110 protein-coding genes, 1 tRNA gene and 1 pseudogene (2 of these 112 only partly in view) are annotated in these 113664 nt (G+C 65.2%); 55 read left to right on the top strand and 57 right to left on the bottom strand.

Features of this window, described 5'->3' with window-relative positions; all coding sequences use genetic code 11:
* Window positions 1–929: the 5' portion of an alpha/beta hydrolase gene (locus BACI348_RS11155; protein ID WP_159825797.1), read on the bottom strand. 55 nt of this gene lie to the left of the window's left edge; 929 of the gene's 984 nt are visible here — the first part of the coding sequence; its start codon is at window positions 927–929; the stop codon falls past the left edge of the window.
* A 111-nt stretch (window positions 930–1040) separates the two neighbouring features.
* Here BACI348_RS11155 and BACI348_RS11150 point away from each other — a divergent pair, with 111 nt between their 5' ends.
* Window positions 1041–2111 (top strand): quinone-dependent dihydroorotate dehydrogenase, encoded by a 1071-nt coding sequence (locus tag BACI348_RS11150; protein WP_159825795.1) that lies wholly within the window; start codon window positions 1041–1043, stop codon window positions 2109–2111.
* 97 nt (window positions 2112–2208) lie between these two features.
* On the opposite strand, the gene BACI348_RS11145 is transcribed toward BACI348_RS11150, so the two are convergent.
* Entirely contained in the window at window positions 2209–2811 is a 603-nt protein-coding gene (locus BACI348_RS11145; RefSeq protein ID WP_159825793.1) for a DUF3043 domain-containing protein, read from the bottom strand.
* A gap of 90 nt (window positions 2812–2901) precedes the next feature.
* Here BACI348_RS11145 and BACI348_RS11140 point away from each other — a divergent pair, with 90 nt between their 5' ends.
* From BACI348_RS11140 to BACI348_RS11120, 5 genes are all read left to right on the top strand, one after another.
* The gene (locus BACI348_RS11140) at window positions 2902–4344 is read left to right on the top strand and encodes a dipeptidase (protein WP_159825791.1); all 1443 of its coding nucleotides are present in this window, start codon (window positions 2902–2904) and stop codon (window positions 4342–4344) included.
* Window positions 4345–4518: 174 nt separating this feature from the next.
* Window positions 4519–4908, top strand: a complete 390-nt coding sequence (locus BACI348_RS11135) for a HesB/IscA family protein (protein ID WP_159825789.1) — start codon at window positions 4519–4521, stop codon at window positions 4906–4908.
* Window positions 4909–5095: 187 nt separating this feature from the next.
* Window positions 5096–5968 carry an aa3-type cytochrome oxidase subunit II gene (gene ctaC / locus BACI348_RS11130; RefSeq protein WP_159825787.1) on the top strand — a complete coding sequence of 291 codons (873 nt, stop codon included), beginning with the start codon at window positions 5096–5098 and terminating at the stop codon, window positions 5966–5968.
* A 10-nt stretch (window positions 5969–5978) separates the two neighbouring features.
* Window positions 5979–7706: an aa3-type cytochrome oxidase subunit I gene (gene ctaD / locus BACI348_RS11125; RefSeq protein ID WP_159825785.1), complete on the top strand. Its 1728-nt coding sequence runs from the start codon at window positions 5979–5981 to the stop codon at window positions 7704–7706.
* Complete coding sequence (locus BACI348_RS11120) at window positions 7703–8104, top strand: cytochrome c oxidase subunit 4 (protein ID WP_159825783.1); 402 nt, start codon at window positions 7703–7705, stop codon at window positions 8102–8104. The genes ctaD and BACI348_RS11120 overlap by 4 nt, the downstream gene beginning before the upstream one ends.
* A gap of 152 nt (window positions 8105–8256) precedes the next feature.
* Here the strand turns inward: BACI348_RS11120 and BACI348_RS11115 are convergent, their stop codons facing one another.
* Window positions 8257–8550, bottom strand: a complete 294-nt coding sequence (locus BACI348_RS11115; RefSeq protein ID WP_159825781.1) for an HPr family phosphocarrier protein — start codon at window positions 8548–8550, stop codon at window positions 8257–8259.
* 166 nt (window positions 8551–8716) lie between these two features.
* On the opposite strand from BACI348_RS11115, the gene BACI348_RS11110 reads away from it, so the two are divergent.
* A complete protein-coding gene (locus BACI348_RS11110; RefSeq protein WP_159825779.1) occupies window positions 8717–9487 on the top strand; it encodes a GntR family transcriptional regulator in 771 nt (256 codons plus the stop codon).
* Between the two features lie 143 nt (window positions 9488–9630).
* Here the strand turns inward: BACI348_RS11110 and qcrB are convergent, their stop codons facing one another.
* The 4 genes from qcrB to ctaE all read right to left on the bottom strand — a co-directional run bounded on the left by qcrB (window position 9631) and on the right by ctaE (window position 13962).
* Window positions 9631–11301 carry a cytochrome bc1 complex cytochrome b subunit gene (qcrB, locus tag BACI348_RS11105; protein WP_159825777.1) on the bottom strand — a complete coding sequence of 557 codons (1671 nt, stop codon included), beginning with the start codon at window positions 11299–11301 and terminating at the stop codon, window positions 9631–9633.
* Window positions 11279–12349 carry a cytochrome bc1 complex Rieske iron-sulfur subunit gene (gene qcrA, locus BACI348_RS11100; RefSeq protein ID WP_159825775.1) on the bottom strand — a complete coding sequence of 357 codons (1071 nt, stop codon included), beginning with the start codon at window positions 12347–12349 and terminating at the stop codon, window positions 11279–11281. The genes qcrB and qcrA overlap by 23 nt, the downstream gene beginning before the upstream one ends.
* Window positions 12350–12448: 99 nt before the next feature.
* Complete coding sequence (qcrC, locus tag BACI348_RS11095) at window positions 12449–13237, bottom strand: cytochrome bc1 complex diheme cytochrome c subunit (protein WP_159825773.1); 789 nt, start codon at window positions 13235–13237, stop codon at window positions 12449–12451.
* An 86-nt stretch (window positions 13238–13323) separates the two neighbouring features.
* Window positions 13324–13962, bottom strand: a complete 639-nt coding sequence (gene ctaE / locus BACI348_RS11090) for an aa3-type cytochrome oxidase subunit III (protein WP_201298412.1) — start codon at window positions 13960–13962, stop codon at window positions 13324–13326.
* Window positions 13963–14110: 148 nt separating this feature from the next.
* On the opposite strand from ctaE, the gene trpD reads away from it, so the two are divergent.
* Window positions 14111–15166 (top strand): anthranilate phosphoribosyltransferase, encoded by a 1056-nt coding sequence (trpD, locus tag BACI348_RS11085; protein WP_159825771.1) that lies wholly within the window; start codon window positions 14111–14113, stop codon window positions 15164–15166.
* A gap of 15 nt (window positions 15167–15181) precedes the next feature.
* On the opposite strand, the gene BACI348_RS11080 is transcribed toward trpD, so the two are convergent.
* Together BACI348_RS11080 and BACI348_RS11075 are read right to left on the bottom strand one after the other, a co-directional pair.
* Window positions 15182–15463, bottom strand: a complete 282-nt coding sequence (locus BACI348_RS11080) for an Lrp/AsnC family transcriptional regulator (protein WP_159825769.1) — start codon at window positions 15461–15463, stop codon at window positions 15182–15184.
* Between the two features lie 112 nt (window positions 15464–15575).
* Complete coding sequence (locus tag BACI348_RS11075) at window positions 15576–15977, bottom strand: DUF3054 domain-containing protein (RefSeq protein ID WP_159825767.1); 402 nt, start codon at window positions 15975–15977, stop codon at window positions 15576–15578.
* 103 nt (window positions 15978–16080) lie between these two features.
* On the opposite strand from BACI348_RS11075, the gene BACI348_RS11070 reads away from it, so the two are divergent.
* From BACI348_RS11070 to BACI348_RS11055, 4 genes are all read left to right on the top strand, one after another.
* Complete coding sequence (locus tag BACI348_RS11070) at window positions 16081–16479, top strand: VOC family protein (RefSeq protein WP_159825765.1); 399 nt, start codon at window positions 16081–16083, stop codon at window positions 16477–16479.
* A gap of 144 nt (window positions 16480–16623) precedes the next feature.
* Window positions 16624–17004, top strand: a complete 381-nt coding sequence (locus tag BACI348_RS11065; RefSeq protein ID WP_328700010.1) for a VOC family protein — start codon at window positions 16624–16626, stop codon at window positions 17002–17004.
* Window positions 17005–17073: 69 nt separating this feature from the next.
* The gene (locus tag BACI348_RS11060) at window positions 17074–17223 is read left to right on the top strand and encodes a hypothetical protein (protein WP_201298411.1); all 150 of its coding nucleotides are present in this window, start codon (window positions 17074–17076) and stop codon (window positions 17221–17223) included.
* Between the two features lie 84 nt (window positions 17224–17307).
* Window positions 17308–17856, top strand: a complete 549-nt coding sequence (locus tag BACI348_RS11055; RefSeq protein ID WP_159825763.1) for a GNAT family N-acetyltransferase — start codon at window positions 17308–17310, stop codon at window positions 17854–17856.
* An 815-nt stretch (window positions 17857–18671) separates the two neighbouring features.
* Here BACI348_RS11055 and BACI348_RS11045 read toward each other — a convergent pair.
* The 4 genes from BACI348_RS11045 to BACI348_RS11030 form a co-directional block, all read right to left on the bottom strand.
* Window positions 18672–19199, bottom strand: a complete 528-nt coding sequence (locus BACI348_RS11045) for a YbhB/YbcL family Raf kinase inhibitor-like protein (protein WP_159825761.1) — start codon at window positions 19197–19199, stop codon at window positions 18672–18674.
* A 206-nt stretch (window positions 19200–19405) separates the two neighbouring features.
* Window positions 19406–19978 (bottom strand): flavin reductase family protein, encoded by a 573-nt coding sequence (locus BACI348_RS11040; RefSeq protein WP_159825759.1) that lies wholly within the window; start codon window positions 19976–19978, stop codon window positions 19406–19408.
* Window positions 19979–19980: 2 nt separating this feature from the next.
* Window positions 19981–21027: a methionine synthase gene (locus BACI348_RS11035; RefSeq protein WP_159825757.1), complete on the bottom strand. Its 1047-nt coding sequence runs from the start codon at window positions 21025–21027 to the stop codon at window positions 19981–19983.
* A 20-nt stretch (window positions 21028–21047) separates the two neighbouring features.
* Window positions 21048–22040, bottom strand: coding sequence for a DUF1852 domain-containing protein (locus BACI348_RS11030; protein ID WP_159825755.1), 993 nt, complete (start codon window positions 22038–22040; stop codon window positions 21048–21050).
* A gap of 121 nt (window positions 22041–22161) precedes the next feature.
* Here BACI348_RS11030 and BACI348_RS11025 point away from each other — a divergent pair, with 121 nt between their 5' ends.
* The 7 genes from BACI348_RS11025 to BACI348_RS10995 all read left to right on the top strand — a co-directional run bounded on the left by BACI348_RS11025 (window position 22162) and on the right by BACI348_RS10995 (window position 31064).
* The gene (locus BACI348_RS11025; RefSeq protein ID WP_159825753.1) at window positions 22162–23103 is read left to right on the top strand and encodes a LysR family transcriptional regulator; all 942 of its coding nucleotides are present in this window, start codon (window positions 22162–22164) and stop codon (window positions 23101–23103) included.
* A 781-nt stretch (window positions 23104–23884) separates the two neighbouring features.
* Window positions 23885–25825 carry a hypothetical protein gene (locus BACI348_RS11020; RefSeq protein WP_159825751.1) on the top strand — a complete coding sequence of 647 codons (1941 nt, stop codon included), beginning with the start codon at window positions 23885–23887 and terminating at the stop codon, window positions 25823–25825.
* 1146 nt (window positions 25826–26971) lie between these two features.
* On the top strand, window positions 26972–27235 hold the full coding sequence (locus BACI348_RS21100) for a GAF domain-containing protein (RefSeq protein ID WP_159825749.1): 264 nt from the start codon (window positions 26972–26974) through the stop codon (window positions 27233–27235).
* Between the two features lie 295 nt (window positions 27236–27530).
* The gene (locus tag BACI348_RS11010) at window positions 27531–27833 is read left to right on the top strand and encodes a DUF4193 domain-containing protein (protein ID WP_159830010.1); all 303 of its coding nucleotides are present in this window, start codon (window positions 27531–27533) and stop codon (window positions 27831–27833) included.
* A 192-nt stretch (window positions 27834–28025) separates the two neighbouring features.
* Window positions 28026–29216: a type III polyketide synthase gene (locus BACI348_RS11005; protein WP_159825747.1), complete on the top strand. Its 1191-nt coding sequence runs from the start codon at window positions 28026–28028 to the stop codon at window positions 29214–29216.
* Window positions 29217–29221: 5 nt separating this feature from the next.
* Entirely contained in the window at window positions 29222–29917 is a 696-nt protein-coding gene (locus BACI348_RS11000; protein ID WP_159825745.1) for a class I SAM-dependent methyltransferase, read from the top strand.
* A gap of 1 nt (window position 29918) precedes the next feature.
* Window positions 29919–31064 (top strand): FAD-dependent oxidoreductase, encoded by a 1146-nt coding sequence (locus tag BACI348_RS10995; RefSeq protein WP_159825743.1) that lies wholly within the window; start codon window positions 29919–29921, stop codon window positions 31062–31064.
* Between the two features lie 21 nt (window positions 31065–31085).
* Here BACI348_RS10995 and BACI348_RS10990 read toward each other — a convergent pair whose 3' ends face one another.
* Window positions 31086–31544 (bottom strand): nuclear transport factor 2 family protein, encoded by a 459-nt coding sequence (locus BACI348_RS10990; protein WP_159825741.1) that lies wholly within the window; start codon window positions 31542–31544, stop codon window positions 31086–31088.
* Window positions 31545–31597: 53 nt separating this feature from the next.
* On the opposite strand from BACI348_RS10990, the gene BACI348_RS10985 reads away from it, so the two are divergent.
* From BACI348_RS10985 to BACI348_RS10965, 5 genes are all read left to right on the top strand, one after another.
* Complete coding sequence (locus BACI348_RS10985) at window positions 31598–32278, top strand: peptide deformylase (protein ID WP_159825739.1); 681 nt, start codon at window positions 31598–31600, stop codon at window positions 32276–32278.
* 62 nt (window positions 32279–32340) lie between these two features.
* Complete coding sequence (locus BACI348_RS10980; RefSeq protein ID WP_159825737.1) at window positions 32341–33222, top strand: putative RNA methyltransferase; 882 nt, start codon at window positions 32341–32343, stop codon at window positions 33220–33222.
* 124 nt (window positions 33223–33346) lie between these two features.
* Complete coding sequence (locus tag BACI348_RS10975) at window positions 33347–33820, top strand: NfeD family protein (protein WP_159830008.1); 474 nt, start codon at window positions 33347–33349, stop codon at window positions 33818–33820.
* A 23-nt stretch (window positions 33821–33843) separates the two neighbouring features.
* Window positions 33844–34788, top strand: coding sequence for an SPFH domain-containing protein (locus tag BACI348_RS10970; RefSeq protein ID WP_159825735.1), 945 nt, complete (start codon window positions 33844–33846; stop codon window positions 34786–34788).
* 244 nt (window positions 34789–35032) lie between these two features.
* Complete coding sequence (locus BACI348_RS10965; protein WP_013600997.1) at window positions 35033–35380, top strand: RNA polymerase-binding protein RbpA; 348 nt, start codon at window positions 35033–35035, stop codon at window positions 35378–35380.
* Window positions 35381–35445: 65 nt separating this feature from the next.
* Here BACI348_RS10965 and BACI348_RS10960 read toward each other — a convergent pair whose 3' ends face one another.
* From BACI348_RS10960 to BACI348_RS10875, 18 genes are all read right to left on the bottom strand, one after another.
* Complete coding sequence (locus BACI348_RS10960) at window positions 35446–36189, bottom strand: polyprenol monophosphomannose synthase (protein WP_159825733.1); 744 nt, start codon at window positions 36187–36189, stop codon at window positions 35446–35448.
* A gap of 95 nt (window positions 36190–36284) precedes the next feature.
* On the bottom strand, window positions 36285–37946 hold the full coding sequence (locus BACI348_RS10955) for an amidohydrolase (protein WP_159825731.1): 1662 nt from the start codon (window positions 37944–37946) through the stop codon (window positions 36285–36287).
* 49 nt (window positions 37947–37995) lie between these two features.
* Window positions 37996–40947: a DEAD/DEAH box helicase gene (locus tag BACI348_RS10950; protein ID WP_159825729.1), complete on the bottom strand. Its 2952-nt coding sequence runs from the start codon at window positions 40945–40947 to the stop codon at window positions 37996–37998.
* Between the two features lie 20 nt (window positions 40948–40967).
* A complete protein-coding gene (tatC, locus tag BACI348_RS10945) occupies window positions 40968–41762 on the bottom strand; it encodes a twin-arginine translocase subunit TatC (RefSeq protein ID WP_159825727.1) in 795 nt (264 codons plus the stop codon).
* 48 nt (window positions 41763–41810) lie between these two features.
* A complete protein-coding gene (gene tatA, locus BACI348_RS10940) occupies window positions 41811–42086 on the bottom strand; it encodes a Sec-independent protein translocase subunit TatA (RefSeq protein WP_159825725.1) in 276 nt (91 codons plus the stop codon).
* A 32-nt stretch (window positions 42087–42118) separates the two neighbouring features.
* Window positions 42119–42466, bottom strand: a complete 348-nt coding sequence (locus BACI348_RS10935; protein WP_159825723.1) for a hypothetical protein — start codon at window positions 42464–42466, stop codon at window positions 42119–42121.
* Between the two features lie 10 nt (window positions 42467–42476).
* Window positions 42477–44483, bottom strand: coding sequence for a helix-turn-helix transcriptional regulator (locus BACI348_RS10930; protein ID WP_159825721.1), 2007 nt, complete (start codon window positions 44481–44483; stop codon window positions 42477–42479).
* A 102-nt stretch (window positions 44484–44585) separates the two neighbouring features.
* Entirely contained in the window at window positions 44586–44981 is a 396-nt protein-coding gene (locus tag BACI348_RS10925; protein WP_159825719.1) for an FKBP-type peptidyl-prolyl cis-trans isomerase, read from the bottom strand.
* Between the two features lie 77 nt (window positions 44982–45058).
* On the bottom strand, window positions 45059–46021 hold the full coding sequence (locus BACI348_RS10920; RefSeq protein WP_159825717.1) for an FKBP-type peptidyl-prolyl cis-trans isomerase: 963 nt from the start codon (window positions 46019–46021) through the stop codon (window positions 45059–45061).
* A gap of 113 nt (window positions 46022–46134) precedes the next feature.
* Window positions 46135–47499, bottom strand: coding sequence for a Pup--protein ligase (gene pafA, locus BACI348_RS10915; protein WP_159825715.1), 1365 nt, complete (start codon window positions 47497–47499; stop codon window positions 46135–46137).
* Between the two features lie 8 nt (window positions 47500–47507).
* Window positions 47508–48218, bottom strand: a complete 711-nt coding sequence (prcA, locus tag BACI348_RS10910; protein WP_159825713.1) for a proteasome subunit alpha — start codon at window positions 48216–48218, stop codon at window positions 47508–47510.
* Between the two features lies 1 nt (window position 48219).
* Window positions 48220–49041: a proteasome subunit beta gene (gene prcB / locus BACI348_RS10905; RefSeq protein ID WP_159825711.1), complete on the bottom strand. Its 822-nt coding sequence runs from the start codon at window positions 49039–49041 to the stop codon at window positions 48220–48222.
* A 74-nt stretch (window positions 49042–49115) separates the two neighbouring features.
* The gene (locus BACI348_RS10900; RefSeq protein ID WP_159825709.1) at window positions 49116–49319 is read right to left on the bottom strand and encodes a ubiquitin-like protein Pup; all 204 of its coding nucleotides are present in this window, start codon (window positions 49317–49319) and stop codon (window positions 49116–49118) included.
* A gap of 83 nt (window positions 49320–49402) precedes the next feature.
* Entirely contained in the window at window positions 49403–51076 is a 1674-nt protein-coding gene (dop, locus tag BACI348_RS10895; RefSeq protein WP_159825706.1) for a depupylase/deamidase Dop, read from the bottom strand.
* Window positions 51073–52824 carry a proteasome ATPase gene (arc, locus tag BACI348_RS10890; protein WP_159825704.1) on the bottom strand — a complete coding sequence of 584 codons (1752 nt, stop codon included), beginning with the start codon at window positions 52822–52824 and terminating at the stop codon, window positions 51073–51075. Before arc ends, dop begins: the two co-directional genes overlap by 4 nt.
* Before the next feature lie 82 nt (window positions 52825–52906).
* Complete coding sequence (locus tag BACI348_RS10885; protein WP_159825702.1) at window positions 52907–53971, bottom strand: tRNA (adenine-N1)-methyltransferase; 1065 nt, start codon at window positions 53969–53971, stop codon at window positions 52907–52909.
* 95 nt (window positions 53972–54066) lie between these two features.
* Window positions 54067–55233, bottom strand: a complete 1167-nt coding sequence (locus BACI348_RS10880) for a site-2 protease family protein (protein ID WP_159825700.1) — start codon at window positions 55231–55233, stop codon at window positions 54067–54069.
* On the bottom strand, window positions 55226–55972 hold the full coding sequence (locus tag BACI348_RS10875) for an HAD family hydrolase (RefSeq protein WP_159825698.1): 747 nt from the start codon (window positions 55970–55972) through the stop codon (window positions 55226–55228). The genes BACI348_RS10880 and BACI348_RS10875 overlap by 8 nt, the downstream gene beginning before the upstream one ends.
* Window positions 55973–56123: 151 nt before the next feature.
* Between BACI348_RS10875 and BACI348_RS10870 the strand changes: the two genes are divergently transcribed.
* Window positions 56124–57029: a PAC2 family protein gene (locus BACI348_RS10870; protein WP_159825696.1), complete on the top strand. Its 906-nt coding sequence runs from the start codon at window positions 56124–56126 to the stop codon at window positions 57027–57029.
* A 72-nt stretch (window positions 57030–57101) separates the two neighbouring features.
* On the opposite strand, the gene mshC is transcribed toward BACI348_RS10870, so the two are convergent.
* Both mshC and BACI348_RS10860 read right to left on the bottom strand, forming a co-directional pair.
* Window positions 57102–58379, bottom strand: a complete 1278-nt coding sequence (mshC, locus tag BACI348_RS10865) for a cysteine--1-D-myo-inosityl 2-amino-2-deoxy-alpha-D-glucopyranoside ligase (protein WP_159825694.1) — start codon at window positions 58377–58379, stop codon at window positions 57102–57104.
* A 15-nt stretch (window positions 58380–58394) separates the two neighbouring features.
* On the bottom strand, window positions 58395–59228 hold the full coding sequence (locus BACI348_RS10860; protein ID WP_159825692.1) for an undecaprenyl-diphosphate phosphatase: 834 nt from the start codon (window positions 59226–59228) through the stop codon (window positions 58395–58397).
* 52 nt (window positions 59229–59280) lie between these two features.
* Here BACI348_RS10860 and BACI348_RS10855 point away from each other — a divergent pair, with 52 nt between their 5' ends.
* Window positions 59281–60216, top strand: a complete 936-nt coding sequence (locus BACI348_RS10855; RefSeq protein WP_159825690.1) for an aldo/keto reductase — start codon at window positions 59281–59283, stop codon at window positions 60214–60216.
* A gap of 77 nt (window positions 60217–60293) precedes the next feature.
* On the opposite strand, the gene BACI348_RS10850 is transcribed toward BACI348_RS10855, so the two are convergent.
* Window positions 60294–60557: a hypothetical protein gene (locus BACI348_RS10850; protein ID WP_159825688.1), complete on the bottom strand. Its 264-nt coding sequence runs from the start codon at window positions 60555–60557 to the stop codon at window positions 60294–60296.
* A 40-nt stretch (window positions 60558–60597) separates the two neighbouring features.
* Here BACI348_RS10850 and BACI348_RS10845 point away from each other — a divergent pair, with 40 nt between their 5' ends.
* Window positions 60598–60831 carry a DUF5703 family protein gene (locus BACI348_RS10845; RefSeq protein ID WP_159825686.1) on the top strand — a complete coding sequence of 78 codons (234 nt, stop codon included), beginning with the start codon at window positions 60598–60600 and terminating at the stop codon, window positions 60829–60831.
* Here BACI348_RS10845 and BACI348_RS10840 read toward each other — a convergent pair.
* Entirely contained in the window at window positions 60828–61988 is a 1161-nt protein-coding gene (locus BACI348_RS10840; protein ID WP_159825684.1) for an acyl-CoA dehydrogenase family protein, read from the bottom strand. The two genes, BACI348_RS10845 and BACI348_RS10840, sit on opposite strands and share 4 nt — an antisense overlap.
* Window positions 61989–61998: 10 nt before the next feature.
* A complete protein-coding gene (locus tag BACI348_RS10835; protein ID WP_159825682.1) occupies window positions 61999–63303 on the bottom strand; it encodes a M20/M25/M40 family metallo-hydrolase in 1305 nt (434 codons plus the stop codon).
* Between the two features lie 170 nt (window positions 63304–63473).
* Here BACI348_RS10835 and BACI348_RS10830 point away from each other — a divergent pair.
* A tRNA-Leu gene (locus BACI348_RS10830) sits at window positions 63474–63556 on the top strand.
* Window positions 63557–63822: 266 nt separating this feature from the next.
* On the opposite strand, the pseudogene BACI348_RS10825 reads toward BACI348_RS10830, so the two are convergent.
* Both BACI348_RS10825 and BACI348_RS10820 read right to left on the bottom strand, forming a co-directional pair.
* Window positions 63823–64059: pseudogene (locus BACI348_RS10825) on the bottom strand (GNAT family N-acetyltransferase); the annotation flags it as partial.
* A gap of 49 nt (window positions 64060–64108) precedes the next feature.
* Complete coding sequence (locus BACI348_RS10820) at window positions 64109–64270, bottom strand: hypothetical protein (RefSeq protein WP_201298409.1); 162 nt, start codon at window positions 64268–64270, stop codon at window positions 64109–64111.
* Window positions 64271–64384: 114 nt separating this feature from the next.
* Here BACI348_RS10820 and BACI348_RS10815 point away from each other — a divergent pair, with 114 nt between their 5' ends.
* Entirely contained in the window at window positions 64385–66187 is a 1803-nt protein-coding gene (locus BACI348_RS10815; protein ID WP_236557527.1) for an AfsR/SARP family transcriptional regulator, read from the top strand.
* Window positions 66188–66498: 311 nt separating this feature from the next.
* On the opposite strand, the gene BACI348_RS10810 is transcribed toward BACI348_RS10815, so the two are convergent.
* Window positions 66499–67470 carry a glycosyltransferase family 9 protein gene (locus BACI348_RS10810; protein ID WP_236557526.1) on the bottom strand — a complete coding sequence of 324 codons (972 nt, stop codon included), beginning with the start codon at window positions 67468–67470 and terminating at the stop codon, window positions 66499–66501.
* Window positions 67467–68609: a glycosyltransferase family 9 protein gene (locus BACI348_RS10805; protein WP_236557525.1), complete on the bottom strand. Its 1143-nt coding sequence runs from the start codon at window positions 68607–68609 to the stop codon at window positions 67467–67469. Before BACI348_RS10805 ends, BACI348_RS10810 begins: the two co-directional genes overlap by 4 nt.
* 211 nt (window positions 68610–68820) lie before the next feature.
* On the opposite strand from BACI348_RS10805, the gene BACI348_RS10800 reads away from it, so the two are divergent.
* Complete coding sequence (locus BACI348_RS10800; protein WP_066275770.1) at window positions 68821–69123, top strand: DUF4193 domain-containing protein; 303 nt, start codon at window positions 68821–68823, stop codon at window positions 69121–69123.
* 86 nt (window positions 69124–69209) lie between these two features.
* Here BACI348_RS10800 and BACI348_RS10795 read toward each other — a convergent pair whose 3' ends face one another.
* Complete coding sequence (locus BACI348_RS10795; RefSeq protein WP_159825680.1) at window positions 69210–69674, bottom strand: GatB/YqeY domain-containing protein; 465 nt, start codon at window positions 69672–69674, stop codon at window positions 69210–69212.
* 132 nt (window positions 69675–69806) lie between these two features.
* Between BACI348_RS10795 and BACI348_RS10790 the strand changes: the two genes are divergently transcribed.
* From BACI348_RS10790 to BACI348_RS10775, 4 genes are all read left to right on the top strand, one after another.
* Complete coding sequence (locus BACI348_RS10790) at window positions 69807–70547, top strand: M50 family metallopeptidase (protein WP_159825678.1); 741 nt, start codon at window positions 69807–69809, stop codon at window positions 70545–70547.
* Between the two features lie 9 nt (window positions 70548–70556).
* Window positions 70557–71648 (top strand): glutathione S-transferase family protein, encoded by a 1092-nt coding sequence (locus BACI348_RS10785; RefSeq protein WP_159825676.1) that lies wholly within the window; start codon window positions 70557–70559, stop codon window positions 71646–71648.
* A 31-nt stretch (window positions 71649–71679) separates the two neighbouring features.
* Window positions 71680–72789, top strand: a complete 1110-nt coding sequence (locus BACI348_RS10780; protein ID WP_159825674.1) for a serine hydrolase domain-containing protein — start codon at window positions 71680–71682, stop codon at window positions 72787–72789.
* A gap of 80 nt (window positions 72790–72869) precedes the next feature.
* Window positions 72870–74003 carry an FUSC family protein gene (locus BACI348_RS10775; RefSeq protein ID WP_236557524.1) on the top strand — a complete coding sequence of 378 codons (1134 nt, stop codon included), beginning with the start codon at window positions 72870–72872 and terminating at the stop codon, window positions 74001–74003.
* A gap of 9 nt (window positions 74004–74012) precedes the next feature.
* Here BACI348_RS10775 and BACI348_RS10770 read toward each other — a convergent pair whose 3' ends face one another.
* From BACI348_RS10770 to BACI348_RS10760, 3 genes are read right to left on the bottom strand one after another with little or no spacing between them, the layout of a single operon-like run.
* A complete protein-coding gene (locus tag BACI348_RS10770) occupies window positions 74013–74924 on the bottom strand; it encodes a MaoC family dehydratase (RefSeq protein WP_159825672.1) in 912 nt (303 codons plus the stop codon).
* On the bottom strand, window positions 74921–76261 hold the full coding sequence (locus BACI348_RS10765) for a 3-oxoacyl-ACP reductase (RefSeq protein ID WP_159825670.1): 1341 nt from the start codon (window positions 76259–76261) through the stop codon (window positions 74921–74923). The genes BACI348_RS10770 and BACI348_RS10765 overlap by 4 nt, the downstream gene beginning before the upstream one ends.
* Before the next feature lie 8 nt (window positions 76262–76269).
* Window positions 76270–77634: an acetyl-CoA C-acetyltransferase gene (locus tag BACI348_RS10760; RefSeq protein ID WP_159825668.1), complete on the bottom strand. Its 1365-nt coding sequence runs from the start codon at window positions 77632–77634 to the stop codon at window positions 76270–76272.
* 61 nt (window positions 77635–77695) lie between these two features.
* Here BACI348_RS10760 and BACI348_RS10755 point away from each other — a divergent pair, with 61 nt between their 5' ends.
* Both BACI348_RS10755 and BACI348_RS10750 read left to right on the top strand, forming a co-directional pair.
* Window positions 77696–78385, top strand: coding sequence for a TetR/AcrR family transcriptional regulator (locus BACI348_RS10755; protein ID WP_442858497.1), 690 nt, complete (start codon window positions 77696–77698; stop codon window positions 78383–78385).
* An 81-nt stretch (window positions 78386–78466) separates the two neighbouring features.
* The gene (locus BACI348_RS10750) at window positions 78467–80560 is read left to right on the top strand and encodes an acyl-CoA dehydrogenase family protein (RefSeq protein WP_159825664.1); all 2094 of its coding nucleotides are present in this window, start codon (window positions 78467–78469) and stop codon (window positions 80558–80560) included.
* Between the two features lie 82 nt (window positions 80561–80642).
* Here BACI348_RS10750 and glgA read toward each other — a convergent pair whose 3' ends face one another.
* Entirely contained in the window at window positions 80643–81848 is a 1206-nt protein-coding gene (gene glgA, locus BACI348_RS10745) for a glycogen synthase (RefSeq protein ID WP_159825662.1), read from the bottom strand.
* Window positions 81849–81950: 102 nt separating this feature from the next.
* On the opposite strand from glgA, the gene glgC reads away from it, so the two are divergent.
* A complete protein-coding gene (gene glgC / locus BACI348_RS10740) occupies window positions 81951–83360 on the top strand; it encodes a glucose-1-phosphate adenylyltransferase (protein ID WP_159825660.1) in 1410 nt (469 codons plus the stop codon).
* An 81-nt stretch (window positions 83361–83441) separates the two neighbouring features.
* A complete protein-coding gene (locus tag BACI348_RS10735; RefSeq protein ID WP_159825658.1) occupies window positions 83442–84893 on the top strand; it encodes an SDR family NAD(P)-dependent oxidoreductase in 1452 nt (483 codons plus the stop codon).
* A 106-nt stretch (window positions 84894–84999) separates the two neighbouring features.
* On the opposite strand, the gene BACI348_RS10730 is transcribed toward BACI348_RS10735, so the two are convergent.
* Genes BACI348_RS10730 through BACI348_RS10720 form a run of 3 tightly spaced genes read right to left on the bottom strand, consistent with a single transcriptional unit; the run spans window position 85000 to window position 88391 of the window.
* The gene (locus BACI348_RS10730) at window positions 85000–85851 is read right to left on the bottom strand and encodes a transglutaminase family protein (RefSeq protein WP_159825656.1); all 852 of its coding nucleotides are present in this window, start codon (window positions 85849–85851) and stop codon (window positions 85000–85002) included.
* Window positions 85848–86774 carry an alpha-E domain-containing protein gene (locus BACI348_RS10725; RefSeq protein ID WP_013600945.1) on the bottom strand — a complete coding sequence of 309 codons (927 nt, stop codon included), beginning with the start codon at window positions 86772–86774 and terminating at the stop codon, window positions 85848–85850. Before BACI348_RS10725 ends, BACI348_RS10730 begins: the two co-directional genes overlap by 4 nt.
* Window positions 86775–86834: 60 nt before the next feature.
* The gene (locus tag BACI348_RS10720; protein WP_159825654.1) at window positions 86835–88391 is read right to left on the bottom strand and encodes a circularly permuted type 2 ATP-grasp protein; all 1557 of its coding nucleotides are present in this window, start codon (window positions 88389–88391) and stop codon (window positions 86835–86837) included.
* 113 nt (window positions 88392–88504) lie between these two features.
* Here BACI348_RS10720 and BACI348_RS10715 point away from each other — a divergent pair, with 113 nt between their 5' ends.
* Window positions 88505–89557 (top strand): YeiH family protein, encoded by a 1053-nt coding sequence (locus tag BACI348_RS10715; protein WP_159825652.1) that lies wholly within the window; start codon window positions 88505–88507, stop codon window positions 89555–89557.
* A 33-nt stretch (window positions 89558–89590) separates the two neighbouring features.
* On the top strand, window positions 89591–92221 hold the full coding sequence (pepN, locus tag BACI348_RS10710) for an aminopeptidase N (protein WP_159825650.1): 2631 nt from the start codon (window positions 89591–89593) through the stop codon (window positions 92219–92221).
* 111 nt (window positions 92222–92332) lie between these two features.
* Here pepN and lplAB read toward each other — a convergent pair whose 3' ends face one another.
* The 5 genes from lplAB to BACI348_RS10685 form a co-directional block, all read right to left on the bottom strand.
* Window positions 92333–93418 (bottom strand): lipoate-protein ligase LplAB, encoded by a 1086-nt coding sequence (gene lplAB, locus BACI348_RS10705; RefSeq protein WP_159825648.1) that lies wholly within the window; start codon window positions 93416–93418, stop codon window positions 92333–92335.
* Window positions 93419–93539: 121 nt separating this feature from the next.
* The gene (locus BACI348_RS10700) at window positions 93540–93797 is read right to left on the bottom strand and encodes a type B 50S ribosomal protein L31 (RefSeq protein WP_159825646.1); all 258 of its coding nucleotides are present in this window, start codon (window positions 93795–93797) and stop codon (window positions 93540–93542) included.
* Between the two features lie 164 nt (window positions 93798–93961).
* Entirely contained in the window at window positions 93962–94771 is an 810-nt protein-coding gene (locus tag BACI348_RS10695; protein WP_159825644.1) for a TrmH family RNA methyltransferase, read from the bottom strand.
* Window positions 94772–94778: 7 nt separating this feature from the next.
* Window positions 94779–95564, bottom strand: a complete 786-nt coding sequence (locus BACI348_RS10690) for a sulfite exporter TauE/SafE family protein (RefSeq protein ID WP_159825642.1) — start codon at window positions 95562–95564, stop codon at window positions 94779–94781.
* Window positions 95565–95581: 17 nt separating this feature from the next.
* Window positions 95582–96367, bottom strand: a complete 786-nt coding sequence (locus BACI348_RS10685; protein ID WP_159825640.1) for an ABC transporter ATP-binding protein — start codon at window positions 96365–96367, stop codon at window positions 95582–95584.
* Between the two features lie 146 nt (window positions 96368–96513).
* Here BACI348_RS10685 and serB point away from each other — a divergent pair, with 146 nt between their 5' ends.
* The gene (serB, locus tag BACI348_RS10680; protein WP_159825638.1) at window positions 96514–97407 is read left to right on the top strand and encodes a phosphoserine phosphatase SerB; all 894 of its coding nucleotides are present in this window, start codon (window positions 96514–96516) and stop codon (window positions 97405–97407) included.
* 78 nt (window positions 97408–97485) lie between these two features.
* Here serB and BACI348_RS10675 read toward each other — a convergent pair whose 3' ends face one another.
* Together BACI348_RS10675 and BACI348_RS10670 are read right to left on the bottom strand one after the other, a co-directional pair.
* Complete coding sequence (locus BACI348_RS10675) at window positions 97486–98247, bottom strand: SDR family oxidoreductase (protein WP_159825636.1); 762 nt, start codon at window positions 98245–98247, stop codon at window positions 97486–97488.
* A gap of 125 nt (window positions 98248–98372) precedes the next feature.
* The gene (locus BACI348_RS10670) at window positions 98373–99098 is read right to left on the bottom strand and encodes a beta-ketoacyl-ACP reductase (RefSeq protein WP_159825634.1); all 726 of its coding nucleotides are present in this window, start codon (window positions 99096–99098) and stop codon (window positions 98373–98375) included.
* 152 nt (window positions 99099–99250) lie between these two features.
* On the opposite strand from BACI348_RS10670, the gene BACI348_RS10665 reads away from it, so the two are divergent.
* From BACI348_RS10665 to BACI348_RS10645, 5 genes are all read left to right on the top strand, one after another.
* Window positions 99251–99685 carry a DUF3099 domain-containing protein gene (locus tag BACI348_RS10665; RefSeq protein ID WP_159825632.1) on the top strand — a complete coding sequence of 145 codons (435 nt, stop codon included), beginning with the start codon at window positions 99251–99253 and terminating at the stop codon, window positions 99683–99685.
* Window positions 99682–99951: a hypothetical protein gene (locus BACI348_RS10660; protein WP_159825630.1), complete on the top strand. Its 270-nt coding sequence runs from the start codon at window positions 99682–99684 to the stop codon at window positions 99949–99951. The genes BACI348_RS10665 and BACI348_RS10660 overlap by 4 nt, the downstream gene beginning before the upstream one ends.
* The gene (locus BACI348_RS10655) at window positions 99952–100827 is read left to right on the top strand and encodes an SURF1 family cytochrome oxidase biogenesis protein (protein ID WP_159825628.1); all 876 of its coding nucleotides are present in this window, start codon (window positions 99952–99954) and stop codon (window positions 100825–100827) included.
* A gap of 2 nt (window positions 100828–100829) precedes the next feature.
* Window positions 100830–101303 carry a YbaK/EbsC family protein gene (locus tag BACI348_RS10650; protein WP_159825626.1) on the top strand — a complete coding sequence of 158 codons (474 nt, stop codon included), beginning with the start codon at window positions 100830–100832 and terminating at the stop codon, window positions 101301–101303.
* Window positions 101304–101411: 108 nt separating this feature from the next.
* Window positions 101412–101849, top strand: coding sequence for a VOC family protein (locus BACI348_RS10645; protein WP_159825624.1), 438 nt, complete (start codon window positions 101412–101414; stop codon window positions 101847–101849).
* A 33-nt stretch (window positions 101850–101882) separates the two neighbouring features.
* On the opposite strand, the gene BACI348_RS10640 is transcribed toward BACI348_RS10645, so the two are convergent.
* Window positions 101883–103481: an ABC-F family ATP-binding cassette domain-containing protein gene (locus tag BACI348_RS10640; protein WP_159825622.1), complete on the bottom strand. Its 1599-nt coding sequence runs from the start codon at window positions 103479–103481 to the stop codon at window positions 101883–101885.
* 489 nt (window positions 103482–103970) lie between these two features.
* Between BACI348_RS10640 and BACI348_RS10635 the strand changes: the two genes are divergently transcribed.
* The 9 genes from BACI348_RS10635 to BACI348_RS10595 all read left to right on the top strand — a co-directional run.
* Window positions 103971–104648, top strand: a complete 678-nt coding sequence (locus BACI348_RS10635) for a hypothetical protein (protein WP_159825620.1) — start codon at window positions 103971–103973, stop codon at window positions 104646–104648.
* A complete protein-coding gene (locus tag BACI348_RS10630) occupies window positions 104645–107017 on the top strand; it encodes a multicopper oxidase domain-containing protein (protein ID WP_159825618.1) in 2373 nt (790 codons plus the stop codon). The genes BACI348_RS10635 and BACI348_RS10630 overlap by 4 nt, the downstream gene beginning before the upstream one ends.
* A gap of 29 nt (window positions 107018–107046) precedes the next feature.
* Window positions 107047–107469 carry an alternative ribosome rescue aminoacyl-tRNA hydrolase ArfB gene (gene arfB / locus BACI348_RS10625; RefSeq protein ID WP_159825616.1) on the top strand — a complete coding sequence of 141 codons (423 nt, stop codon included), beginning with the start codon at window positions 107047–107049 and terminating at the stop codon, window positions 107467–107469.
* Window positions 107470–108378: 909 nt separating this feature from the next.
* Window positions 108379–109008 (top strand): DUF4166 domain-containing protein, encoded by a 630-nt coding sequence (locus BACI348_RS10620; protein ID WP_236557523.1) that lies wholly within the window; start codon window positions 108379–108381, stop codon window positions 109006–109008.
* 52 nt (window positions 109009–109060) lie between these two features.
* The gene (locus BACI348_RS10615) at window positions 109061–110125 is read left to right on the top strand and encodes a spore photoproduct lyase family protein (protein ID WP_159825612.1); all 1065 of its coding nucleotides are present in this window, start codon (window positions 109061–109063) and stop codon (window positions 110123–110125) included.
* Window positions 110126–110157: 32 nt separating this feature from the next.
* Window positions 110158–110952 carry a hypothetical protein gene (locus tag BACI348_RS10610; protein ID WP_159825610.1) on the top strand — a complete coding sequence of 265 codons (795 nt, stop codon included), beginning with the start codon at window positions 110158–110160 and terminating at the stop codon, window positions 110950–110952.
* Between the two features lie 302 nt (window positions 110953–111254).
* Window positions 111255–111665 (top strand): SHOCT domain-containing protein, encoded by a 411-nt coding sequence (locus BACI348_RS10605; RefSeq protein WP_159825608.1) that lies wholly within the window; start codon window positions 111255–111257, stop codon window positions 111663–111665.
* A gap of 630 nt (window positions 111666–112295) precedes the next feature.
* Window positions 112296–112940, top strand: a complete 645-nt coding sequence (locus BACI348_RS10600; protein ID WP_159825606.1) for a biotin transporter BioY — start codon at window positions 112296–112298, stop codon at window positions 112938–112940.
* A gap of 11 nt (window positions 112941–112951) precedes the next feature.
* On the top strand, window positions 112952–113664 hold the 5' portion of the coding sequence (locus BACI348_RS10595; protein ID WP_159825604.1) for an energy-coupling factor ABC transporter ATP-binding protein. Its footprint extends 19 nt past the window's final position; 713 of the gene's 732 nt are visible here — the first part of the coding sequence; its start codon is at window positions 112952–112954; the stop codon falls past the right edge of the window.

Genomic DNA, 113664 nt, shown 5'->3' with positions numbered 1-113664 from the left:
GCCCGCACCTCGGCGGGGGAGAGGAATACGTCGTGCAGGGCGCCGTCGATCCTTTCAACCGTGACGGTGCGGCCCAGGGTAAGGGCGCGTGCGGCAATGATGTTGACGTCGAGCACCGCGTCTGTCCGGCGCATCTCCTCTGACCAGAAAAGTCCAGTGGCGCTCCCGCGGGACAACAGCACCAGGACCGGAACCTCGAGGTTGAGGCCGCGCGCCACCTTCGCGTGACCGGCCAGTACGGCACTGAGCCAGCCGGCCCGGACCGGGAACGCCATGGGCGGGCGGTACTGGTCATCCACTGGCCATTCGCCGTCCGCGGAGCTGCTGATGGTGCGCCAGTAGAACCCGCGCGGCGGCAGCCGCAGCACCGCCTCCGGCCGCAAACGCGCCACCGGCCCCACCATGCCCGATGCGGCGCGGCGGACCAGCGAGCTCCCGTGCATCTCCAGCCACGGACTGTTGAGGATGAGCTGCGAGACGGCACCGGGGTGACGGCTTGCCCACAGCGCCGCAACCAGCCCGCCCGTTGAATGCCCCATCAGGGTCAGTGGCCCGGGTGCTCCCTGCTGGCTGATGAGCCCGGACGCCGCCTCGATTTCGGCGTCATAATCGGCGAGGTCGGCCACATAGCCGCCAGGAGACCCGGGACGCAGGCTCCGGCCGTGGTTGTGCATGTCCAAGGCATAAAAGTCGTAGCCGGCGGAGGACCAGAAACGCGCCAGGTCAACGTTGAAGAAGTAATCACTCCAGCCGTGGAGGAACAGGACAGCCCTGCGCTGGACCGGAGAAGGGCGGGGCTCCGGACCCGGCTCCTGCCGGGCGGGCCGGAACCGGACCAGGGTGGCGGTCCGTTCCACCCCGTCCTGTCCTGCCGCGGTGAAGGCGTGGGACTCGAACTCCGCGCCCAGGATGTCCCGCTGCCATTCCATGGCATTATGCTAATCTGCCGGCCCGGCCGCGCTTCGGTGCATTCTGTCCGGTGGCGTTATGGTCCGGGCCCGTTTTGGTATGGCGCGGCGAAAGGCGGAAGACTGGAAGGCATGCGCGTTTATCCCACATTCTTCAGGCTGGCCTTTTCATGGATGGACGCCGAGCGCGCCCACAAAATCGGATTCCAGGGCATCAGGCTTGCACACCGCTCCGGTGCGGGAAGAATCCTGGCGAAACTGACGGCGCCGGCCCCATCACTGCAGACCACCGCATTCGGCATCACCTTTCCGTCCCCCTTCGGGCTTGCTGCCGGCTTCGACAAGGAAGGGCACGGCATTGAAGCCCTCACAGAGCTGGGCTTCGGCCACGTGGAGGTGGGAACCATCACCGGCCAGGCCCAGCCCGGCAACGAGAAGCCGCGCCTCTTCCGCCTCATTGACGACCGCGCCGTGATCAACCGGATGGGATTTAATAACGACGGTGCCACCGCCGTTGCGCCCCGGCTGAAGGCAGCGCGCGCTGCACTCCAGCGCAGGAACCCTTCCGTGCGCCCCGTCATCGGCGTCAACATCGGCAAGACCAAAGTGGTGGAGCTGGCGGACGCCGTCGAAGACTACTTGGTCAGTGCCCGCAGCCTCGCACCCGCTGCCGACTACCTGGTGGTCAACGTCAGTTCCCCCAACACTCCCGGCCTCCGGCTCCTGCAGGACGTGGAAAGCCTCCGCCCGCTGCTCACGGCCGTGGGCGGCGAAGCCGACCGCGCAGCCGGCCGGCACGTTCCCCTGCTGGTGAAGATCGCCCCGGACCTCAGCGATGAGGATATCGACGACGTCGCCCGCCTTGCGCTGGACCTGAACCTTGACGGAATCATCGCCACCAACACCACCATTGCCCGTACCGGGCTGGCTTCCCCGGCGGAGCAGGTGGAAAAATGCGGCGCGGGCGGTCTCTCCGGTGCACCGTTGAAGCAGCGCTCCCTCGACGTGCTGCGGCGGCTCCGGAAGGTCACCGGCGATTCCCTCACCCTGGTGGCGGTTGGCGGTGTCGAGACCGCGCAGGATGTCCAGGACAGGCTCGACGCCGGAGCAACTCTGGTGCAGGGCTACACGGCTTTCCTGTACGAGGGACCGTTCTGGGCTGCCCGCATCAACCGGCAACTGGCAAGGAACCGCAGGGCCTGACCTCCCTGCAGCGTTTGGGTCCTTAAACAAACAACCCCGGTGGATGGTCCGCCGGGGTTGTTTGTTGTCTGCGCGGCAATGCTGCTGCCGGGCGGGGTCAGGCCGGGTACTGCCCGCGCTTGACCTGCGGCTTGGGCAGGCGCAGCTTGCGGAACTGCAGGGAACGCATGGAGCCGTACCAGACGGTGCCGCGCTCCACCTCACCGAACTTCTCGGCCAGCCGCTTGCGGAGCTTGCGGGAGAGGATAAAAACATCCAGGAAGACCGCCAGGAACATGACCCAGAAACCGCCCAGGACATAGATCATCATGTCGCTGGATGCCGGCACCACCAGGGACACCAGGACAAAAACGAGGGCTCCGAACATCAGGTATTCGCCGAGGCTGAACCGCGCGTCCACGTAGTCACGGGCAAAGCGCTTTTGCGGACCCTTGTCCCGCAGCGGCAGGAATTTCTCGTCGCCGGTGTCCAGTGCCTGGCGCATCTTGAGACGCTGGTCCGCGATGGCCTGCCGCTCTGCAGCCTTCGAGGCTTTGCGGTCCTCCGGCACCAGCGGGCGCCTGCGGGCCGCTTCCTGCGCCTTGCGCGTGGGGGTGGGGGCGCCCTTGCCGGCTATGCCGCCCTGCCGCGCCGCAGCTTCAGCAGCCTGCTGGTCTATGGTTTCCTGCGCCAAGGGCGCTTCCTTTTTACGTCCGAACACCTGAACAGAATACCTTGCGGCGGGGCTCCGGTTTCCGTGCGTACGCCTGCCTGCGGTGGTGCCCAATGTGACGAGGGTAATGTTTTTTCCATGACGTCACCCTCACCGGTAACCCCGGACAGTATTGAACGAGCCCAACCCGCCGGCTCGGCCGCAGGCACAGGCACGGACCATCTCCGGGCCGCAGTGGACAACTCCTTCGACCGGACCCTTGCACGCCTCAAGGAACTCGTCGCGATTCCGGGCATCGCCTGGCCCAGCTTTGACAGGTCGCCCCTGGAGCGCAGCGCAGAAGCAGTGGCTGGGCTGCTGCGGGAGTCCGGCCTCGAGGACGTCCGGATCCTGTGCTGTGACAAACCGGACGGCACTCCGGGCGGTCCTGCCGTCGTCGCCCGCCGCCCCGCCGCCGAAGGCAAGCCAACCATCCTGCTGTATGCGCACCATGATGTGCAGCCGGCGGGCGACGAGGCACTGTGGGAAACGGAACCGTTCGCCGCCGTGGAAAAGGACGGCCGGCTGTATGGCCGCGGCGCCGCCGACGACAAAGCCGGGATTATGGCCCACATTGCCGCTTACGCTGCCGTCTCTGAGGTCATCGGGGCGGAGCTTGGCCTTGGCGTCACGTTCTTCATCGAAGGTGAAGAGGAAGCGGGATCTCCCACGTTCCGGCCTTTCCTGGAGGCAAACCGCGAGCTCCTCCGTGCCGATGTCATTGTTGTTGCCGATTCCAGCAACTGGAAAGTGGGTGTTCCGGCCCTGACAACAAGCCTCCGCGGGCTTGTGGACGGGACCATCGAAGTCCAGGTCCTGGAGCACGCAGTGCACTCCGGCATGTTCGGCGGCCCGGTGCTGGATGCACCCACGCTGCTGGCCCGGCTGATCGCCACCCTTCATGACGACAACGGCAACGTCGCCATCCCGGGGCTCGTCGCCACGGATACCACCTCAGTGGATTTCCCGGAAGCGGACTACCGTGCTGATGCCTCGGTCCTCGACGGCGTCCGTCTGGCCGGTACGGGCAGCATCGCCTCACGGCTCTGGACCAAGCCGGCGCTCTCCATCATCGGCTTCGACGCACCTGCCGTCGATGTGGCCTCGAATACCCTGCTGCCCCGGGCGCGGGCCAAGTTCAGCCTGCGGCTCGCCCCGGGCCAGTCTCCCCAAGAAGCGATGGAGGCAGTGCGCAGGCACATCGAAGCGAATGCGCCGTTCGGTGCGGAAGTCACTTTCACGCCGGGGGAGAGCGGCAACCCGTTCCGGACGGACACCTCCTCAGCGGCCGCCACCCTGGCAATGTGGGCTCTCGGCGAAGCGTGGGGGGTGCCGGCCGTGGAGACGGGAATCGGCGGTTCCATCCCTTTCATCGCGGACCTGACGGAACTGTACCCCGACGTCCAGATCCTGGTGACGGGTGTGGAGGACCCGGACTCGCGCGCCCACAGCGCAAACGAGTCCCTGCATCTGGGTGACTTCCGGAAAGCCATCCTCGCCGAGGCGCTGCTGCTGGCGCGGCTGGACAGCGGCGGACTCTAGGAAACAACGCTCCCGGACGGGCTCCGCGGGAACAATGACGGTGCCCGCATGGTTACGTCAGGAGTTAGAGCTACAGGTGCGCCCCGCGTAGCATGTAGCTATAGCCCATACCGAATCCGTAGGGGCAGGCACCGTTAGCGCGGGGCCGCCAGACCGTCCTAAGAAGGTAGGCCAATGAGCACCGCAACCAATGAGAACCGCACCGAGACCACCAGCGCTGCCGCCGATGAGCTGCCCGTCCACGAGGTCAACCTGACCGACGTCGCCGCAGGCAAGGTCCGCAGCCTCCTTGAACAGGAAGGCCGCACCGACCTCCGCCTCCGCGTCGCCGTGCAGCCGGGTGGCTGCTCCGGGCTGATCTACCAGCTCTACTTCGACGAGCGCCTCCTCGACGGCGACGCCGTCCGCGACTACGACGGCGTTGAGGTAGTGGTGGACAAGATGAGCGTTCCGTACCTCAGTGGCGCCAGCATCGACTTCGAAGACACCATTTCGAAGCAGGGCTTCACCATCGACAACCCGAACGCCGGCGGCTCCTGCGCCTGTGGAGATTCCTTCCACTAGAACCGGTTGTTTCGCCTGGTGCCGGCGCCGTGGCCTTCCGCAGTCAACAAGTGCGGGAGCCACGGCGCCGACATGTGGGCGAAACGCCCGGGGGAGCGGTAAGCTCTACACCGAGTAGTAAAACTTTTAGTGTGCCCGCGGCGCCGATGGCTGCCCGGACAACAGCAACAAGTAGGAAGGGCCGTCTGTGAGTTCGCAGAACCGAACCGGCAGCCGACGCAAAACGATCACCACGATCACAAGCTTGGCAATTGCCGGCGCGTTGGTTTTGACCGGATGTTCGCCAGAGGTAGAGAAGGGGTGGCTGCCCACAGAACGTGGCACCACCAGCAATAGCGACCGCATCATGGACCTCTGGGTCAACTCATGGATTGCCGCCCTCGTTGTGGGCATCATTACGTGGGGCCTGATCGTCTGGTGCCTTGTTGCCTACCGTCGCCGCAAGGGCACCGTGGGGTTCCCGCGGCAGACCAGCTTCAACCTTCCCCTGGAAGTCTTTTACCTGACCATCCCGCTGTTTATGGTCCTCGTGTTCTTCTACTTCACGGACCGCGACCAGCAGGCCATTGATGACCGGTCCAAGCCCGCCGACGTCGTTGTTGACGTCCGCGGCAAGCAGTGGGCCTGGGACTTCAACTACAAGGCCGGCGACGTCATTGAGGAAGATCTCCACGAGGCCGGAGTCCAGGCCCACCTCACGGGCAACACGATCGACAAGGAAAAGCTCCCCACGCTGTACCTGCCGGTCAACAAGTCCGTGGACCTGGAGCTCAACTCCCGCGACGTGATCCACTCCTTCTGGGTTCCCGCCTTCCTGCAGAAGCGCGACATGATCCCGGGCAAGACCAACTACATCCGGTTCACCCCCACCAAAGAGGGCACCTACGACGGCAAGTGCGCCGAACTCTGCGGTGAGTACCACTCCGAGATGCTGTTCCGCGTGAAGGTGGTGTCCGAGGCTGAATTCCAGGCACACATGGAAGAGCTCAAGGCATCCGGCAACACGGGCCTCCTCGGTGTGGAGTACGACCGCAACCCGAACCTGAACGAAATTAAGTAAGGGGAGCGACGTGGCTACGTACACTCAATCCGCACCCACCGGAGCGCTTACAGCTCCCGTGGTTCCCAAGTCCAAGGGACGCATCGTCGTCAACTGGATCACTTCCACCGACCACAAGACCATCGGGTACATGTACCTGATCGCGTCCTTCGTGTTCTTCTGCCTCGGCGGCGTGATGGCCCTGCTGATCCGGGCAGAGCTGTTCGAGCCAGGCATGCAGATCCTGCAGACCAAGGAGCAGTACAACCAGCTCTTCACGATGCACGGCACCGTGATGCTCCTGATGTTCGCCACCCCGCTCTTCGCAGGCTTCGCGAACGTCATCATGCCGCTGCAGATCGGTGCACCTGACGTGGCGTTCCCGCGCCTGAACGCGCTGGCCTTCTGGTTCTTCCTGTTCGGCTCCACCATCGCGGTGTCCGGTTTCATCACCCCGCAGGGTGCCGCATCCTTCGGCTGGTTCGCCTACGCACCGTTGTCCAACACCACGTTCAGCCCCGGCATCGGCGGGGACCTGTGGGTATTCGGCCTGGCATTGTCCGGTTTCGGCACCATCCTTGGTGCGGTCAACTTCATCACCACCATCATCTGCATGCGCGCCCCCGGCATGACCATGTGGCGTATGCCGATCTTCACCTGGAACACCCTGGTCACGGCCATCCTGGTGCTCATGGCGTTCCCGCCGCTGGCCGCCGCTCTGTTCGCACTCGGTGCCGACCGCCGCTTCGGAGCCCACATCTTCGATCCCGAAAACGGCGGTGCCGTCCTGTGGCAGCACCTGTTCTGGTTCTTCGGCCACCCCGAGGTGTACATCATCGCGCTGCCGTTCTTCGGCATCGTCTCGGAGATCTTCCCGGTCTTCAGCCGCAAGCCGATCTTCGGCTACAAGGGCCTGGTCTACGCCACGATCGCCATTGCCGCGCTGTCCGTGACCGTGTGGGCACACCACATGTACGTCACCGGCGCCGTGCTGCTGCCGTTCTTCGCCTTCATGACCATGCTGATCGCGGTCCCGACGGGTGTGAAGTTCTTCAACTGGATCGGCACCATGTGGCGGGGTTCCATCACGTTCGAGACGCCCATGCTGTGGAGCATCGGCTTCCTGATCACCTTCCTCTTCGGCGGCCTCACCGGCATCATCCTGGCTTCGCCGCCGCTGGACTTCCACGTCTCCGACTCCTACTTCGTGGTGGCACACTTCCACTACGTGGTGTTCGGCACCGTGGTGTTCGCGATGTTCGCAGGCTTCTACTTCTGGTGGCCCAAGTGGACCGGCAAGATGCTCAACGAGCGCCTGGGCAAGATCCACTTCTGGCTCCTGTTCCTCGGCTTCCATGGAACCTTCCTGATCCAGCACTGGCTCGGCGTTGAAGGCATGCCCCGCCGCTACGCGGACTACCTGGTCGAGGACAACTTCACCTGGATGAACCAGTTCTCCACCGTTGCCTCGTTCGTCCTGGGTGCATCCCTGGTCCCGTTCTTCTGGAACGTCTACATCACCTGGCGCAGTGCCGAGCGGGTTCAGGTTGATGATCCGTGGGGCTTCGGAGCATCGCTCGAGTGGGCCACGTCCTGCCCACCGCCGCGGCACAACTTCACCTCGCTGCCCCGGATCCGTTCGGAGCGTCCCGCACTCGACCTGCACCACCCGGAGCTTCGCCAGGTCCACACCGTCGAGTCACCGGCTGCGGCAGCCCAGGTGCTCGGTAACGCCGAACAGAAGGACACCGCACAGTGAAAATCGAATCATGGATCTTTGGTTCCGGAGTCTTCTTCTTCGTGCCGGTTTCGCTGGTCTACGGATTCCTCACCAACTGGGGTGAGTGGGTAGGTATCCTGGGGATCCTCCTCGTGGGCGGCCTGGCCGGCATGATCGGCGGCTACCTCGGCTTCACCGGCAAGCGCGTTGGTATGCGTCCTGAGGACCGCAACGACGCCGAGATCCACGAGGGTGCCGGCGAGCAGGGCCACTTCAGCCCCTGGAGCTGGTGGCCGCTGGTCCTGGGCATCGCCTGCGCAACAGGGTTCCTCGGCCTGGCTGTCGGTTGGTGGATCGTCTTCATCGCAGGTGGCCTGGCACTCGTAGCCCTCATCGGCTGGGTCTACGAATACAGCCGCGGCGATCACGCCCACTAGGCACAAAGCAGCAAACAACGACGGCGGGCCTCACCTTTCAGGTGAGGCCCGCCGTCGTTGTTTGTCGTGTGAGCGGGGAGTGAAGGCACCGTCCGCAGATACAGCATTGCAAGCGCGCTGCGGCGCGGCCCGAGTGCGGCTGCGGCACGGCGCTAGGCTGCGCCCTGGGACTCCAAAAGCTGGCCGAGGGTGCGGAGGGCATCTTGTGCCTTTTCGCGGCTTAGCGGGCCGTCCAGCGCGGATTCCGCAATGCCGAGCTCCACTTCGCACCCGTGATAAAAATCAGCTGTCATCACCTGCAGCAGGGACCGGGCGTCGACGTCCTTGACGCCGGCCCTGGTAATGGTCACCGGAAGCCCGGTCTCGGTAACGGCCCGGACGAATACGGCGGCTGGACGCGCATGCAGTCCGATCAAGGCTGTGACCACGGCCTTCTGAGTTGGCAACGGGACTCCTTCTTGATGACGGCCCCATCCGTCGGGAATGGAAATTTTCCTGTCCAATATAGCGGCAGGCCGGCCCGCACGGCGAAATGCTCCGCTTCTGTGGCCCCCCGTGGTCTAGACCTGCCCTAAAATGGCCGGGTGAACCTAAATCAACGGGCGGTGTGCCGTGGCCGGTAGCGCGGCCGCCATCGCCGGTGACATTGACCGGACCAGTGGCACAGCCATCTGGGTCCAGCTGCGCGAAATCCTCCGGACCTACATTGTCGAGCAGTGCCGGCCGGGCTCCGCGCTGCCCTCGGAACGCGACCTGGCGGAACGGTTCGGCCTCGCCAGGATGACCGTCCGCCAGGCCATTGACGCCTTGGTGGGCGAAGAAGTGATTGAGCGGGTAGTGGGGTTGGGGACCTTCGTCCGCAGGCCCAAGCTGGACCTGCAGGTCAAGCTGACCTCGTACAGCGAGGAAATGCAGCGCCGAGGCATGGTCCCGGCTGCCAAGGTCCTGAGTTTCGAGCAGATCGGGGCAAGTGCCTTCCTGGCCCGCGAGCTCCAGCTGGACGAGGGAACGCCCCTGGTCCGGTTCAGGCGCCTCCTGCTGGCGGATGGTGAACCGATGAGCGTCGATGAGAACTTCATCCCGGCACACCGCGTTCCCGGCCTGCTGGACGGCGAGCCGCCCACATCGCTCTACAACGTCCTGAGTGAGCAGTACGGCCTGGTAATGGAGTGGGGGGAGGACATGATCGAAGCCACCGCGGCCTCCCCGTCCACGGCCCGGCTGCTGAACGTCGAAGTCGGCGCCCCACTGTTGAAGATCCAGCGTCACGCCTTCGTTGCGCGGACCATGGTGGACTACTCGGTTTCGTATTACCGCGCGGACCGCTACAAACTATGGGTTCCACTGCAGCGGCCGGGTGCACGCAGGTCCAGGAGCCACTAGCGGGGCTACGGCGCACTGTGCCGACGGCGACAATGGCCCGTGGCGGGAAGCGCCTGCGGCGGGAAGACGATGGAGTGCCCCTGGCAACAGAGAAGGCCCGGTCCTTTCGGACCGGGCCTTCTCTGTGTGGAAACTGACTGGGCCTAGTGGCTCAGGCTCTTGGCTTCCTCGGGTGCTTCGACTGCCGCATGGCCGTGGCCGTGGGCGGCTTCCAGCTCAGCCGGGGTTGCCGGGGCAACACGGTCCTCGAAGAACCAGCGGGAGAGGAACGCGCGGCGCTTCTCCTTGCGGGTCACCACACCGTGTTCGTTGGGTACAGCAGGCAGGACCTGAGGCGATTCGAAACCGACCAGCTTGTAGCGCTTGTACTCGTCCAGCGGTGCGTGCACCTCGATGAACTCGCCGTGCGGCAGGCGGACGATGCGTCCGGTCTCCCGGCCGTGCAGGGCGATTTCGCGGTCCTTGCGCTGCAGGGCCAACGCCACGCGCTTGGTGACGATGAACGCGATGATCGGTCCCACGAAGAACAGTGCCCTCAGCCAGTAGGTGACGTCGTTGAGTGACACGTGGAAGTGGGTGGCGATGAGGTCCGAACCGGCAGCGGCCCACATCACGCAATACCAGACGAAGCCGGCCACACCAATGGCGGTGCGGGTGGGAGCGTTGCGCGGACGGTCCAGGACATGGTGTTCGCGGTCGTCCTTGGTGATCCACCGCTCAATCCAGGGGTACATGAACATCACCGTGAACAGGATGCCGGCAGGTACCAGTGCGGGGAGCAGGACGTTGAACGTGAACACGAATCCGAGCCACGTCTGCTCGACGTGCCAGTCACCGAAGGTTCCCGGCATCAGGCGGAGGGCACCGTCCACGAAGCCGATGTACCAGTCAGGCTGGGTACCGGCGGACACCGGGGAGGGGTCGTAGGGACCGTAGTTCCAGATCGGGTTGATCGTGAAGAAACCGGCCATCAGGGCCAGCACACCGAAGACGATGAAGAAGAATCCACCGGCCTTGGCAGCGTAGACGGGACCCAGCGGGTAACCGACAACGTTGTTGTCGTTGCGGCCCGGGCCAGGGTACTGGGTGTGCTTGTGGACCACCACCATAAAGAGGTGAAGGACGATCATCAGCAGGATCAGTGCGGGGACCAGCAGGATGTGCAGCATGTACAGGCGGCTGATGATGGCGGTACCCGGGAACTCCCCACCAAAGAGGAAGAAGGAGATGTAGGTGCCAACCACGGGGATGGACTTGATCACGCCGTCGATGATGCGCAGGCCGTTTCCGGACAGCAGGTCATCGGGGAGGGAGTAGCCGGTGAAGCCGGCAGCCATGGCCAGGATGAGCAGCACGCTGCCCACCACCCAGTTCATTTCACGCGGCTTGCGGAACGCGCCGGTGAAGAACACGCGCAGCATGTGCACGGCGATGGAGGCCACGAACAGCAGTGCTGCCCAGTGGTGGACCTGGCGCATGAACAGGCCGCCACGGATGTCGAACGAGATGTCCAGGGAGGAGCTGTAGGCCACGGACATTTCGACGCCCTTGAGGGGCACGTAGGAACCGTCGTAGTGCGTTTCTGCCATGGACGGGTCGAAGAAGAATGTCAGGAAGGTGCCGGACAGCAGCAGGATGACAAAGGAGTACAGTGCCACTTCCCCGAACATGAAGGACCAGTGGTCGGGGAAGACCTTGCGGCCGAATTCGCGGAGGATGCCGGAACCGCCAACACGTGCATCGACGAAGTCGGTGAACCGGCCTGTCTTGGTTTTGGCGACGAAAGCGGGCTCAGCTGGTGATGCTGCGCTCATGCATATCACGCTCCCAGTAACTCGGTCCTACAGGTTCTTTGAAGTCGCTGGTGGCGACCAGGTAGCCCTCATCGTCAACTGCGATGGGCAGCTGGGGGAGGGGCCGGCTGGCGGGGCCGAAGATCACCTTGCACTCCTGAGTGAGGTCAAAGGTGGACTGGTGGCACGGGCACAGCAGGTGGTGCGTCTGCTGCTCGTAGAGAGCAACGGGGCAACCAACGTGGGTGCAGATCTTGGAGTAGGCAACGATGCCGTTGTAACCCCAGTCTTCGCGGCCCTCGGAGGGGTTCAATGAAGCGGGATCAAGGCGCATGAGCAGGACAACGGCCTTGGCCTTCTCGTTCAGCTTGCCCTCGTGGAGCTCGTTCAGGCCTTCCGGGATGACGTGGAAGGCAGAACCGATGGTGACGTCGGAAGCCTTGATCGGGGTTCCGTCAGGGTCCCGGGCGAGGCGCTTGAGCTTGCCTTCCTGGGGTGCCCACATGGTGTGGGCCAGTTTGTCGTCCGGACGCGGACCGAGGTCGCCGAAAATGGCAACTGCGGGCAGCGGCGCCAGCGCCACAGCACCCAGAAGGGTGTTGCGGATCAGAGGACGGCGCTTGATGCCGGTCTCTTCGACGATGTCCTCAACGATGCGGACAGCGGCCTGGCGGTCCTCTTCGTAGCGGATCGCGTGGCGTTCTTCGGATACTTCGTGGTCCGGCATCAGGGCTTTTGCCCAGTGCACGATGCCGGTACCGATGCCAAGCATCGCAAACGCGGTACCAAGGCCCAGGAGCATGTTCTGGAGCCGGATGGTGGCAATCGCCGAGTCTTCCCCAAGATCGATGGCGAAGTACGCCACCAGGAAGATCAGGGTGCCAACAACAGAAATGCCAAATAGTAAGGCGACCTGCCGTTCTGCCCGCTTTGCGGCCTTCGGGTCCGTGTCAGCCAGGCGCAAACGGTGCGGGGGAATTCCAGGATCCTGGAATTTCTCCACCTCATTCTGACCAGCCGTAGCTACGGTGCCCGAGTGGTTCGGACTGCCGTCACTATGGTTGCCCATAATTCGCCTCATCCTTCTCTCGTCCCGGCGGATGCCGGGTTAGTTTCTAATATCAAGCTGCTGACTCGCCAGCAGAAGTTGTGGTGTTCCGCGAAGATCCTAGGACGTCCGGGAAGTCAGCCAGATGGTGAAGGCGATGATGACGCCAAGGCCTGCGACCCAGACGAACAGGCCTTCCGCCACGGGGCCGAGGGAACCGAGGTCAGCGCCGCCGGGAGAGCCGGTGGTCTCGATCTGCTTCAGGAAGGTGACGATGTCGCGCTTTCCTTCAGGCGTGATGTTGGAGTCGCTGAAGACCGGCATGTTCTGCGGTCCGGTGACCATTGCCTCGTAAATGTGCTTGCCGGAAACATCTGCCAGTGCGGGTGCGAACTTACCCCGGGTCAATGCGCCGCCGGCGGCCGCAGCGTTGTGGCACATTGCGCAGTTGGTGCGGAAGAGTTCTCCACCTTTGGCTGCGTCACCCTTGCCGTCCAACAGGCTTTCATCAGGAATTGCCGGGCCGGCTCCCAGGGAGGCAACATAGGCTGCAAGCTCGCGGGTTTGTTCGTCGTTGAACTGCGCAGGCTTCTTCAGCGCCTGGGGGCCGTTCATCTGCATGGGCATGCGGCCGGTTCCAACCTGGAAGTCAACAGCAGCAGCGCCGACGCCCACGAGGGACGGACCATCCTGGGAACCGCTGGCGCCCATGCCGTGGCAGGTGGCGCAGTTGGCGGCGAAGAGTTTTCCACCTTCCTCAACGTCACTTGTGCTGTAGGTGGTGGTGGAAGCCTTGGCCTCGTTGACGGTGGTGGCCACGGCGTACAGCCCGCCAGTGATGAGAAGCCCCATCAGTAGGAGGGCAATGACTGCCAGTGGGTGTCGCCGCTTTTGCGAGAGTGCCTTCACGTGGTGGTTCCTTTATTCGATCCTGGGCGGGCTCCGGGAGCCGCTACCTGAAATTCTGCCTCTTGTAGAAAAAGAATCAAAGCTGGCTACTTGAGTACGTAGATGACCAGGAAGAGGCCGATCCAGACGACGTCAACAAAGTGCCAGTAGTACGAGGTGACGATCGCAGATGTTGCTTCGAAGTGCCCGAACTTCTTCGCGGCAAAGGAGCGCCCCATGATCAGGAGGAAGGCAACCAGTCCGCCGATCACGTGCAGGCCATGGAATCCGGTGGTCATGTAGAAGGCTGAACCGTAGGCGTTGGAGGAAAGCGAGACATGCTCGGAAACCAGCATCGCGTATTCAGTGGCCTGGCCGGCGACGAAGAAGGCACCCATCAGGAATGTGAGGGTGAACCATTCGTTCATTCCCCAGCGGGAGAACTGGAAAGCCCCGCCGGTCTTGCGCGGCTGCAGCCGCTCGGCGGCGAAGACGCCCATCTGGCAAGTAAAGGAACTGGCCACAAGGACGATCGTGTTAACGAGCGCAAACGGGAAGTTGAGCTTGGCTGTCTCTTCGGCCCACATCTCGCCGCTGGTGGAGCGCAGTGTGAAGTACATGGCAAAGAGACCGGCGAAGAACATCAACTCGCTGGAGAGCCACACTACGGTTCCAACGGAAACCATATTGGGGCGGTTCAGCGTGGGGTGCGCCGGGGTACTGGGGGCATGGGTCGCAGATGTCACATAGACATTATGTCTGTAAAACTCCGTGCTGCCCAACGCAAACCGGCTTTTCGGGGGACTTTTTCTACAAAGACGCGAAATTGCCCGGAAAAGTTCCGCCGGCCGTTCACATTGGTCAGTGCCTGCCATCCCTCGGTAGCATCAGCAGGTGACTTCACAGGCATCTGCAGCATCGGTCAACACTTGGCCGCGGCTGATTTCGGCACTGATCAATGGCAAGGACCTCACCGCGGACAACACCGCGTGGGCCATGGACACCATCATGTCCGGGGAGGCTACGCCTGCCCAGATCGCAGGATTCCTGGTAGCCCTCAGCGCCAAGGGCGAAACCGTTGAGGAGCTGTCCGGCCTCGTTGATGCCATGCTTGCGCACGCGAATCCGGTATCCATCTCCGGAGAAAAGCTTGACATCGTGGGGACCGGTGGTGACCAACTCAACACCGTGAACATCTCCACGATGGCTGCACTGGTTGCTGCCGGGGCGGGCGCAAAGGTGGTTAAGCACGGCAACCGCGCGGCGTCGTCGTCGTCCGGGTCAGCGGATGTGCTGGAGGCGCTCGGGGTCCGGCTGGACCTGTCCATCGGGCAGGTGGCCCGCAACGCCGAGGAGGCGGGAATCACCTTCTGCTTCGCGCAGGTGTTCCATCCGTCCTTCCGCCACACGGCGGTGCCGCGAAAGGAGCTGGCCATCCCTACCGCCTTCAACTTCCTTGGCCCCCTGACCAACCCGGCACATGTGCAGGCCTCGGCAGTCGGCGTTGCCAATGCCAGGATGGCGCCGCTGGTGGCAGGAGTCCTGGCCCAGCGGGGGAGCCGGGGCCTGGTGTTCCGTGGCAATGACGGGCTGGACGAGCTCACCACTACCGGGCCTTCAACCGTATGGGAGATCCGCAACGGCACCGTGGTGGAGCAGACGTTTTCCCCTGAGGACCTGGGCATCACGCTGGCTACAGTGGAGCAGCTTCGCGGCGGAGACGCGCATGCGAATGCTGCCGTGGTCCGCGAGGTCCTCGCAGGCAAGGAAGGCCCCGCCCGGGATGCCGTCCTGCTCAACGCTGCGGCCGGTCTCGTGGCATATGACACCACGGCGGAAGGCCCGCTCCTTGAGCGGATGCGGGCTGCCTACGACCGGGCAGCCGAATCCATCGCTTCCGGCGCCGCTGCGGCAGTGCTGGACAACTGGGTGTCGCTGACCCGCCGCTGACGGACCCGCGGCGGCCTACTGCTCGAAACCGAGGGCGAAAGCTGCGTCCAGGTCATGCTGGGAGTAGGCGCGGAACGCAATATGCGTTGTGGTGTGCACAACGGCAGGCACCTTGGAGAGCCGGTCCGCGATGACATCGGCAAGGTCCTCGTGCCGCCGTACGCGTGCCACCGCGATCAGGTCCCATTCGCCCGTCACTGAGTAGACCTCGCTGATCCCGTCGATCGCTGAGATTTCCTCGGCGGTTTCAGGAATGCGCGCGGCGTCGGTCTTGATCAGAACGAATGCGGTGATCACGGTTAATCCTTTCGGATCTGTTGCGCCGTGGCAGGGCCCGGCAGGCTTCTCGGTGCTGTCAGCCTATTACATCGAGTCCCCGCGCCGCCGGTACCTGGCGTGCGCCTCTGCCTCAGGTCTTCCGGAGCCGGCGGGCTCCTGCCCACACCAGCCGCCAGCCAACCAGCAGCAGCCCGAGGCTGAGCAAAGCAACAAGAATGAACGGCAACACCACGGTCTGGTTCGTGAGCAGCCGCAGCACCATGCCGCCGGCCAACGCCGCCAGCCACACGGCCAGGCCGGTCCGGCGCACGGACATGGGATTGCGCCAGGCTTTGAAAACCAGCCAGCCCAGGGCCGCTCCGGCAAGGAAGGGCCACGCCGTCAGGAAAACGCCCGCCACCACATCGCCCCGCTGGTGGGCGTCCCTGCCCACTGCTGCGAACACCAGGATCAGAACGGTGTCCGTGATGGCCGCGGCTGCAATCCGCCGCCTGGAAAGGGCCGGCACGGGCCGCTGAATTGAAGGGGTCATGGTTTCGAGCCTAGCAATGTGGAGCACTCCCGGTTGCCACCCCTTGTTCCTGACCCGGCGACTCAGCAGGATGGACTCAGCCGGATATTGGAAAGGCAGAACCATGCGATTGATCCAGGTGGCGCAGTACGCGGACGACCTCGAGCGTGCGGCCCGCTTCTATTCGGAACTGCTCGCTGTCCAACCCACGGCAGTGTTCGACCCGCCCGGCCTCCTCTTCTTCGACCTTGACGGCCTTCGGCTGCTGCTGGAGCGGGGAGCCCCGCGGGCCCTTCTGTACCTCGAGGTTCCCGACGTGCGGAAGTCCGTCAGGGAACTCCGGGGCAGGGGAGTCGAAGTGGTGGCGGAGCCGCAGGTCATCTTCAGCCACAATGACGGGCTGTTGGGGCCCGTTGGCACGGATGAGTGGATGGCCTTCATCAGGGACAGTGAGGGCAACACCGTGGGTCTTGTCAGCCGGCATCCCGCGGAACCGGCGCCCCGGGACGCGGGGGTCAACTGAAACCGTTGTCCCCGTCATGAGCCGCCGCTAGGCTCAAGCCGGAAAGGAGCAACCTATGCCACGCACCATCGGAACCTGCCTCTGGTTCGAGAACGAGGCTGAACAGGCGCGAAGTTCTACACGTCAGTTTTTGACGACTCCAGGATTCTCAACGTCTCGCGTTTCGAAGGTGCACCCGGGCCCGAGAGCCAGGCCATCGCCGTCGAATTTGAGCTCGAGGGCCGCGCCTTCACGGCTCTAAATGGTGCGCGGGGAGCCAGGTTCACCGAAGCCGTCTCCTTTATGGTCGAGTGCGGCGACCAGGAGATGGTGGACCGCTACTGGTCAGCCCTGACCGACGGCGGCAGCGAAAGCCAGTGCGGCTGGCTCAAGGACCGCTTCGGGGTCTCCTGGCAAATCATCCCGTCAGTACTCAACTCCCTGATCGCCGGCCCGGATCCCCTCGGTTCACAGCGGGCGATGCAGGCGATGCTCGGAATGCGGAAGCTGGACATCGCTGAACTGCAGAAGGCCTATAACGGCTAGGCCCGGTGTACACGGCCGGGTCCGGCACCTCCGCGATGTCACGCCGGATGGCAGGTAGCATCAGTCCCCATGAACAAGCCGCTGTGGATCTGCTGCCTCGTGGGCGCCGCCGTCGGAATAGCCCTGGGCCTGGCTGTCTTTGACAGTCCCTTCCTCGGCTTTGCGGTGGGGCTGGGCCTTGGTGCCGTGGTGGGCGCCGGCGTCGGACAGCGGCACTAGGGCCGCGGCGAAACCGGTACCGGCAGAAACCGGCCTTGTCAGGTGACCGGCCGCAATTCCCTGGAGATTGTTAGCGTGGGCCGGGTGACTTCCCTGGAACTTCGGTGGACTACCCAACTCTCTGCCAGTGACTACGCCGATATGGCTGTTCTCTTCGACAGTGAGTACGAGGATGAATGGGGTCCTTGGAATCCGAAGCAAGGCTACGGGTATGCACGAGGCGAACTGCATTGCCTGGTCCGCGACGGTGGCAACCTCGTTGGATATGCTGCCTCGGCACGACGCTTTGTAGCAGTGGGCAAAGGTGAAGTTGTCGTTGCAGGCATCGGCGGGGTCCTGACTGCGGCTGCGACCCGTGGCCAACGTATTGGCCATGGGATGATGTCTTCGCTCCAGGAAGCTATGCGTGGTGATGCTCCGGCCGAATTTGGCCTGCTCGGGTGCCGTGAAGAGGTGGTGCCCTTCTATCAGTCGTGCGGCTTTGTCCTTGTCGAATCCCTTATCCGTGACGTTTCCCCGCGCGATGCGATGACTGTGATCGAAAGCGCTGGCCCAACCCTGGTCTGTGCAGGAACCAAATCAATTGAGGCGTGGCCCGCCGGGACAATTGATCTGCGGGGCCTGCCGTGGTGACAAGGCTGGGTTATGCGTCCCGCGACGGCGACGCGGGGAGGAGGGCTGAACTGCATCAGCTCCGGGATTTCCGCATTATTGGCATGTAGGCGTATTCGGGAAATTCAAGCGTGATTCCCCGGAATGGGTCCTCTCAGCCCGTGGCTGTCGCCTCATATACCTACTACACCCTTGCGCCGGAGGAACGAGAAGCGCTCCCCTCACCAGAAGCAATATCAGCTGCCCTCGAACAGGGTGCGGCCGAAGACACTCGAAACAGCGATTGACATGGAAACCCCACCGGCATCCAGTCAGACATAGGTGGGGTCGGGACGAGTCGCGGGCGCTAACCCGAATGCCTCCTCGACGAAGGGCCGGCTCCCCGAAGGGGAGCAACTTTAACCATTCGGGGCAGTACGAAGCCACAGGGCGGCTGAGGCCCCGCCCGTGGCCTGACGGCCGAGTGCGAGCTACGGAAAAGTGGACTTTGACGACGGCGAGGGAAAGACCGTCCTCACCCTTTACATGCAGCGCGGTCCCGAAGAAGGCTACGTGCTGCACGTCGAGCATCTGGCCGCGCCGCTTCGGTGAATGGCGCCCTCGAGGCGGAACTGGACGCCGCCGTCAGCGCCGCCCGCTCGAACGGAGACTCATGGGAGGCTATCGGCGCCGCCCTCGCACGACTGCTCGAACTGCCGGAGGACGCTTCGGAGGCTACTGAGACGACCGCGAAATTTGTTGTCGAAGGTGACGGGAACGTGCGCGCGCCGTGTCTCCCAGTAGCTGTAGGTGCACGTCCGGAGCACCCGGACGTGCACCTACAGTTATGAATCGTGTTAGGGCTGCTCGAAAGTACCGACCAGTCGTGCGCGGCCGATGGCGTGCGAAAAGAGGTTGAACCCCAGATAGGCGGGGCTGGCTTCACTGGGGATGTCGAGCTTATCCAGATTCAGGGCGTGTACCACCACGTGATAGTGGTGCACACCGTGACCGGAGGGCGGCGCCGCGCCCACGAAGCCGGGGAAGCCGGCGTCATTCGCCAACTGCACGGCACCTTCGGGCAGTCCGCCCTCCGCTGCGCCGGAGGGAAGGGAGGTGGTCGACGCTGGCAGGTTGAACACGGCCCAGTGCCAAAAACCACTCCCAGTCGGAGCATCGGGGTCGAGGACGGTGACCGCAAAGCTCTTGCTCTCCGCAGGAAAGCCCGACCACGACAGCTGTGGGGACCGGTCCTCGCCGCCTTTAATGCCCATCTTCCCGCTGCGCTGTGCCGGGGAAAGCGTGAGGCCGTGCGCGATGTCGGTGCTGGTTACCTGAAATTCCGGAAGCTGGGGAAGTCTTTCGTAAGGGTCATGGGATGTCACGTGTGTTGTTCTCCTCGTCACTAGGTTGCCCGTCCAATTCTTCCCTAGAGGGTGGGTTGATGGGTTCACCGATCGTTTCTGCGCGCCGCAAAAGCGCAAGTCGTGCAGACCACGGTTGCATCCGAGCATTCAGGAAATGGATGCACGCTCCGATGTTAACCAGGACGACGGCGTTCGGTGGTTGCCTCGCATTGTTGGCGCGGCGCTCAGCCTCCAAGCTTGGAATACTCGCCCAGACGGTGCCATGAACGGTTGTGGTAGACCAGGGCGTCGCCGGGTTCGCCCGCCTGGACGTCACGCATCACGCGGGATTCCAGGGCGTGAACGGCGATGACTGTGGAGGTCCCCACCTCCATGCGATTGATGACGGCGCAGCGCACCCACGCGCGGACATCGTTATACACCGCTTCGCCGGTGGCAAGGGCCGACCAGCGGTGCGTCTGGTCAAAGCGGTCGGCGCCGGGGGTCGCTCCAAACTTCGCCAAGTCGACGTCGTGCGCGTCCAGCAGGTGCACGACGACGGATTCGGCGCGGGAAAGCACCTCTGACGCCGAGGACAGTGCCGAGACCGAGAAAACCAGCAATGGAGGGTCCGCACTCACTGACACGACCGACGATACCGTCAGTGCCACCGGTCCTTCGCCGGCATCCGCGGTGATGACGGCGACACCTCCGGGGTGCCCACGGAACAGTGCTTTGAATTCGTCGGCTGAGAGGGAGGACGGGAAGCGTTGTTTCGGTGCCTCGAGCCACGTGTCTGCGGGGTAGGCGTGAAACATCCTTATGACACCCTGGGGGCGGAGCGGGCGAGTTCCTCGCGAACGATGTTCGTCCCGGCGCTGAGGGCACTCAGTTTGGCCAGTGCGACGTCCCGGGGGAACGGTGCCATGCCGCAGTTAGAGCTGGGGATGAGCTTGTCCGCATCGACGAACTGCAGGGCCTTGCGGAGGGTGTCGGCGACTTCCTCCGGGGTCTCAATGGTCTCGCTTGCGACGTCGATAGCCCCGAGCATGACCTTCTTGCCGCGGAGGAGCTCGATGAGGTCCATGGGCACGTGGGAGTTCTGGCACTCCAGCGAGATGATGTCGATGCTGGAGCTCTGAAGCAGCGGGAACGTTTCCTCGTACTGCCTCCACTGTGAGCCGAGCGTCGCCTTCCAGTCAGTGTTGGCCTTGATCCCGTAGCCGTAGCAGATATGCACGGCGGTCTCGGCACGCAGCCCTTCTGCCGCTCTCTCAAGCGCAGCCACGCCCCAGTCCTTGACCTCATCCAGGAAGACATTGAACGCGGGCTCGTCGAACTGGATGATGTCAACGCCGGCCGCCTCGAGTTCTTTCGCCTCCTGGTTCAGGATCGTGGCGAACTCCCAGGCCAGCTTCTCGCGGCTCTTGTAGTGGTCATCGTAGAGCGTGTCCACCATCGTCATTGGACCGGGAAGAGTCCATTTGATCGGCTTGTCTGTGCTTGCGCGGAGGAATTTGGCGTCTTCGACGAATACCGGCCGCTCGCGGCGCACCGCTCCGACGACGGTCGGTACGCTCGCGTCGTAGCGATCGCGGATGCGCACGGTCTTGCGCTGTTCAAAATCGACCCCGCTGAGATGCTCGATGAAGGTCGTGACGAAGTGCTGGCGGGTTTGCTCGCCGTCGCTGACAATGTCGATGCCGCGCCGGCTCTGCTCGTGGATGGCGATGCGCAGCGCGTCCTGCTTGCCCTCGAGCAGCGCATCTCCTTCCAGCTTCCACGGGGACCAAAGAGTCTCCGGCTGTGCGAGCCACGATGGTTTCGGCAGGCTTCCGACAAGGGTGGTGGGCAAGAGTGTGTTCATGATTGGCGATTCTCCGTGGGTCAGTTGACGAGAGCGGGGTAGTTGGCGGTCCACTGGTCCAACAGATCCTTGTGGGGCGTGATGAAGTGTTCCTCCGTGTACTTCGCCTGCGTGACCGCGAGCTGACCGCGCTCGACGCGGTCATAAGCGATCTGGGTCCGTGAGTAATCCTGCTCACCCAGGCTCGGCTGGTAGACGACGGCGGCGGCGGAGTTCGCGTTGTAGACCTCCGGGCGGTAGATCTTCTGGAACGTCTCCATGGTGCTGATCGTGCCGATGAGCTGCAGATTGGAGTAGTCGTTGAGCAGGTCGCCGCGGAAATAGAAGGCCAGCGGCGCAACGCTGCCGCGTGGCATGAAGTAGCGGACCTGCAGCCCCATCTTTGCGAAGTATGCGTCTGTCAGCGAGAACTCGTCCTGCTGGTACTCGACGCCCAGAACCGGGTGACGGTTCTCCGTTCGCCGGTACGTCTTGCTCGTGGAGACGCTGATGCACACCACTGGCGGCTGCGGGAAGCGTTCCTGGTATTCCGGGGAATCGAGGAAGTGCTGGAACAGTTTGCCGTGAAGGTCTCCGAAGTCCTCGGGCACGGTGGGCTTGCCTGAGCCCCCTGCTGCCGCTGGCAGTACGACGCTGAAGTCGAAGTCTCGGACGTAGGAGGAGAAGTTGTTGCCGACGATTCCCTGGTGGCGGACCCCGTTCAGCAGATCGACGATCTGGATATCGAGAACCTCGAACAGCGGGAACTGCTGATCCGTGCCGTCTGCGGTGAGCTGTATCTGCACGGAAACGATCTCAAGCTCGAGCGTATAGCGGTCCCGGTCCGGGTTGTCCCAGTCTGCGAGATCGTTGAAGCGGCGCCGCATCATGGTCAAGGCGTTGCGGAGGTTCTCCTGGCGGTGCTCGCCCCGTGCCAGGTTGGCGAAATTCGTCGTGATGCGGGAGTCTTCCGACGGGGAGTAGTCCTCGTCGAAGCGGGTGGTGGTGATACTGAAGGTGAAGTCGTCTGCCATGCTGCCAATCCGTTGTTGATGGGCCGGAGACGGCCTTCCAGAAGGGGATGCATCCATGGTGCAACCTATCGGAGGGTATCGAGTAACTCGGCGCTGCTATGCATTCATATAGACTTTTCCTATGCCCCAGCTTTCGAGCGGACTGACCCTGCAGCAGCTCCGCTATTTCATAGAAGTTGCAGCTGAGGGGTCGATCTCCGCGGCTGCCGATCTTCTCTACGTAGCGCAGCCGACAATGTCCGCAGCGATGAAGGACCTTGAAGCCCGGGTGGGCCGTCCGCTCCTGGTTCGCTCTGCCCGCGGGGTGACCCTCACCGCCGACGGGGTAGAGTTCCTCGGCTATGCGAGGCAGGTCGTCGAGCAGTTCGCTCTCCTTGAGCAGCGCTACCTTGGCAGGCCACCGACGCGACGTCTGCTCGGGGTGTCAACGCAGCACTACTCGTTCGCGGTGGACGCCTTCGTGCGGATGGTCAAGGCCGCTGAGGTGGCCGAATACGAGTTCTCGCTGCGTGAGACCCGCACCTGGGACATCATCGAGGATGTCCGCACCCTCCGCAGCGAGATAGGCATCCTCTACCGGAACGATTTCAACCGGAAGATCATCGACAAGCTGCTCCGGGAATCCGGGCTCGCGTTCACTCCGCTTTTCCTCGCCGATCCGCACATTTTCATTTCACGGAACAACCCGCTCGCCTCAAAAGAGCGGGCGACTCTCGCCGATCTCGCCGGCTTGCCGCGGCTAACCTTCGATCAAGGTGCGAACAACTCTTTTTACTTCGCCGAGGAGATTCTCTCCACCTTGTCCAGCAAGCAGGAGATCCGGGTCTCCGACCGTGCGACGATCTTCAACCTCATGATCGGGCTCCACGGCTACACGATCTCGACGGGCATCATCAGCGGGCAGCTCGACCCGGAGATCGTCGCCATCCCGCTCGACGTTGACGAACGCATCGAGATCGGCTGGATCGGCCACGCAGCGATTCCGCTCACCGACCAGGCGCAGCGCTACCTCAGGGAATTGCGGGCCGTCGTCGCTGAGTTCGGCGTAGCGCTGCTCGACTGACTGCAGTTGAGCGGGTGGGTCTTTACCCCTTCAGTGATTGGACCTGGTTGTTGCATTCGAGCGCGCTGCTCCATCGATGATTGAGTTCTTCAGAGCTCCCTGAGAAGCCGGACTACTGCGTTCAGGTTCGGACCCGGACATCGACACCACTCCATGCCGACCTAGTCGGAACAACACGGCAGGGATACAGAAGCGCGCGGCCACCAAAGCCGCGTTGTGAATCCATTCGCCATGGTTACGTGAGTGCCTCCCGGCACCGCCCTGGTCGCAAGGTAGAAAACGGCTCTGTCACGTCTCTCCCCGACAGTGAAAAAACGTCGCCCCCGCCACCTCAAATCTCAGCAGCCAATTGGAACGCCCGTTTGGTTTTTCCAAGGCCGGTGAGCAACCGTGGAGACGTTCTGATCCTGGTGGTGCGACTGACAACCTCACTAAGCCCAGAACCGGCCGCGCCCGGCGCTGCAGGACGATGCGGTGCCGGGCCCGGTCACAACCGTTCACCTTTTTACGTGCTGCGGAAGCGCCGTGTGCAGGGAGCGCGCCCTTCTGCCTCCAGCGGCGTCGGGTACGCATTCCGGGAACGCAGGCCACGGCTGTCGGGGAGGTGCGACGCGCATTGCCTTAGTGACACTTGGGGCGTCTTCGCAAGGTTTTTCCAACCGGGGCTCAAAGTGTTTTGCAAGAACCTCCCCGTAGACATAAAGGGCCACCCCACCCCTTTTGGAGGAGCAAAATGAAACCCAACCCACCACAGGCGCCAAGAGCGCGCTTGAGGTTCCGCTTGAGTACGCGTAAGGCTGTTGCTGCTGTGGCCGCCATCCTACTCATTGGGACTGGAGCAGGAGCTTCCCTGGCCGCGACCCAGGTGACCGTGAAGAACCCGGGAAAGCTAATTGCCGTTGGCCCCGTCAACACCGAACACGGTTTTCCGGCCTGGTATGAGGACAGCACCAAAACCCGCGTTGAGCTGTGCCTTGACGCCCTGAACCCTTTGTGTGGGTTCCTGCCCGGCGATGTCCCGGACGAAACTGCCCCCATCTCTTTCCCGGACAACTTCCCGGAGGAGGCTTTTTACATGCTCGCGGGCTCGGGACTGGATCTGCCTGGCGGAGGACGAGCAGTCCTGGTTCTCGGTCTTGAAGCTGCATTCGCGAATACGGTCACGGATGGTGACCAGGTAGTGTTCGGCCGTCAGCGCATCGTTGTCAAGGGCGGCCCGGCAAACACGACGCTGGAGTTCAAGCACCCGTACGGCACCATCACCATCGACACCGACGGTTCCGGCGACGGGAAACTCGTCGAAGACATCTCGCCGGCAATCGGCAACTTCAGCACCGCTTTGAAGAGCAATATCGGACCCTTTTTGAAGTGGGATCCTGCGGTCGCCCCGGTAGCACCGGAAGGATACCTCGGTGACCCGAACCAGGAACACGCGGTCACGGGTAGCCCCATGAACTACAACAAGTTCTCTGTCACCGGTGGGGGCCTTAACCTGGAAACCGACCAATTCGGCCTCCAGGGCAAGATTTCCACCAACCGCGGAGTCAGCGCCGACGGCGCCATCCAGAACGGCGACATGATAGATGTCTTCGCCAGCAGCGGCCCTGAGGCTCAGCTCCAGGTAGATGGACAGGGATCGACGTTCGAGACAACGCCTATGGTTAGCGATCCGGGATCCGGTCGGTACTACGCCCGGATCAAGTTGAACGGCTCTGCGCCAGAGAGCGTCAAGATCACCAACATCGGTGACAAGCCCGCCAGCAGCAGCACCGTCAAGGTGGCCAAGCCCAGCACGATTTCCGTTACCAAGGCATCATTTGACGGAACCGCCCTTACGGTCGCCGCAGTATCAAGTGAAACGGGTGCTTTGACTGTCACTGATATCGGCACTCTCGACAACGCAACTCCCGGAACCCAAACCGAGAAATCGTGGCCGATCAAGGCCCCGCCTTCAACTGTCACCGTGAAGACAGCCACCGGTGGTTCGGCTTCCCTGCCGGTCACGATCAGCGGCGGCGACGTCACCCCTGTGGGCCTGGACCCCATCACCGCACAACCTGATCCGGGTCCTGTGACGGACACCGGTGGCGGGACAGGCACCGTCACCCCGCCACCTGTAGACCCGAACGCGCCTGCAACCGCAACAGCCACCGCCGCTTCGCCCTCGTTGAACCGGGGCGGCACCGTGCAGCTTGACGGCAGCGCATCCACCGGCGCCGTCAGCTACAAGTGGCGCCAGGTAAGCGGCCCTGCCGTTACCCTGTCGAACAACACTGCGGCAAAACCGGTGGTTTCCATTCCTTTCTACGCCAAGAGCACGGACACGGCTCCGCTGAATGAGAAGGGGGATGGCTCGGTAAAGATCGAGCTGATTGTGACCGATAAGAACGGTGCAGATAGTGCCCCGGCCACCGTTGACGTGGCCATCCAGGCCGACACCGTGACGGTTGACGCCGGTTCCCGCCACCGGATTGGAAAGGACATGAGGATTTCCGGTACGTCAACACTGGGTGGCAGCACGGCACTCCTGATCCCGGCCACGACCGTTGTCATCTACGACACCACCCCCGGCAGGGCGGTTACCAAGCTCGGTACCGCACAGGTGGACACTTTGGGCGCATGGTCGCTGCAGGCCAAGCCGGGCCCGAACCGGCAGGTCAGCAGTGTGATGGTCCAGACCAGCCGCGGCGGAACCGCGACGGGAGCAGTTACCACGCGCTAACCGCCAGCAACAACAGTTCAGGGTCCTGCCCGCGTCAGCGGACAGGACCCTGAACTGTGACCATGGAAGGGGTGGGGAACAGGGAAGAGAAGGGTTTCGAGCTCCGCTCTTGCACACAACCTTGTATGCTCCGGGACTGCCAGCGGACGGCAACTTCGCAGAACCTCGAAGGCTTCCCGAAGCCGACCCGTTGCCTGGCACTATCGTCCTATAGGGCCCAGAAGCGGTTGGGCGAACGCCTAACGGATTTTCCGTCAAGTAGCCCATAGGGACACATGGGTTGCGATTTTCCTACTTCAGGACTTTTGGGTCGAATTCCACTCGAAGAATCCGCCTCGTAGCAAAGAAGTGGGAGCCGGCGACGGCTGGGGGAGGCGTCGTGGTCTCAGGCGACGCCCTCGCCGCCGGCGCCGCCCACCACGCTATAGCCAGAGGCCGAGGGACACCTGAGTAGTGGGTACGGGTTTCGGCAGATGGGGAACACGCAGGTAGGTTCCCGATAAGGGGGAGATGTTGCGCGCGAAGAAGTTCTCCGGGCGTGTGGCCGTTGGCAGCGGAGCTAAGGTGCGCGACAGGAACGGGAGGCGGTTGGGGTATAGCGATCACGATGTCTTATGTGCGGCAAGCGCGGCCAGGTCCCGGATCAGCCGCTGCATTTCGTGTTCCCTATCGTTGCGCGCTGGAAGCTGGGGCGCTGGCCGCGGCTGAGCCAGGCGACTGCTGGGCGCTGCTGGAACTGCCCGGACTGTGCTCGATTCCTTAGCCGTATGGTTTTCACTCGTCCTCATACGTCCCCCTCGACGTAATCGTTGCTGCTTGTGCAAACACTCTAAGAACCCCGGGCGACCGAGCGGAAGCGAATAAGCCAATCCTCGGCAGACCTTGTACCGATCTTGAGCATCGGGCCACCGTTCGGCGTCCTACCCGAGAACTGATCCTCCTTCACCTAGAATCAGCTGTGCGCTTCTTTCGTCTAACGACGGCTCGGACAAAACGCCGATAACGGGATTCTTTCGATCTACTTGCGGGGTATTGGGGGAGTCCGGGGATGGCGAAGCCGAGCTGAAGTGCTCTTCCTCCGAAGTTGGCCCGCGAAGGGCACGAGGAAATACAGCGGTCAGCGTAAGCTGAACAGGCCGAGCAGCGGTGGCCGCGATACAGGCAGCCGAAGCCCATGGGGTCCAATCCGTCCTGGCCGTCCCGATCTTGGTGGAAACAGAAACCCCAGCTGCCCTTGCTTTCTATGCGGCACCCGCCGGCGCCTTCACCGACTCAGACATCATCAGCGCAGAAGATTTCGCCGCGCACGTTTCAACGGCCTTACGTCCCGCCCTCAAAATCTTCCAAACTCTCAGAAGGGCTTCAACGGACGCAACATCAAACTGCGGGACCTGGCCGCTGAAATCCTAAAACCACTCTCGCCGGGCACCCTCCACACGCGCTATTTCGACGTATAACCCCACGAACTTGAAGATTGGGCGCGGAGCAGCGGCATCTGGGCCGGGCCGAGAGTCGTTATGCCAGTCAGCCACAGCTTTGAGCACCTGACGCGGCAGCAGGGGAGTGCTTATGGCCGGTTGCGGGCGAGGCGAACAGTTATCCGGCGGCGCTGTTTCATCAGCACCAAGCGTGGGAACAAGGGAACAACGGAGTACGTTGCAGTCTCGGTCGGAGAAGAAGCACAACAGAAATGAGAAGCACCAACGTGGCAACCGATTATGACGAAGTCCGTTCCGATGTCAAGGAATCCCAGGACAGCTCGCTGGAAGCGCTGAAGTCCGCCAGTGCCCCGGACGCCCGCAGCGTCGTCACCGAACTGGATGAAGCCGACGTCCTTGACGAAGGACTGACTCCGGGCGGGGAAATCGTCTCCGAGGAACTCATCGTCCAGGTCATCCCGCAGGGCAAGGACGAATTCACCTGCTCGTCCTGCTTCCTCGTCCGGCACCGGTCCCAACTGGCACGCCAAAGCAACGGCCACTCGTACTGCGTCGAATGCGAGGGCTAGGCGCTCGCTGAATAAGCGAAGGAGGAGTCCCTCTCAGCCCTAGCTTTACATAATGTAGATTATCGGCACTTTGTCAGGGCCCCGAAAGGGGCCCGGCACCTGCCTGTGGTCCGCATTGCCCAGAGCCTGCTGCACCACACGAATCCGCAGGTCAGCATTGTCTTATCCGAAGGCCTCGTTAAGAATGAGTCAATGACGGTCTATGTGCGATCACTTGAAACTGCTGTCCCGAAAACGATGCTGATCCAGACAGAAGCCCGTGACGTGTTTGCGGCCCAGCCTGGTTTGACCAGGCTCGGTTCGCGGCTTGTCAGTACGTGTTTTGACTCGGCCGCCATCGATACCCGTTTCACCGCCGTGGAGGAACTCACCAACGATTTCCGGTCCGAAAATCCGCAGTTCTACGACCCCCGGACCGGCCTCCTGCTGAATCCCAGCACCAAGGTCCGCAATGAGATTTTCGGCCGTGAGGCCACCAAGCTCTTTGTGGAAGCTGCCCGCTCCGCCGTCGCAGCCGCCCCGGAATTCGAGTTACTTGACATAACTCATCTAATTACTGTTTCCTGCACCGGGTTCTTCAACCCCGGACCTGACTACAAAATCGTCCGGGAGCTCGGCCTGGACCCGGCCGTCCAGCGCTACCACCTTGGATTCATGGGCTGCTATGCGGCGTTTCCTGCCCTGCGCGCAGCGAAACTGTTCTGTGAGGCGGATCCCACCGCCGTTGTGCTGGTGGTGTGCGCCGAGCTCTGTTCCCTCCACGTCCGCACTTCCAACGATCCCGACACGATCATGGGCTCCGCCCTGTTCGCCGACGGTGCCGCGGCCGCCGTCGTAACAGCCCGCAACGGCGCCGAGGAACAATCCCTGCTCCGGCTGGACCATTTCGAAACCGTCCTCACACCTGTCGGCGAGGACGCCATGGCGTGGAACATCGGCGATCACGGCTTCGAAATGGTGCTGGGCAACTACGTGCCGCACATCATCGATGACCACATTGTCGACGCGCTGCGGCCCCTCCTGGCGAGGGACCCGGAACTGGAGGCACTCCCCTACGCTTCCATCCGCCACTGGGCCATACACCCCGGCGGCCGCAGCATCCTGGACAAAGTCCAGTCCCGTCTCGGCCTGAGCGATGAGCAGCTGGTCCCGGCACGCGAGACCCTGCGCAACTACGGCAACATGAGCAGCTCGACCGTTCTCTTTGTGCTCAAGCACATCCTCGAACAGGCTACCGAAGACGGCGCTGAACGGATCTGCTCCATGGCATTCGGGCCCGGACTCACGGTGGAGACAGGACTGTTCACCAAGCTGCGCCAGGCACCGGTGGGCGCCAGCCTGGACCGGATGTCCGGGCAGGCGGCGGAAGTGCCGGTTCCCTGAGCCGGGTGGACCTCCTGCTGCGGCGCCGGGCCGTTGATGCTGTGGAGCTGATGGACCGGCCGGACTGCGACCCCGGGCTGCTGGACAACACCTATCGCCAGTTTGGGCTGGTCAACCGTGCGTTGTCCGGCTGGCGGAGGCTGTACGTCCGGGAGCTCCGCCCGGCGCTGGCGAAAAAGACGGCCCCTGCCACGCTGCTGGACATCGGATCCGGTGGTGGCGATCTCGCGTACCTGCTGGCCGGGTGGGCCCGCCGCGACGGACTGGACCTGCGGATCACCGGCATCGACCCGGATTACCGTGCCGCAGCCTTCGCACAAGGCCGGCCGCCGTTGGCACAGGTGGCGTTCCGGCAGGCGCACAGTGCGGATCTGGTGCGGGAAGGCAACGCGTTCGACTTCGTCATCTCAAACCATGTACTCCATCATCTTTCTGCCGGCGGGCTTCAGCAGCTGCTCACTGACTCCGATGTCCTGGCCCTGCAGAAGGTGCTCCACAACGACCTCCGCCGAAGCCGGACAGCCTACGCCTTGTTCTCCGCTGCAGCACTGCCATTCCGCCATTCGTATATCCGCGTGGACGGACTGACCTCCATCCGCAGGAGCTACACGCCCGCGGAATTATCTGCGCTCGCTCCCCCCGGCTGGGCGGTGGAAGCCGGTGCCGCGTTCCACCAGGTTCTCGCCCTGCGCAGGAACTGACGTGGCAACCGACGTCCTGATCGTCGGCGGCGGTCCCGTGGGACTGTACCTTGCCGCTTCGCTGCTGCAGGACGGCGTTGGCGTCAGGGTGCTGGAACAGCGCCAATCGAGGAACATGCACACCCGCGCCATCGGCATCCATCCACCCGCGCTTGAGGCGCTGCACGGAATTCAGGTTGCTTCTTCCGCTGTCCGGGACGGCGTCCGGATCCGCTACGGAATGGCCGTGCGGGGAGGCCGATCCGTGGGCACCATGTCCTTTGCCGGGGTGTCAGCCGCGTTCCCGTTCGTCCTGGCGCTGCCCCAGTTCCGCACGGAGGAGCTCCTGGAGGAGCGTGTCAACCACCTCGACGGCGATGCCATCGTCCGCGGCGTCCGGGCCAGTGAAGTGAAGGACGACGGCGGCCGGGTCACCGTGGTGGGGCACGCCGGCCACCAAAGGGTGGAGTTCGAGGCGTCCCTCGTGGTGGCGGCCGACGGCGCGCGGTCCCGTGTGCGCGACCTCCTCGGTGTGCCCGTCCGGGCCAGGAATTACGCGGATCACTACCTCATGGGCGACTTCCAGGACCCGGGACTTAACGCCGGGACTGCGGTCCTGTTCCTTGAGCCCGGCGGCATCGTGGAATCATTCCCGCTGCCGGACGGGGTCCGCCGGTGGGTGGTGCGGCTGGGCCGTCCCGCCGGTGGTGCCGGGCCGGACCAGCTGGCAGCGCTGGTGAGGGAACGGACCGGAGTCTTCCCGGACGCCGGGACCAACACCATGCTGAGTGCCTTCAGCGTCCGGTCCACGCTGGCACGCCGGATGGTGGCCGGACGGGTTGTCCTGATCGGTGACGCGGCCCATGAGATAAGCCCCATCGGCGGCCAAGGCATGAATCTGGGCTGGCTGGATGCCCAGGCCCTCTCCCCCCTGATCCGGGCAACGTTGTCCGGCGGCCGCCCGGACAACGTGGAACGGCTGTTCAAGGAATTCGACGCCGGCCGGCGGAAGGCGGCATTGCTGGCCAGGCGCCAGTCTGAGATCAACATGCTGCTGGGCCGCCCGCTGCCCGGGCCCCTGCTGACCCTGCGGAACCTGGGCATCAGCGCCGCGGCAGCCACCCCGGCCGTCAACCGCTGGGTGGCACGGCGCTTCACCATGCAGTAACCGGCCATGCGGCCGGCGGGACTACCGGTAGTAGCAGTCGTAGCTGTTCTGGCTGATAATCAGCCCGTCCCGGACCTCGAAGACGGACGACGTCCGGGCCCGGATCACCTCACCGCGGTCCCAGTAGCGAAGGTCCATCTGCACCGTCGCGGACCAGTCGGCTTCGACAGCCACGCGGCCGCCCTCACAGGTGGTCCGCCGGATGACGAACTCCTGGTCCGCCACCACATCGGAGCTCTGATCCGCGCCGGCAAGCACCTCGGACAGCGTCCGCGTGGAACCCTCTGGCGCCAGCAGGTGCGGGGCTTCCACCAGCAAAAACGAGTCAGCCAGGAACGGCCGGAGCCGGGCCCCTCCCCCGCCCGATTCCAGGACGCGGATGAACCCCAGGACGCAATCCAGCGGTGAGGCTCCCGCGGGCGGGTGGTCCGGTGCCGGGGCGTCCAATGCGGTGTCGCTCGGAGAGGAAGGGGCAGGCATGACATAGACACTAGCCGAGCGGGCGGCAGGCGCCCGCCCGTTAGGCTTTGCTCATGAGCCAGAGCACGCCCGGAACAGACCTCAGCGCCGAACAGATCCGCGAAACCGTGGAGCGGATCCTCGCCGCAGGGACCCTTCCGCCCATCGTGCAGGCCGGCCACCCAGCCCTCCGGCAGCGTGCCGCCGCCTTTGACGGCCAGCTGTCCGGCGACCTGTTGAACCGGTTAATCAACCTTATGCGCGAAGTGATGCATGGGGCGCCCGGTGTTGGCCTCGCAGCACCCCAGCTCGGGATACCGCTGCAACTGGCTGTCCTTGAGGACCAGTTCGACGTCGATCCGGAGGCAGCAGCCCTGCGGAACCGGAGTCCGCTGGACTTCCTTGCGGTGGTGAACCCGCGCTACACACCACTGGGGACCGGGCTTGCCTCCTTTTACGAGGGCTGCCTGTCCCTCAACGGGCTGCAGGCGGTGGTTGCCCGCCCGGACAAAGTACTGCTTGAATTCCAGACGCCGGACGGAGCAGCCACTCAGCGGGAGTTCTCCGGCTGGCAGGCCCGGATAGTGCAGCACGAAACGGACCACCTGAACGGTGTGCTGTATGTGGACCGCGCCCAGTTGCGGTCGCTCAGCAGCAACGCTGAATACGCGGCGCGCTGGGCGGAAGCTGGCATCAGCAAGGCACAGCAAGGCCTGGGATTCGACGCCGGCCCCGCCGGTATCAGCCGCACCTGAACTGCCCGCTGCGGGCCAGCACCAGGAAACGCCCCGCAGAGCCCCGCCATAAGATGGATCCCATGCCCTCAACCACGAACCTGCCGTTACAGTGCCCGGTGTGCTCGAACCGACTGGACCTTTTGGCAGCGGACACGGGTCAGGGCAGGCTTGCCTGCCCGTCCGGCCACAGCTTCGATGCGGCCCGGCAGGGGTACTACAACCTGCTGGTGGGTAAGGGAACAGCCTTCGAAGCCGATTCATCCGCCATGGTGCAGGCCCGCTCCGACTTCCTGGGGAACGGCCATTACGCGCCCCTTGCTGATGCGGTGGCTGCCGCCGTCGTGCCTTTCCTGCCGGAAGCCGGCGCCGCCGTGCTGGACTCGGGAACGGGAACCGGGCACTACCTTCGGTCCCTGCTCGATGCTGCCGCAGCGCAGGGCCGGACCGTTGCAGCCTTGGGCCTGGACATCTCCAAGTTTGCGCTCCGCCGGGCGGCGCGGATCAACCCGGAGGCCGTGAACCTGGTCTGTGATATCTGGCAGCCCCTGCCGCTGGCGGACAGTTCCGTGGACGCTGTCACCGTCATCTTTGCGCCGCGCAACGCTGCCGAGTTTGCCCGGGTGCTGCGGCCGTCGGGGCGACTGGTGGTGGTCACGCCGCGTAAAGGCCACCTTGCCTCCCTGGCGGCCGTGACCGGCATGCTGGGCATCGGAGAGGACAAAGAAGCCCGGCTGGCCGAAGCCATGAGCGGCCATTTCAGTGCCGAAACGACCATCGACGTCGACATTCCCCTGGCGCTGACACGCAGGGAAGCCGCGGACCTGGCATTCATGGGGCCGGCAGGACACCATCTGGACCGGGATGCCCTTTTGGTCCGCCTCGATGGCCTGCCCGAGCCGGTCGCAGCAGGTGCGAAGTTCCAGCTGATGGTCTTCCGCCCGGGGAAACACGCAGCCGGGTAACGAGTTGGCCACTATCCTCCGGCCGCACGGATGAAGCTGCCCACAGCTGATGGGCAGCACTAAGATTGAAGGACAGTTACTGGCGGGTGCGCGTCCGCGGCTCCCCGTAGCGAAGGGGGAGAACTTGTTCGAATGGCTCGGCGAAAACTGGTGGGCGTTGTGGCTCACCGCTTTCCTGGCGTTTGCAGTGATCGAGATGATCACGCTTGACCTGTTTTTCATCATGCTTGGTGGCGGGACCCTTGCCGCCCTGGTGGCCGACTTCGCGGGCGCAGACCTTTGGCTGCAGATCGTCGTCTTCTGCGTCGTGTCGCTGCTGATGATCGCCTTCGTCCGGCCCGTTGCCCTGTCCCACCTGAAAAAGGGCCCGTCAGACCAGCGGACCAACGTGGACCGGCTGATCGGTGAACAGGCGTTGGTGATGGAGCCAGTGACTTCCGACGGCGGCCTGGTCAAAATCGGCGGTGACATCTGGACCGCCCGTTCCGCAGGCGGAGTCCTTGCCGCCGGGCAAAAAGTTGTGGTCGCCGCGATCGAGGGGGCCACCGCAGTGGTGTCAGCCCCCACCGAGTCCGCGGCCAGTCCGGATACAGCCTGATCAATTGGGGAACAAGGAGATGTATGGATAACGCCGGAGGTACTGCATTGGCCATTGTGCTGGTAGTCCTGATCGTGTTTGTGATTATTGTTTTGGTCCGTTCGGTGCGGATCATTCCGCAGGCGCGCGCGGGCGTGGTGGAACGGCTGGGCAAGTACCAGCGCACGCTGAACCCGGGACTCACTATCCTGATTCCTTTTGTGGACCGGCTCCTGCCGTTGCTGGACCTGCGCGAACAGGTGGTGTCCTTCCCGCCGCAGCCGGTCATCACCGAGGACAACCTGGTGGTGTCGATCGACACGGTGGTCTACTTCCAGGTCACTGACCCGCGGGCGGCCACCTACGAGATCGCCAACTACATCCAGGCCGTCGAGCAGCTGACCACCACTACCCTGCGCAACGTGGTGGGCGGCCTGAACCTCGAAGAGGCACTCACCTCCCGCGACCAGATCAACGGCCAGCTGCGCGGCGTGCTGGATGAGGCCACGGGGCGGTGGGGCATCCGCGTTTCCCGGGTGGAGCTCAAGGCCATCGACCCGCCCCACTCCATCCAGGACTCGATGGAGAAGCAGATGCGCGCGGAGCGGGACCGGCGTGCCGCCATCCTCACCGCAGAAGGCACCAAGCAGTCAGCCATCCTCACCGCCGAAGGCCAGCGGCAGGCGTCCATCCTCGCGGCCGAAGGCGATGCCAAGGCGGCCATCCTCCGTGCAGACGGTGAGGCCCAGGCCATCCAGAAGGTCTTTGACGCCATCCACAAGGGCAACCCGGACCAGAAACTGCTGGCCTACCAGTACCTTCAGACCCTGCCGAAGCTCGCGGAGGGCTCGTCCAACAAACTGTGGATCATCCCCAGTGAAGTCGGCGAAGCCCTCAAGGGCATCGGCAATGCCCTGGGCGGGACCGCCACGGAGACCGCGGCAACCGGCCTGTTCGATGAGGTCGGCGCCAAGCCCTCCGAGCCGTAAACCGACGCTATGCCAAGACAGGGAAGGGATCCGCAGCCGCTGCGGATCCCTTCCATTTTGGCCGACACGGTAGGGCACGCGTATAATTGGGTATTTGTCCGGCCGGAGTAGATCCGCTGGAACAACCAAGCTTCGCAATGCGTTGAATCTAACGATGCAGCACAGTGCACAGAGTAGTCCGGAGGCGCTTGGCGCCGCCGGCTAGCGCGGGTTCTACACCGCGAACCGACCAGAGGGAGAAATCATGAGCGATCGCAGCCTGCGGGGCATGCGCCTTGGTGCGCAGAGCATGGAGACCGAGTCCGGAGTCGAGCCGGCTCCGCGCCAGCGCGTCGAGTACCGGTGCGAAGACGGCGAGCAGGTCTTCGTCACCTTCTCCTCCGAAGCGGAGATTCCTCCGGTGTGGGTTTCCAAGACCGGCAAGGAAGCGCTCCTGGTTGACGGCGAACGCCCGGACACCAGCAACGACAAGGCTGTCCGCACGCACTGGGACATGCTCCTGGAGCGCCGCTCCCTGCCTGAACTGGAGCAGATCCTCGAGGACCGCCTCACCATCCTGCGCGAACGCCGCGGAGAACGCCGCTCCGCGTAGCACCCTGAATACAGCAAATGGGCCGTCCCGCACAATGTGTGCGGGACGGCCCATTGGCGTTTGTGCTACTGCCCTGCCTGAGCCTTCTTGCGGGTGAGGGTGTTCCAGCGGGCCTGGAGTCCCCACTTGGTGACGTTGATCATGGCTTCGACAACGATGTTGCCGCTCATTTTGGAGGCGCCGAGTTCGCGCTCCACAAAGGTGATCGGGCGTTCCTCGATCCGCAGCCCCATCTTTGCAACCCGCCAGGCAAGGTCAACCTGGAAGCCGTAGCCCACGGAGTCCACCTGGTCCAGGTTCAGTTTCTCCAGGGTGGTACGGCGGAAGGCCCGGTAACCTCCGGTGACGTCCTTGATCTTCAGCCCCAGCATCAGCCGGGCGTAGGTGCTGCCCACCCTTGAGATAGCCTGCCGGTACAGCGGCCAATTCACCACGCTGCCGCCCGGGACCCAGCGCGAGCCCATGGCGAGGTCGGCGCCCTGCTCGATCGCTTCGAGGAGCTGGGGAAGCTGTTCGGGCTGGTGGGAGCCGTCCGCGTCCATCTCCACCAATACGTCGTAGCCGGCGTCCAGGCCCCACTTGAAGCCTGCGATGTAGGCGGCGCCCAGGCCTTCCTTGCCCTTGCGGTGCAGGACATGGACCTGGGAGTCCTCGGCGGCGATCCCGTCGGCGAGCTTGCCGGTGCCGTCGGGGCTGTTGTCATCCACTACCAGCACGTCCGAGGCCGGCACTGCTGCACGGAGCCGCTGAAGGGTGATCGGCAGCGATTCCAACTCGTTGTAGGTAGGGATGATCGTAAGGACGCGCACAGAGAGCCTTCCTGGTGGGAGCGGTCGGTGCGCCCGCTGGCCAGCGAAACAGCCGGCGGGCGCAGCTACCCATTATAGGGCGCCGGGCAACGGGGTCAGGAACGCAAGGCAGGACTCGCGAACAGCTCCACGCCGTCGCGCACAGTCTGCAGGCATACCGGATCAGCACCCGTGTCCAGTGCCGGCAGCAGGGGTGTGCGGGCCCGTGGGTCGGTGCTCCAGGACTGGACCCGGCCATCGGCCACCTGGACCATCAATTCCTCGACCTCCCACACGGCGAAGCTCGCCGGAGCGCCGGGCACCAACTGGCCCGCCATCGGGTTCTGGTACCTGGCGGCCCGCCACCCTGCCCGCGTGTGGCCGAGGAACGCTGCGCGCGCCGAGATCCGTTCATCCTCATTGTGGTGCTCCAGGCACGCACGGACACTGGACCAGGGCCGCAGCGGGGTGACAGGGCTGTCACTGCCGAAGCACACGGGAACTCCTGCCGAGTACAGACTCGCAAAGGGGTTCATGGACCTGCTACGCTCCCCCAGCCGCTTCTCGTAGAGGCCGCCGGGCCCACCCCAGGCAGCATCGAAAGCAGGTTGGGCGCTGACGGTGACCGAGTAGCGCGCCAAGGTCGCCACTGCAGCGGCATCCACCATTTCGACATGTTCAAAGCGGTGGCCGGCAGCCCGGAGCCGTTGCTCGCCCACCTCGGCGGCCGCGAGTTCAAGGGCCCGCAGCGCAGCGTCCAGCCCGGCGTCACCAATGATGTGGAAGCCGCCCTGGATGCCGGCGAGCGAGCATGCGGCCAGGTGGGCCGCGGCTTCTTCGACGCTGAGGTAGAGGCTGCCGGATTCGCCGGCCGAGTCGCTGTAGCCGGACCGCAGCGCTGCAGTCCGTGATCCGATGGAGCCATCGATGTTGAGGTCGCCCGCCAGGCCGCGGACACCGGGGCCCAGCTTGCCGAGGATGCTGCGGGCGTGCTCTTCGGAGGTCGCCAGTTCGCCCCAGTACGGCAAGACTTCAGGCGCTGGGGACCCCTCGTCGCTGGTGTTATTCCAGGTCCGGGCCAGCCGGAGGTCCTCGGCGCCGCCAATGTGCGGCGCACCCATCTCCACCAAAGCCACGTAACCGTGGGACGCGGCTTCGGCCAGGGCACGCTCCTGGTGCCTGCGGAGCACCTCGTCGGGGAGCCGGCGGGTGGCCTGCCGGGCAGCTCCGTGAGCGGCCCGCGTGACCCGCGCGCCGCCGTCGTATCCGTCAAGGCCACGAAGGCCGGCGGCGCCCGCCAGCGCCGGCGACACGAGGGCGGAGTGCACGTCGACCCGGGCGAGGTAGACCGGCCGTCCCCCTGACGCGCGTTCCAGTTCCTCCGCCGTTGGCAGCGCGGCATCGGCCCAGCTGGTGTCATCCCAGCCGTGGCCGAGGACGGGACCGTCACCGCGGGCAGCGGCCACCGCGTCGAGGAGTTCCCTGGCCGAGGAAACGCCTTGCAGCGCCAGGGAGTCCAGGGCCATCCCGGTTTCGGTCAGGTGCATGTGGGAATCAACGAAGCCCGGCGCCACCAGGGCTCCATGGAGGTCGATGATCTCCATGGAGCTGTCGGCGATGGAGGACGCCGCCTGTTCCGACCCCACCCAGGCCACCGTGTCGCCATCCACCAGCATGGCCGTGGCAAACGGGTCGGCTGCGGTGTAGACGGATCCGTTGCGGTAGAGCACCGGACGGGGCTTCGGGCGGGCGTCGGGCAGAGGTGCAGGGTTGGGCATGGGAAGGCAAACTCCTGGGCTAGGGCCGGTCGGTGGCCGGTTGGGAGAATCAGAGGACGGACGAATAGGCCACGACGCCGCGGCGGATCAGTGAGATGGCTTCCGAACACAGGCGGGCGAGGCGGGGTTCGAGGCCGGGAATCTTGGCGAGCTGGTCCAGCAGGTCAACAACCTGCTTCACCCACCGGACAAAGTCTCCGGCGGCGAGGTCGGTGCCGCTCAGGACGTCCTGCAGATGCCGGCCGCGCGCCCACTTGTAGAGCGGCCATACCAGGCCAAGTTCGGGCTCGCCGGTCAGCGGCAGCTTGTTGTCCTCCTCCACGTCCTCCAGCGCAGACCATTCCCTGACGATGATGTCCACCGAAGTTTCCAGGGAGATGCTGGGCATCCGCGGCCGGAGTCCCCGGTCCTCCCGCTTGGCCTGGTACACCAGGACGCTGGCCAGTGCGGCGACTTCAGCGGCGTCAAGGTCGTTGAAGGCGCCGAGCCGCAAGGATTGGGAGATCAGCAGGTCCTTTTCCCCGTAGATCCGGCGCAGGCGCTGCCCGTCGGGGCTGATGATCAGCCGGCCGTCACCGGCGGGCTCCAGGTAACCGTAGGAGGACAGCACATCGCAGACCCGGTCAAAGGTCTTCGCGATGGTGTTGGTGCGGCTCTGGATCTGCCGGACCAGCCCGTCAGTTTCGCGGCGGAGCTTCCACCAGCGTTCGGACCAGCGGGCGTGATCCTCCCGTTCGCTGCAGCCGTGGCACGGGTGCGCCCGGAGGGCACGCCGGAGGTCTGCGATGCGCTTCTCCTGGTTGGGCAGCGATGTGGCGAGGCCAAAATCGTTGTTGCGGTTGTTCCCCGGGGCGGGCGGACGGTTCTCCCGCAACGCGTTCCGGGCCGAGGACGCCAGGTCGCGCCGTGACTTGGGCACTTTGGCATTGAAGGACTTGGGAATTCGGATCCGGGTGACCGGTGAGATGGGGCCTTCCAGGTCGTCCGTCCCGATCCGCCGCAGCTGGTTGTCCAGCGTCAGCACGGCAGGCCGGGGCTCCCGGCTGCTGTGGTCCGAACTGAGCACAATGGCCGGTCCGGGCGCCCTTCCACCGGGAACGTTCACCACGTCACCGGGAAGCAGCCTGGCGAGCGAGTCTTCGTTAAGTGATTTGCGGGCCCGGGACTTGGTCCGCGAGGAGACGTTTTCGGCGTCGGACAATTCCCGGCGCAACCGGGCGTACTCGGTGAAGTCGCCCAGGTGGCAGGTCATCGACTTTGCGTACCCGGCCAGCGATTCTTCCCGGCTGCGGACCTGCTTTGCCAGGCCCACCACGGACCGGTCGGCCTGGAACTGGGCGAAGGACGATTCCAGGATTTCACGTGCCCTGGCCCGGCCGAACTGGGCCAGGAGGTTGATGCTCATGTTGTAGGTGGGCCGGAAACTGGAGTTCAAAGGGTAGGTGCGCCGGGACGCCAGGCCCGCGACCGCCGTCGGGTCCGTTCCCGGCTGCCACAGGACCACCGCATGGCCTTCGACGTCGATGCCGCGCCGTCCGGCGCGTCCGGTCAGCTGGGTGTACTCCCCCGCGGTGATGTCCACGTGGGCTTCACCGTTGAACTTGTCCAGCTTCTCCAGCACCACCGAACGGGCGGGCATGTTGACACCCAGGGCGAGCGTTTCGGTGGCGAAGACCGCCTTGACGAAGCCGTCCGCGAAGAGCTTTTCCACCACTTCCTTGAACGTGGGCAGCATGCCGGCGTGGTGGGCGGCGAACCCCCGGAGGAGTCCGTCCCGCCAAGTCCAGAAACCCAGGACATCGAGATCGTCCGGCGGGATGTCACGGCCGGCCTCGTCGACGCGCTCGGCGATGATCCGCTGCTCTTTTTCGGTGGTGAGCCACAGGCCGGAGCCGACGCACTGGGCGACGGCGGCGTCACACCCGGCCCGGGAGAAGATGAACGTGATGGCGGGCAGCAGGTCCATCCTGTCAAGGCTTGCAATGACCTGGGGGCGGCTGGCGGGACGCACGCCCCGTTCGTCTCCCCCGCGGCCGGGCCGGTCATTGCCGCGCCGGCCCCGCTGTCCCCGGCCTCCAGGACCGGACCTGGCGCGGAAGCCCTGCATGCTTTCGCTTCTCGCCACAGTCATGAGCTCCGGGTTCACATCGAACCCGGGACCCCTGGCTTTGTCCTTCCTGCCGTGGGGGGTCTCCGGCTCGCCGGCCTGGGCGGCGGCACCGGGGTCGACAGGCGGTGCGATCTCGTCGAACGTGGTTTCACCGGCAAAGAGGTCCATGATCTGCCGGCCCACCATCACGTGCTGCCACAGCGGCACCGGCCGGTGTTCAGAAACAATGATGTCCGTGTCGCCGCGGACTGTATCCAGCCACGCGCCGAACTCCTCGGCGTTCGAAACGGTTGCACTGAGGGACGCCACCTGCACTTCGCTGGGAAGGTGGATGATCACTTCCTCCCAGACGGCGCCGCGGAAGCGGTCCGCAAGGTAGTGGACCTCATCCATCACCACATAGCCGAGGTCGTCCAGGGTGGCGGAATCGGCGTAGAGCATGTTGCGCAGGACTTCGGTGGTCATCACCACCACCGCCGCATCGCCGTTGATGCTGGTGTCCCCGGTGAGCAGGCCAACGTTTTCGGCCCCGTATTTCTCGGTGAGCTCGGTGAACTTCTGGTTGCTGAGCGCCTTGATGGGCGTGGTGTAGAAGGCCTTCAGCCCACGCTGGAGTGCGAGGTAGATGGCGAACTCGCCCACTATGGTTTTTCCTGCCCCGGTAGGCGCTGCCACCAGGACTCCCCTGCCCTCCTGGAGGGACTTGCACGCCTGCCGCTGGAAATCATCCAGTTCAAAGTCCAGGGTCCGGATGAAGGAGCCGAGATAGGTGGCTGCTTCTGACCTTCGTTCAGCGTCGGCGCGGTATCTCTCGGCGGGAGACAGCTCCTCAGGATCGCTGGGTCCGGAAGAGAATGGACCAGTGGAGAACGGCCCGGTATTGGAGGACATACCCCAAGCCTATCGGGCGCCTAGAGGTTCTTCAGCTCACTGCCGGGGGTGGCGATGTCCGCTGTGGCCTCGGTCTCAGCCACGCGCTTGGCCTGGCGCCGTTCACGGCGCTTGTCGTTCATCAGGCAGATGCCGATGGCGGCGAAAAAGAGCACCAGCAGCGGGCCTGCCAACATAAACATGGAGATGGCGTCCGCGCCGGGGGCGGCGATCGCGGCCAGGACGAAGACCAGGAACACGGTGATGCGCCAGGCCTTGAGGATGACGCGGCCCGAAATGATGCCGGCCATGTTCACGCCCACAAGCACCACGGGTACCAGGAAGGCAACGCCGAGCACCAGTACCATCCGCGTGACGAACTCGATGTACGTCCGGGCATCAATGACGCTGGACGAACCTTCGGGCGTGAACTGCGTCAGGGCGTGAACCACCTGGGGCACCACGAGCCAGCCGGCCCAGATCCCGGCCAGGAACAGCGGGACCGCGGCGGCCATGTAGCCCAGCGTGTAGCGGCGCTCCTTGGACGTTAGGCCCGGGGTGATGAACGCCCACAGTTGGTAGATCCAGATGGGGCTGGAAATGACCACACCGATCAGGAGCGACATCTGTAGTTTGAAGTCGAACGGGGACGCAATGCTTCCGAAGTTGATTGCCGCGAGCCCGCCCGTCTGTTCCGAGATACGGTTGACGGGCTCGGCCAGCGCCTTCAGCAGCGGATCGTAAAGTATCCAGCCTCCGATGCCGCCAATGACGACGCCGATCGCCGACTTGATCAGCCGGTTCTTCAGTTCTTTGAGGTGGTCCCAAAGAGCCATGCGCCCTTCGGGGTTGGCTTTACGGGACCGCGACAGTGCCACTGGGGGTCAGGCGCGGTTCGACGGCGGAACGTCAGTGCCGTCTGTCCGCTCGCCGGGCTTCGCTTGGGGATGGTTGACGACGGTGCCCTCCACCGGCCCGGAAGCGTCGGTGGGGGTGTCGGTCTTGCCGTCGTTCTTCATTTCCTTGACTTCGGATTTGATGATCCGCATGGACTGGCCAAGGCTGCGGGCCATGGCCGGAAGCTTGGGTGCGGCAAAGAGCAGCAAAGCGACGATGATGATAATAACGATCGGCCAGGGGCCATCAAAGAGTCTTCCCACGGGAAATCCTTTCCTCTACGTACATCCTACTTCTATGTGAAGTCGAGATCGCCGAGCGCCTGCGGCTGGCCCCGGTCCGTCTTGCGCTGCACCCGCCGGATGCGGCGCTGTTCCCGGCGGGACCACTTGGATGCCTCGTAATCATGTCGCATGACCGCGGGTGAGGCAAAAATGGCAGAGCCCGGCGGCGGTCCCTCCGGGTCTGTACTGGCAGCCGGCTGTTCAACGGGGCCGATGTGCCCCAGTTTTTCGCCTGCTGCACCGAGATCCTTCACCGTGGCCATGAACTGGCGGAACAGCCGGATGCCCAGCAGGACATAAAAAAGCAGCGACAGCGCAACAAGCGCCACCCATATCAGGATCCAGGACCACCAAGGCATGCTGAGAAGTCTAGCCGCCGTACCTTGCCAGGGATGCCGCGAGCCAGTTGCGGGCCGCGTCGGCCAGGTCCGCAGGGGCCAGGATCCGGGCGGAACCGCCATGCTGGGCCACAAACATCGGCAGCCAGTCGGTGTTGCCAAAGCGGATTTCGGCCACCAGCCCGCCGTCGTCGAGTTCGGCCGTGCGCTCGGCATAATAGTCGTCCGCGAGACCCCTCCCCTGCCGGGTGAGCTGGACGGTGACAACCGTATCGTCGTCCTTGGGGGTGAAGAGCTTCGCCGGTACGCCCGCAGCGGGCGCCGTTCCGGCGGGGATTGACCGTCCGTTGGGATGTACTGCCTGGACCCGGTCGAGGCGGAAATTCCGTAAGCCTTCCACGGAATGGCAGTAGGCCTCGAAGTACCAGGTGTTGTCCAGGGAGTAGAGCCGCAGCGGGTCCACGTTCCGTTCTGACACCGTGTCCCGCTGCGGGGCCAGGTATGTCAGGCGCAGTTGGGACCTGGACTCGATGGCCTGCAGCACGGTGGCGTGCGTGCCGGCGTCGGCGGGTGCCACCTCCGGTCCCGCCAGGGAAGCCGCCTGAAGCCCCTCTTCACCGGCTGCGGCGAGGAGTTTGAGGGTCACCGATTCCAGGGCGCCGCCCTCGGCCACCCCGGGCAACCCGTTCAGCGATTCCAGTCCGGTGAGAAGGGCGCAGGCTTCGTCCACGGTGAAGCGGACCGGTTTCTTCAGGTCCAGGTCCTGGGTGATGTAGACGTGGTCGTTCTCCCACTGGATGTCGAGCAGGTCGTCCGGGTATCCCTCAGGGAGCCCCGAGCAGATGAGGATCTGCAGGTCGTCCTCCAACTCCTGCCGGCTGATGCCGAAGCGCTCCGCGACGTCCTGGATGTGCAGACCCTGGTTGTGCACCAGGAAGGGCACCAGCTGCAGCATCCGCTTCAGCTGGTCCTCGGAGGTCCGGGCACGGACGGGCCGGGCAGGTGCCCCGGCAAAACGGTATGCGGGCGCGGGCGCGTTGCTGAAGTCGACGGCGGCACGGAGCCGGCGCCGCGCGGCGTCCGCGAGTTCGGGCGGAGCCACCGCGAGAGCGTCCAGGCCGTAGGAGGCAAGTTCCTCCGCCAGCACCTCCGGGTCCCTGTACTGCAGGCTGAAGCGCTCATAGCCTGCGTCCGGCGGCGTGGAGGGCCCGCCGTCGAACTGTCCATCCTGCACCGCTCCCGTGGCGACGCCGCGGCGCCGGAGCGCCAGGAGGCGTCCTTCGCGGACGTCCACGACGGCGGTGCGGAGCGGCAGTTCGGGCAGGCGTTCCAGTTCCCGGCGGATATTGAAGTCCAGCGGCGGGCTGAACTGCTCACGTTCGAGGGTTGCCACGGCGCTGGTGAAACGGGAGAGCCGGAAGTGGCGGGGCGCTTTCCTGGCACGGTCATACCCCATGAGGTACCAGTGGCCGAAGCGGCTGCCAAGGCCCCAGGGCTCCACCGTCCGTTGTTCCTCGGAGCCCGTACTGCCCGCCAGGTAGGTGAACGAGACCGGGTGCCTGGCATGCATGGCCGCGATGAGGTCGTCAAAAGCCTGGCCCGCCGGCTTGATCCGCGGCTGGACCCCGGCGGGAAGCTGCACGTTGGCGACCGCACCGGAGGCTTGCAGTTTCCGCAGCGCGCTTCGGGCGGCAGTGCCGAGCGCTGCACGCTCCCAGAGCTGGGAGGCCAGGAGCAGGACCGTCCACTCCTCCGGGTCCAGTTCCACGTCCGGGAGCCGGTTGGATTCCTTGCCGATCCGGTACCTGGTGGTTGCGGGGTCGTCCTCGCTCCAGCCCAGGTCCGTCAGGGTCTCAACGTCAAAGCCGAACTTCCGAAGGTCCGCCTTGTCCCGCTCGAACATCCTGCCGAAGGAGGCCTCGTTGCCGGGAACTGCCCGGTAGACCGTTTCGCGGAGTTCACCGCGGCGCAAGCCGTACCTGGTGTTCAGCAGTGCGATCAGCAGGTTGAGGAGGCGTTCAGTACGGGATGCGGACACTCTGGCTACGTTACTAAACTCGGCGCCGGAACGCAGGAAGCGCGGCAGCAACGGGACACTTGGTCCTGCTGCTGCCGCGCTCCTGGCCGCCCAAAGGTGGGGTCAGCGCACTGCTACGAGGTCAACCACGAAGATCAGGGCTTCGTTCGGGGCGATGGCCCCGCCGGCGCCACGGGAGCCGTAGGCAAGCTCCGAGGGGATCTCGAGGCGGCGGCGGCCGCCCACCTTCATACCCAACAGGCCCTGGTCCCAGCCCTGGATGACCTGGCCGACGCCCACCCGGAAGTCCAGCGGAGCTCCGCGGCCCCAGGAGGCGTCGAATTCTTCGCCGGTGGACCAGGCAACGCCCACGTAGTGGGTGGACACGGTGTCCCCGGCCTGGGCTTCGCGGCCGTCACCCTCAATGAGGTCGGTGATGACGAGTTCCGTGGGGACGTCGCCCTCGGGGAAGTCGATCTCGGGCTTCTGGCGGTCAAAGTCCCGCTGTCCAAAAGACATGGTTGCTCCTTGGTGTCTGGCAGATGGTGTGCTGCTGTTGGATGCCGCGGCGAAGGCCGGGCCTGATGCCATTGTTGCTACTTGGCTCCGAGGATGTCCACTACGAACACAAGGTCGCCCTTGGCCTCGCCCTGGCCGGCGTCGCCGTAGGCCAGGTCCTTGGGGATGACCAGCAGGACGCGGGAGCCTACGGTCTTGCCGGCAAGGCCCTGCGTCCAGCCCTTGATGACGCCGGTGAGCGGGAAGCTGGCCGGTTCACCACGGTCGAAGCTGGAATCGAACTTGGTTCCGCCTACCAGGGTGACGCCCACGTAGTTAACAGTGAGGGTGTCGGATTCCTTTACCGTGGCGCCGGTGCCCTTGATCAGGTCCTGGGACACGAGTTCTGTGGGAGCGGCCGCACCTTCGACGGAAATTTCGGGGATGCCGTCCTTTTCGGTGACGGTGGGCAGCCCGGCGGGCGGGGTCACGGTTTCACCTTGGGGCTTCTCCAGCGCGGGAGTCACGTCAGTGGCGGAAAGGATCTTGATGATCAGCAGCTGCGTGGGCTGGGCTGCAGCGGACGGCGCAGGGCTGGCACCGTCGGAGGGGCTGGGGGCGGCTGCACCCTGCTGGCCCGGCACGGCCAGGGCGATGCTGGAACCAACCTTGGCACCCACGAACGCGTTGTAGATGACCTCGCTGCCGGTCTTCAGTTCCTCATTCAGTTCGAGGGGTTCGGGATCGTTGGGGAATGTATCCTCCAGCGTGGACCCATCGCTGCCGTTCAGGGCGAGGATCGAGATGTTGGCGATCTGGTTCGCCTTGACCGTTTCGCCGCTGCCCTCAGTGACCACCTTGATGGTGGGGTCGGCCACGTCCAGCGGCTTGTCGAATTCCACACCCGGGGCCTTTTTGTCCCCGTTGTCAGTCAGTTTGAGGGAGTCGAACTTCGCAGTCTCACCAGCGGGCTTGCTGGTGGGTTCCGGTTCTGCCGATGAACCGCCGCAGGCGGTCAACAGCAGCAGAACAGGAAGAAGGATTGCTAGTAGTCGGCGCACGTAAGAGAACTTTCGTCGGGGCAGGATGGAGGCGGCGATCCGCACTTGGGCGGGCAGCACCGCGCGAGGGCCATGTTAAAGGCCTCATCCAGAATAGCCCCTGAACCTGAGTGTCAGCCCATAGAGTCCAGAAGCGCATCCACCCGGTCATCAACGCTGCGGAAGGGATCCTTGCACAAAATGGTCTGGTGCGCCCGGTCATTGAGCTTCAAATGCACCCAGTCCACGGTGTAGTCACGGCCCAGTTCCTGGGCACGCCTTACGAAGTCGCCGCGGAGTTTTGCGCGGGTGGTCTGGGGCGGCGCGTCAACGGCGTCCTTGACCACGGTGTCATCCACGATCCGCCGGACTGCGCCACGCGACTGCAGGAGGTAATAGAGTCCACGGCTGCGGGAAATATCGTGATAGGTCAGGTCCAACTGGGCTATCCTCGGGGCGTCCAGCCCCAGTCCATGGCGTTCGCGGTAGTTGTCCATCAGCTTCTTCTTGATCGCCCAGTCGATCTCCGTGTCGATGCCGCGGGTGTCACCGCTTTCGATGGCCTTCAAAGTCCGCTCCCACAGGTCGAGAATCAACGGCACGTGGGAGTTATGGGCGCCATGTTCCCTGACGAACGCCGTGACCTTGGTGAGGTACTCCTGCTGGATCTCCAGGGCTGTCAGCTGGCGCCCGTTGGCCAGGCGGACCAGGGCACGGCCGCTGAGGTCGTGCGAGATTTCGCGGATGCTGCGGATGGGGTTTTCCATCCGCATGTCCCGCATGATCACGCCGGCCTCGATCATGCGCAGCACCAGGTCCACCGTGCCCACCTTCATCAGGGCGGTGGCTTCGGACATGTTCGAATCGCCGACAATAACGTGCAGCCGCCGGTAGAACTCGGCGTCAGCGTGCGGCTCGTCCCTGGTGTTGATGATGGGCCGAGACCTGGTGGTGGCGGAAGAAACCCCTTCCCAGATGTGGTCGGCCCGCTGTGAAAAGGCGAAGGTGGCCCCGTGCGGCGTCTTGAGGATCTTGCCGGCGCCGGCAATCAGCTGCCGGGTGACGAGGAAGGGAATCAGGATCTCGGCGAGCCGGGAAAATTCGCCGCGGCGCGGAATGAGGTAGTTCTCGTGGCTGCCGTAGGAGTTCCCTGCCGAGTCCGTGTTGTTCTTGAACAGGTACACGGTGCCGTTGAAGCCCTCCGCCGCGAGCCGGGCCTGGGCCTCGTCCACCAGGTCATCGAGGATCAGTTCGCCGGCGCGGTCGTGGGCGATCAGCTGGGCGAGGTCGTCACACTCGGCGGTGGCATATTCGGGGTGGGATCCCACATCCAGATACAGCCGCGAGCCGTTGGTCAGGAAGACGTTGGAAGACCGGCCCCAGCTCACAACCTTGCGGAAGAGGTACCGGGCTACCTCCTCCGGGGCAAGAGGCCTCGAGTCGGGACTGGAATACGAAATCCCGAATTCCGTTTCGATACCGAAGATTCTCTTGTCCATGTGTCCTCCTAGGCCAGCAGTGCAGTGATGTCCGCGTCGTCAAGCCGCCGGAAGGCGCGGCGCGAGCCCCGTGAGCTCTCCGACTGCCTGTCCAGCACGGCAACTTCCACCGCCGCGGCAGGCAGCGCCTGCGGACGGTCCCCGGATTCCGTGGCCGGGACGAGGGCTGCCAGGGCAAGGCGCAAGGCCTCGGCGAAGCTCAGTGAGCTGCGCCAGCCCTCGTCGATTGCCGCTGAGACCTTCTCCGCCTGACCGCCCATCACTACGAACTGGTGCTCGTCCGCGATGGAACCGTCGAAGGTCAGCCGGTACAGGTGGTCGTCAGCCTGCGTTGGACCTACCTCCGCTACTGCCAGTTCCACCTCGAACGGCTTCTGCTCGGCGGTGAACACAGCGCCCAGGCTTTGGGCATAGACACTGGCGAGGCCGCGTGCGGTGACGTCCTCGCGGTCGTAGGAGTAGCCGCGGACGTCGGCGTACCGTACGCCGGCCTGCCGGAGGCTTTCGAATTCGTTGTATTTTCCGACGGCGGCGAACGCAATTTTGTCGTAGATCTCGCCGATCTTGTGCAGGGACGGAGAGGGGTTTTCGGCTACCAGCGCGATGCCGTCCGCGCAGCTGATCACTGCCACGGACCTGCCTCGGGCGATGCCCTTCCGTGCGAAGTCCGCACGGTCCTTCATCAGTTGCTCAGGCGATACGTAAAACTGCTGCGTCATCTCAGGCCTCCCGTCCGGCGGTGGTGCGGGCCTCGATAATGTTCACGCTTGCGGCGGCGATTTCGTTCTCAGCCACCCGCCGGGCGCCGCTCCTGTCCACGGTGTAGATGACGGGCCACAGCTTTCGGACGGTATCCGGGCCGCCGGTGGCGGAATCGTCGTCGGCCGCATCGTAAAGGGCCTCGACGGCGACAGAGACGGCGTCGGCCTCGGTCAGGTCGGGCCGCCACAGCTTCTTCAGGGCGCCCCGGGCGAAGACCGAACCGGAGCCCACAGTGTGGTGTTCGTGTTCCTCGTACCTGCCGCCGGTGACGTCGTAGGAGAAGAGCCTCCCGACGCCGGCGCTGGTATCGAAACCGGCGAACAGCGGCACCACGGCCAGCCCCTGCATGGCCAGGGGCAGGTTGCCGCGGATCATCGCGCCCAGCCTGTTGGCCTTGCCTTCGAGGCTGAGGAGGGTGCCTTCGATCTTTTCGTAGTGCTCGAGTTCCACCTGGAACAGGCGGGTGAGATCGATGGCGATACCGGCGGTACCGGCGATGCCCAGGACGGAGTAGCGGTCCGCGGGAAAGACTTTTTCAATGTGCCTGCTGGCAATCACGTTGCCCATGGTGGCCCGCCGGTCCCCGGCCATCAGCACACCGCCGGCGTAGCTCAACGCGACGATGGTGGTGGCATGCGGCACCTGCAGCGGAGCGGTGCCTGGCGCACTGGCCTGGAGTCCCCTGTTATAGGGCAGGAGTTCCGGCCGGTCCCGCTGCAGATGTTCGGTAAAGGATGAGGTGGCGTTGGCGGCTACCTGGTTGGCGGTTGATTCCTGCACTCATGCACTCCTTGAACGTAGTTCTTCAACGTCGGTACAGATCCCGGCCGGCCGCGGCGTCCGCCACCCTCGGGTTACTGGCCGCCTTTTTGGACGAAGGCGCGCACGAACTCCTCGGCGTTGGATTCGAGGACTCCGTCGATCTCGTCGAGGAGGTCATCAACGCCTTCAGTGGCTGCTGATGCCTGCGCTTCGGGCGGCGCCGGGGGTGCCTCGGGAATGTCTTCGTCGACCTGGCTGTCGCGCGATTGTGGCTGCTGCTGCTCCTGGCCTGCCATGGTTACCTCTCCCTTGCTGCGGTGGGATCCGGCGGATCCTCCGATATGCCCATCCTGCCACGAAGCGGGCGTTCCGGCGCGGTTTATGCCGGAGGCGGAGCGGTGCTGTGTCCCAGCAGCTCCGCGAGGAAAGGGCCTGCTTCCCGGTAGCGTTCGAACAACGTTCCGGTCAAGGCTTTCGTTCCCCTCAGGGGTTCCCGGGTGGGCACGCGCTGGAGCCGGCCGTAGCCCGGCACGTCGAAAATGACCGAGTCCCAGCTGGCCCCCACCACGTCCTTGCCGAAGCTGCTGATGCACTTGCCGCGGAAGAACGCGCGGGTGTCCGACGGCGGCTCTCCCACCGCCGCCGCGATGGCGCCGTCGTCAATGATCCTGTCCATGCGGTTCCTGGCAAGGAGCCGGTAGTACAGGCCTTTCTCGGGCCTGATGTCCGCCCATTGGAGGTCGATCAGCCCGAGCCGGGCATCGTTCCATTCAAGTCCGTCGCGGTCGCGGTAACCCTCGAGGAGGGAGAGCTTGGCGAGCCATTCCACAGAGGCCGCGGCAGCTGCCCGGTCGCTGTCCAGCTGGGAAAGCACGGCGGCCCAGCGGTCCAGGACGTCGTGCGTGTGTCCGTCGCCGTCCACCGCATCACCGACGCCGGTGTCCTGGGCGAGCTTTGCGGCCGCTTCGTGGTACATCCACTGCAGGTCCAGGGCAGTTACCCGCCTGCCGTCCTGCAGCCTCACGGTGGCGGTAAGCGACGTATCGTGGCTGACCGCCTGCAGGGCGGCAACAGGTTCGTAGACCTCGATCTTCGGTGCAAGCCCGGCCTCGATGAGGCTGAGGACCATGGACGTGGTCCCGAATTTCAGGTAGTTGGAGACCTGGCTGAGGTTGGCGTCCCCGATGATGACGTGGAGGCGCCGGTACTTGTCGGCGGTCGCGTGCGGCTCGTCCCGGGTGTTGATGATGGGGCGGCGGATGGTGGTCTCCAGGCCCACTTCCGCCTCGAAGAAGTCGGCCCGCTGGCTCATCTGGTAACCCGGGGTGGACGCGTCCTGGCCGATCCCCACCCGCCCGGAGCCGCAGAGGACCTGGCGGCTGACGAAGAACGGCGTCAGGCCCCGGACAATGTCGCCAAAGGGAACTGACCTGGGCATGAGGTAGTTCTCGTGCGAGCCGTAGGATACCGACTTGTTGTCCGTATTGTTCTTGTAGAGGTTCACCGGCGGCAGGTCCGGGTCGGCGGCCAGCCGCCGTACCGTGGCCAGCGCCACGAGGTCACCGGCGGCGTCCCACGCCACGGCGTCCCGGGGGTTCGTGACTTCGGGGCTTGAGTACTCCGGGTGCGCATGGTCCACGTACAGCCTGGCCCCGTTCCCCAGGACCATGTTCATCAACAGCGTGCCGGACTCGTCCTGCCCGTCAAGCTCGAGGTCTTCCCGGCCGTAGGCCAGGGCCACAGCTTCCGCGTCCAGCACCGGCGGCTGGTCGGTGAGTTGGCTGGGATGCGCCGCGCCTCTGTCCACGGTCCAGCCGCGGGCGTCGTGCAGCGGCTCCTCGTCCGTATAGTCCCAACGGGTTTCCGCCCCGCCGGCGGCACGCTGCCGCGTTACCTGGGCGTAAGCCTGCACCACGCGGGCGCTCATCATGGTGGCGTTCGCGGACGGGGCGGACGGGGCATGGATGCCGTATTCGGTCTCTGCTCCCATGACACGCATGGCCCCGCCCACGGGGAGGGCGCCCCCGGCGGCGGGTTCCTGCGCTGCCGTCATAGATACTGTCCTGTGGTGGGCATTGTTTCGATGGACTTTCCAGGCTCCTGGCCGGCCTTTCCCTGGACGATGGTGCGGATGTAGGTGATCCGTTCGCCCTTCTTGCCGGAGATGCGGGCCCAGTCGTCCGGGTTGGTGGTGTTGGGCATGTCCTCGTGCTCGCGGAATTCGTCCACTACGGCACGGAGCAGGTGCTCGATCCGGAGCCCCTTCTGGTGCAGGGTGAGGAGGTCCTTGATGGCGTACTTCTTGGCCCGGTCCACCACATTCTGGACCACTGCGCCGGAGTTGAAGTCCTTGAAGTACAGCATCTCGGTATCGCCGTTGGCGTAGGTGACTTCCAGGAACTCATTGGACTTGTCCGTAGAGTACATGGCCTCCACAGTGCGCTGGACCATAGCGTCAACGGTGGCCTGGACGTCGCCGTTGTGCTCGGCGAGATCGGACTCGTGGAACGGCAGGTCCGTGGTGATGTACTTGTTGAAAATGTCGGCCGCGGCCTCGGCGTCCGGGCGGTGGATCTTGACCTTAACGTCCAGCCTGCCGGGCCGAAGGATGGCCGGATCGATCATGTCCTCGCGGTTGGACGCGCCGATGACAATGACGTTGTCCAGCCGCTCCACGCCGTCGATCTCGCTCAGCAGCTGGGGCACAATGGTTGTTTCGACGTCGGAGGAAATCCCGGTCCCGCGGGTGCGGAACAGCGAATCCATCTCATCGAAAAACACCACTACCGGGCTGCCGTCCGATGCCTTCTCGCGTGCCCGGGAGAAGATGAGGCGGATGTGCCGCTCGGTCTCCCCCACGTACTTGTCCAGCAGCTCCGGGCCTTTGATGTTCAGGAAGTAGCTCTTCAGGTCCACGTTCCCGGAACGCTCCGCGGCGCGGGCCGCCAGCGAGTTGGCCACGGCCTTGGCGATGAGCGTCTTGCCGCAACCGGGCGGACCGTACAGCAGGATGCCCTTGGGCGCCTTCAGCCCATGTTCCCGGTAGAGGTCCGGGTGCAGGAAAGGCAGTTCAACGGCGTCGCGGATCTGTTCGATCTGCGGCCCGAGTCCGCCGATGTCCTCGTACGTGATGTCCGGGACTTCTTCCAGGACCAGGTTCTCCACCTCGGACCGCGGCACCTTCTCAAGCGCGTACCCGGTCCTGGAGTCGATGGAGAGGGCGTCGCCCACCCGGAGCTTTTCGGCCAGGAGCGCCCCGGAAAGCCGGACCACCCGCTCTTCATCGGCCCGGCCCACCACGAGGACGCGGTCGGCGCCGAGCATTTCCTTAAGGGTGGCCAGCTCACCGGCCCGCTCATATCCCAGGCCGGCAACAACGAGGAGGGCCTCGTTCAGCAGGACCTCCTGGCCCACCGCCAGCTGGTTGATGTTCACCAGCGGGCTGATGCCCACCCGCATCTTCCGGCCGGCGTTGAAGATGTCTACTGATTCTTCGGTGGCCGCCTGCCCGCTGTTGCCCGGCGAAGCCTGCCGCCGCGGATTCAGCTGAAGAATGGTGCCGAAGCTGTAGGGAGGTTGTCCTTCCTGGTCCAACGCGTTCTTCAGCCGGAGAATCTCGGCCTTCGCGGCCTCAAGCATGGTGACCAGCTTGGTGTTGTTCTGCGTTGCCGCAGCCAACTGGCGGTCGATGTGCCTGAGCTTGTCCCGGAGGATGTTGACCTGGCGGTCGGCAACCGAGAGGTCGTTGGCGGCAGACTGCTCTGCCGGTGTACGTCCGGAGTCCTGGTTTGGCGTCTCCATGATGTATCAGCCCCTTCCTGCGCTTCTATTAAGACCTTAGCCCCAAGATGGCAGGTAGGGATGGAGACTCCCGAAATATGGACTAGTTCGTGATCTCCGGTGTGTCCACGACGTTCGTCCCCGCGATGGCGTCGCGTGCGGCGCGCCGGAGCTTCTTGTCGGAGACGGCCCGCTCCCCTACTGCGCCGGGCGTCCAGGCGTTGACATCCTCTTCGTTGAACTCGGTCTTGGAGGGCCGGCGCTTGACGGAGATGCCCGTGACGCCGTCGGCCAGCCGGCGGGTGACCAGCAGGAATCCGGTGTGCGCCACCATGCGGTGGTCGGGGCGGACTGCGAGTCCTTCGAGATGCCAGCCGCGCACCATGGACTCCCAGGCGTCGGGTTCGGTGAACCGGCCGTCCGCGCGGATGGCCTCGGCGGTGCGGGACAGCTGGGTAACGGTGGCGACGTAGTTGATCCACACGCCGCCCGGCGCGAGGACAGTGGCCACGGCATCCAGGCACTCCCAGGGGGCAAGCATGTCCAGGACCACGCGGTCCACAGAGCCGGGTTCTTCGGTCCGGACAACCTCTTCCTGGAAGTCGCCCAGGGTGATCTGCCAGGCCGGGTGGGGGCCGCCGAAAATGGTTTCGACGTTGCCGCGGGCGATGTCCGCGAATTCCTCACGCCGTTCGAAGGAGTGCAGGTAGCCGTTGTCGCCCACCGCGCGGAGCAGCGAGATGGACAGGGCGCCGGAGCCCACGCCGGCCTCTACTACGCGTGCGCCGGGGAAGATGTCCGCCATGGTGACGATTTGGCCGGCGTCTTTGGGGTAGACCACCGCAGCGCCGCGGGGCATGGACAGTACGAAGTCCGAGAGCAGCGGGCGCAGCGTCTGGTACTGCTGGCCAACGTTGTTGACCACCACGGAGCCGTCCATTTTGCCGATGATTTCATCGTGGTTCAGGAAGCCGCGGTGGGTGTGGAACGCGCCGCCGCTTTCGAGGGTGACAGTGTTCATGCGGCCCCGCTCGTCAGTGAGCTGGACGCGTTCGCCTTCCCGGAAGGGACCGCGGCGGCGGGCAGCTCCCACCGGCTGCGAGGCGCCGGGGGCAACACCGGGTTGGGCTGCCGCGGCGGCTTCGTTGACGGCAGTTTCGCTGCTCATGATATTCCTCGCTCCTGTAAAACTGTTGTGCCCCGCGTAGACGTCCTGAAGGACGTTGCGCTGTGGCGGCGGCAATGCACTGCCGGCAGGTAACTCTACCGGTTCCTGCCCCGCGGGCGCCCATTCTGCCGCGGTTGCCTGCCCGTGATGGCGGACAGCACGGCTTCCTGCGAGAGCAGGCCCGTGACCTTGCCGTTGTGGTCCACCACGGCGTAATCCCGCCCTTCCAGCTGTGAAAGGAAGTGCAGGAGCTCCTGGCCCTTGGACCATTCGGGCACATAGGCCCCGGGGGCGAGGGCGTAGGACACCGCACTCAGCGGGGTGGTTCCGGCTGCGGCGGCGGGGACGGTGTGCAGGGCGGCCGGGTCAACTATTCCCTGCGGGCGTCCGTCCGCGGCGCAGACCACTACCGAGGTTGACGACGGCGCCCCCATCCGGAGGGCCTCCTGGACTGACGCCGTGGCCGGCAGCCCGACGGCCGGCGTAGACAGTCCTGCCGCGCTGACCAGGTGGAGCCGTCCCCGGAGGGTTCCCTGCTGGATGGCTGCCGAGGCGCCCATCCAGAGGAAGCCGCCCACCAGGACGGTTATCATGAGCAGGCTGAACTCGGGCGAATCGCCGGCCAGCAGCGGTCGGAGGATGAACCAATAGCCCAGCGCGATCACGATGAGGCGCCCGCCCCAGCCTGCCGCCACTGTGCCTTTGGCCTGGCTGCCGGTGGCCTTCCAGACGGCAGATTCCACCAGCCGGCCGCCGTCCAGGGGCAGCCCGGGCAGGACGTTGAAGACGCCGATAAGGAAGTTGGCCCACATAAAGATGTTGGTGAGGATTTCGGCGACGCTGCCAAGTGGAACAGCGTTGAGCATCAGCCAGGCACCGGCGGCCAGGATGAAGTTGGCGGCCGGACCGGCGAGGGCCACCAGGACGGACCGTCCCGGCGTGGCCGTGAAGCTGTCGAACTGGGTGTGCCCGCCCCACAGGTTGAGCACAATCTTCTGGGTGGGCCAGCCGTAAATCCTGGCCGTCAGGGCGTGGGCCAGTTCATGCACCAGCACCGAAATGAGCAGCAGGACAGCGTAAGCGAAGGCCACGACGTAGGCGCTGGCCCCCAGAGCCGGGTTGCTCCGGTCCAGGACCGGTCCGTAGACAATCACCGTGAACGCGGCGATGACGAACCATGAGTAGGCCAGGACGATGGGGACCCCTGCAATCCGTCCCAGGGGGATGCCTTCACGGCGGACCGGTGCAGCCGTCTCAGTCATGGGTGGTCCCCGGCGCCCCGGCCCCTTCCAGCTGGGCTGAAGCGTCCGGAACTGATCGTCCCAGGAGGAGGTCTTCAAGGTCAGCCAGGGAGCGGCCTGCCAGTGATTCCCACAGGAAGTAGCCCTCGTCCTCCGGCAGCGGGACGATGTGCGGGATGGCAACGGTGGCCACGCCGGAGGCCACGGCGGCTGCCACTCCGGGCGTTGAGTCTTCCAACGCGACGCAGTTGTCCCGGGAAAGGTCCGGGTCGGTTGTCTGGAGCAGTTCCACTGCCTTGAGGTAGGCCTCCGGGTGTGGCTTTCCCTGCGTTACCGTATCTCCCGTCACGATGACCTCGAAGTAGGGCCGCGGAAGGCTGGCCACCACTTCCCGGGCGAGGGGTCCTTCAGACATGGTGACAAGCGCACACCGGACACCGGCCTGATGGAGGTCTTCGAGCAGTTCCCGTGCGCCGGGCCGCCATGGCACCTGCTTCCGGACGCTGGCCACCACTTCCGCGGTGAGGTGGTCGATGATTTCCCGAATTTCAAGATCGACGCCGGCCTGCCGGAGGAGCCCGGCGGAAAATGTCAGCGATTGGCCCACCAGTTGCATGGCCTGCTGGTGGGACCAGGTACCCCCGTGGGCTTCGACCAAGGCATGCTCAGCGGCAATCCAGTAGGGCTCGGTGTCCACTATGGTGCCGTCCATGTCCCAGAGGACGGCTTTGAGCGGGGAACGTGTGGCTGGCTGTCGCATTCCCCAAGTCTACGGGGCCGGTCTGGACGCGGCCTGTGGCTACGCCGTCGGCGAATATGGTGCTGGTTGCAGCGTTATCCCGCGGGGAAACCGCCAATTTTCGGCGCTTCATTCAATGCGTCAGCCTGCTCCTTGGACGTAGGGTGAAGAAATGAATAGCTTCGAGGGAGACAACATCGAACCGGGGGCGGAACCCGCCCGCGAACGGTTCCTGCAGCCTGTGCCCGACGGGCAGCGCGTGACAGTGATGCTTGCCGCCTTTGAAGGCTGGAACGATGCCGGTGAGGCCGCAAGTGACTCATTGCGTTATCTCAACAAGCTGTGGGGCGGCAAGAAGGTGGCGTCCGTCGACGCCGACGAATATTACGACTTCCAGTTCACGCGCCCTACGATCCGCAGGAACGCGGCCGGCGAACGCAAGATCAAGTGGCCCTCCACGCGCATCTACAAGGCCAGCGCACCAGGTTCGAACGTGGACGTCATTTTTGTGCAGGGCACGGAGCCGTCCTATAAATGGCGTGCCTATACGGCCGAACTCCTGGTGCATGCCGAAGCCTTGAGTGTTGACTACGTCATCCTGGTGGGTGCACTCCTGGCCGACGTTCCCCACAGCCGGCCCATCCCCGTCAGCACGTCCTCGGACGACGGACCCCTGCGGGAACGCATGAACCTCGAAGCCTCACAGTACGAGGGCCCCGTGGGAATCGTCGGCGTTTTGTCGGAAGTGTCACTGCTGGCCGGAATCCCCACGGTCTCACTGTGGGCCGCGGTTCCGCACTATGTTGCGCAGGCCCCGTCACCGAAGGCCCAGCTGGCACTCCTTCACCGAATCGAGGAGCTGCTCCAGGTGCCGCTGGACACGCACGAGCTGGCGGAGGAAGCCGACGCCTGGGAACGCGGCGTGGACGAACTGGCCACCGAGGACCCGGAAATCGCGGCCTACGTCCGGCAGCTTGAGGAGGCAAAGGACACGGCAGACCTTCCGGAAGCAACCGGGGAGTCGATCGCCAGGGAGTTCGAACGCTACCTTAAACGGCGGGGCCAGGACCGGCCCTAGCCGGCACGGTACCTGCAGACAACGCAGCCTGCCGGACCTGCGCCAAGGGCGGGTCCGGCAGGCAGTTTTGCTCTAAAGGCGGATACCGAGCAGGGCGTCGACGGCGTCCCGCACCAATGCCTGGTCCTCGCCGCTGGCGGGTGTACCGGCAGTGTTCGCCTGTCCTGCCCAGCGGGTGACAGCGGCAACGGCTGCCGGAGCGTTCAGGTCGGCCGCCAGGGCCGCGCGCATGTCGGCGATGAGGGCGGACGCCGAGCCGGCCGGCGCGTGGGCCAGCGCCTCGCGCCAGGCGGCGAGGTCCGACTTGGCGGCCTCGAAGCCTTCGTCGGTCCACGACCAGTCCGAACGGTAGTGGTGGGCGAGGATGGCCAGGCGGATGGCCGCCGGGTCCTCCCCCGCGGCCCGCAGCTTCGAGACCAGCACCAGGTTGCCCTTGGATTTGCTCATCTTCTCGCCGTCCAGGCCCACCATGCCGGCGTGGGCATAGTGCTTTGCCAGGGGAACCCCGGCCAGTGAATAGGCGTGGCCCGCGCCCATTTCATGGTGCGGGAAAATCAGGTCGGAACCGCCGCCCTGCACGGTGAAGGGTGCGGGCAGGTACTTCTGCGCGATGACGGTGCATTCGATGTGCCAGCCGGGCCGGCCCGCTCCAAGGCTGCCGCCGGGCCAGCTGGGCTCACCCTCCCGGGCCACACGCCACAGCAGGGGGTCCAGTGCCTGCCGCTTGCCGGCGCGGCCGGGATCCCCGCCGCGCTCGGCGAAAAGTTCGAGCATCTCGCTTTCGCCCAACCCGGAGATGGAACCCAGAGTCCAGGCGTCCGGTGACACCGACTGCTTGCCGGCCGCTTCGACGTCGTAATATACGTCGCCGTCAGGCTCGCCGTTGGTGCCCTGCACCTTGTAAGCCAGCCCCATGCTGACGAGACGCTCCACCTCCGGAACAATCAGGTCGATGGATTCCACGGCGCCGACGTAGTGGTCCGGCGCCAGGACGTTCAAGGCTTCCATGTCCGTCTGGAACAGTTCGATCTGGCTTGCCGCCAGGTCACGCCAGTCAACCCCCGTTGCCGTGGCGCGTTCCAGCAGCGGATCATCAACATCCGTGACGTTCTGGACGTAGGACACGGTGTGGCCCGCGTCCCGCCAGGCCCGGTTGAGGAGATCGAAGGCCACGTAACTGGCGGCATGCCCCATGTGCGTGGCGTCGTACGGCGTGATCCCGCAGACGTACATGGAGGGCCGGGCCTCCACTTCCAGGGCCACTTCGCGTCCCACGGCGGTATCGAACAACCGCAGGGCAGGCATGCTGCCGGGCAGGTCAGGAACAGGGCGGGAGATCCAGGATTTCACAGGGTAAGCCTAGTGCTAGGCGCTGATGACATTGAAACCGAGAAGCAGGTACAGGGCGAGCCCCAGGAAGATCCGGTACCAGACGAACAGGCGGTAGCTGCGGGTGGAAACGAATTTCAGGAACCAGCCAATGATGATGTAGCCCACCACCAGGGCGATCACGGTGGCCAGTGCGGTCTCCGGCAGGCCGTAGGGTCCCGTAATGCCTTCCTTCGACACCGTCTTGTAAAGCTGGTAAAAACCGCTGCCAAAAACGGCCGGGATGGCCAGCAGGAAGGAGTAGCGGGCGGCCGCTTCCCGCGTGTAGCCCATCAGGAGGCCGGCGGTGATGGTGCCGCCGGACCGCGACACGCCGGGGATCAGCGCCATGGCCTGGGCGAAGCCGTAGAGAATGCCGTGCTTGTACGTCAGCCGGCTCAAGTCACGTTCCTGCTTGCCCACGGCGTCCGCGACGGCCAGGATCAGGCCGAACACGATCAGCATCGTGGCAACAATCCACATGCTGCGGAGGACGGATTCGATCTGGTCCTGGAAGAGCAGGCCCAGCACGATGATGGGAAGGCTGCCCAGGATGACCAGCCAGCCCATCCGGGCGTCGGGATCCTGCCTGGATACCTTTCCGGTCAGTGACCCGGCCCACGCCTTGACGATCCGGACGATGTCGCGCCAAAAGTAGATGAGCACCGCGGTTTCGGTTCCCAGCTGGGTGATGGCGGTGAAGGCCGCTCCCGGATCCTCGGCATTGGGGAGGAACTGCCCCACAATCCGCAGGTGGGCACTCGATGAAATCGGTAGAAATTCGGTCAGTCCCTGCACAAGGCCCAGCAGGGCCGCTTCAAACCAGTTCACGCTAAGACCCTACGTCATGGCAGTGCCGGTTCCGCCCCGTAAGCTTGCTGCTATGCAGCAGCGTTACGTCGGCAACAGTGGATTGCGAGTCTCAGCCCTTTCCCTTGGCACCATGTCCTGGGCCGGCGAGACGGACGAACAGGATGCTTCGGAGCTGCTGCGCACGTTCCTCAATGCGGGCGGCCGGCACGTCGATACGGCGGCGTCCTACTCGGACGGACGGTCCGAAGCGATGATCGGTTCCCTCCTCGGCGACGTAGTGGCCAGGACGGAGGTTTCCATCTCCACCAAAGCGGGAATGACGACGCCGGATGGCCGGCGCGGCGTGGACACCTCACGTAATGCAATGCTCAGCGGCCTCGAGGCGAGCCTCGCCAGGCTCGGCACCGATTATGTGGACATCTGGTTCGCGCAGGCCTGGGACGGCAACGTGCCGTTGGAGGAGACGCTGTCCGCTTTGGAGTATGCGGTGCGGACGGGCCGGGCCCGGTACGCGGGGGTCTCGAACTTCAACGGCTGGCAGACGGCCAAGGCTGCGGCCATCGCAGGCTTTCCGCTGGTGGCTGCGCAGGCTGAATATTCGTTCCTGGAGCGGAAACCGGAGGCGGAGCTCATCCCTGCCGTGGAGGACGCCGGGCTCGGATTGATGGCCTGGGCGCCCTTGGGCCGCGGCGTGCTGACCGGGAAGTACCGGGGCAGCATCCCGTCCGGCTCCCGCGGGGCGTCGGCTGCCGGAGCCGGGTACGTCGAGCCCTACCTTGACGGCAAGGCATCCAGGACGGTGGAGGCCGTGTGCATGGCGGCGAAAGGACTGGGCCGGACACCGCAGGACGTGTCCCTGAGCTGGCTGTTGTCCCAGCACGGCGTGGCCACCGCAATCGTGGGACCGCGCACGCCGGCGCAGCTGAAGGAAATCCTGGACGCCCAGCTCACGCCGCTGCCGCCCGAGATTGCGTGCGCCCTGGAGGACGCTTCAGCAACAGCCTAGGCGTGCCTGGGCTGCGGGGGTTCCTGTGCAGCGGGGGTGCCGTGTGGCGCTGAGCGTGTGTGACCGGGTGCCGGTGACTATTCCTCGACGATTTCCAGGTCCTCGTCGTCCACGTCGCTGTCTTCATCCTCTTCGTCCTCGTCATCAAAGACCTGGAGCGGTGTGACCTCGTTGTAGGCCTCGTAGAGGGCATCCTCGTAGACTTCGAAAGCATCGGCAACGGCAAAAAACGCCGCCTCGACGGAAGGGTCTCCATCTCCGCGGCGGTTCGATGCTGCTATAAGGTGTTCTTCCAAAGCGGTGGTCAAGGACTGAAGCGCGACACGCGGATCGATGCTCATGCCTTCACGTTAGCCGGAAAAGGACGAAAATGGAGAGCAAATGAAGGAACAATTTCTCACCAGCTCGGTCCAGCGGGAACGGGACTATGCCAGGCAGTACGAGTACCTCGTGCTGACAGTGAGCCCTGTCGATTCACTGCATGAAGCACGGCGCCGACTGGTGGAACACTCCGAATACGGCAAGTGGGAACTCGAGCGCAGCAAGCTGTACATGGGCGGCGGCCGGCGGTTCTGGCTACGCCGCCGTGTCATGCAGGTACAAAGGACCGTCTAATCATCGAGCGGCCCCAGCCAGGCGTTTGCCACGGTGTTGTGGGCCGACTCATCGTCTGACGGGTGGAACATTCCGGCCAGGACGTCCCGGTAGAGCCGCTCAAGCTCGGAACCGCGGAAGTAGCTTGATCCCCCGCTGACCCGGATGGCCAGGTCCACCACGCGGCGCGCCGTTTCCGTCGCGTTGACCTTCAGGCCTACGAGCTTCGGGAACCATTGCGGCCCGTGGCCGGCGAGGTTGTCGACGTCGGCCGCTACTGATGCCAGCTGTGGGTACAGGTTGTCCATGGCCATGGCAGCTTCGGCCACCTTCCAGCGGATGTCCGGGTCCTGCGCGTAGCTGCGGCCGCCGTTCTTGAACGAGGTACGCCGTTTGGCAGCCTCGACGCCCAGGATGAGGGCACGCTCCCCCAGGCCGGTGTACACAGCGGCGAGCAGTGTCTCGAAGCACGCGAAGATGGCGAAGATCAGGGGATCTGCGTTAGGACCTACGGGAAGCTTGCGGAAGACGCGGTGGTGCGGAACCTCGGCACCTTCCAGGACAGTGGTGCCGGACTGGCTGGCCCGCATTCCCAGCGTGTCCCAGTCGTCAAGGATCCGGTAGCCCGGCGTTGCCCGCGTGATGAATCCGTGGACGAGTTCGCCGTCGCCACCCCTGGCTGCGGGGTCCTTTCCGAAGATTCCCAGCCTGGTCCATGCCGGCGAAAGGCTGGTGAAGATCTTGGTTCCGGTGAACGCGTAGCCGCCGCCGGGCCGCCGCTCAGCCACTGTGCGGGAGTCGAAGAGCACGGAATCGTTGCCCGCTTCGGAATTGCCGAAGGCGAAGACCTCTCCGGCGGCGGCCTCCTTGAGCACGAAATCAAGGGAAGCGTCCCCACGGGCGCTGAGGACCTGCGCGACGCCGGTCCATACCAGGTGCATATTCACTGCCAGGGCGGTGGCCGGGGCAGCGGTTGCCAGCCTGCGCTGGCACTGGGCCGCCGCTGCCAGGCCAAGTCCCTGGCCGCCGTCGTCCGCGGGGACAAAAAGCTTCAGGTAACCGGCCTCCACCAGATCCTGCAGGTCCTCGTGGAAGAATGTGTTGTCCCGGTCGTAGCCGGCGGCGCGGCTGCGGATCCGTTCCAGCAACGCGTCCGGCAGGATCTCTTCCGGAGTCATGGCAGCCTGCCTAGTAGTTGGTGAGCAGGGTGTTGAGCACCCTGGCGCCGAACTTGAGCGACTCAGCCGGGACTCGCTCATCCACGCCGTGGAACATGCCGGTGAAGTCCAGCTCCTCCGGCAGCATCAGCGGGGCAAAACCGTAACCCGTGATGCCGAGCCGGCTGAGGGACTTGTTGTCCGTGCCGCCCGAGAGCGTGTAGGGCAGTACTTTGGCGCCGGGATCCTCGGAGTGCAAGGCATCGATCATGGAGTCCACCAGGTTCCCGGCGAAGGGGACTTCCAGCGATACGTCGTTGTGGACGTAGCTCACGTCCACTCCATTCCCCGCCAGTTCCCGCACGATTTCCAGGACGTGCTCCTGCTGCCCGGGCAAGGTGCGGCAGTCGATGAGGGCCTCGGCGGATTCGGGGATGACGTTGTGCTTGTAGCCGCCCTTGAGCAATGTGGGGTTGGTGGTGTTCTGCAGTGTGGCACCGACGAAGCGTGCCACGGTTCCCAGCTGGTTCAGCAGCAGGTCCGGGTTGTCGGCGTCGAACTCCACCCCCGTGAGTTCGGTCACACCGTCCAGGAACTGCCTGGTGGTGGGTGTCAGTTCGATGGGCCATTTGTACTCGCCGATGCGGGTGACTGCCGCCGCCAGGCGGGTGACGGCATTGTCGGTGTTGATCTGGGAGCCGTGGCCGGCCCTGCCGTGTGCCACCAGGCGCAGCCAGGAGATGCCCTTTTCCGCGGTCTGGAGCAGGTAGGTGCGCTGCCCGCCGATGGTTGCCGAGAAACCGCCCACTTCGGAGATGGCCTCCGTGGCTCCTTCGAAGAGCTCGGGGCGGTTGTCCACGGCGTTGCGGGCACCCAGGGCGCCGCCCGCTTCCTCGTCCGCGAAGAAGGCGAAGATGATGTCGCGCTTAGGTTTCCTGCCGGTGCGGGCAAAGCTCCGCAGGACGGCCAGGATCATGGCGTCCATGTCCTTCATGTCCACGGCGCCACGGCCCCAGATGAGCCCGTCCTTCAGTTCGGCCCCGAACGGGTCCACCGACCACTGGTCCCGGAGTGCGGGCACCACGTCGAGGTGGCCGTGCACCACCAGGGCGCTGGCGGAGGGGTCCTGGCCCGCCATCCGGGTCACCACGTTGGCGCGCCCGGGAGCGGACTCGAAGATCTCAGCCTCCATGCCGACTTCTTCAATGAGGCCGGCCGCATACTCGGCAGCGGCGCGCTCCCCTGGCCCTGACCCGTCACCGTAGTTTGAGGTGTCTATCCGGATCAGCTCCTGGCAGATGCGGACAACTTCATCCTCGGGCAGGACATCAGGCATGTGAAAGCTCCTCACTGTGGAATGACAGGTGGGTAAGCGCCGGTTCGCTGCCCTCAGCCTACCCATTTGGCCCGATTCGTTGTTCCCCGAAAGTCGTGTTAGAGTTTTTCTCGCTGCTTCGGAGAAACGCGAAACGCTGAAAGGCGGAAACGGTCTTCGAATTACCACCTGCGCGGGTGGCGGAATGGCAGACGCGCTAGCTTGAGGTGCTAGTCCTCGAAAGGGGGTGGGGGTTCAAGTCCCCCTCCGCGCACAAACGGAAGCCCCGGAAAATCAATGATTTTCCGGGGCTTTTTCGTGTCTGCGCCTTTATCGGACGGGGCCTTCTGCGGGTGCCGGGGGTGAGATGCCGCACACTTCCCTGCCTGATGCCTCCCGTGCTTTCGCCCCTTCCTCTACTGCCTCAAAGGCAGTACGTTTCATGACGCAGTGTGTACTTCTCCAGGGCCGCGAATACATAAGATTTCCAGGCAACATCCGGTTCGGAGCCGGGTCCATCGAAGGCTGGCCGCGGGTCTGTCAGTACAGGAGGCGCTGGTAGAGATTGTGGTCCTGCCAGGAACCCGCGATCTTGAGGTAGGCGGGGGCCATCCCGATTTTCCCGAAGCCGATACGCTGAAGGATTTTCTGCGAGGCGGCGTTGTGCACCAGGGTGGCGGCCTGGATCCGGTGTAGCCCCAGGCTGTCCCGGGAAATGCCAAGCACATGGTTGAGGGCCTCGAGGCCGATCCCGCGGCCGTGTACCCCCGGAACACCGAGTACCCGGCCGGCCGCCGTCGTACTTCTTGCTGGCTGGAGCCTGGGCCTACATCAAGAGTGCCCTGTAGGGCTCGCTGGGGAGGTTGCCGGCCGTCCACGGTGCGGTGGAGCGGACGTCCGGGGTGTGGCCCCGGCCGTCCGCCAGGACGGCGCAGGCGGTGGCGATGAGGACCCAGAGTACAAAGAGCAGCAAACCGAGCAGTTCCATGGTTACACCTCGTGGTGAGTGGTGGATTTGGTGATGCCAGTGTGTGCGGCGGGCGTGTGAACAAGCGTGTGAATGCCGCTGACGGCCCGGCAGGGCCGCAGTACCATGGGCCGTATGGCCGAGAACTGGATTCGGCTCCTCGGTCCGCCCCGGATCGAGTCCCCCGGCGCCACTCCCGCGCAGCCCAAGGGCCGCAAGGCGTGGGCGGTGCTGGCGTACCTGGCGTTGCAGGATGAAGGCACAGGCAGGTCCCGTACGGCGTCGCTGCTCTTTCCGGACGCCGCCGATCCCCTGGGTGCCCTGCGCTGGAACCTGTCCGAGCTGCGGCGGACCCTGGACGGCGTCACGGTGTCCGGTGACCCGCTGCGGCTGGAACTGCAGCCCAACTGGCATTGTGACGCACTGGACGTGATGGACTCGGCCGCCCATCCCGGCAGGGATCCCCGCCGCTTCACCGGCCAGTTGCTGGAGGGACTTGCGTTCGCCGACTGCCCGGTGTTTGATTCCTGGCTCTCGGACCAGCGCTACCGCTTGGACAACATCGTCCAGTCCCTGCTCTACGAGGGCGCCCTGGACGCCCTGGCCGCGGGCAGTCCAGGTATGGCGGTGGAGCTGGCCACCGCCGCCCTTGACCGGGACCCCTTCCATGCGGACTGCAACGCCGTCCTCGTCAAGGCACTGGTGGCACTGGGCGAGCACCGCCGCGCACGCCGGCATGTCGCCAGAAGCGGGGACCTTTACCGCCAGGAGCTGGGGCTGCCGCTGCCAACGGAAGTCCGGCGGGCACTGTCCGACGCCGCTCCCGAGCAGGATCCCCTGGTGCAGGCAACCCCGGCGACGGTGCGGTCCTACCTGGATGCCGGCGGCGCATCACTGTGGGCGGGCGCGGTGGACCGCGGGCTGGAACAGTTGCGGCTCGCGGTGATGCTGGCACAGGGCACGGGTAACGGCCACCTGCTCGCCGAGTCCCTGGTGACGTTGTCCGGGGCGTTGATCCATCAGGCGGGCGGCCGCGGTGCCGAGGTAGCGGACTTCCTGCACCGTGCGCTCCAGGCGGAAGGGGCCGACGGCGTCTCCCGCACTGCCGCCGCGGCCTACCGGGAGCTGGGCTACCTGTCCACCCAGCGTGGCGTGCCCGACCGTGCTGCCGGCTGGCTGGACCGGGCAATGCTGGCGGCCGAGGGGTTTCCTGACGAACAGGCCAGGATCCTCGCAATCCAGGGAATGCTGGCTTCGGACACCGCACGGTACCCGGACGCGGTGACCGCCCTGATGGAGTCCGGGAAGCTGGCTGAGGCCATGGGAAACCGCCGGCAGCAGGCCTTCAGCGAAGCACTGCTGGGGCGGGTATGTCTCCTCCGTGGCGAGCTGGAGGAGGCAGCTGCCTCCCTTGACCGCGCACAGGCCTGGATTGCCCAGGAACACTGGACCTCGTTCGAACCGTTCGTCGCCGGGGTCCGCGGCGAGACGTACCTGGCTGCCGGGCAGTTGCAGGAAGCTGCGGCCCTGATCGACAGATCATGGGTGATGGCCGAGTTGGCCGGTGACCACTGCTACATGGCACTGGCAGCAGGCGCCGAAGCAAGGCTCTTTATGGCGCACGGTGACCTCGCTGCCGCCGCACACTGGATAGACCGCGGCCTCGAACCCAAGCCCTGGTACCTCTGGTACTCAGCCCGGCTCCTGGACGCCGCGGCCGAAGTTTTCATTGCCGCCCACTCACCACGTGCGTCTGTCTTCGCGGACCGGCTCGCCGAGCTGGCAAGCCGAAGCGGCATGCGGGAATTCGTGGTGCGCGGTCTTTCCCACAAGGCCGTGCTTGGTGACGAGGCGGCCACCAACTCAGTTCCGTGGCTGGCCCACGGGATCGACAACCCTGCGCTGGCGGCATTCCTGGCGGCGCGGCATGCCGGCTGAACAAACCGTGATTAATGTGGCCGGAGGCTTCGAATACGTGGATGCCTGCCTCGGTTCCCGGACCCCGGCCGGCCGGATGCCGGCCGGTACTTGATCCTGCGGTTCCCGGCCCGCCCGGCTCTCCGCTCTTGGCGCCTGGCCTTCCGCTCCGGCCGGTCAATGCCGGACAGGATAGCGAATGTGCCCACAATCCAGAGGAACGCCGTCGTCAATACCAAGGCAATCCCAAGCTCAGTGCCCATAACCATATTTTAAGTCTTCATTGCCTCAAGCAACAGCTCCCGTTGATGCCGGACCGGGCCGATCCTTTCCTACATCACACCCAGTTCCCGTACGGCGGCCAGGACGTCCTGCGCCGTGACCGCAAGCAACGCGGGGTCGGGCTGATGGGCGAACGTATCCCCCCGCCGCAACTCAGGCCGCGTCAGCACCATGTGCGGTCCGGGGGGCGGACCCCAGATTTCCGGCGGGGCCGGTCCGAACAACACTACTGACGGTGTTCCATACGCCGATGCCAGGTGCGCTGCTCCCGTATCAGCGGAAATCACCAGGCGCGCTGCGGCGATGGTGGCGGCGAACTCTGCCAGCCCCAGCCGCCCGGCCAGCACCGTGTCCTCGGGAAGGCCTGACCGGCGGCACACATCCAGGGCCCGTTCCCTTTCCGCGCTGCCACCCGTGAAGGCGATGTTGTGCCCGGCGGAGGCCAGGGTGGAGGCAACGGCGGCGAAGCGCTCTGCCGGCCACAGACGGCTGCCGTAGGCGGCTCCTACATGCAAGACGGTGGCACCGGGAACCGGGCTTGGCACATGAGGTGTGTTCAGCCGGATATCCAGCGGATCAGCCTCAATGCCATGCCATTCCAGAAGCCGTACCCAGCGCTCCCGTTCATGCAGTTCCGGACGCCATGGCGGCCCATCCCGGTACTGGCTCCGGTGTCCTATCGTCTGCCTGGCCTGCAGCGCCTCGATCCGGCCCTGGCTCTCCGGACCGCTGCCGTGCAGGTTTACCGCCACATCCACCACCCCCGCTTCCATGGCCAAGGGTTCGTCAAGGCCGTGGGTGGGGAAAAGCTCGTATCCGCCCACCAGGCTCAGCGCCTCCGACAACCACCCCTGCGCCGCGTACCGGAGCCGATGCTCCGGGTAAGCCCGGCGGAGCGCCTTCAGTGCCGGAACGGCGACGAGCAGGTCTCCGAGTTTGAGTGCGCGGAGGACCAGGAGTTCAGGTTTCCCGTCCTGGAGGGCTCGAGCCTCCGCCGCCGCGGCAATATCCGGGCGGCTCACAGGCCGAGACCGTTCAGGTCAGTCGCCGCCAGGCTGCAGACGTCCTCGTATACATCCCGCACGGCAACACCGGCCACCACGGAGTCATCGTGGGGGCAGCGCGGGGCCGTCCACCCCACCTGAGTGACATCAATCCCGCACGTGGGACAGGCAGTCACCCAGGAGGCGTGGATGCGGTGAAGGCTCCGGCCGAGGGCGCCGGCATTAATGACATTTCCCGCCCAGAAGATCCCGACGGTCGGAACGCCCAGGGCCTGGGCGAGGTGCCTCGGGCCGCTGTCATTTCCCACCACAACCGCGGCCGCTGCCAACAGCGCCACCAAACCGGCCATGTCCAGGTGGCCGGCAACGGACCGGACAGGTTCCGCGGCGGCCAGTTCGACGATGCGCCGGGCAAGGGCCTGCTCACTCTTGTCCCCCACCACAACCACCTGGAACCCGTCCGCGGCGCAGGCCGCGGCAAGTTCGGCAAACCGCTCAGCGGGCCACCGGCGGCGGCGATCGGTCGCCCCGGGATGTATCACCACCAAAGGCCGGGTGCCGTCGTCGGCCGTTCCGGGGACGGCGGGCAGTCCCTCCGCAGGCGCGAGACGCGCCTCGAGTCCAACGGGGAACGCTCCGGCGAAACCTGCCACTTCCAGGGCCCTCAGCGGTTCATGCTGGTAATAGAGGTATGGAACTGTCCGCTCCAGGCTCGCTGCATCTGCGGTGCGGGTTCCCACCGTGTGCCGGGCGCCCAGCCGGAGGAGGAACGGATTCGAATACCGTCCCCCACCGTGGAGCTGGACTGCCAGGTCGAAGCGGCGGCCACGCATGTCCTCGAAGAACCGGTCCAGCTCCCCGTCGTCTTCCTCCCCGGGCCGGACTCCTTCGGAAAACGGCAGGACGCACACCTCGTCCACCGGGCTCTCCGTCGCTGCCATCAGTGCCTGGTGGACCGGAGTGCCAAGAAGCGTGATGGAAGCCTTCGGGTAGGCCGTTTTCAGGGCGGCCATGGCCGGGATCGCAAATATCAGGTCACCGAGCCCGCCGCCGCGCAGGACGGCTATCCTGTTCACGTCGTCAAATTTTTCGAGGACAGGCCCCACTCCCATGCCTGCCCGCCCGGCGCCACCGAATTCTGCCGTCAGCTGCTCCACGTATATCCCCTTCGACTAAGCCCAGGGCGGCCCGTTTTTGCCGCGGCCTCCCCCGTCCGAGTGGCCGCCGCAGAGTGTCGGGTGCTGGGGCGGCCTCCCACTGACCCCTACCCAGCGGGCGGTCAATATACTCCGCCTATTGGGGAATACCCGGTTGATGCTGTACGTTTCATACGCGACAGACGAAATAAAGAAAAGAGAAGCACCTAAATTGGCAACCGATTACGATGAACTGCGGTCCGACGTCAAGGAATCGCAGGACAACTCACTCGAGCAGCTTCAGTCAGCAAATGCTCCCGACGCGCGCAGCGTTGTCCTCGAGCTGGACGAAGCTGACGGCCTCGACGGCGCAGGCGTACCCGGCGGCGAGTTCGTCGCTGAGGAGCTTGTGGTGCAGGTCATTCCGCAGGCAGAGGACGAATTCACCTGCTACTCCTGCTTCCTGGTCCGTCACCGCTCGCAGATTGCGCGCCAGAAGGACGGCCACAGCTACTGCACCGAGTGCGAGGGCTGATCAGGCGGTCAAATGGAGCGGTGAATTCACCCATTCCCTCAATTGAGCAAGAGGCACGTCCCATCGGGGAACGTGCCTCTCGCCTTTTAAGCGAGCTTCCGCCGCACGATCTGGCTGACTTCCTTGCCGTCGAAGCGCCCTGCCACTTCCGCCGTCACCGGCTTCATGACTTCGCCCATCTGCCGCGGCGACAACTCACGGCCCTCGGCGCGGAGCCCGGAAATGGCCGTGTCGACGATCGCCTCGACCTCCGCGCGGGACAGCGCCTTGGGAAGGTAGGACTCGATGACTTCGGCCTCGGCAATTTCCGCCGCGGCACGGTCAGGCTGGCCCGCTTCGGTGTAGATCCCCGCGGTTTCGCGGCGCTTCGCTGCTTCCTTCTGGAGCAGCGAGGTAACCTGCAGGTCGTCGAGCTGTACAGGGGTTTTGCCCGACTTTTCACGGGTCTCAATTTCGCCCAGCACGTTCCGGACGGTGGTGAGCGCCGTTTTGTTCCGTTCCTTCATATGGATGACCACATCGGCCTGCAGCCGTTCCTTCAGTGATGACACGATTCCTCTGTTCCTGTGTTTTGTAGTCCCTGTCCACCAGGCGGCTCCTGCATACCAAGTCTGCGCCCAGCCATCCCTAGTACCGTAGGGGCTTATGCCCGCAAATGACCACCCGTCCCCGGACGGCACCCCGTGAGCCTCCCCACAGACCCCTGGGCCGCCTTCGTGGCGGCGTTCAGCCGGACTGCCGTCCCTGTCATCACGGCCACGGAACTGCTGCTGGTGGTGTTCCTCGCCACCGCTTTGTCCATTCCCCGCCAATCCTGGCGGTACGTGGGCCTGCTTGCCACCGCCACCCATGAACTGGGTCACGCCTTCGCCGCTGTCACCAGCGGGCAACGGCTCTCCGGAATCCGGCTGCGGCTGGACCACTCCGGAACCACCACCACCTACAGCCGCAGCAAGCTTGCCACCGTGTGGTCCTGCTTCTGGGGCTACCCCGTTCCTGCCGTGGTGGGTGCAGCGTTTGTCTGGTGCGGCTTCAACGGCTGGGGGCCGGCCGCCATCGCTGCGGGTGCCGTTGCCCTGGCCGCCACACTCCTGTTCCTCCGCAACGCTGCCGGCTTCCTCATCACCACAGGGGCGATCCTTGGCAGCGTAGCCTTGATCCTCCTCGTCCCGGCCGGCTTCGTGGGCCACGTCGCCGTCGTCCTGGGCCTGGTCCTGCTGGTGGGTGCGGTGCGGGACCTCATCAAGCTCACCCACGTCCACCTGAGAAGGAGGGACAGGCTGGCCACATCCGATGCCTACCTGCTGTACCGGGCGACGGCGGTCCCTTCCGCCGTCTGGATCCTCCTCTTTGCCGTCCTGGTCGCGGGGTCCTGGCTGGTGGCCTGGCAGCCATTCCCGGCAATCCTCTTACCGGGCACATAGGGTATTCCCATGAGTCAGGAAACAGAAAGCACCCAGCAGGCGGCAAGCGGCACACGTGGTGACTACAGCACCCGCGGCGCCTACGTCACGGGCGGAGCAGAGTTCAACCGGGACACCAACTACATCGAGGACCGGATTACCGCAGATGGGAGGCGTGGACCCCACGGGGAACCCGGCTGGCCCGCCGAGGCCGGGCGCTACCGCCTCATTGCCGCGAGGGCATGCCCCTGGGCCAACAGAACCGTGATTGTGCGCCGCCTCCTGGGCCTGGAGGACGCCATCTCCCTCGGCCAGCCCGGCCCTACCCACGACGCCCGGTCCTGGACCTTCGACCTGGATCCCGGCGGGGTGGATCCGGTACTTGGCATCGAGCGGATCCAGGATGCCTACTTCAAGCGGTTCCCGGGCTACCCCCGCGGCATCACAGTCCCGGCGATTGTCGATGTGGCCACCGGAGAAGTGGTGACGAACAACTTCCCGCAGATTACGCTCGACTTTTCCACCGAATGGAGCGCGTTCCATAGGCCGGGCGCGCCCCAGCTTTACCCGGAGCATCTGCGGGAGGAGATCGACTCGGTCAACAAACGTGTGTTCACCGAGGTGAACAACGGTGTATACCGCTGCGGCTTCGCCGGTTCCCAGGAGGCGTATGACTCTGCTTACGGGCGGCTCTGGACGGCCCTGGACTGGCTGGAGGAACGCCTGTCCCGGCAGCGCTACCTGGTGGGAGACACCATCACCGAGGCCGACGTGCGGCTGTTCACCAGCCTGGCCCGCTTCGACGCCGTCTATCACGGCCACTTCAAATGCAACCGCCAGAAACTCAGTGAGATGCCGGCGTTGTGGGGGTACGCACGGGACCTGTTCCAGACTCCCGGCTTCGGGGACACCATCGACTTCGTGCAGATCAAGCAGCACTACTACATCGTGCATGAGGACATTAATCCCACTGGCATCGTTCCCCAAGGCCCTGCCTTGGACGGTTGGCTGGAACCCCATGGCCGTGAGTCCCTCGGTGGGCGGCCCTTCGGCGATGGGACTCCGCCGGGGCCGGTGAAGCCCGGCGAGGAAGTAACCCCCGGGCACGGTGCAGCATCCTGACGGAAAGCGCTTGCTCATCTAGACTGGCGGGATGCACACTTCCCACGGCTTTGTAGCGCCCGGTTACGAAAACGTACGGGCTCTCTTCGAGTCGTTCCTGGCCGAAGACCCGCAGTACAGCGCCCAGCTCGCCGCCTTTGCCAACGGCACACCGGTGGTGGGGCTGGCGGGCGGCCCTGACATGGACGCGCACACCATCACGGGGGCGTACTCATGCTCCAAGGGGGTGGCGGCCATGGTGATCGCACTCCTGGTCCAGGACGGCGTGCTTGACCTCGACGCGCCGGTGGCCAAGTACTGGCCCGAGTTCGCAGTGCACGGCAAGGACCGGCTCCTGGTGCGCGAGGCGTTGTCCCACCAGGCCGGGCTGATGGGCGTGGAGGGTGGCTTCGCCCTCGATGAGTTCACCACTGCTGCGGCTGCCGGCCGGTTGGCAGCGGCGCGGCCATACTGGCAGCCGGGCCGGCAGTTCGGCTACCACGCCCTGACCATCGGGATCATCATGGAGGAGTTGTGCAGGCGCACTGCCGGCGAGTCCTTGCAGAGCCTCTATGACCGGCGGATCCGCACTCCCCTGGGCGTCGATTTCTTCCTCGGCCTGCCCGCGGACCAGGAGCCCCGCTACCGCGATGTCCTGTACACCGCCGACCCGCAGCAGCCCTGGGTCGATCCCCGCAGCCTTGAGGGCTTGAACGGCAACGCCCCTGTCAGCACTGTGATGGAGCTGCCCAACATCCGCAGCGTCAGGGCGGCCGGCATGTCCGCCGCCGGCGGTGTGGGGTCCGCGGAGGGCCTGGCCCGGCTTTATGCGGCGGCCACCACCGGGATCAACGGTGCGGAGGGTTTCCTCACCGCCAAAACGCTGGAGCTGATGTCCCAGGAGCAGGTCTGGGGCCTGGACCGCTCCTCCGGGCTGGACAATGCCTTCGCCGTGGTGTTTATGAAGCCGCATCCGTCCCGAAACTTCGGCAGCCACCGCGCCTTCGGCCATGAAGGGGCCAACGCAGCCCTCGGGTTTGCCGATCCCGCCTACGGTCTCGGTTTCGGCTACATCCCCCGGCGCGCGGAGGAAGGGCGAACGCCGGGAAGGGCGCACCGCCTTGCTGCCGCCGTCCGCCGTTCGGCGGCCGTCCTGTCCTGATGAGGCCGGTCCGCAGGGCTTGCCCACCCGCTTGACCTGCGGCGTTGTGGTTGCCGGCGCGGGGTCCTAAGGTGGGGCGGATGGGCAATTCTCAAGCACGTCCGGCAGTCCGGTGGGCCAGGGGGACCCAATTCATTAAGCACGCGGCGGCAGGCGTGTCTGCTGCCTTCGCCGCACAGCGCCTGCAGTTGGCGGCGAAAGCGGCACTGGCCGCGGGGCTGGCGTTCTTCATCGCGCCGCTGATCCCCGGCAGCGCGTCACACTATGCCTACTACGCCCCCCTGGGAGCCTTGGTGGCGATGTACCACAACGTGGCGGGCTCCGTCCGGCAGGGTGTGCAGGCCCTTGCCGGCCTGGCGGTAGGGATAGGGCTTGCGGTACTCCTGGTGAACGTCACCGACCCCTCGCCGCTCACGGTGGCCGTCTTTATGGGAATTGGTGTGTTGCTGGGGGGCTTGCCGGGGCTGGGCTCAGGCAGTGACTGGATTCCGACGGCGGCCCTGCTGGTACTGCTCGTGGGTGGCAGCAACGCCGACGACTTTTCCGTGGGTTACCTGGTGCAGATGGGAGTTGGCGTCGCCGTGGGCATCGCCGTCAACTTCCTGGTTTTTCCCCCGCTCCACCTGCAAGCAGCGGCCGCGAGCCTCGATGACCTGCGCCTCGCCCTCGGCAGGCAACTGACGGATATGGGCACCGCGCTCAAGGAAGAGTGGCCGCCGGAGCACGAAGAATGGTCCCGACGTTCGGACGAGCTGGCATCGGCCACCCGCTCCGTCCGGCACCTCGTGAAGGAAGCAGACGCCAGCCGGCGGGCCAATCCCCGGCGAAGGCTGCATCCCCGGGACGTGGACCAGGATTACCGCAATCTGCGCCAGCTTGAACGCGTGACCTTCCACGTCCAGGACATGACTGACGTGCTCTCTGATGTGATCTGGGAAAGTGACGTGCCCTACACCGTCCCGCTGCAGGACAACGTACCCCTCGCCGACGCCATCACGGCGACGGGGGAACTGCTGTGTTCCCTCAGCGATGGGGATGTGGAACAGTGGGCGGAACGGCTGGCGGCCGCCACAACGGCGGTGGAAACCTGCATGGCTTCCACCGCCGGACGGGAACTGGACCCGGGCGCCGTCCCGGCGTCGGAATCCATCCTGCTCAGCCTGCACCGGATCCTCCGGTCGGTCCGCCCCGGGACTGAGTCCGCGCCGTCGTAAAGCGGTGGGCTAGGACAGGGACACGGAACCGCTGAAATGCCGGCGGCCGGACCGGGGATTCCAGGCCACAAAATCGGACCGTTCCCACGTCCCGGAGGTCCCGGCGGCACTGCTGATGTCCAGCGCAACCCGGCATGGAAGGAACACCGGCGCCTCGAACTCCACGTCCCAGGTGAAGGAATCACCGCGGACTGCGCCGACATCGGCCAGCGCCCGGGACGCCAGGTACATTCCGTGGGCGATGGAGCGGCGCATCCCCAAGGCCTTCGCTGAGAGCACGCTGAGGTGGATGGGGTTGAAGTCGCCGGACACGGCTGCGTAGGCCCTGCCGGTGTCTACGCCCAGCTGCCAGAGTGCCGTGGGATCAGGGGCCTTGAAATCGGCCCGCACCGGCGCAGGTGAGGGTTTGTCGATGCCCGGCAGGAACACGCCCTTCGCGAGATAGGTGGAAACACCGCGCCAGCACGTGTCCGGCGACCCGGCCAGGCGCACTTCACTCACCACATCCACCTGGGTCCCCGCACGGTGGCCACGCAGGTTTTCGACGTGCGCCGTGATATCCAGTACGTCGGTGAAGAGCACGGGAGCCAGCTGCTGCACACTGTTCCGGAGGTGGATCATGCCGAGCAGCGGCAGCGGGAAGTCATCCCGGTTCAGCACGCTCATGGCGAGGGGGAACGCGAGGGCGTGGATAAACCCGGCCGGCAGGACGTCGCTGGCTGTTTCACCAATGAGGTGCTGGTAGGCAGTCAGGTTCCCCACATCCACGCCTACCCCTCGTACCTCGTGGCTCTCGGCCGGCAGGGCGGAGCCGTCCTGGGTCCCCATCAGCCTCCGCCGCGCCGCCTGGGCCGCCGCGTTGACGTAGAGCTTGGACAGCGACGGCATCTCCCCCAGGATGACCGGCTGCACGGGCGTCATGCCCCCACCAGGTTCTGTCCGCAGACCCGGAGCACCTCACCGTTGATGCCGCCCGCGGCGTCACTGGCGAGGAAGGCAATGGTCTCCGCAACATCGGCTGGCTGGCCGCCCTGCTGCAGCGAGTTCAGGCGGCGCCCCACCTCCCGCAGGGCGAAGGGAATCCGGGCTGTCATCTCCGTTTCGATGAAGCCCGGCGCCACGGCATTGATCGAGCCGCCATGGGCGGCGATCAGCGGCGCGGTGGCCCGCACCATGCCCACCACCCCGCCCTTGGAGGCCGCATAGTTGGTCTGGCCGCGGTTGCCTGCAATGCCACTGGTGGACGCCACGGACACGATCCGGGGTGACGAACGGAAGTGTTCCGACGCGAGCAGTGCCTCGTTGATCCGGAGCTGGGCAGCGATGTTGACCTGGATCACCGAGTTCCAGCGGGACTCGTCCATATTGGCCAGGAGCTTATCCCTGGTGATACCGGCGTTGTGGACCATGATGTCCAGGCGCCCGTGCCGCTGCACGGCGTGCTCCAGGATCCGCTGGCCGGCGTCGTCCCTGGTGATGTCCAGCTGGAGGGCAGTGCCTTTGACCTCATTGGCCACCTCGGCAAGGTGGTCGCCGGCCGCCGGGATGTCCACCAGCACCATGGTGGCGCCGTCGCGGTGCAGTGTCCGGGCGATGGCCGCTCCGATGCCGCGCGCCGCCCCGGTGACGACGGCGATCCTTCCTTCCAGCGGTTTCTCCACGTTGCGTGGAGGTTCTCCAGCCGCGGTGGATACCGTAAGGAACTGTCCATCCACAAAAGCGGACCGGCCGGAGAGGAAGAACCTTACTGCCGCCAGCGCGCCGGGGCTTGTGGTTTCGACGTTCGGCGCCAGGAGCAGGCCGTTCCCGGTGGCGCCGGCGCGCAGTTCCTTCGCCAGGGAGCGGAGGAGACCGTCCACCCCCTGCCGGGCGGCAGCCTGGGCCGGTGTGGCGGCGTCGGACGCGGGCCGGGACACGGTGATGATCCGTCCGCCCGGGCCGAGGTCCCGGAGGGAAGCAGCGGCGGCCAGGACCGGCTTGCCGAGGTCTTCAGGACGTGCCACGTCGTCGAGGACCACGATGATGGCTCCGAGCTTCTCTTTCGGAACGGCGTGCCTCCTGACGTCCAGGTCCCAGGAGAGGAGTTCGGCCGCCAGGTTGTCGGCGCCGGGCGTGTTTCCCTGGACCACGATCGGTCCGGTGATGAGCGGCTGACCGGGCCGGTACCGGCGCAGGACGGCGGGCTGCGGCAGCCCGAGCCTCTTGGCGACATTCCGGCCCAGGCCTTGGTTTACGAGGTGCGCGTATGTGTCAGTCATCCGTGCCCCTACAGTGATTCCAGGATGGCGGCCACGCCCAGCCCGCCGGCCGCGCATACCGACACCAAACCCCGGACGGGCCGGCCCTCGGCTCTGGCCGTGGCGTGCACCGTCTTGGCCAGTGAAGCGACAATCCTGCCACCGGTTGCGGCGAACGGATGGCCCGCTGCCAGCGAGGAACCGTTGACGTTCAACCGGGACCTGTCGATTTTGCCGAAAGCGCCGTCCAGTCCGAGCCGGGTACGTCCGAAGTCCTCGTCCTCCCAGGCGGCGAGGATGCTGAGGACAGTGGAGGCGAAGGCTTCATGGATCTCGAAAAAGTCGATGTCCTCCAGGGTCAGCCCCTGCCGGGCCAGCAGACGCGGCACGGCGAACACCGGGGCCATCAGCAGGCCGTCCTTGCCGTGCACAAAGTCCACAGCCGCCGCTTCCGCGTCAACGACGGCGGCAAGCTTGGGCAGGTCCCGGGCGTCAGCCCATTCGTCGGAGGCCAGCAGGACCGTGGAGGCTCCGTCGGTCAATGGAGTGGAGTTCCCGGCCGTCATGGTGGCGTCGGCGCCGAGGTTCTTTCCGAAGACCGGCTTCAGTCCGGAGAGCTTTTCGAGTGAGGTGTCCGCACGCAGGTTCCCGTCGCGGGTCAGCCCGCGGTAAGGCGTGAGGAGGTCGTCGAAGAACCCGGCGTCGTAGGCCGCCGCAAGGTTCCGGTGGCTGTTGAGCGCCAGTTCATCCTGTGCTTCACGGGACACCTTCCACTGCGACGTGGTGAGTGCCTGGTGCTCCCCCATGGAAAGACCGGTCCGGGGTTCGGAGGTGCCGGGAGCCAGCGGGGCGAGGTCCTTGGGCCGCAGGCGGCTGAGGATCTGCAGCCGCTGCGGCAGGCTTTTGGCCCGGTGGAGGTCGAGGATGGCTTCGCGGAGCCCCTCGCTGACCACCACCGGCGCGTCTGAGGCCGAGTCAACGCCGCCGGCGATTCCAGAGTCGATCTGTCCCAGTTTGATCTTGTTGGACAAACCCACCACGGTCTCAAGTCCCGTGGCGCAGGCCTGCTGGAGGTCATATGCGGGGGTTTCGGGCGACAGGGCGGAACCCAGTACCGCTTCCCGGGTGAGGTTGAAGTCCCGGGAGTGCTTCAGTACGGCGCCCGCCGCCACTTCCCCGATCCGCTCGTCCTGCAGTCCAAAGCGTGCGATCAGGCCGTCCAGTGCCGCCGTCAGCATGTCCTGGTTCGAGGATTTGGCATAAGCCCCGCCCGCACGGGCGAACGGGATCCTGTTGCCGCCAACAATCACTGCCCTGCGAAGCCCGGGGGCGGAGGCTGCGGCGGAAGCGCCGGCTTCGTCAGGTCCGGTAGTGGTCTGTCCGTCAATGGACATCGGTATCTCCTCGGGTCACGTACGGTTACCGATACCCAGCGTACCTGATACGCTGGGTATCGTGAACATCCAGCAGACCGGCACCTCCGCCACGCCTGACGCCGCTCCGGGCGACGGACGTTCGTCGCGCTGGCAGAGCCACCGGGAGGAACGGCGGCGGGAGCTGATCAAATCAGCGCGAAGGGCAGTGCACGCCCTGGGCAGCGACGCGTCGATGGAGGATATAGCGGCCGCCGCCGGCACCTCCAAATCCGTGTTCTACCGCTACTTCGGAGACAAGGCCGGCCTGCAGCAGGCTGTGGGAGAAGTGGTCCTCAGCCAGATGCAGCGCCGGATCCGGGAAGCCGCGCAGAGCGCCGACACCCCACGTGAAGGACTCCTGGCCATGGTCAACGCGTACTTGCAGATGGCGAGCACAAGTCCCAGCGTCTATACCTTTGTCACGCGCCATGCCGCCGACGCGGACAGCACCCAGGACCCGGGAGCAGGCTCGGCGGCCTTGGGGCACTTCTTTGACGCGGTGGCCGAGATGATCGCCACGCCCATGCGCTCGCATTTGGGCGACGGCAAGGAGGCCGTCATCGGCTACTGGCCCAAAGCCGCAATCGGAATGGTGCGGAACGCCGGTGAACAATGGCTCAACACCCCCTCGTCCCCGGACAGGCCCGGGCAGGAGGCAATGGCACACCAGATCACCGACTGGCTGTGCGTCGGCATCGCCCCCGAACTCTCGCCGTCCACCCGGACGTAGCACCCGCTGCCCCGCGTCACCGCACCACCAACACGTCGCCGCACCAGAACCCCTCTGTCAGCACCAACGAAGGACTACGACATGACTGAACTAGTGGACCGTCCCGCCGGAAGAAGGCAACGCCCCGCCCCAGCGGCAGCTGCAGCACAGCCCGCCGTCGATGTTGCCGCGCTGGGCGAACAGCTCCTGGGCAAGTGGGCAACCATCCGGCGCCAGGCCCGGGACCTCGCAGCACGCCCCGAGCTGCACAAGATCGAAGGACTCACCCACACCGAGCACCGCGCCCGGGTGTTCGGGCAGCTGAAATACCTCGTGGAGAATGAGTCCGTCCACCGGGCCTTCCCCGAGTCGCTGGGCGGCTCCGATGACCACGGCGGAAACATCGCGGGGTTTGAGGAACTCGTGGTGGCGGATCCGTCGCTGCAGATCAAGGCCGGTGTCCAGTGGGGGCTCTTCGGTTCCGCGGTGATGCACCTTGGCACGGCTGAGCATCACGCCAAGTGGCTCCCAGGCATCATGAGCCTGGAGATCCCCGGCTGCTTTGCCATGACCGAAACCGGACACGGCTCGGACGTGGCCAGCATCGCCACCACCGCCACCTACGATCCCGCCACCGACGAATTCGTGGTGCATACGCCCTTCCGGGCGGCGTGGAAGGACTACATCGGCAACGCGGCCAATGACGGGCTGGGCGCCGTGGTGTTCGCCCAACTGGTCACCCTCGGCGTGAACCACGGGGTCCACGCGTTCTATGTTGACCTCCGGGACCCGGACACGAGGGAATTCCTGCCCGGCATCGGCGGCGAGGACGACGGCATCAAAGGCGGACTCAACGGGATAGACAACGGCCGGCTGCACTTCACCAACGTGCGCATCCCGCGGACCAACCTGCTGAACCGCTACGGGGACGTCGACGCCGAAGGGACCTACAGCTCCCCGATCGCCAGCCCCGGCCGCCGCTTCTTCACCATGCTGGGAACTTTGGTCCAGGGACGTGTGTCGCTGGACGGCGCTGCAGTGGCCGCGTCCAAGGTGGCCTTGAAGGCGGCCATCCAGTACGCCACCGAACGCCGGCAGTTCAACGCCTCCTCCCACACCGAGGAGGAAGTGCTGCTTGATTACCAGCGGCACCAGAAGCGCCTGTTCACCCGGCTGGCCACAACGTACGCGGCCGGCTTTGCCCATGAGCAACTGCTGCAGAAGTTCGACAACGTCTTCTCCGGCGCCCACGACACGGATGAAGACCGCCAGGACCTGGAAACCCTTGCCGCCGCACTGAAGCCGCTGAGTACTTGGCACGCGCTGGACACCCTGCAGGAATGCCGGGAGGCGTGCGGAGGCGCCGGGTTCCTGATCGAGAACCGCTTTGCATCACTCCGGGCGGACCTTGATGTCTACGCCACCTTCGAGGGCGACAACACCGTGCTGTTGCAGCTTGTGGCCAAGCGGCTCCTGGCGGACTACGCCAAGGAATTCCGCAGCGTCGACTTCGGCGTGCTGGCCCGGTATGTGGTGGGGCAGGCGACCGGGACGGCCATTCACCGCACCGGCCTGCGGCAGGTAGCCCAGTTTGTGGCCGACTCCGGTTCGGTGCAGAAAGCCGCCATCGCCCTCCGCGACGAGGAAGGCCAGCGTGCACTGCTCACCGACCGGGTGCAGACCATGGTGGCCGAAGCAGCAACGGCGCTCAGGGGTACGGGCCGGCTGTCGCAGGAGAAGGGTGCTGCCCTGTTCAACCGGCACCAGAATGAGCTCATTGAGGCCGCCCAGGCCCATGCCGAACTGCTTCAGTGGGAGGCCTTCACCGACGCTCTGGGCGATGCCGCGGACCCCGGCACGCGGACGGTCCTCACCTGGCTGCGGGACCTGTTCGGCCTGTCACTGATCGAGAAGAACCTGTCCTGGTACCTGATGAACGGCCGCCTCTCGATGCAGCGCGGCCGGACCGTGGGTGAGTACATCAACAGGCTGCTGGTGAAGATCCGCCCGCACGCCGTTGACCTCGTGGACGCCTTCGGTTACGGCGACGACCATGTGCGTGCTGCCGTTGGCACCGGCGCGGAGAGGGAACGGCAGGACGAGGCGCGTGCTTACTTCCGCAGCCAGCGGGCCAGCGGGACGGCGCCCGTGGATGAGAAGATCCTGCTGGCCCGCACGGCAGGCAACCGGAGCTGACCGTCCCCAGCTGCAATAACGGCGACGGCGCCGCCCACCTCTCAAGGTGGGCGGCGCCGTCGCCGTACATCGTCCCGGGACGCTAGCTCTGCGCCGGGAGCACGGAGCGGTATACCTCAAGCGTGGTTTCCGTGATGGACTCCCAGGAGAAGTGCTTTTCGGCACGTACCCGGCCGGCCTGTCCCATGGCGCGGGCGCGCTCCGGGTCGGAGACCACCTCGGTGAGGGCGGCGGCGAACTCGGTGACGAACTTTTCCGGGTCGAGGGGTGTTCCGGTGCCGTCGTTGACCTGCTCCAGCTCAACGAGCAGGCCGGTCTGGCCGTGCTCCACCACTTCCGGGATACCACCCGTGGCACTGGCGACAACCGCCGCGCCGCAGGCCATGGCTTCGAGATTCACGATGCCCAGCGGTTCGTAGATGGACGGGCAGGCGAAGGCGGTGGCGTGGCTGAGCACCTGGATCAGTTCGTGGCGGGGCAGCATGCGCTCGATGAGCACCACGCCGGTGCGCTCGCGCTGCAGGTCCTCGATCAGGCGGGCCGTCTCCGCTGCAAGCTCAGGCGTGTCGGCAGCGCCCAGACACAGGACAAGCTGGACGTCGGCGGGGAGCTTGGCAGCCGCGCGCAGGAGGTAGGGGACGCCCTTCTGGCGGGTGTTCCGGCCGACGAACACCACGCTCGGCTTGTCCGGGTCGATGCCCAGGGCGCGGACGGCGTCGTGGTTCTCGTCGCGCTGCCACAGCTCGACGTCGATGCCGTTGTGGACCACACGGACCTTGGCCGGGTCAACATCCGGGTAGCTGCGCAGGATGTCCTGGCGCATGCCCTCGGACACGGCGATGATGGCGGCGGCTGCCTCGTAGGCGGTCTTTTCCACCCAGGAGGACAGGGCGTACCCGCCACCGAGCTGCTCGGCCTTCCAGGGCCGCAGCGGCTCCAGGCTGTGCGCGCTGAGGACGTGCGGGATGCCATGGAGCAATGACGCAAGGTGTCCGGCCATGTTGGCGTACCAGGTGTGCGAATGGACCAGGTCCGCGCCGGCGATGTCCGGGACGATCCGCAGGTCCACCCCCAGCGTCTGCACAGCGGCGTTTGCTGAACCGAGGTCCTCCGGCACGGAGTACGAGGTCACCGCCGCGCCGTGATAGTCGGGGTCGCGGGGAGCCCCAAAGGCACGAACCTGCAGGTCAACGTGCTTACTAAGCACCCTGCTCAATTCGGCCACGTGGACTCCGGCGCCACCATAGATCTCTGGCGGGAACTCTTTAGTCACAATGTCTATTCGCACAAGACCCAAGGTAGTCCTTCACGCTTAACTGTTCTAGTGTGAAGGAGTCCGGGCATGCCGGACTGTCTTGGGGAGTTACGAAGGCGTACAGGAGCGACCATTATGCCGTTGAACAAAAGAGTCCTGGCCATTGTCCTCGCAGGCGGCGAGGGAAACAGACTGATGCCACTGACGGCAGACCGGGCCAAACCGGCGGTGCCCTTCGCCGGAAGTTACCGCCTGATCGACTTTGCGTTATCCAACCTGGTGAATTCCCGCTATCTGCAGATCGTTGTCCTGACCCAGTACAAGTCCCACAGCCTTGACCGCCACATCTCCGAGACGTGGCGGATGTCCACCCAGCTCGGCAACTACGTGGCGTCTGTTCCGGCCCAGCAGCGGGTGGGCAAGAGTTGGTTCCTGGGCAGCGCGAATGCGATCTACCAGTCACTGAACCTCATCCACGACGCCAACCCGGACATCGTTGTGGTGGTTGGCGCCGACCACGTCTACCGCATGGACTTCGCCCAGATGGTGGCCCAGCACGTCAACAGCGGCGCCAAGGCAACCGTAGCCGCGGTACGGCAGCCGCTGCACATGGCCAACCAGTTCGGCGTGATCGAAGTGGACCAGAACGACCCCCAGAAGATCGCCGCCTTCGTCGAGAAGCCGGCCAACACTCCCGGCCTGGCGGCGGACCCGTCACAGTTCCTGGCTTCCATGGGCAACTACGTCTTCGACGCCGACGCCCTGGTCGCAGCCCTGCACGTGGACGCCGAGCGGCTGGACACCAAGCACGACATGGGCGGGGACATCATCCCCTACTTCGTCAACCAGGGCGAGGCCGGCGTCTATGACTTCACGCTGAACGACATCCCCGGCTCCACCGAACGGGACCGCACCTACTGGCGCGACGTCGGCACCATCGACTCCTTCTACGACGCCCACATGGACCTCATCTCCCCGCTGCCGGTCTTCAACCTCTATAACTCCGAGTGGCCCATCTACACCCGGCAGAGCATTTCCCCGCCGGCCAAGTTCGTCCGCGGCCAGAACAACACCGTCGGCACTGCGCTGGACTCGATCGTTTCCAGCGGCGTGGTCATCTCGGGTGCTGTGGTGGAGGGCTCGGTCCTGTCCAACGACGTCTTTGTGGGAACCAGCAGCCGTGTTGTCGATTCCGTCCTGATGGACAAAGTGCACATCGGCGAGGGCGCCGTCATCCACCGGGCCATCCTCGACAAGAACGTCAAGGTGCCCTCCGGCGCAGCCATCGGCCTGGACCCGGAGCTGGACCGCGCCCGCGGTTTCAAGGTCACCGAGTCCGGCATCACGGTCCTGTCCAAGGGCCAGGAAGTCCCGGAACCCGGCGAAGAGGAACGCAAGCTCGCGGCCGCGAACCTGCACCTGGTGCCGAACGCGGTCAAGGCAGCCGCGGAGCAGTATCCGGACGTCCGCGAGTCGGTGGACAAGGTTGCCGAAACGCACGCTGCGGCTGCAGCCGAAGCCGTCCCGCGCGCACGTATTTCCTAGTACTCCTCCGCCCGGGCACTCCCCCGCGGCCCCGCTGTACGGTGGGGGCCGCGGGGAGTCCCAGGCTGTAAAATCAGTACAATGAGCTCCCCCGAATTGACGCCTGAGGAAATCCAGGCCTGCCTCAAGGTCCTCAATACGATCCACGCCTACGACGAGGAGCACCCGGACTACATCTCGGTGCGCCGCGCCACCGGCAAGATGTTCAAGGCCGTCAAGAGGCACCGTCGGGTCACCAAACGTGACCTGATTTCCGACGCCGACCGGGCGGTGATCGCGTTGACGGCCACCGCCGCGCCGGACCGGATCGACGACGAAACCCGCGGAAACAAGCTTGCCCCCTCTACGACGGGCAAGGTGGCCGGCCACCTCATCAGGTCCCGCCCCTGCTACATCTGCAAGCAGCACTACACCCAGGTGGACGCTTTCTACCACCAGCTCTGCCCGGAGTGCGCCGTGTTCAACCACGCCAAGCGCGATGCCCGCACCGATCTCACCGGCCGCAGCGCCCTGCTCACCGGAGGGCGCGCCAAGATCGGCATGTACATCGCCCTCCGGCTCCTGCGCGACGGCGCCCACACCACCATCACCACCCGCTTCCCCAAGGACGCCGCGCGCCGGTTTGCCGCCATGGAGGACAGCGGCGAGTGGCTGCACCGGCTGCGGATCGTGGGCATCGACCTCCGCGATCCCGCCCAGGTTATGGCCCTGACGGACTCGCTGAACGAGGCCGGTCCGCTGGACATCATCATCAACAATGCGGCCCAGACCGTTCGCCGGTCCGGCAACGCCTACAAGCCGCTGGTGGATGCCGAGGACGAGCCGCTGCCGGCCGCCCTTGAGCAGGCCAACGGCGGCCCCGAACTGGTGACCTTCGGGCACGCCCACGACAAGCACCCCCTGGCCCTCGCCAGCAGCGTCACCGAGCACCCGGTCCTCGCCGGCGACGCCATCACCTCGCTGGCGCTGTCCACCGGATCGGCATCGCTGGAACGGATCGCCTCGGGCACGGCGATCGACGCCGGCGGGCTGGTTCCGGACCTGGCCACCATCAACAGCTGGACGCAGGTTGTGGATGAGGTGGACCCACTGGAGATGCTGGAGGTCCAGCTCTGCAACGTCACTGCACCCTTCCTGCTGGTCAGCCGGCTGCGGCCCGCCATGAAGCTGTCCACGGCACGGCGGAAGTACATTGTGAATGTCTCGGCCATGGAGGGCCAGTTCTCCCGCGCGTACAAGGGCCCGGGCCACCCGCACACCAACATGGCAAAAGCGGCCCTGAACATGATGACCCGGACCAGCGCGCAGGAGATGCTGGACTCCGACGGCATCCTGATGAGTGCGGTGGACACCGGCTGGATCACCGATGAACGCCCTCACTTCACCAAGGTCCGGCTGATGGAGGAAGGCTTCCACGCACCCCTGGACCTGGTGGACGGAGCAGCGCGGGTCTACGATCCGATCGTGATGGGCGAGGCCGGCGAGGACCAGTACGGGGTGTTCCTCAAGGACTACAAGCCCAGTCCCTGGTAAGCCGATGCTCGGCGGCGTGCGCCGCGAGACGGTCACCTGGTGGACCCAGCTCAGCGGCGCAGCGAAGGCGTCCCCGGAGTAAAAGCCCGGCCCCCGCGGGTTCGGGTCAGGCGAGCTGGGTGATCTCCACGCTGACGCTCAGGGCGGATCCGCCGCCGCCGGACAGGATGCCCTTGAGCGGCGGCACGTCACGGTAGTCCCTGCCGCGCGCCACGGTGACGTGGAAGTCCCCGGCCGGCTTGTGGTTGGTGGGGTCCCAGCTCCGCCAGTCGCCGTCCCACCACTCCAGCCAGGCGTGCGACTGCCCGGCCACTGTCTCGCCGATGCCGGCGCTGGAGCGCGGGTGCAGGTACCCCGAGACATACCGTGCCGGGATGCCGCAGCTGCGGAGCGCGCCGATGGCCAGGTGCGCGAGGTCCTGGCAGACTCCCTTGCGTTGCCCCCAGGCCTCTTCCGCGTTGGTGGTGACGGCGGTGGAACCGGACATGTACGTCATCTCGCCGCGCATCCACTCGAACACAGCCATGGCGGCTTCGTGCGGGTTCTTGCCCTCAACCACGCCTGGAATGATGCCCAGGACTTCGTCGCCGGGACCGCTCAGCCTGGACTGGGGCAGCCAGTCGCTGTGGGTGTTGAGCGTCTCGGGTGAGGCCAGGACGTCCCAGCCGGCAATGTCCGCTTCGGAAGGGATCTTTTCGGCCCGGTGCACTTCAACCGTGATGTTGGAGACCACTTCGAGGTGTTCGTGTGGCATCTGCATATCGAACGCGGTGACCCGGGTCCCCCAGTAGTCGCGGTAGGTGCTCACGGCGGCCTGTGACGGTGACACCTTGACCACCGATTCCAGTACCACCTGCTGGGAGTCGGTCAGCGGGGTCATCCGGGCCTCGTTGTAGGACAGGGTGACGCGCTTGTTGTACTTGTAGGCCGTTTTGTGAACGATGCTCAGCCGGGTCATGAAACTTCTCCCACCCAGGCCAGTTCGTCCGCCTGATTGAAGTACTTACGGGAAATGGCGTCCGAGGCCTGGGACACTGCCTTCTGCACCCGCTCCATGTGCTCGGGCAGCTCCGACATGAGGTCGTCGGTGCGGTGGAACTCGAGGAAGGTCCGGGCCTGGCCCACAATGCGGCGGGCGTCGTTGATGAAGCCCACCCGCTGGGCGGACGGATCAAGCTTGGCCAGGCATTCGTCGGCGTCGCGCAGCGCGTAGACGATGGACCGCGGGAACAGCCGGTCCAGGAGCAGGAACTCGGCCGCGTGCTGGTCGCCGAAGGCCGCGCGCCGGGTCCGCAGGAAGGATTCGTAAGCGCCGGCGCAGCGGAGCATGTTGACCCAGGACATCCCTGCGGACAGGACGTCACGGGTGGACAGCATGCGGGCCGTCATGTCCGCCCGTTCCAGGGACCGGCCCAGGACGAGGAACAGCCAGCTTTCGTCGTGGCTCACGGTGGTGTCCGCGAGGCCGCTGACCATGGCGGTGCGTTCCAGGGTCCAGTTGCAGAACCGGTAGGTGCCCACCACGTCCTTGCGGTGCTGGCTCAGCCCGTAGTACGTGGTGTTCAGGCTCTCCCAGAGGCCGGACGATACCGTCTCGCGGGCCCGGCGGGCATTCTCGCGGGCAGCGCCGAGCGATCCGGCGATGGAGGTGGCACTGGTTTTGTCGTAGGCCAGGGCGTGCAGCAGTTCGGGCAGGCCGAAGTCTTCGCTTTGCGGCCGGGCGCCCATGACCGCCAGGAGTTCCTGGGCCACGCTCTTGCGCTCCTCCATGGGCAGGTGGTTGAGGCGTTCGAGGTGGACGTCGAGGATGCGGGCCGTGCCGTCTGCACGTTCCACATACCGGCCGATCCAGAAAAGGGACTCGGCAATTCGGCTAAGCATTCGCGGTTACCTCCTGCGGGCCCGAAACTCGAAAAGATGCTGGCACGGCGACGGGCCCCTTCATTGCTGCTGCTCCGACTGGCGGTCCCGCCAGTTGCTTTCCACCGGCCACACGGACACGCGTTCGCGCACCGAGATGCTGGGCCGGGGCACGGATTCCACCGGAAGGTTCGGTGAATCCGCCAGGACCCACGTGTCCTTGGAGCCGCCGCCCTGGCTCGAGTTCACAATCAGCGAGCCTTCCTTCAGCGCCACGCGCGTGAGGCCGCCGGGCAGCACCCAGACGTTGTCGCCGTCGTTCACTGCGAAGGGGCGCAGGTCCACGTGGCGGGGCCCGAACTTGTCTCCGCTCAGGGTGGGGACGGTGGAAAGCTGCAGCACGGGCTGGGCGATCCACCCGCGGGGGTCGGCGATGACCCGCTGCCGGAGGGCGTCCAGTTCGTCCCTGGAGGCGTCCGGTCCGATTACCAGGCCCTTGCCGCCGGAGCCGTCCACCGGCTTGACCACCAGCTCGGCGAGGTTGTCCAGCGTGTACTCGCGCGCTTCCTTTTCCTCGAGGCGGTAGGTGTCCACGTTGGCGATAATGGGCTCCTCGCTGAGGTAGTAGCGGATCAGGTCAGGGACGTAACTGTAAACCAGTTTGTCGTCGGCAACGCCATTGCCCACCGCGTTGGCGATGGTCACCCCGCCGGCGCGTGCGGCGTTGACCAACCCGGGGCAGCCCAGCATGGAGTCAGCGCGGAACTGCAGCGGATCAAGGAAGTCGTCGTCGATGCGCTTGTAGATTACGTCCACCCGTTGCTCACCGGCCGTGGTGCGCATGTACACGCGGTTGCCGCGGCAGATGAGGTCGCGGCCCTCCACCAGCTCAACACCCATCAGGCCTGCGAGCAGGGTGTGTTCGAAGTAGGCGCTGTTGAACACGCCGGGAGTGAGGACGACGACGGTGGGATCGTCCACTCCCGCGGGTGCGGTTTTGCGCAGGGCCGAGAGCAGCCGGCGCGGGTACTCCTCAACCGGCCGGATGAGCTGCTGGCCGAAAGCTTCGGGCAGGCCCTTGGCCATGGCCCGCCGGTTCTCCAGGACATAGCTCACACCCGACGGGACGCGGACGTTGTCCTCCAGGACCCGGAACGTGCCCGCGGCGTCGCGGACCACGTCGATGCCCGAGATGTGCACCCGGACCCCGCCGGCCGGCTCGAAGCCGTGGACCTGGCGGTGGAAGTGCGCACTGGTGGTTACCAGCTGCCGGGGGATCACGCCGTCGGACACTACGGTCATTTTGTCGTAGACGTCGTTCAGGAACGCCTCGAGGGCACGCACGCGCTGCGCGACGCCGCGCTCCAGCACATTCCATTCGGCCGCGGGGATGACGCGGGGGACGATGTCCAGCGGGAAGGGGCGCTCTTCTCCGGCGAAATCAAAGGTGACGCCACGGTCCAGGAAGGTACGGGCCATCGAGTCGGCGCGTGCACTGACATCGGCCAACGAGAGCTTGCGAAGGGCGTCCGCCACCTGCCCGTACGAGTTCCTGGCCTGCTGCCCGGGGGCGAACATCTCGTCGTAGGCCCCGGTGCGGCCGGCGGCCACGGAGTAATCCTGGAATAGGTCTGACATGTCCACAAGCCAACCATCTTTTTGTTTCGAATTCATTACTGCCATCCATTGTGGCGTGTTGGTGGAAGCCGCCTGGTTGGTGGATTCCGCAACTTTTCCGGCACAGTAGGTGAGTGCCAGTCAGCAGAAGCCTCCCAGCCCCGGGTCCTGGCCTCCCCGGCCGCGCTGACAGGCTGGTCCCGGGCCTGGCCACGGCGGCCCTTGCCCTGGCCGCAGCTTTCCTAGTCCACCGGCTGGTGCCCGCGCTCCCGGCCATGACCCTGGCGGTGGTCCTGGGGGTCCTGGCAGCCAACCTGCCCGGTGCCGGTGGCTGGACCGCCGGGAGGGCAAGGCCGGGGCTGGACTTCGCCGGGAAACACCTGATGCGCGGCGGGATCATCATCCTGGGCCTGAAGGTGAGCATCATGGACGTGCTGGGGCTGGGCTGGCTGGCCCTGGTCCTGATAGCAGGGGTGGTGGCCGCCAGCTTCGGCGGCACCTACCTGATCTCCCGGCTGTTCCGGCTGTCGCCTGTAACGTCGCTGCTGGTGGCGACGGGCTTTTCGATCTGCGGCGCGTCAGCCATCGGCGCCATCGCCGCGGTCCGGCGGATCCGGCACGTGGACACCGTCCTGCCGGTGGCGCTGGTAACCCTGTGCGGAACGCTTGCCATCGGTGTCCTGCCCCTGCTGGTCCACCCCCTGCAGCTCACAGCGCCCACGTTCGGCGCCTGGACCGGCGCATCGGTACACGATGTGGGCCAGGTGGTGGCCACGGCGCAAACCGCCGGGACCGCGGCACTGGGCATCGCCGTCGTGGTTAAACTCACCCGGGTGCTGCTGCTGGCGCCTGTGGCAGCCATCGCCGGAGCGCATCACCGGCAGGCGGTGCGCTCCGGCCCCGGAAGCGAAGCCCACACGCAACTCCCGCCCGTGGTGCCCCTGTTTGTCCTGGGTTTCATGGCGATGGTGGGCCTGCGGTCCACCGGCTGGCTCGGCGCCGGATGGCTGGAGGCAGGTGCGGCCCTGCAGGACATCCTGCTCGGCGCCGCGCTGTTCGGGCTGGGGTCCGCCGTGCGCATGCGGACCCTGCTGCACACAGGAGGTCGCGCCCTCCTGGCAGCCCTGGCATCCTGGCTCCTGATCGCCCTCCTGGGCCTGGCCGCTGCCCTGCTGATCACCGCGTGATTTTGGACACCAGCCCCGTGATTAGATAGCTGGGTGTCACATGAGAATCTGCAGCGCGACGAAGCCGCTGAACGTTCAGCCCTGATCAGCACCACCAGCTACGACGTTTCGCTGGACGTGCGGCAAGCGCCGGATCCGGCAGTGACCGGCTACCCCACCCGCAGCGTCATCAACTTCACCGCACAGCCTGGCGCCTCCACCTTCCTGGACTTCATCGGCAGCGACGTGCACAGCGTTTTCCTGAACGGCAAGGGACTCCGGGTGGAGGACGTGATGGACGGGGCCAGGATCAGGCTGGACAACCTGCAGGCCGATAACCAGGTTATGGTCACCGGAACGGCCCTCTACAGCCGCTCGGGCGAGGGTATGCACCGGTTCGTGGATCCAGCGGACGGGCAGTGCTACCTCTACACCCAGTACGAGCCGGCCGACGCCCGCCGGGTCTTCGCCAACTTCGAACAGCCCGACCTCAAGGCCACCTACACCTTCCACGTGATGGCGCCGGCCGAATGGCACGTAGCCTCCAACGGGGCGGAAACCAACCGCACGCTCCTCACCAGCGACCCCGCCACCGCGCGGTGGGACTTCGCCACCACGAAGCCGATGTCCACCTACATCACCACGGTCCTCGCCGGTCCCTACTTCAAGGCGGAGGACCGCTGGCAGGCAACACTGGACGACGGCACTGCGCTGGACATCCCGCTCGCCCTGTACTGCCGGGCATCGATGGCGGACTCCTTCGATACGGATGAACTGTTCCGGCTGACCAAGAAGGGCCTGGACTTCTTCAACCGGCTCTTTGACTACCCCTACCCTTGGGGCAAGTACGACCAGGCGTTCGTCCCCGAATACAACCTCGGCGCCATGGAGAACCCCGGCCTGGTGACCTTCACCGAAAGCTACGTCTTCACATCCCGCGCCACGGACGCGCAGTACCAGGCGCGCGCCAACACCCTGATGCACGAGATGGCGCACATGTGGTTCGGCGACCTGGTGACCATGCAGTGGTGGGATGACCTGTGGCTCAAGGAATCCTTCGCCGATTACATGGGCACGTTGGGCGTGGACATGGCCACGGACTGGGACACCGCCTGGGTCAACTTCGCCAACAAGCGCAAGGCCTGGGCCTACGTCCAGGACCAGCTGCCCACCACCCATCCCATCGTCGCGGACATTCCGGACCTTGAGGCCGCCAAGCAGAATTTCGACGGCATCACGTACGCCAAGGGCGCCTCGGTCCTCAAGCAGTTGGTGGCGTACGTGGGCTTCGAGGCGTTTATTGCCGGCTCCCGCGAATACTTCCGCAAGCATGAGTACGGGAACACCTCCCTCGCCGACCTGCTGGCCGCGTTGAGCACCGCTTCCGGGCGGGACCTGGCCGGCTGGGCGCAGCAGTGGCTGCAGACCTCGGGGATCTCCACGCTGTCACTGCACTTTGGGCCCGCCGGGACACCGCACGACGACGGTGTGCTGGGGTCTGTGGCCATCGTCCAGGACGCCGCGGACCCAGTGACGGGACGGGAAGAACTGCGGCCGCACCGGCTGCGCGTGGGTTCCTACGATTTTGATGCCGCCGGAGCACTGGTGCGGACGGGCAGCTTTGAGACGGACGTGACCGGTGCCCGGACTGAACTTCCCCAGCTCGCCGGAAAGCCCCGCCCCGCGGTCCTGCTGGTCAACGACGACGACCTCACCTACGCCAAGGTCCGGCTGGACCCGTCCTCCGAAGCCACCGTGCGGGCCTCCCTGGACCGGATCACTGATCCCATGGCGCGCGCCCTCTGCTGGACAGCTCTCTGGAACTCGGCCCGCGACGGCGAAAGCCCCGCCGCCCGCTACGTGGACGCGGTCGCCGCGTTCGGTCAGGCTGAAACCGGAATTGGTGTGCTGCTGAACATCCTCGAGAACGCAAGCACCGCCGTCGAACGCTACACGCCTGCTGCGGAACGCGGTGCCGTACGGGCGTCCTTCCTGGCCACCGCGGCTGCGGAACTGGAACGGGCCGAGCCCGGCTCGGACCAGCAGCTCGCCTGGGCCCGCACCCTTGCCACCTTCAGCAGGCATGACGGCTCCGCCCTGCCCAGGCTCAAGGGCCTGCTGGACGGTACCGCGCCGGTGGAGGGCCTGGCAGTGGATGCCGAACTGCGCTGGCACCTCTGGCACGCACTGGCGGCCAACGGCCAGGCAAGCGTGGCCGAGTTGGACGCAGAGTTGGCCCGGGACACCACGGCATCAGGTCGCGCCGGCCACGCCACGGCCCTCGCCGCCCGGCCCGACGCGGAGGTCAAGGCCGCAGCGTGGCAGGAGGCGGTCCACGGCAATGCCCTCTCCAACCAGCTGCTGACCGCCACTATCAGCGGGTTCACCACGGCGCCCGCTGCCCTGCTGGCACCCTTCGTGGAGCCGTACTTTGAGTGCCTGCGGGAAGTCTGGGAGAGCCGGAGCATTGAGATTGCCAGCCGCATTGTCCGGGGCCTCTTCCCGCTGGCCCAGGACCTGACGGAGGGCACCGAACCGGCGCAGCATCCCGTGATCCGGCGGACGGATGAGTGGCTGGAAGCGAACGCTGACGCTCCGCGGGCACTGCGGCGCATCATCATCGAGCAGCGCAGCCATCTGCTGCGTGCGCTCAAGGCGCAGGCCAGCAAACCAGTTGCCCCTTAACCGGGCGGTCGTTGTACCGGCCTGCCCAGTGACACGTGGGTTGCCTGCGTACGGCCAGGCCCGGCGCACCGAACCCGGGACATCAGTACGGGCTAGAGCACACCACGGGGGTCACGGCACCCGGTGGAGCCACTCGGGGGTGCCGAATTTGCTGGCAACCCGCTCTCGGGCAGTGGCCAGTTCAGCGTCGGTAAGCTCCGAGGGCGTGGCTCCATACCGCTCAGCGAAGACTTCCATCATGGCCGCAATGATGTCTTCGCGCGCCAGGCCGGTCTGCCGACGGAGCGGGTCCACCCGTTTCTTGGCGCTGCGGGTGCCCTTGTCGGAGAGCTTTTCCTTGCCGATCCTCAGTACTTCCACCATCTTGTCCGCGTCCATGTCGTAGCTCATGGTGACGTGGTGCAGCATGCCGCCGTTGGCCAGGCGCTTCTGCGCGGCCCCGCCGATCTTTCCCTGCTCCGTGGCGATGTCGTTCAGCGGCACGTAGAACGCGGAGATGCCGAGTTTCTCCAGCGCCGCCATGACCCAGGCGTCCAGGAACGGGTACGAGTCGGCGAAGCTCAGGCCGTCCACCAGGGTCTGCGGGAGGTACAGGGAGTAGGTGATGCAGTTGCCTGCCTCCATAAACATCGCTCCCCCGCCGCTGATCCGGCGGACCACCTTGATGCCGTGCTTGGCCACTCCGTCGGGGTCTACTTCGTTGCGGTAGGACTGGAAGCTGCCGATCACCGTGGAGGGTTCCTGCCAGTCCCAGAACCGGAGGGTGGGGTTGCGGCGGCCCGCACCGACTTCTTCAGTCAGTACCTCATCCAGGGCCACGTTGATTTCGGTGGGCAGGACGCTGGGGGCGATGAGGTTCCAGTGGTGGTCAGCCCAGGACGTGGCCTTGGCCAGGGCGCGGCGCACCGCGATGGCAACGGCGTCGGCAGAGAAGCCGAACAGGGCTGCGTCCGGCGGCAGCGAAGCCGTGACGACGGCGGCAAGCTCGGCCGCCGTCGTATCCTCCCGAAGTCCCGTGAGGCCGCGGTTGATGTCCAGCAGTGCCTCGTCCGGTTCCAGGAAGAAATCCCCGCTGACGGAGACGTTCGCCAGCAGGCCGTCTGCGACATCGAGGTCCACCACCACCAGCTTGCCGCCAGGGACTTTGTACTCGCCGTGGCGACGGGAGTTGGAATCAGCTGCGGTGAAAGCGGTCATGGTTCCCATCCTGCCCCACCGAGGCGGGCCGGCGCCAAGCGGGCGGAAAGCTGAGGCATTAACGCGAAAGGCCGCACCGTTGCCGGTGCGGCCTTCCTGAAAAGCTTTGGGGAGAAGTGAATTACTTCTTGCCGCCGAAGCCCTTGAAGCGAGCGTTGAAGCGCTCGACGCGGCCTGCGGAGTCCATGATGCGCTGCTTGCCCGTGTAGAACGGGTGGGACTCGGAGGAGATTTCGACGTCGATGACCGGGTAGGTGTTGCCGTCTTCCCACTCGATGGTCTTCGAGGAAGAAACGGTGGACTTGGTCAGGAACTTGACGCCGGAAGCCAGGTCGTTGAATACAACAGCTTCGTACTTCGGGTGGATCTCAGACTTCATAATGGGACCTTTGTTCGCGCAACTGGATTTTGCCAGCTGCCAGGTATGAATGGGATGGCCGCGTTCCGCGCCGAAAAGCGCAGGACGGCCAGCAAACAAGCATACCGGATGTCCGGGGTGCCGGCGAACGGCTGGGGCCGGCCGGGGCAGCGCGGCCCGGCAGCCTAATCGCGGGGGCGCAGCTCCCAGAACGCCACGGCCGACGCGGCGGCAACGTTCAGCGAGTCCACGCCCTTGCGCATGGGGATTTTGACCGCGAGGTCGACGGCGGCGAGTGTCTCCGCGCTCATGCCGGCGCCCTCGGTGCCAAGCACCAGGGCAAGCCTTTCCGGGTTCCCGGCGGCCACTTTGTCCACGTCCTGGGCATCGTCGGTCAGCTCCAGCGCGGCAACTGTGAAGCCGTGGTCCTTGAGCAGGTGCAGGTCCTGGGGCCACCCGGTGAGCCGGGCCCACGGAACCTGGAAGACGGTGCCCATGCTCACCCGGACGCTGCGGCGGTAGAGCGGGTCCCCGCAGCGGGGTGAAACCAGGACGGCGTCAATGTCCAGGGCGGCCGCGGACCGGAAGATGGCGCCAACGTTGGTGTGGTCGACGATGTCCTCGAGGACCGCCACCCTGCGGGCGCCGGACAGCAGTTCCGGAAGCGGCACGGGTGCAGGACGCTGCATGGCGGCCATGGCACCACGGTGCAGGTGGAACCCGGTGATCTCCTCAAGCAGGGCCGCGCTGCCGATGAAGGCGGGCACATCGGGGTAAGCGCCAATGATGTCCTGGAGGTCCTCCAGCCACTTCTCCGCCAGGAAGAAGGACCGTGGCTGGTGCCCCGCGGCGAGAGCGCGCCGCAGCACCCGGGAGGATTCCGCAATGTACATACCCTCGGCGGGCTCGCGGAGCTTTCGCAGGTGCACGTCGGTGAGCTGGGTGTAGTCGGACACCCGGGGGTCCGCGGCCGACTCAAGATAATGGATTGTCACCGGGTGATTATTTCAGCAGGTTGGCGATCATGAAGCCGAGGGCCACCAGCCCCAGGACGAAGATCACACCCCGCAGCACCGTGGGTGAGAGCCTGCGGCCCACCTTGGCGCCCAGGAGCCCGCCGATGCTGGAGCTGATGGCAATCAGCAGCACCACAAGCCAGTTGATCCGGTCGAACGCGAAGAGCAGGTAGGACACGGCGGCCACCAGGTTCACGCCCAGCACCAGGATGTTCTTCATGGCGTTGGCGTTCTGGATGGTGCCGGTGAGGAAGATTCCCAGGATGCCCACCAGCAGGATGCCCTGCGCGGCCACGAAGTATCCGCCGTACACACCGGCAAGGTAGACCAGCACCACCAGCAGGATGGCGTGCCGTTTGTCCCGGACGGCGTGCTCCGGATTCGCCTCGCGGTTGCGGACCCACGCCTGCATCCGGGGCTGGAACACCACCATCAGGAGTGCCAGGACCAGCAGCACCGGAGCAACGTAGTGGAAGACCTTCTCGGGCAGGTGCAGGAGCAGCCAGGCGCCGGAAATGCCGCCCAGGAGCGATGCCGGCAGCAGGCGCATCAGCTGGCGGCCGCGGCCTTTGAGTTCCCGGCGGTAACCGAAGGCTCCGGCCGCACCGCCCGCCACCAGGCCCATGGCGTTGCTCATGGAAGCCACCACCGGGGTGATGCCCAGGGCGATGAGGACAGGAAATGTGACCAGGGTGCCGGAGCCCACCACGGCGTTGATCATGCCCGCCCACAGGCCGGCGATGGACACAAAGGTGCTGCTGAGAAGATCCAAGGTGCTGTGCTGCCGCTTTAGTGGCGGGCGACGGCGGTGTACCGGCCGGCGTTCTCGGTCATGTCCAGGTCAAGTCCGAAAGTCTCGCTGAGGTTTTCGGATGTCAGCACCTCGGTGAGGGGCCCGGCGGCCACCACGCCGCCGTCGCGGAGGAGCATGGCGTGCGTGAAGCCCGGCGGAACCTCTTCAAGGTGGTGGGTCACCAGGACCATGGCCGGCGCGGCTTCGTCGCGGGCGAGTTCGCCGAGCTTGTGGACGAGTTCCTCACGGCCGCCCAGGTCCAGGCCGGCGCCGGGTTCATCCAGCAGCAGCAGCTCAGGATCTGTCATCAGGGCGCGGGCGATCTGGACGCGTTTGCGCTCCCCCTCGGACAGGGTGGCGAAGGTCCGGTTCAGCAGGGGGCCCATTCCCCAGTCGTTGAGGAGGCGGAAAGCCCGCCGTTCGTCGTCGCGTTCGTAGCCCTCGCGCCAGCGGCCGGTGACGCCGTAGGCAGCGGTGACCACCACGTTGAGGACGTTCTCGTGCTCGGGGATCTGGGTGGCGAGGGCGGCAGAGGACAGCCCAATGCGGGGGCGCAGTTCAAATACGTCCACCCGGCCCAGGATCTCGTCGAGGATGCCGGCAGTGCCGCTGCTCGGGTGCATCCGCGCGGCTGCGATTTGGAGGAGTGTGGTCTTGCCGGCACCGTTGGGGCCGAGGATCACCCAGCGTTCGCCTTCATTGACCTGCCAGTCCACTTTGTCCAGCAGGGTCTTTTTACCGCGGACAACGCTGACGGAGTCCAGTTCCAGAACATCACTCATAGGAGTAGACACTAGGACAAAAGACGGGACGACTGATAACCGGTGCGGCGGTGCTGAAATGTCCGTACGCGACGGGGATTGCGCCCGTGCGGGACCGGGCGCAATGAATTCAAGGGACCGCTCCCCCGCTGGCTAAGATTGCAGGCATGACTTCGAACGTGACTGCGGTCAGCTATGGCCTGAATGTGTCCCCTACCGGGCTGGAGCAGCTGCGTTCCGTCCTCACCGCGCACGGCGCCGCGGTGCTGTCCGAATCGAACCTTGGAGACGGCCGGTACCAGGTCAGTGTGGCTGAGCTTGACCTTCCGGATGCCACCGCAGCTGGCCTTGCCGGTCTGCGCCGCGCCGTTGCCGAGGCCTCCACCGCAGGCTTTGACACTGCGCTGGTTCCCAACAGCCTCCGCTTGGCCGAGCGCAAGCTCCTGATCATGGACGTGGACTCCACCCTGATCCAGCAGGAGGTCATTGAACTCCTCGCCGCGTACGCCGGCAAGCGCGAGGAGGTTGCCGCAGTCACCGAAGCCGCCATGCGCGGGGAACTGGATTTCACCCAGAGCCTCCACGCCCGGGTGCAGGTCCTCGCGGGGCTGCCGGCCGACGTCGTCGATTCCGTCCGCCAGGAAGTGAAACTCAGCGAAGGGGCTGCGGAGCTTGTGGCCGCCTTCAAGGCGGCAGGTCACGTTGTGGCCGTGGTGTCCGGCGGATTCAACCAGATTTTGCAGCCCATTGCCGCAGAGCTGGGACTGGACTACTGGCAGGCGAACGAGCTGGAGATTGTGGACGGCGCCCTGACCGGCAAGGTGCTTGGCGCGGTGGTGGACCGCGCGGCGAAGGAGAAGTACCTGCGCGAGTGGGCAGCCGCCGAAGGCATCGCCCTGGAGCACACCGTTGCCGTGGGCGACGGCGCGAACGACCTTGACATGCTCGGTGCGGCGGGGATCGGCGTCGCCTTCAATGCCAAGCCCGCCGTGCGCGCCGTGGCTGATGCCGCGGTCAACATGCCCTATTTGGACGCCGTCCGCTACGTCGCCGGGGTCTAGCCCCCTACTACGCGAAAAAGGCCCGCGTCCGCAGGAATTCCTTGCGGTACGGGCCCTTTTCGGCGTTATGCGTGGAGCCTAGCCAGCGGGCTGGCTGCCCTTGCCGAAGTAGTCGGCACCGCCGGCGTACTCGGTGTGGCCGGATTCGACGTCGGCCGTGACCATGCTGGCCACCACCTCAGCGAACTCCTCCACCGAGTACAGCTTGCCTGCCTCGGCCCGGCGCGCCTCGATGGCACCGGGAGTGGAGCGGTCCAGGAGGGTCGCGGTGACCGTGCCTTCGATCATGTCGCCGGACACCACCACCAGGGAGATGCCCTTCTCGGCCAGGTTGGGGATGAGTGCCCGCAGGGCGTCCTCACCGGCGCGCTTGCTGCGGGCAACGGGCTCGTAGGCTTCCATGGTGGGAACCGTGTTGATGAAGTGGGCCTGGTGGCTGGTGACGAACACCACGCGGGAGCCTTCCTTCATCAGCGGCACGGCGGCGTTGAGCATGTTGACCTGGGCGTCGCGGTTGAGCTTGAGGGCGTAGTCCTCGCCCATGCCGGTTTCCATACCACCGGAAGCGTTGAGCACCAGGATGTCCAGTGATCCGAAGTTTTCCATGGCGGCGGAGGCCAGGGCCTGCACGCCTTCCTGGGTGGTGAGGTCCGCGCCCACGGCGACGGCGCGGCCGCCGGCGGCCTCAATCCCCTGCACCACCTTGTTGGCGCGAGGTGCCTTCTGGCGGTAGTTGACCACCACGCCTGCGCCCTGGCCGGCGAGGATCCTGGCGACGTCAGCGCCGATGCCGCGCGATGATCCGGTGACGATGGCGGCCTTGTTGTCGAGCAGTCCCATATGAGCTCCCTTTGTTCGAAACGTCTAAATCGCTGATGGTCTGCTGTCCATCATGCCAGCGCGTGTTGGTGATTCGCTTGTGTGACCTCCACAAAGAAGCGCCGCGCCCCTAGTGTGCAGGAAGGTCAGTGGCCCATGCCCAGGCCGCCGTCCACGGGGATGACGGCACCTGAAATGTAGGCGGCCTCATCGCTGGAAATCCAGCGGACCACGTTGGCAACTTCGCTGGCCTCCGCAAAACGGCCTGCGGGGATGCTGGACAGGTAGTCCTTCTGGGTGGCCTCGGGGAGTTCGGCGGTCATGTCCGTATTGATGAAGCCGGGGGCCACCACGTTGGCGGTGATGCCGCGGGAGCCCAGTTCGCGGGTCAGGGAGCGGGCGATACCCACCAGGCCGGCCTTCGACGCCGAGTAGTTGATCTGGCCCGGCGCACCATACAGCCCCGATACGGAGGAGATGAGGACCACGCGGCCCTTACGGAGGCGGATCATGCCCTTGGAGGCCCGCTTGATCACCCGGAACGCCCCGGTGAGGTTGGTGTCGATGACCGAGGTGAAGTCGTCTTCGCTCATGCGCAGCAGCAGGGTGTCCTTGGTGATGCCGGCGTTGGCCACCAGGACTTCCACCGGACCGTGGGCAGCTTCGACTTCCTTGAAGGCAGCATCCACTGAGGCCTCGTCAGTGACGTCGGCTTTGACACCCAGGATGCCCTCCGGCAGCTTGGCTTCGCTGCGGTAGGTGACGGCCACCTTGTCCCCGTTGGCCAGGAACGCTTCGGCAATCGCGAGCCCGATGCCGCGGTTTCCGCCGGTGACCAGGACGCTGCGGGGGGCGGTAGCTGCTTCAGTCATGTAAAAGCTCCGGGTTTCTGCGGCACGGTGGGCCGCGGTAGGAAGGGGTGATTTGGCTGACTTCGATCTTAGCGCCCGCCCCCGTCCGGGTTTGGGCGCCACTGCCGATGGTGAGAGAATTGACCCAAGCCATTGGAGCGTGATCAATCACCGTGACCCTTGAAAACCATGCGGGACAATCCGCGCCAGGAGAACCCGGCCGGTTCTCCGCCGATGCGGAAGTCCACAGCATCACGGAAGCCGCTGGAGCGCATTCCGAGGATATGCGCCAGCGCATGATCAAGTACGCACTGGCCATGGGAATCCGCATGGTCTGCCTGATCCTGATCTTCGTGGTGGACGGCTGGTTCAAGATCATCGCCGTGGCGGGCGCGGTGTTCCTGCCGTGGATCGCGGTGGTCATTGCGAACGGAAACGACAAAGCGGAGGGGCATAGCGACTTCCTGCTTGACTCCGCACCGCTGGCAGAGATTGAGGGCCCGCCCGCTCCGTCCCCGGACGATGAACACGGCCATGAGGTCTTGCAGGGCGAGGTCATCACCGAGGACGACGAAACACCAACTGAGCAGGAGCGAAGGGCATCATGAGTATTTTCGACTTCGCCGCGGGTACCGATCCCGCGATGGGCGGATCTGCTGCGATGTGCTCGCGCAAGGCGTGCCGCTCCGAGGCCTCGTGGCAGCTTCTGTGGAACAATCCCAAGATCCATGCGCCCGAGCGCCGCAAGATCTGGCTTGCCTGCGGAGACCACCGGGACTGGCTGGAGGATTATCTTCAGACCCGTGGCCTGTGGAAGGAAACTGTGCCGCTTGAGGATGGCCGGGTGCCGGGCGCCTTGGAGCAGGACAGCTGAATGTACCGTTTCCTCTTTTCCAGCAAGTGGCTGGGTTATCTCCTGCTGGCCGCAATCTTCGCCACCGCCTGCGTTTTCCTGGGCCGCTGGCAGATGGACCGCCGCGCCGAGACACTGGCCGAGATCAACCGGGTGGTGAGCAACTACTCCGCCACGCCCGTCCCGTTCGCCGACGTCCGGGAAGAGTTCAGTCAGCTTGACCCCGGCAAGGAGTGGACGCAGGTTGAGCTGAAGGGCTCCTACCTTGTGGACGGGCAGCGCATCGTCCGGAACCGGCCCCTTAACGGCCAGCCCGGCTACGAAGTGGTTGTCCCGTTCCGGCTGGCCACCGGCGAAACTGTGGTCATCGACCGTGGATGGCTGCCCATCGGCAACAAGAATCCCGGCAGCCCCGATTCCGTGCCGGCACCGCCGGCAGGTGAGGTGACCGCCGTCGTGCGTTTGAAGCACGCCGAGCCTGAGCTTCAGCGCGGTGCCCCGGAGGGCCAACTCGCCTCCATTGACCTGGCCGCCTATTCCGCCCAGCTGGGGTACCCGCTGCTCACCGGCGCGTACGGGCAGCTCGCCTCCGAGACTCCCCCGGCCGCGGAGATGCCCGTGGCGTTCCCGAAGCCGTCCACCGAGGAGGGCACGCACCTTTCCTATTCGCTGCAGTGGTTCGCGTTCGGCGTCCTGATGTTCGTCGGGTTCGGTTACGCGGCACGGCAGCAGGCACGCAATGCCGCCATTGACGCGGAGGACGACGACGAGTCCCCCGAAGCTGTGCTGCACTCGGCAGCCGCGGCAGCCCGCCGTCGTTCGCGTGCGCCTAAGAAGCGCAGAAAGGCGACGGCCGAAGAAGAGGAAGATGCGCTCCTGGACGCGCAGGGGTACTGAGCATGGAGTACGACGGCGACCCTGTCGCCCAGGTGCGGGCCGCGCTGGTCCGGTACGGGGTGAACGATACCGTGCGGAGCTTTCCGGCCGGCGTCCCCACGGCGGCCGCGGCAGCTGAGGCCCTGGACTGCGATGTCGCTGCCATCACCAACAGCCTGATCTTCGACCTCAACGGAGAGCCTCTGCTGATCCTCGCCAGCGGTGCCGCCCGGGTGGACACCAGGCTGGTGGCCGGGAAGTTGGGAGAAGGCAGGATCCGCCGGGCCTCCCCTGACTTCGTGCTGCAGCACACCGGCCAAAAAGTCGGCGGAGTGGCTCCGGTGGGCCACCCGGAAAAGATCAGGACCCTCCTTGATCTGGGCCTCCGGGAACACGGCCTTCTCTGGGCCGGAGCGGGCGACCACCACTCGATGTTCAGCATTACCTACAAGGAGCTGTGCACCGTCACGGAGGCCCTGGAACTTCACGTCCGCTGAGCCAAGAGCCCGCCAGGGCACTCCTGCGCCCGGAAGTTCGGGCAGCTGGTGCAGGCAGGTTCCGGACGGGCACTGGAGCTAATCGTGCCGCCTTGGTAGCTTCGACGCATGGCCATCAAACTTGAGAACGTCGGTATCGCCGTCCGCGACCTTGAAGAAGCAATCGCCTTTTTCACCGACCTGGGGCTCACGGTCATCGGCCGTGACACGGTCAGTGGTGAATGGACCGACACTGCTGTAGGGCTTGATGGCAACCACGCGAAGATTGCAATGCTCCAGACCCCGGACGGCCATGGTCAACTGGAGCTCTTCGAATACCTCCACCCCGCAGCGATTGAGTCGGAGCCAACCCGTCCCAACGACATCGGCATGCACCGCGTGGCCTTCTCGGTGGACGATATCGACAAAGCCCTGGCGATCGCCGCGAAGCACGGCTGCCATCCGCTGCGCGGCGTGGCCACCTACGGCGACGTCTACAAGCTCACGTATCTCCGCGGTCCCAGCGGCATCCTCGTGATGCTCGCCGAAGAACTGCAGAAAGACTGACGCCGGACGGGCCCGGGTTGACGCCGGGGGCGCTCAGGCCAGCGTGATCAGGTCCAGGTAGTCTTCGTTCCAGTGGTCCTCGACGCCGTCCGGAAGCAGGACAACACGCTCGGGGTTGAGTGCTTCCACTGCCCCTTCGTCGTGGCTGACCAGGACGACGGCGCCGCTGTAGTTTTTCAGCGCGCCCAGGATCTCGGCGCGGCTGGCGGGGTCGAGGTTGTTGGTGGGCTCGTCGAGGAGCAGCACGTTGGCGCTGGAGGCCACGATGGTGGCCAGTGCGAGGCGTGTCTTCTCCCCGCCCGAGAGGACCCCGGCGGGCTTGTCGACGTCGTCGCCCGAGAACAGGAACGACCCGAGGATGCCGCGCACTTCCGCGTCTTTCATGTCGGGAGCAGAGGAACGCATGTTTTCCAGGACGGTGCTCTGGACGTCGAGCGTTTCGTGTTCCTGGGCGTAGTAGCCCACCTTGAGGCCGTGCCCGGCAATAACGTCACCGGTGTCGGGCTTGTCCACGCCTGCCAGCATCCGCAGCAGGGTAGTTTTGCCGGCGCCGTTGAGGCCAAGGATGACCACCTTGGAGCCACGGTCGATGGCGAGGTCCACATCGGTGAAGATCTCCAGCGAACCGTAGGACTTGCTGAGGCCTTCGGCGGTGAGCGGGGTCTTGCCGCAGGGTGACGGATCCGGGAAACGCAGCGCTGCCACCCGGTCCTGCTCGCGGACAGCTTCCAGTCCGCTGAGGAGGCGCTCGGCACGCTTGGCCATGTTCTGGGCGGCGACTGCCTTGGTGGCCTTAGCGCGCATTTTGTTGGCCTGGTCCATCAGGACCTGCGCCTTCTTTTCGGCGTTGGCACGTTCGCGCTTGCGGGCGCGCTCATCGGTTTCACGCTGGGTAAGGTAGCGCTTCCAGTCCATGTTGTAGAAGTCGATCTGCGCGCGGTTGGCGTCGAGCAGGAAGACCTTGTTGACGGTGGCTTCGAGCAGTTCGGTGTCGTGGCTGATGACGATCAGCCCGCCCTGGTGGTTCTTCAGGAAGTCACGGAGCCACGCGATGGAATCGGCGTCCAGGTGGTTGGTGGGCTCGTCGAGGAGCATGGTCTCGGCGTCCGAGTACAGAATCCGGGCCAACTCCACACGGCGGCGCTGGCCACCGGACAGGGTCTTGAGGGGCTGGTTCAACAGGCGGTCCGGCAGCGCCAGGTTGGAGCAGATGGCAGCGGCTTCGGCCTCGGCGGCGTAACCGCCGGCCGCCAGGAACTCGGACTCAAGCCGGTCATACCGGTTCATGGCCTTGCGCTGGACCGCGGCGTCGTCGCTGGCCATCTCGTCATGGGCCACGCGGAGCTTGCCGAGGGCGATGTCCAGGCCGCGGACTGACAGGATCCGGTCACGGGCCAACTGTTCCATGTCCGGGGTGCGCGGGTCCTGCGGAAGGTAGCCAATCTCGCCGCTGCGGGTCACCTTGCCGGCAGCGGGCAGCCCCTCGCCTGCGAGAACACGGGTGAGGGTGGTCTTGCCGGCTCCGTTGCGGCCCACCAGGCCGATCTTGTCTCCCTTGTCGATGCGGAAGCTCACCTGGTCCATCAGCAGCCGGGCGCCGGCACGCAGTTCAAGATCTTGGACAGTAATCACAGCAGGTAAAGCCTTTCACAGCAGGGATAAGCCGCAGCCCGGCATCTGTGGTGGGCGTGGGCGGCAATGGCCGACAGAACGGCCCATCCAAGTCTACCGTCCTGGCCATCCCCGGCGAACCGCGGTCCGTGGAGCCCAGCCGGCTCCTCCATCTGCCGGTCATGCCCGTGGGAGACCTTCAGGCCGGCTGAAGAGCCCATGCGAACGGCGGGCCATGGAAGAACCTCGTGATCCTCGCCCTCCCTGCCAAGAATTTTCCAAGTGGCGCACGGGAGGTTGCACCACTTGTGGGGCCCGCGCCAGGCGGCTGGGGACACCCCGGCCCGGAGCCCGCACTTGGAGATGGCAAATCAGCCGCTCCCACTGTTTACGCCTGCTGAGGCCTTGAACTCGCCCAACCCCGCTTCCGCGTCGGCGTGATTGCTTCCGAGGTTTCCGCAAGCGGCTGTCAGCAGGATGAATCACATCCTCACCCAAATAGGAGGCGATATGGATTCCCACCCAAACCAGTTCCAAGATCGAGGCCTAAGCCGGCGCCAGTTTGGGCTGGTGCTGAGCGGCGGGGCTTTCCTGCTGCTGGCCGGAGGCACCTTCGGTGTAGTCGGCCGAAGTCCGGAGAATGTCACCACGAGTGTCGCCACGGCATCCGGAACCCTGACGGTTGTCCGGGCTGGACGCCTCGCCCGGCTCGATGCTTCGGGTCAACCAGCTTTCAAGTCCCTGGCAGCCGCCGCTTCCTGCCTCGACACCGGAGACGGCCCGGGCGGTGGCAGACAGCTCCGGCGGGCCAGTACTACCGAAGAGCTCGACGCACACGGTCATGATGACGAGGCATTGGAGGACCCGTCGTCGCCCGAACCGGTGAACCGCACGTGGCCCATCGTTGTGCTGCTGGAAGTGCAACTTGAAAACACCGGGGCGCGGCCGGTCCTTTTCAGTCCGGGTCAGCTTCGGCTGCGGCTCAGCTCTTCGGCTGTCACCATCACCCCGCGGGACTCCGACCGCAGTCCCGGCCTGGTTGCACCGAACGCTTCGGAACATTTTCTGATCAGCTACCTCACCCCTCGTGATCAGCAGGACATGGAGCTGGACTACTCAGACGAGCAGCAGGACACGAACTACCGGTTGGCGCTGCCGCCCCTAACCACGAACGAGGTCCGGTCATGAACATTCTGGACGTCCATATCAATGAAGGTTACAAAGCAATGGTGGATGGCTCTTTGGTCTACCACCGGGGCTTCGGCGAGCGCCCGGGCACGGTCTCGCAGGCGAACCCATCGCTGTTCCTGAGCCCTCACGTCTTCACGGCGGCCGGAGACGTAGTGCCGAGCCGGACCTATCCGCTTGATGCCCCGCCGCCGCCGTTCGGCAGGCCGGCAGCCCTGGACGAAGACCCGGAAAATCCCGGCCAGTACCTGGCAAGGAGACGATACTGGGCCAGCTACTTCCCTGACCGGACCCTCATTGCCGAGACAGGCAGCCCCATCCGGCTGATGGTGCACAACCACCTGGCCCAGCCGCACGAACTCCGGTTCCATCTGGGCGGCCCGGCCGGCGAGGATCAAACCACAGGCAGTGTGGCTCCGGGAGCGTCATACCTCCTTACGTTCCAGGCACCGCCGCCCGGAACCTACCTGTTCTCCGACCCGGGAAACGAACCCGTGGAACGGACCCTCGGCCTCTACGGTGCGCTCGTGGTGATAGACCCGGCCAGCGCCTGGCAACTCTTCCCGGGAGGGACCGAGTTCGAGCGCCAATGGCTGTGGTTGTGCCACGACGTGGATCCGGTCTGGGCCCGAATCGCTTCCCGCGGCCAACAGGTCAAGCCCGCCTCCACGCCCGCCGTGCCCCGGTACTTCACCATCAACGGATACTCGGGCTTCCAGTCCTTGGCGGTCACCACCAACGAAGAATTCAACGAGCGGCGGGAGCAGGACACGTTACCCTCGGGCCTCCCGCGCGAAACCGATGTCCGCAACTTCAGCGCGTCGCCGCGGCACGGTGCCATCCGCACCGGCCACCTGATGAGGATGCTCAACGCCGGCATCGTGGACCATCAGCTTCATTACCACGGCAACCATGTCTGGACCGTGCGGACCAACGGTGACGATCTTCCCCGCGAAAACGGAAGGGTCAGTCCTGAGGGCGATGTGATCCTCCAGCATTGGGAGGACACCGTCCAGCTGGAACCGCTGGACCGGAAGGAATCACTTCTTCCGGTCCGGCGTCCACCGGACGTGGTGGATGAAGTATGGGACGCCCGCGCAGCGGACTGGCGGTATCCGATGCACTGCCATGCGGAGCCCTCCCAGACGGCAGCGGGCGGGCTCTACGCCGGCGGCCTCGTCGCCGACTGGGTACTCGCGGAAGACGCTATCCCTGAGTCCGGCCTGCCGGGGACAGTGGAGGACGGTCACCGCCAATACCGGAGCCAGGTGGAGTTCGCCTCGGATCAACCCCACGAGGGAAGCCCGGAGACTGAGTTCCTCCAACGTCCGGACCGGAGCATGGAATTCGACTTCTTCAATAAGAAGCTGAAGATTCCGAACGGCCCTGACATCGAATTCTGGAGCTTCGAGAGCGGCAAGTCGGGGCGTGGGCTTCCCGCACCCTTGCTGCGGCTGACGGAGGGCGAGCTGTTCCACGGCACCATCAAACCCAGCAAGAGGGTCCACACCATACACTGGCACGGGATTGAGCCCGACCCGCGGAACGACGGCGTGGGCCACACCTCATACGAAGTCTCCGGGCACTACACCTACCAATGGAGAACAGACGTGGGCGTGATCGGGAACCCCAACCGGGGCTCCGCGGGAACCTATTTCTATCACTGCCACGTCAACACCCCCCTGCACGTGCAAATGGGAATGTTTGGGCCAATCATTATCGACCCTCCCGTCGGTAACCCTCCGCCCAAGCCTGGCATGCGCCGCCACTCGGTGCAGGGTCCGCTGTATGACATCGCGACGGAGACACTGATTGCCCCGTACTCCATCGACCCGCGGTGGCACGAACTTAATCATGCTGCTGGCCTGTCCGGGGATGATGCAGGGCTCAACCGCTTCGAGCCCAAACATTTCCTTCTCCTCGGCGGCACAGTAGTCAACCGGCCCAGTGGGGACCGGGTGTGGACGATCAGCTCGATGCGCGCCAACGTCGTGAAAGAGGACGTCGGGAAGGGGGACATCGTGAAGGGGGACATTGCGCCCACGCTGGTCCGGATGGTGAACGTGGACTACTTCCCCACCCGGACGCGCTTCCTCAACGAGGCGAACCAGCCTGTAGCCATTGCTGAACTCATTGCCCATGATGGCCGTCCTTTCTGGAACACCCCGGACCCGGACGGGCGGGCAATCCAGCCCTCGATGGCCGGACAGCCGCTGCTCACCAGCATCATCAAGTCCGGCGCTGCGGAGAAGTTTGATTTCCTGTTGCGCCCGCCCGCCAAGGGAACATACACGATCGCCATCGATTTCCTGCACTGGGTTACAGGCAGGGTCCTGGCGACGCGTACCGTAACCGTCAACGCCTCTTGAAGCTTCCAGATCCATGCAACGCTGGTTGCATGGATCTGGAGGTGTCACCCGAACTGACAATTCCCGGGGCGGAACTCCGCTGGCGGTTCTCGCGCTCGTCCGGTCCCGGCGGTCAACATGTCAACACTTCGGACAGCCGCGTCGAACTCTCGTGGAACGTCAGCTCTTCGTTGGCGCTTTCAAACAGTCAACGGTTGAGCCTTCTCATGAGGCTCGCGCCCCGTCTCATCACAGGGGTGGTCACGGTGACGGCGTCGGAATGGCGGTCCCAGCTGCGCAACCGGGAGCTCGCCCTGGCCAAGCTGGCCGAGGTTGTGGCAGCGGGACTCGCTCCAGAGGGTCCCGGCCGCAGGGCGACCAAGCCCACCCGCGGATCGAACCGCCGCAGGCTCGATGCCAAAAAGCAGCGGTCGGCAACCAAACAGCAACGGAAGCGGCCGGGCGCCGAGTAGCCGGGACATGTCCAACGCCAGAGGGGCGCCCGCTGACGTCTATGATGCTGCGATGGGGGAAAATCCGGGGAGGAAAGCGTATGCGAGGCATAAGCCAATCTATGTCGAGGTCGCTATCCGGGCCCCGATGGGCCGCGTTTGGCAGCTCAGCCAAGATACCTCACTGCATGCGAGGTGGGATCTGCGGTTCACCCGGATTATTCCCACAGGGGTGAACCATCAGGGGCTCCTCCATTTCCGCTATGAGTTCCGCCTTCCGTTCCACGTCATTCACGGCACAGGAACCTCTCTAGGGCACCGGCACCGGTCAGATGGGCAGGCCACCTCCGTGCTGAAGTTCGACACAGCTGACATGTTGTCGCCGATCGGGCGGGGTTCCGGGTACTGGCGGTACATCCCTGCAGAGCACGGCCTTCGGTTCATCACGGGCTACAACTATTCGCCAGGGATGGGAGCTGCCGGAAGGCTGTTGGACTCCTGGTTGTTCCGGCCGGCCCTTGGTTGGGCTACAGCCATAAGTTTTGACCGCCTGCGGTTGTGGGCGGAGGTGGGTCTCGATCCGAAGGTCTCCCGGAACCGCTGGTTCATGGACGCCGCGGCACGGGTGACAGCCACGCTGATGGCTTGTCTGCTCCTGCGGCGTGCGGTTGAAGCGCAAAGCCCAGGCGGCGGAATCACAGCCTTTGCGGCAGCCCTGGTTCCCTGGCTTGTTCCGGCCCACCGAACAGTGCCCCGGGCGGGGCGTTGTTTGCGGCGAGCGCCCGACGAACGCTCCGGGCGGGCACCCTCCGCTCTTGCCGGGTTGGACGCCCCTGCGTCGCCCGGTACTGGCCAAGCCCAGGGGCGGAGGTAGCCGTGCCGTCGATTTTCGAATTGGCCCTGGGAGACGATTTCCGGAGGCTGCACCCCATGCTGCAGCAACGCTTCGGCGTTGACACTGCGGCCGGTTACGCCTGCGTGGGCCGCGGCGTGTTCTCCGAAGTCCGCCGTGGTGCCTGGTGGACAGTCCCATTTCTGAAGACAGGGGCCTTCCGCAACATCCTCTTTCCCGACCAAGGCCAGGACATTCCGTTCACGATAGAGAATTACCCCTACATCGACGGTTTTGGCCGTCCCACCGTCACATTCGTGAGGACACTGGAACTCACCGGATCCAAGCGGCGGCGATTCGATGCCACCATGGTGCACAGTCAACGAAGGGGCGCCATTGTCGACTACCTGGGCACCCACCAGCACCTGGCGACCGACCTCGCCCTGGAAGTTCTGCCTGATGGTTCTCTCCACCTGCAAACAGGGGTCCAGCGGTTCTACGAAGGGTTCGCCTCCTTCGAATTTCCGGCCGCCCTCACCGGCACGGCCGACCTGTACGAGAACTTCGATGATGCTCGCGGAGTTTTCACCATCCAGATGCAGGTGCGGAACCCCTTCCTCGGATTTCTCTTCGGGTACCGCGGCGAGTTCACCTGCACTTTTCCCGCTCTTTCCGCCCGAGGAGCGCCTGAGCACCTGAAACCGGTGAGGGAAGAACGCCGCGAATAGGCCGTGGGCTTAACGGGTGGAGACCACTTTGCCGGCTTGGGAGAATGTAGCCATGGAATTCGACAGGCTGCTGCAGATCCGGCGCATCTATGCGCAGGCTGCGGCGCTGGAGCTTCCGAGAGGCAAGGAGATCATCGAGCGCTGGCCGGAGGCCGAGGTCATCCCCGTCGAGAACCACTGGAACATCCCGGAGGTGCACGGCGATGAAACGAACGTGCCCCGCTGGTCGCGGATCAAGACCGAGGCGCTGGTCCTCGGCGTCAAGAAGGCACTGGCCGTCAAGCCGAACGGCCGCTCTGCTGATTTTATCGCGCCGTCCACTGCCAACGGCTGCGCCATGGCCTGCGCCTACTGCTACGTTCCCCGGCACAAGGGGTACAGCAACCCTGTGACCGTGTTCGCGAACATCGACCAGATTGCCGGAACGCTTGAACGGCACGTCACTCGCCAGGGCATCAAGCTCGAACCCAACCAGTGCGACCCGGAACTCTGGGTGTACGACATCGGTGAAAACAGTGACTGTTCGGTCGACGCACTGATCAGCAACAACGTGGAGGATCTTGTCACGCTTTTCCGTGACATCCCCACCGCCAAGCTGTCCTTTGCCACCAAGTACGTGAATCCCGCCATGCTCGATTGGGACCACGGCGGCCACACCAGGATCCGGTTCTCCCTCATGCCGGCGGATCTGGCGAAATCGATTGACGTTCGGACCTCGCCGGTGGCTGAACGCATGGCTGCCATCAACCACTTCGTCGACGCCGGGTACGAAGTGCACGTGAACTTCTCCCCGGTGGTCATCACCGACACGTGGTTACAGGACTGGGAGGAGCTGCTGCGGCACCTCGACGCCACCCTTTCACCCGCTGCAAAGGCCCAACTCGCTGCCGAGGTCATCTTCCTGACCCACAACGAGCGGCTCCACGAGGTTAACCTGGGCTGGCATCCGCAGGCCGAGCAGGTCCTGTGGCGTCCGGACCTCCAGGAATCAAAGGTCTCATCCAACGGCTTCAGCAACGTCCGCTACCGTGCGGGAACCAAGGCCCGCTACGTCAGGCAGCTGACCGCCCTCATCGAGCAGATCGCCCCTTACTGCCGTATCCGCTACGCCTTCTAAGGCCATCCACCCGACGGTAAACTGGGCCGATCATGATCGGTGCCCGTACCCGTCTTCTGGCCTGGCTCATTGCCCTGGCGGGCTTCATCGCGGGCTGCACTCCCACGGTTGGCCTCGACGACGCCGTTACCGAGCAGCCCAGGGTGGAGTTGCCGGCCGCCGCGGCTCCCCAGCAGGCACCGTCATCCACTTCGACACCGGTTCCCACGCCACCCCCGGTCCCCCAGCCGTTCGCCGTCGACCTTTACCAGGAAGGCGACTTCGTCCCCCAGTACACCTTCGACTGGTGTGTTGCCGCGAGCATCCAGATCGCGCATAACCTCGTGGACGACACCGGGGGCGGAGGCTGGACTGATTCCGGTCAGCAGGGTGAGCTTTGGGACATGGCCCGGGCCCGGTCCTCGAACTCGTTCAACGGTGCCAACCCGTTCGGTTGGGCCCAGGTCCTCACCGAGGTGGGGATGGGACCGTACACCGTGGTGAGCATCGCCGACTATGGTGGCGCACTTCAGACGGCGGCGCGGGCGATGACCGAGACGGGCCGTCCTGTTGGGCTGGTCATGTGGAGCGGCCGTCACGCGTGGGTGATGAGTGGCTTCGAGTCGGTGGGCGATCCTACCCGGTTCGAGGAGTTTTCCGTGACGGGCATCCGCGTCCAGGACCCCCTGTACCCCCACGGCAGCGGGCAGTGGGGGCCTTCGCCCGAACCCAACAGCCTGCTCACTCCGGAGCAGCTCGCAACGCAGTTCGTTGTGCGCGAACCCCGGCGCTGGAGCAGCGACCTGCCGGCCGGTTACCTGCTGGTGCTGCCGCAGGCCCAGGGCTGACAGGCGCCCGGCAAGTATTGCTTGGGGACTAGGGCCTGGGCGGTGTCAAAAGGTTTCGCCGCTGCCAAGGCAGGCTGCTGGTTCCACGCGGCGGTGCTTCCGCTCGCTCGGGGGCCGGCGGTCAAGATGCAGGCTCGTCACGAACTAATCCTGCCCACTCTGGGATCTGTCGGTCCTTGGTTTCGTTCCTTATTGCTACTGCCGTCACTGGCTGCCCCGGGACGGCCAGCAATCGTGTCAGCCGGGAAAGTCCTGCTGCAAGGCAATGTTCAAGGAGCAGGCCCGGGTCTATTCTTCATCACATGAATGATCATGCCGTTCGCCGCGATGCCGGCGCGTATTTCTGGGAGTTCGGAGGGAGACGCCCTCTGCGCGAGACAGCACGATGGGTAACTGGTGTCTCGCTGGCAGGTGCCGGAGCTGCAATCGCGATCATAGGCACCGCCTCGCATACCTACTTGTCCATCCCCCTCGGAATCGCTGTAGCGGTTCTCGGTGCCATCGTGCTCGTTTTGCACCTGTCTGCCAGAAACAGAACAAGACTTGTCTCCGCTCCGGGCCGGACAGGAAAGCGTCGCATCAAGAGCCTGCATGTGGAAACCGCGACAGAGTCCGTAGCTTCGGAGCTTGCGCTCCTGGCAGACCTCTACTCGCAGGGCGCTCTCACTGTCGAGGAATTCGATGCGGCCAAGCGTCGCGTCCTCGGTATCTGAATCAAGAACATCCGGAGGACGGAGGCCTGTACAAGCTTTGTCCAGGGAAGAGTTTCAGTGTCTTCCACCTTCCTATTCGCTGAGTCCAACAAGCGCAAAACGGGGAGAAGCCGTAACAGTTTCAGCGCCGGGGTCGAACTGCAACCCGCGGTATGGCGCCAATGCCCGGATCCAGGTGAATGTCACCGATGAAAATGGCGCCACAGTAGTCAGTACAACGGCTCCAATGACAGATGCGGGGCAATTCACGTACACCTTCACTGTTTCCGTCGAAACAGCGGTTGGAGAAGCGGAGGTGACCGCCTTCCCGGACAACATTGACTGGTGCGACGATACCGGCCGGAACAACCGTGCAGAAGGAGCCGGGAAGCTTGAGCGGGCCTCGTGTGTCACTCCGGTGGAGACACTCACAATTACGGGTCAGTGAATCCACCCTGACAAGGGGACCCCTGAAAGTGATGCCGTTCATGGAAACCCCATGAAACGGTGTACGGACTTTGAACCGGTTTGTGCCCAGCCCTCATTCTTCGGGCCCTGCTTTCGTAGGCCTCCTACAAAATGGGGGTGGTACAACCCCGGTAACGTCGGCAGTACATTGGATTCCGCTTGTACAACCCCGACAGGACCATCATGAGCAACACCGGCACAGCCGTCACCAACAGCCCCAAAACCAGGCGCCGCTGGAACGCCACCGACCTCGGCCTGATCGCCGTCTTCGCCGCCCTCGTCGCCGGCGCAGCGCTGGTGCCCGGATTGGCCGTCAATGGCTTCGGCGTCCCCATCACCTTCCAGACCCTCGCAGTGATGCTCACCGGCCTGGTCCTCGGCCCCGGCAGAGGCTTCGCCGCCGTCGGCCTGTACACCCTGCTCGGCCTTGCCGGGCTCCCCATCTTCAGCCAGGGCCGCAGCGGCCTGGGCATCCTGGCCGGCCCCTCCGCCGGCTACATCATCGCCTTCCCCATCGCCGCACTGATAGTGGGCTGGCTCGCCACCTTAGTGATCCGCCGGACCACCAAGGCCCGCGCCCTGTGGCTCTTCCTCGCCGCCATGGTCACCAGCATCGTAGTGGTGCACTCCCTTGGCGTCGCAGGCATCGCCCTGAACACCAAGTCCACCCTGGGCCAGGCCTTCCTGAGCGACCTGATCTTCTACCCCGGCGACATCATCAAGAACATCCTCGCCGCTGTTATCGCGGTCGCCCTCCACCGTGCCTTCCCGGACATCCTGGTCCGCCGCGTCCGCCGCAGCACCACCACCACCACCACCAAAGCCTAGGACCAGCCGGCATGCCCGCAGTGACCTTTGACCAGGCGACAGTCGCCGTCGAAACGGACCACTCCCCCGAGCCGAAAATTCTGCTTGACGCGGTCACCCTCGACCTCACGGAAAGGCGCGTTGGCATCATCGGTGCCAACGGCTCGGGGAAATCGACGCTGCTGCGCCTGGTCAACGGCCTCGTCCAGCCAACCTCGGGCATGGTAACGGTCGACGGCGACGACACAGTACGTGCCGTGCGTAAAGTCAGGCGGCACGTCGGCTTCGTCTTCACCGATCCCCTGTCGCAGCTCGTTATGCCTACCGGCCGGGAAGACGTGGAACTCTCCCTTCGCCGCTCGGTGAAGAACGGCACCGAGCGGCGGAACCAGGCCGACGCAGCGCTGCAGCGGCTCAACCTCCTGCACCTTGCCGATCAGAGCATCTACGAGCTCTCCGGCGGCGAACGGCAGCTGATGGCCCTCGCCGCCGTGCTCGCGGTGAACCCCAAAATCCTGGTGCTCGACGAACCCTCCACCCTCCTGGACCTGCGCAACCGCGAGCTGCTCCGCCGGACACTTGCCGGACTGGACCAGCAGATCATCATGTCCACCCACGACCTTGACCTTGCACTGGAAATGGACCGCGTGCTGGTCATCGAACAAGGCAAGGTGGTTTTCGACGGGACCCCCGCCGGGGCCGTGGCCGCCTACCGCGCCCTGTGCCTGCACAGCCTCCAGGCCGA

This window comes from Arthrobacter sp. 9AX (genome assembly GCF_902506095.1).
Taxonomy (GTDB): Bacteria; Actinomycetota; Actinomycetes; order Actinomycetales; family Micrococcaceae; genus Arthrobacter.
The sequence above is the reverse complement of the archived record's forward strand: the minus strand, read 5'-3'. Positions and strand labels throughout refer to the sequence as shown.

What these genes read in the sequence shown, in the direction of transcription:
- BACI348_RS10965 (WP_013600997.1), top strand. Translation starts at nt 35,033, where the DNA reads ATGAGCGATCGCAGCCTGCGGGGCATGCGCCTTGGTGCGCAGAGCATG.
- BACI348_RS11070 (WP_159825765.1), top strand. Translation starts at nt 16,081, where the DNA reads ATGCGATTGATCCAGGTGGCGCAGTACGCGGACGACCTCGAGCGTGCG.
- BACI348_RS11030 (WP_159825755.1), bottom strand. Translation starts at nt 22,040, where the DNA reads ATGGCAGACGACTTCACCTTCAGTATCACCACCACCCGCTTCGACGAG.
- BACI348_RS11005 (WP_159825747.1), top strand. Translation starts at nt 28,026, where the DNA reads ATGACGGTCTATGTGCGATCACTTGAAACTGCTGTCCCGAAAACGATG.
- glgC (WP_159825660.1), top strand. Translation starts at nt 81,951, where the DNA reads ATGCCGTTGAACAAAAGAGTCCTGGCCATTGTCCTCGCAGGCGGCGAG.
- BACI348_RS10925 (WP_159825719.1), bottom strand. Translation starts at nt 44,981, where the DNA reads ATGTCTTTTGGACAGCGGGACTTTGACCGCCAGAAGCCCGAGATCGAC.
- BACI348_RS10765 (WP_159825670.1), bottom strand. Translation starts at nt 76,261, where the DNA reads ATGACTGACACATACGCGCACCTCGTAAACCAAGGCCTGGGCCGGAAT.
- BACI348_RS10720 (WP_159825654.1), bottom strand. Translation starts at nt 88,391, where the DNA reads ATGTCAGACCTATTCCAGGATTACTCCGTGGCCGCCGGCCGCACCGGG.
- BACI348_RS10645 (WP_159825624.1), top strand. Translation starts at nt 101,412, where the DNA reads ATGGCCATCAAACTTGAGAACGTCGGTATCGCCGTCCGCGACCTTGAA.
- BACI348_RS10835 (WP_159825682.1), bottom strand. Translation starts at nt 63,303, where the DNA reads ATGCCTGATGTCCTGCCCGAGGATGAAGTTGTCCGCATCTGCCAGGAG.
- BACI348_RS10870 (WP_159825696.1), top strand. Translation starts at nt 56,124, where the DNA reads ATGAATAGCTTCGAGGGAGACAACATCGAACCGGGGGCGGAACCCGCC.
- BACI348_RS10635 (WP_159825620.1), top strand. Translation starts at nt 103,971, where the DNA reads ATGGATTCCCACCCAAACCAGTTCCAAGATCGAGGCCTAAGCCGGCGC.
- arfB (WP_159825616.1), top strand. Translation starts at nt 107,047, where the DNA reads ATGGATCTGGAGGTGTCACCCGAACTGACAATTCCCGGGGCGGAACTC.
- BACI348_RS10615 (WP_159825612.1), top strand. Translation starts at nt 109,061, where the DNA reads ATGGAATTCGACAGGCTGCTGCAGATCCGGCGCATCTATGCGCAGGCT.
- BACI348_RS11060 (WP_201298411.1), top strand. Translation starts at nt 17,074, where the DNA reads ATGAACAAGCCGCTGTGGATCTGCTGCCTCGTGGGCGCCGCCGTCGGA.
- BACI348_RS10990 (WP_159825741.1), bottom strand. Translation starts at nt 31,544, where the DNA reads ATGCCTGCCCCTTCCTCTCCGAGCGACACCGCATTGGACGCCCCGGCA.
- arc (WP_159825704.1), bottom strand. Translation starts at nt 52,824, where the DNA reads ATGGAGACGCCAAACCAGGACTCCGGACGTACACCGGCAGAGCAGTCT.
- BACI348_RS10655 (WP_159825628.1), top strand. Translation starts at nt 99,952, where the DNA reads ATGTACCGTTTCCTCTTTTCCAGCAAGTGGCTGGGTTATCTCCTGCTG.
- BACI348_RS10955 (WP_159825731.1), bottom strand. Translation starts at nt 37,946, where the DNA reads ATGCCCAACCCTGCACCTCTGCCCGACGCCCGCCCGAAGCCCCGTCCG.
- BACI348_RS10845 (WP_159825686.1), top strand. Translation starts at nt 60,598, where the DNA reads ATGAAGGAACAATTTCTCACCAGCTCGGTCCAGCGGGAACGGGACTAT.
- tatC (WP_159825727.1), bottom strand. Translation starts at nt 41,762, where the DNA reads ATGGCTCTTTGGGACCACCTCAAAGAACTGAAGAACCGGCTGATCAAG.
- BACI348_RS10820 (WP_201298409.1), bottom strand. Translation starts at nt 64,270, where the DNA reads ATGGAACTGCTCGGTTTGCTGCTCTTTGTACTCTGGGTCCTCATCGCC.
- BACI348_RS10750 (WP_159825664.1), top strand. Translation starts at nt 78,467, where the DNA reads ATGACTGAACTAGTGGACCGTCCCGCCGGAAGAAGGCAACGCCCCGCC.
- prcA (WP_159825713.1), bottom strand. Translation starts at nt 48,218, where the DNA reads ATGACGCAGCAGTTTTACGTATCGCCTGAGCAACTGATGAAGGACCGT.
- BACI348_RS10855 (WP_159825690.1), top strand. Translation starts at nt 59,281, where the DNA reads ATGCAGCAGCGTTACGTCGGCAACAGTGGATTGCGAGTCTCAGCCCTT.
- BACI348_RS10770 (WP_159825672.1), bottom strand. Translation starts at nt 74,924, where the DNA reads ATGACGCCCGTGCAGCCGGTCATCCTGGGGGAGATGCCGTCGCTGTCC.
- BACI348_RS10775 (WP_236557524.1), top strand. Translation starts at nt 72,870, where the DNA reads ATGGGCAATTCTCAAGCACGTCCGGCAGTCCGGTGGGCCAGGGGGACC.
- BACI348_RS10875 (WP_159825698.1), bottom strand. Translation starts at nt 55,972, where the DNA reads ATGCGACAGCCAGCCACACGTTCCCCGCTCAAAGCCGTCCTCTGGGAC.
- BACI348_RS10900 (WP_159825709.1), bottom strand. Translation starts at nt 49,319, where the DNA reads ATGGCAGGCCAGGAGCAGCAGCAGCCACAATCGCGCGACAGCCAGGTC.
- BACI348_RS10850 (WP_159825688.1), bottom strand. Translation starts at nt 60,557, where the DNA reads ATGAGCATCGATCCGCGTGTCGCGCTTCAGTCCTTGACCACCGCTTTG.
- BACI348_RS10685 (WP_159825640.1), bottom strand. Translation starts at nt 96,367, where the DNA reads ATGAGTGATGTTCTGGAACTGGACTCCGTCAGCGTTGTCCGCGGTAAA.
- BACI348_RS10620 (WP_236557523.1), top strand. Translation starts at nt 108,379, where the DNA reads ATGCTGCAGCAACGCTTCGGCGTTGACACTGCGGCCGGTTACGCCTGC.
- BACI348_RS11040 (WP_159825759.1), bottom strand. Translation starts at nt 19,978, where the DNA reads ATGTTTCACGCCTACCCCGCAGACACGTGGCTCGAGGCACCGAAACAA.
- BACI348_RS10980 (WP_159825737.1), top strand. Translation starts at nt 32,341, where the DNA reads ATGCCCTCAACCACGAACCTGCCGTTACAGTGCCCGGTGTGCTCGAAC.
- pafA (WP_159825715.1), bottom strand. Translation starts at nt 47,499, where the DNA reads ATGGACAAGAGAATCTTCGGTATCGAAACGGAATTCGGGATTTCGTAT.
- BACI348_RS10650 (WP_159825626.1), top strand. Translation starts at nt 100,830, where the DNA reads ATGGAGTACGACGGCGACCCTGTCGCCCAGGTGCGGGCCGCGCTGGTC.
- BACI348_RS10885 (WP_159825702.1), bottom strand. Translation starts at nt 53,971, where the DNA reads ATGAGCAGCGAAACTGCCGTCAACGAAGCCGCCGCGGCAGCCCAACCC.
- BACI348_RS10735 (WP_159825658.1), top strand. Translation starts at nt 83,442, where the DNA reads ATGAGCTCCCCCGAATTGACGCCTGAGGAAATCCAGGCCTGCCTCAAG.
- serB (WP_159825638.1), top strand. Translation starts at nt 96,514, where the DNA reads ATGACTTCGAACGTGACTGCGGTCAGCTATGGCCTGAATGTGTCCCCT.
- qcrB (WP_159825777.1), bottom strand. Translation starts at nt 11,301, where the DNA reads ATGAGCGCAGCATCACCAGCTGAGCCCGCTTTCGTCGCCAAAACCAAG.
- BACI348_RS10780 (WP_159825674.1), top strand. Translation starts at nt 71,680, where the DNA reads ATGCACACTTCCCACGGCTTTGTAGCGCCCGGTTACGAAAACGTACGG.
- BACI348_RS11025 (WP_159825753.1), top strand. Translation starts at nt 22,162, where the DNA reads ATGCCCCAGCTTTCGAGCGGACTGACCCTGCAGCAGCTCCGCTATTTC.
- BACI348_RS11150 (WP_159825795.1), top strand. Translation starts at nt 1,041, where the DNA reads ATGCGCGTTTATCCCACATTCTTCAGGCTGGCCTTTTCATGGATGGAC.
- BACI348_RS10670 (WP_159825634.1), bottom strand. Translation starts at nt 99,098, where the DNA reads ATGACTGAAGCAGCTACCGCCCCCCGCAGCGTCCTGGTCACCGGCGGA.
- BACI348_RS10600 (WP_159825606.1), top strand. Translation starts at nt 112,296, where the DNA reads ATGAGCAACACCGGCACAGCCGTCACCAACAGCCCCAAAACCAGGCGC.
- dop (WP_159825706.1), bottom strand. Translation starts at nt 51,076, where the DNA reads ATGACGGCAGCGCAGGAACCCGCCGCCGGGGGCGCCCTCCCCGTGGGC.
- BACI348_RS10675 (WP_159825636.1), bottom strand. Translation starts at nt 98,247, where the DNA reads ATGGGACTGCTCGACAACAAGGCCGCCATCGTCACCGGATCATCGCGC.
- BACI348_RS10785 (WP_159825676.1), top strand. Translation starts at nt 70,557, where the DNA reads ATGAGTCAGGAAACAGAAAGCACCCAGCAGGCGGCAAGCGGCACACGT.
- BACI348_RS10630 (WP_159825618.1), top strand. Translation starts at nt 104,645, where the DNA reads ATGAACATTCTGGACGTCCATATCAATGAAGGTTACAAAGCAATGGTG.
- BACI348_RS10725 (WP_013600945.1), bottom strand. Translation starts at nt 86,774, where the DNA reads ATGCTTAGCCGAATTGCCGAGTCCCTTTTCTGGATCGGCCGGTATGTG.
- BACI348_RS11075 (WP_159825767.1), bottom strand. Translation starts at nt 15,977, where the DNA reads ATGACCCCTTCAATTCAGCGGCCCGTGCCGGCCCTTTCCAGGCGGCGG.
- BACI348_RS10880 (WP_159825700.1), bottom strand. Translation starts at nt 55,233, where the DNA reads ATGACTGAGACGGCTGCACCGGTCCGCCGTGAAGGCATCCCCCTGGGA.
- BACI348_RS10730 (WP_159825656.1), bottom strand. Translation starts at nt 85,851, where the DNA reads ATGACCCGGCTGAGCATCGTTCACAAAACGGCCTACAAGTACAACAAG.
- BACI348_RS10985 (WP_159825739.1), top strand. Translation starts at nt 31,598, where the DNA reads ATGAGCCAGAGCACGCCCGGAACAGACCTCAGCGCCGAACAGATCCGC.
- BACI348_RS11035 (WP_159825757.1), bottom strand. Translation starts at nt 21,027, where the DNA reads ATGAACACACTCTTGCCCACCACCCTTGTCGGAAGCCTGCCGAAACCA.
- BACI348_RS10605 (WP_159825608.1), top strand. Translation starts at nt 111,255, where the DNA reads ATGAATGATCATGCCGTTCGCCGCGATGCCGGCGCGTATTTCTGGGAG.
- qcrA (WP_159825775.1), bottom strand. Translation starts at nt 12,349, where the DNA reads ATGGGCAACCATAGTGACGGCAGTCCGAACCACTCGGGCACCGTAGCT.
- BACI348_RS10700 (WP_159825646.1), bottom strand. Translation starts at nt 93,797, where the DNA reads ATGAAGTCTGAGATCCACCCGAAGTACGAAGCTGTTGTATTCAACGAC.
- BACI348_RS10610 (WP_159825610.1), top strand. Translation starts at nt 110,158, where the DNA reads ATGATCGGTGCCCGTACCCGTCTTCTGGCCTGGCTCATTGCCCTGGCG.
- BACI348_RS10760 (WP_159825668.1), bottom strand. Translation starts at nt 77,634, where the DNA reads ATGTCCATTGACGGACAGACCACTACCGGACCTGACGAAGCCGGCGCT.
- BACI348_RS10815 (WP_236557527.1), top strand. Translation starts at nt 64,385, where the DNA reads ATGGCCGAGAACTGGATTCGGCTCCTCGGTCCGCCCCGGATCGAGTCC.
- BACI348_RS11135 (WP_159825789.1), top strand. Translation starts at nt 4,519, where the DNA reads ATGAGCACCGCAACCAATGAGAACCGCACCGAGACCACCAGCGCTGCC.
- BACI348_RS10840 (WP_159825684.1), bottom strand. Translation starts at nt 61,988, where the DNA reads ATGACTCCGGAAGAGATCCTGCCGGACGCGTTGCTGGAACGGATCCGC.
- BACI348_RS10660 (WP_159825630.1), top strand. Translation starts at nt 99,682, where the DNA reads ATGAGTATTTTCGACTTCGCCGCGGGTACCGATCCCGCGATGGGCGGA.
- BACI348_RS10970 (WP_159825735.1), top strand. Translation starts at nt 33,844, where the DNA reads ATGGATAACGCCGGAGGTACTGCATTGGCCATTGTGCTGGTAGTCCTG.
- BACI348_RS10935 (WP_159825723.1), bottom strand. Translation starts at nt 42,466, where the DNA reads ATGCCTTGGTGGTCCTGGATCCTGATATGGGTGGCGCTTGTTGCGCTG.
- BACI348_RS10950 (WP_159825729.1), bottom strand. Translation starts at nt 40,947, where the DNA reads ATGTCCTCCAATACCGGGCCGTTCTCCACTGGTCCATTCTCTTCCGGA.
- BACI348_RS11140 (WP_159825791.1), top strand. Translation starts at nt 2,902, where the DNA reads ATGACGTCACCCTCACCGGTAACCCCGGACAGTATTGAACGAGCCCAA.
- lplAB (WP_159825648.1), bottom strand. Translation starts at nt 93,418, where the DNA reads ATGACCGCTTTCACCGCAGCTGATTCCAACTCCCGTCGCCACGGCGAG.